Annotated in this window: 80 protein-coding genes and 1 pseudogene (1 of these 81 only partly in view); 43 read left to right on the top strand and 38 right to left on the bottom strand. The window is 35.6% G+C overall.

Going from position 1 to position 83,121, the window contains the following annotated elements; translation table 11 throughout:
- The 4 genes and pseudogenes from U6A24_RS18085 to U6A24_RS18075 all read left to right on the top strand — a co-directional run.
- Positions 1–915, top strand: a pseudogene (locus U6A24_RS18085) (hypothetical protein); the annotation flags it as partial.
- 8 nt (positions 916–923) lie between these two features.
- A complete protein-coding gene (locus U6A24_RS18080; protein ID WP_324181408.1) occupies positions 924–1,421 on the top strand; it encodes a hypothetical protein in 498 nt (165 codons plus the stop codon).
- Between the two features lie 6 nt (positions 1,422–1,427).
- Positions 1,428–1,745 (top strand): hypothetical protein, encoded by a 318-nt coding sequence (locus U6A24_RS23225; protein WP_407654068.1) that lies wholly within the window; start codon positions 1,428–1,430, stop codon positions 1,743–1,745.
- Positions 1,723–1,815 carry an IS3 family transposase gene (locus U6A24_RS18075; RefSeq protein WP_407654066.1) on the top strand — a complete coding sequence of 31 codons (93 nt, stop codon included), beginning with the start codon at positions 1,723–1,725 and terminating at the stop codon, positions 1,813–1,815. Before U6A24_RS23225 ends, U6A24_RS18075 begins: the two co-directional genes overlap by 23 nt.
- A gap of 86 nt (positions 1,816–1,901) precedes the next feature.
- On the opposite strand, the gene U6A24_RS18070 is transcribed toward U6A24_RS18075, so the two are convergent.
- Positions 1,902–3,959, bottom strand: a complete 2,058-nt coding sequence (locus tag U6A24_RS18070; protein ID WP_324181407.1) for a T9SS type A sorting domain-containing protein — start codon at positions 3,957–3,959, stop codon at positions 1,902–1,904.
- Between the two features lie 232 nt (positions 3,960–4,191).
- Here U6A24_RS18070 and U6A24_RS18065 point away from each other — a divergent pair, with 232 nt between their 5' ends.
- The 11 genes from U6A24_RS18065 (at position 4,192) to U6A24_RS18015 (ending at position 10,129) form a co-directional block, all read left to right on the top strand.
- The gene (locus tag U6A24_RS18065; RefSeq protein ID WP_324181406.1) at positions 4,192–5,133 is read left to right on the top strand and encodes a 2-hydroxyacid dehydrogenase; all 942 of its coding nucleotides are present in this window, start codon (positions 4,192–4,194) and stop codon (positions 5,131–5,133) included.
- Entirely contained in the window at positions 5,127–5,747 is a 621-nt protein-coding gene (locus U6A24_RS18060) for an HD domain-containing protein (protein ID WP_324181405.1), read from the top strand. Before U6A24_RS18065 ends, U6A24_RS18060 begins: the two co-directional genes overlap by 7 nt.
- Positions 5,748–5,773: 26 nt before the next feature.
- Positions 5,774–6,190 (top strand): response regulator transcription factor, encoded by a 417-nt coding sequence (locus tag U6A24_RS18055; protein WP_324181404.1) that lies wholly within the window; start codon positions 5,774–5,776, stop codon positions 6,188–6,190.
- 193 nt (positions 6,191–6,383) lie between these two features.
- The gene (locus tag U6A24_RS18050; RefSeq protein WP_324181403.1) at positions 6,384–6,902 is read left to right on the top strand and encodes a DUF4199 domain-containing protein; all 519 of its coding nucleotides are present in this window, start codon (positions 6,384–6,386) and stop codon (positions 6,900–6,902) included.
- 15 nt (positions 6,903–6,917) lie between these two features.
- Positions 6,918–7,376, top strand: a complete 459-nt coding sequence (locus tag U6A24_RS18045) for a DUF1801 domain-containing protein (RefSeq protein ID WP_324181402.1) — start codon at positions 6,918–6,920, stop codon at positions 7,374–7,376.
- Positions 7,377–7,446: 70 nt separating this feature from the next.
- Positions 7,447–7,833, top strand: coding sequence for a VOC family protein (locus tag U6A24_RS18040; RefSeq protein WP_324181401.1), 387 nt, complete (start codon positions 7,447–7,449; stop codon positions 7,831–7,833).
- 64 nt (positions 7,834–7,897) lie between these two features.
- Positions 7,898–8,269 (top strand): TM2 domain-containing protein, encoded by a 372-nt coding sequence (locus U6A24_RS18035; RefSeq protein ID WP_324181400.1) that lies wholly within the window; start codon positions 7,898–7,900, stop codon positions 8,267–8,269.
- Positions 8,270–8,350: 81 nt separating this feature from the next.
- On the top strand, positions 8,351–8,674 hold the full coding sequence (locus U6A24_RS18030; RefSeq protein ID WP_324181399.1) for an ArsR/SmtB family transcription factor: 324 nt from the start codon (positions 8,351–8,353) through the stop codon (positions 8,672–8,674).
- A gap of 27 nt (positions 8,675–8,701) precedes the next feature.
- A complete protein-coding gene (locus U6A24_RS18025) occupies positions 8,702–9,187 on the top strand; it encodes a DUF6428 family protein (RefSeq protein ID WP_324181398.1) in 486 nt (161 codons plus the stop codon).
- Positions 9,188–9,685 carry a GNAT family N-acetyltransferase gene (locus U6A24_RS18020; RefSeq protein WP_324181397.1) on the top strand — a complete coding sequence of 166 codons (498 nt, stop codon included), beginning with the start codon at positions 9,188–9,190 and terminating at the stop codon, positions 9,683–9,685.
- Between the two features lie 18 nt (positions 9,686–9,703).
- A complete protein-coding gene (locus tag U6A24_RS18015; protein ID WP_324181396.1) occupies positions 9,704–10,129 on the top strand; it encodes an arsenate reductase ArsC in 426 nt (141 codons plus the stop codon).
- 37 nt (positions 10,130–10,166) lie between these two features.
- Here the strand turns inward: U6A24_RS18015 and U6A24_RS18010 are convergent, their stop codons facing one another.
- Complete coding sequence (locus U6A24_RS18010) at positions 10,167–10,733, bottom strand: Crp/Fnr family transcriptional regulator (RefSeq protein ID WP_324181395.1); 567 nt, start codon at positions 10,731–10,733, stop codon at positions 10,167–10,169.
- A 73-nt stretch (positions 10,734–10,806) separates the two neighbouring features.
- On the opposite strand from U6A24_RS18010, the gene U6A24_RS18005 reads away from it, so the two are divergent.
- Entirely contained in the window at positions 10,807–11,772 is a 966-nt protein-coding gene (locus tag U6A24_RS18005; protein WP_324181394.1) for a nucleoside hydrolase, read from the top strand.
- A gap of 74 nt (positions 11,773–11,846) precedes the next feature.
- Here the strand turns inward: U6A24_RS18005 and U6A24_RS18000 are convergent, their stop codons facing one another.
- The 6 genes from U6A24_RS18000 to U6A24_RS17975 form a co-directional block, all read right to left on the bottom strand.
- Positions 11,847–12,701 carry a mechanosensitive ion channel family protein gene (locus U6A24_RS18000; RefSeq protein ID WP_324181393.1) on the bottom strand — a complete coding sequence of 285 codons (855 nt, stop codon included), beginning with the start codon at positions 12,699–12,701 and terminating at the stop codon, positions 11,847–11,849.
- 60 nt (positions 12,702–12,761) lie between these two features.
- The gene (locus tag U6A24_RS17995; protein ID WP_324181392.1) at positions 12,762–13,079 is read right to left on the bottom strand and encodes a hypothetical protein; all 318 of its coding nucleotides are present in this window, start codon (positions 13,077–13,079) and stop codon (positions 12,762–12,764) included.
- Positions 13,076–13,576 carry a mechanosensitive ion channel family protein gene (locus U6A24_RS17990; protein WP_324181391.1) on the bottom strand — a complete coding sequence of 167 codons (501 nt, stop codon included), beginning with the start codon at positions 13,574–13,576 and terminating at the stop codon, positions 13,076–13,078. Before U6A24_RS17990 ends, U6A24_RS17995 begins: the two co-directional genes overlap by 4 nt.
- Before the next feature lie 520 nt (positions 13,577–14,096).
- Positions 14,097–15,902, bottom strand: a complete 1,806-nt coding sequence (locus U6A24_RS17985; protein WP_324181390.1) for a lysophospholipid acyltransferase family protein — start codon at positions 15,900–15,902, stop codon at positions 14,097–14,099.
- 52 nt (positions 15,903–15,954) lie between these two features.
- Positions 15,955–17,208, bottom strand: coding sequence for an aspartate kinase (locus tag U6A24_RS17980; protein ID WP_324181389.1), 1,254 nt, complete (start codon positions 17,206–17,208; stop codon positions 15,955–15,957).
- Between the two features lie 17 nt (positions 17,209–17,225).
- Positions 17,226–17,705, bottom strand: a complete 480-nt coding sequence (locus tag U6A24_RS17975; RefSeq protein WP_324181388.1) for a GNAT family N-acetyltransferase — start codon at positions 17,703–17,705, stop codon at positions 17,226–17,228.
- A gap of 178 nt (positions 17,706–17,883) precedes the next feature.
- Here U6A24_RS17975 and fbp point away from each other — a divergent pair, with 178 nt between their 5' ends.
- The 5 genes from fbp (at position 17,884) to U6A24_RS17950 (ending at position 22,338) form a co-directional block, all read left to right on the top strand.
- Positions 17,884–18,891: a class 1 fructose-bisphosphatase gene (fbp, locus tag U6A24_RS17970; RefSeq protein WP_324181387.1), complete on the top strand. Its 1,008-nt coding sequence runs from the start codon at positions 17,884–17,886 to the stop codon at positions 18,889–18,891.
- A gap of 228 nt (positions 18,892–19,119) precedes the next feature.
- Positions 19,120–19,473: a fructose 1,6-bisphosphatase gene (locus U6A24_RS17965; RefSeq protein ID WP_324181386.1), complete on the top strand. Its 354-nt coding sequence runs from the start codon at positions 19,120–19,122 to the stop codon at positions 19,471–19,473.
- Positions 19,474–19,490: 17 nt separating this feature from the next.
- Positions 19,491–20,315, top strand: a complete 825-nt coding sequence (locus tag U6A24_RS17960; RefSeq protein WP_324181385.1) for a cell envelope biogenesis protein OmpA — start codon at positions 19,491–19,493, stop codon at positions 20,313–20,315.
- Complete coding sequence (locus tag U6A24_RS17955) at positions 20,302–20,796, top strand: Rab family GTPase (protein ID WP_324181384.1); 495 nt, start codon at positions 20,302–20,304, stop codon at positions 20,794–20,796. Before U6A24_RS17960 ends, U6A24_RS17955 begins: the two co-directional genes overlap by 14 nt.
- A 3-nt stretch (positions 20,797–20,799) precedes the next feature.
- On the top strand, positions 20,800–22,338 hold the full coding sequence (locus tag U6A24_RS17950) for an ATP-binding response regulator (protein WP_324181383.1): 1,539 nt from the start codon (positions 20,800–20,802) through the stop codon (positions 22,336–22,338).
- A 40-nt stretch (positions 22,339–22,378) separates the two neighbouring features.
- Here the strand turns inward: U6A24_RS17950 and U6A24_RS17945 are convergent, their stop codons facing one another.
- Complete coding sequence (locus tag U6A24_RS17945) at positions 22,379–22,810, bottom strand: TerB family tellurite resistance protein (protein WP_324181415.1); 432 nt, start codon at positions 22,808–22,810, stop codon at positions 22,379–22,381.
- A 324-nt stretch (positions 22,811–23,134) separates the two neighbouring features.
- Positions 23,135–23,290, bottom strand: coding sequence for a hypothetical protein (locus tag U6A24_RS17940; RefSeq protein ID WP_324181382.1), 156 nt, complete (start codon positions 23,288–23,290; stop codon positions 23,135–23,137).
- Positions 23,291–23,733: 443 nt separating this feature from the next.
- On the opposite strand from U6A24_RS17940, the gene U6A24_RS17935 reads away from it, so the two are divergent.
- The 7 genes from U6A24_RS17935 (at position 23,734) to U6A24_RS17905 (ending at position 33,082) form a co-directional block, all read left to right on the top strand.
- Positions 23,734–25,461 carry a helix-turn-helix domain-containing protein gene (locus U6A24_RS17935; RefSeq protein ID WP_324181381.1) on the top strand — a complete coding sequence of 576 codons (1,728 nt, stop codon included), beginning with the start codon at positions 23,734–23,736 and terminating at the stop codon, positions 25,459–25,461.
- Positions 25,462–25,601: 140 nt separating this feature from the next.
- Positions 25,602–25,799 carry a hypothetical protein gene (locus U6A24_RS17930; RefSeq protein ID WP_324181380.1) on the top strand — a complete coding sequence of 66 codons (198 nt, stop codon included), beginning with the start codon at positions 25,602–25,604 and terminating at the stop codon, positions 25,797–25,799.
- A 50-nt stretch (positions 25,800–25,849) separates the two neighbouring features.
- Complete coding sequence (locus U6A24_RS17925; protein ID WP_324181379.1) at positions 25,850–26,047, top strand: hypothetical protein; 198 nt, start codon at positions 25,850–25,852, stop codon at positions 26,045–26,047.
- 126 nt (positions 26,048–26,173) lie between these two features.
- Positions 26,174–27,313 (top strand): aminotransferase class V-fold PLP-dependent enzyme, encoded by a 1,140-nt coding sequence (locus U6A24_RS17920; protein ID WP_324181378.1) that lies wholly within the window; start codon positions 26,174–26,176, stop codon positions 27,311–27,313.
- Positions 27,314–27,381: 68 nt separating this feature from the next.
- Positions 27,382–30,747 carry a transcription-repair coupling factor gene (gene mfd / locus U6A24_RS17915; RefSeq protein ID WP_324181377.1) on the top strand — a complete coding sequence of 1,122 codons (3,366 nt, stop codon included), beginning with the start codon at positions 27,382–27,384 and terminating at the stop codon, positions 30,745–30,747.
- A gap of 141 nt (positions 30,748–30,888) precedes the next feature.
- Positions 30,889–31,800: a helix-turn-helix domain-containing protein gene (locus U6A24_RS17910; protein WP_324181376.1), complete on the top strand. Its 912-nt coding sequence runs from the start codon at positions 30,889–30,891 to the stop codon at positions 31,798–31,800.
- 88 nt (positions 31,801–31,888) lie between these two features.
- Positions 31,889–33,082, top strand: a complete 1,194-nt coding sequence (locus tag U6A24_RS17905; RefSeq protein WP_324181375.1) for a serine hydrolase domain-containing protein — start codon at positions 31,889–31,891, stop codon at positions 33,080–33,082.
- 238 nt (positions 33,083–33,320) lie between these two features.
- Here the strand turns inward: U6A24_RS17905 and U6A24_RS17900 are convergent, their stop codons facing one another.
- The 8 genes from U6A24_RS17900 to U6A24_RS17865 all read right to left on the bottom strand — a co-directional run bounded on the left by U6A24_RS17900 (position 33,321) and on the right by U6A24_RS17865 (position 40,223).
- A complete protein-coding gene (locus tag U6A24_RS17900) occupies positions 33,321–33,473 on the bottom strand; it encodes a hypothetical protein (protein ID WP_324181374.1) in 153 nt (50 codons plus the stop codon).
- Between the two features lie 21 nt (positions 33,474–33,494).
- Positions 33,495–34,406, bottom strand: coding sequence for an SMP-30/gluconolactonase/LRE family protein (locus U6A24_RS17895; protein WP_324181373.1), 912 nt, complete (start codon positions 34,404–34,406; stop codon positions 33,495–33,497).
- Between the two features lie 85 nt (positions 34,407–34,491).
- The gene (locus U6A24_RS17890; RefSeq protein WP_324181372.1) at positions 34,492–35,616 is read right to left on the bottom strand and encodes a helix-turn-helix domain-containing protein; all 1,125 of its coding nucleotides are present in this window, start codon (positions 35,614–35,616) and stop codon (positions 34,492–34,494) included.
- A 216-nt stretch (positions 35,617–35,832) separates the two neighbouring features.
- Positions 35,833–36,756 (bottom strand): SMP-30/gluconolactonase/LRE family protein, encoded by a 924-nt coding sequence (locus U6A24_RS17885; protein WP_324181371.1) that lies wholly within the window; start codon positions 36,754–36,756, stop codon positions 35,833–35,835.
- Between the two features lie 79 nt (positions 36,757–36,835).
- The gene (locus U6A24_RS17880) at positions 36,836–37,954 is read right to left on the bottom strand and encodes a helix-turn-helix domain-containing protein (protein WP_324181370.1); all 1,119 of its coding nucleotides are present in this window, start codon (positions 37,952–37,954) and stop codon (positions 36,836–36,838) included.
- A gap of 79 nt (positions 37,955–38,033) precedes the next feature.
- Positions 38,034–38,930 (bottom strand): aldo/keto reductase, encoded by an 897-nt coding sequence (locus U6A24_RS17875; RefSeq protein WP_324181369.1) that lies wholly within the window; start codon positions 38,928–38,930, stop codon positions 38,034–38,036.
- 34 nt (positions 38,931–38,964) lie between these two features.
- Complete coding sequence (locus tag U6A24_RS17870; RefSeq protein ID WP_324181368.1) at positions 38,965–39,324, bottom strand: YraN family protein; 360 nt, start codon at positions 39,322–39,324, stop codon at positions 38,965–38,967.
- Between the two features lie 2 nt (positions 39,325–39,326).
- Complete coding sequence (locus U6A24_RS17865; RefSeq protein ID WP_324181367.1) at positions 39,327–40,223, bottom strand: S66 peptidase family protein; 897 nt, start codon at positions 40,221–40,223, stop codon at positions 39,327–39,329.
- 107 nt (positions 40,224–40,330) lie between these two features.
- Between U6A24_RS17865 and U6A24_RS17860 the strand changes: the two genes are divergently transcribed.
- The 7 genes from U6A24_RS17860 to U6A24_RS17830 all read left to right on the top strand — a co-directional run bounded on the left by U6A24_RS17860 (position 40,331) and on the right by U6A24_RS17830 (position 49,308).
- Positions 40,331–41,860, top strand: coding sequence for a DUF1800 domain-containing protein (locus U6A24_RS17860; protein ID WP_324181366.1), 1,530 nt, complete (start codon positions 40,331–40,333; stop codon positions 41,858–41,860).
- A 7-nt stretch (positions 41,861–41,867) separates the two neighbouring features.
- Positions 41,868–43,499 (top strand): DUF1501 domain-containing protein, encoded by a 1,632-nt coding sequence (locus U6A24_RS17855; RefSeq protein ID WP_324181365.1) that lies wholly within the window; start codon positions 41,868–41,870, stop codon positions 43,497–43,499.
- Between the two features lie 106 nt (positions 43,500–43,605).
- Complete coding sequence (metG, locus tag U6A24_RS17850; RefSeq protein WP_324181364.1) at positions 43,606–45,672, top strand: methionine--tRNA ligase; 2,067 nt, start codon at positions 43,606–43,608, stop codon at positions 45,670–45,672.
- Between the two features lie 5 nt (positions 45,673–45,677).
- A complete protein-coding gene (locus U6A24_RS17845) occupies positions 45,678–46,580 on the top strand; it encodes a histone deacetylase family protein (RefSeq protein WP_324181363.1) in 903 nt (300 codons plus the stop codon).
- Between the two features lie 56 nt (positions 46,581–46,636).
- Positions 46,637–47,143, top strand: a complete 507-nt coding sequence (locus U6A24_RS17840; protein WP_324181362.1) for a DUF6265 family protein — start codon at positions 46,637–46,639, stop codon at positions 47,141–47,143.
- 6 nt (positions 47,144–47,149) lie between these two features.
- Positions 47,150–47,500, top strand: a complete 351-nt coding sequence (locus U6A24_RS17835) for a hypothetical protein (protein ID WP_324181361.1) — start codon at positions 47,150–47,152, stop codon at positions 47,498–47,500.
- A gap of 131 nt (positions 47,501–47,631) precedes the next feature.
- Positions 47,632–49,308: a formate--tetrahydrofolate ligase gene (locus U6A24_RS17830; protein ID WP_324181360.1), complete on the top strand. Its 1,677-nt coding sequence runs from the start codon at positions 47,632–47,634 to the stop codon at positions 49,306–49,308.
- 27 nt (positions 49,309–49,335) lie between these two features.
- Here U6A24_RS17830 and U6A24_RS17825 read toward each other — a convergent pair whose 3' ends face one another.
- Positions 49,336–49,806 (bottom strand): CBS domain-containing protein, encoded by a 471-nt coding sequence (locus tag U6A24_RS17825; RefSeq protein WP_324181359.1) that lies wholly within the window; start codon positions 49,804–49,806, stop codon positions 49,336–49,338.
- Positions 49,807–50,029: 223 nt separating this feature from the next.
- Between U6A24_RS17825 and U6A24_RS17820 the strand changes: the two genes are divergently transcribed.
- Positions 50,030–52,414 carry a M28 family peptidase gene (locus U6A24_RS17820; protein WP_324181358.1) on the top strand — a complete coding sequence of 795 codons (2,385 nt, stop codon included), beginning with the start codon at positions 50,030–50,032 and terminating at the stop codon, positions 52,412–52,414.
- Complete coding sequence (locus U6A24_RS17815; RefSeq protein ID WP_324181357.1) at positions 52,398–53,216, top strand: NAD-dependent epimerase/dehydratase family protein; 819 nt, start codon at positions 52,398–52,400, stop codon at positions 53,214–53,216. Before U6A24_RS17820 ends, U6A24_RS17815 begins: the two co-directional genes overlap by 17 nt.
- On the opposite strand, the gene U6A24_RS17810 is transcribed toward U6A24_RS17815, so the two are convergent.
- The 4 genes from U6A24_RS17810 to U6A24_RS17795 all read right to left on the bottom strand — a co-directional run bounded on the left by U6A24_RS17810 (position 53,209) and on the right by U6A24_RS17795 (position 57,784).
- Complete coding sequence (locus U6A24_RS17810; protein WP_324181356.1) at positions 53,209–54,171, bottom strand: M28 family peptidase; 963 nt, start codon at positions 54,169–54,171, stop codon at positions 53,209–53,211. The two genes, U6A24_RS17815 and U6A24_RS17810, sit on opposite strands and share 8 nt — an antisense overlap.
- Positions 54,172–54,262: 91 nt before the next feature.
- The gene (locus tag U6A24_RS17805; protein WP_324181355.1) at positions 54,263–55,009 is read right to left on the bottom strand and encodes a succinate dehydrogenase/fumarate reductase iron-sulfur subunit; all 747 of its coding nucleotides are present in this window, start codon (positions 55,007–55,009) and stop codon (positions 54,263–54,265) included.
- Positions 55,010–55,089: 80 nt separating this feature from the next.
- Positions 55,090–57,105: a fumarate reductase/succinate dehydrogenase flavoprotein subunit gene (locus U6A24_RS17800; RefSeq protein ID WP_324181354.1), complete on the bottom strand. Its 2,016-nt coding sequence runs from the start codon at positions 57,103–57,105 to the stop codon at positions 55,090–55,092.
- Between the two features lie 13 nt (positions 57,106–57,118).
- Entirely contained in the window at positions 57,119–57,784 is a 666-nt protein-coding gene (locus tag U6A24_RS17795; protein WP_324181353.1) for a succinate dehydrogenase cytochrome b subunit, read from the bottom strand.
- Positions 57,785–57,991: 207 nt separating this feature from the next.
- On the opposite strand from U6A24_RS17795, the gene U6A24_RS17790 reads away from it, so the two are divergent.
- Positions 57,992–59,137 (top strand): methionine aminotransferase, encoded by a 1,146-nt coding sequence (locus U6A24_RS17790; protein ID WP_324181352.1) that lies wholly within the window; start codon positions 57,992–57,994, stop codon positions 59,135–59,137.
- A gap of 56 nt (positions 59,138–59,193) precedes the next feature.
- Here U6A24_RS17790 and dinB read toward each other — a convergent pair whose 3' ends face one another.
- Both dinB and U6A24_RS17780 read right to left on the bottom strand, forming a co-directional pair.
- Positions 59,194–60,291, bottom strand: coding sequence for a DNA polymerase IV (gene dinB, locus U6A24_RS17785; protein WP_324181351.1), 1,098 nt, complete (start codon positions 60,289–60,291; stop codon positions 59,194–59,196).
- Positions 60,292–60,355: 64 nt separating this feature from the next.
- Positions 60,356–61,078 carry a hypothetical protein gene (locus tag U6A24_RS17780; RefSeq protein WP_324181350.1) on the bottom strand — a complete coding sequence of 241 codons (723 nt, stop codon included), beginning with the start codon at positions 61,076–61,078 and terminating at the stop codon, positions 60,356–60,358.
- A gap of 123 nt (positions 61,079–61,201) precedes the next feature.
- Between U6A24_RS17780 and U6A24_RS17775 the strand changes: the two genes are divergently transcribed.
- The 4 genes from U6A24_RS17775 to U6A24_RS17760 all read left to right on the top strand — a co-directional run bounded on the left by U6A24_RS17775 (position 61,202) and on the right by U6A24_RS17760 (position 63,989).
- On the top strand, positions 61,202–61,882 hold the full coding sequence (locus tag U6A24_RS17775) for a Rossmann-fold NAD(P)-binding domain-containing protein (RefSeq protein ID WP_324181349.1): 681 nt from the start codon (positions 61,202–61,204) through the stop codon (positions 61,880–61,882).
- Between the two features lie 6 nt (positions 61,883–61,888).
- Entirely contained in the window at positions 61,889–62,356 is a 468-nt protein-coding gene (locus U6A24_RS17770; protein WP_324181348.1) for a CYTH domain-containing protein, read from the top strand.
- A gap of 138 nt (positions 62,357–62,494) precedes the next feature.
- Positions 62,495–63,400: a hypothetical protein gene (locus tag U6A24_RS17765; RefSeq protein ID WP_324181347.1), complete on the top strand. Its 906-nt coding sequence runs from the start codon at positions 62,495–62,497 to the stop codon at positions 63,398–63,400.
- Between the two features lie 79 nt (positions 63,401–63,479).
- Positions 63,480–63,989: a YciI family protein gene (locus U6A24_RS17760; protein WP_324181346.1), complete on the top strand. Its 510-nt coding sequence runs from the start codon at positions 63,480–63,482 to the stop codon at positions 63,987–63,989.
- Positions 63,990–63,992: 3 nt separating this feature from the next.
- On the opposite strand, the gene U6A24_RS17755 is transcribed toward U6A24_RS17760, so the two are convergent.
- From U6A24_RS17755 to pbpC, 12 genes are all read right to left on the bottom strand, one after another.
- The gene (locus U6A24_RS17755; protein WP_324181345.1) at positions 63,993–65,414 is read right to left on the bottom strand and encodes an aldehyde dehydrogenase family protein; all 1,422 of its coding nucleotides are present in this window, start codon (positions 65,412–65,414) and stop codon (positions 63,993–63,995) included.
- Positions 65,415–65,428: 14 nt separating this feature from the next.
- Positions 65,429–66,925: an acyl-CoA dehydrogenase family protein gene (locus U6A24_RS17750; RefSeq protein WP_324181344.1), complete on the bottom strand. Its 1,497-nt coding sequence runs from the start codon at positions 66,923–66,925 to the stop codon at positions 65,429–65,431.
- Positions 66,926–66,936: 11 nt separating this feature from the next.
- Positions 66,937–68,715: an acyl-CoA dehydrogenase family protein gene (locus tag U6A24_RS17745; protein ID WP_324181343.1), complete on the bottom strand. Its 1,779-nt coding sequence runs from the start codon at positions 68,713–68,715 to the stop codon at positions 66,937–66,939.
- A 5-nt stretch (positions 68,716–68,720) separates the two neighbouring features.
- Entirely contained in the window at positions 68,721–69,527 is an 807-nt protein-coding gene (locus tag U6A24_RS17740) for an SDR family oxidoreductase (protein ID WP_324181342.1), read from the bottom strand.
- 2 nt (positions 69,528–69,529) lie between these two features.
- Positions 69,530–70,399 (bottom strand): BKACE family enzyme, encoded by an 870-nt coding sequence (locus tag U6A24_RS17735; protein ID WP_324181341.1) that lies wholly within the window; start codon positions 70,397–70,399, stop codon positions 69,530–69,532.
- A gap of 145 nt (positions 70,400–70,544) precedes the next feature.
- Positions 70,545–71,363, bottom strand: coding sequence for an enoyl-CoA hydratase-related protein (locus U6A24_RS17730; protein ID WP_324181340.1), 819 nt, complete (start codon positions 71,361–71,363; stop codon positions 70,545–70,547).
- A 2-nt stretch (positions 71,364–71,365) separates the two neighbouring features.
- Positions 71,366–73,351, bottom strand: a complete 1,986-nt coding sequence (locus U6A24_RS17725; RefSeq protein WP_324181339.1) for an acetyl-CoA carboxylase biotin carboxylase subunit — start codon at positions 73,349–73,351, stop codon at positions 71,366–71,368.
- Positions 73,352–73,362: 11 nt separating this feature from the next.
- A complete protein-coding gene (locus tag U6A24_RS17720) occupies positions 73,363–74,964 on the bottom strand; it encodes an acyl-CoA carboxylase subunit beta (RefSeq protein ID WP_324181338.1) in 1,602 nt (533 codons plus the stop codon).
- Positions 74,965–74,967: 3 nt separating this feature from the next.
- A complete protein-coding gene (locus tag U6A24_RS17715) occupies positions 74,968–75,759 on the bottom strand; it encodes an SDR family NAD(P)-dependent oxidoreductase (protein WP_324181337.1) in 792 nt (263 codons plus the stop codon).
- Positions 75,756–77,444, bottom strand: coding sequence for an AMP-binding protein (locus U6A24_RS17710; RefSeq protein WP_324181336.1), 1,689 nt, complete (start codon positions 77,442–77,444; stop codon positions 75,756–75,758). Before U6A24_RS17710 ends, U6A24_RS17715 begins: the two co-directional genes overlap by 4 nt.
- Positions 77,445–77,453: 9 nt before the next feature.
- Entirely contained in the window at positions 77,454–78,107 is a 654-nt protein-coding gene (locus U6A24_RS17705) for a TetR/AcrR family transcriptional regulator (RefSeq protein ID WP_324181335.1), read from the bottom strand.
- A gap of 108 nt (positions 78,108–78,215) precedes the next feature.
- Positions 78,216–80,504, bottom strand: a complete 2,289-nt coding sequence (gene pbpC / locus U6A24_RS17700; protein ID WP_324181414.1) for a penicillin-binding protein 1C — start codon at positions 80,502–80,504, stop codon at positions 78,216–78,218.
- A 351-nt stretch (positions 80,505–80,855) separates the two neighbouring features.
- Between pbpC and U6A24_RS17695 the strand changes: the two genes are divergently transcribed.
- Complete coding sequence (locus U6A24_RS17695; RefSeq protein WP_324181334.1) at positions 80,856–83,066, top strand: ATP-binding protein; 2,211 nt, start codon at positions 80,856–80,858, stop codon at positions 83,064–83,066.
- 34 nt (positions 83,067–83,100) lie between these two features.
- Here U6A24_RS17695 and U6A24_RS17690 read toward each other — a convergent pair whose 3' ends face one another.
- Positions 83,101–83,121 carry the 3' end of an antibiotic biosynthesis monooxygenase family protein gene (locus U6A24_RS17690; protein ID WP_324181333.1) on the bottom strand. Its footprint extends 285 nt past the window's final position, so 21 of the gene's 306 nt are visible here — the last part of the coding sequence; its start codon lies beyond the right edge, outside the window — the gene reads right to left on this strand; the stop codon is at positions 83,101–83,103.

Raw genomic sequence — 83,121 nt, 5'->3', positions numbered from 1 at the left:
GAACCCATAGATTATGTGGGGCTTAATTTGGTAGACTTTAGACTGGAAGTACTAGATTCACAATGGAGCTCTATGGATCGTAGTTGGATGGAAAGTAACAGAGAGTTTTTAACGCCACTATTAAATTTTAAAAATGCTGGAGGACAAGAATCGTTTGCCAAGAAATTGCAGGATGCTATAAAACCTCAACATGTTAATGAAGTTGAAGGGTTGCAAATACTATATTTTGTAAATCAAAATAATGCAGATGAAGATGTAGTTAATTTTTCAGAAGAAGTAATAGATGCCTATATAGATAATGTAATTACAGATACTCAGTTTAATGGTCTTTTGGAAAATCCATTTTTTATATTTACTCCAGATATTCCTATAAATAATATTAGAGAATATTTGAGTTGTTTTGACATCTCTAAAGGTGCCGAGTTAACTATATTTGTAGATCAACCTCTTAATAATCGACATGATCCTTTTTCAGCAGCCGGAGATAAAGCAGGACATGCCTTTATTGGAATTCGTCAAGGTAATGTTCAAAGATATTTTGGCCTTTACCCTAATGGCTCGGCTACACCTTTTGACACTAATCATCCTAACATATTTGGTAATAATCAAGGTGATGAATTTAATGTTAGTATAACTTTTCAAATTGATAAGAACTCATTATCTTCAATAATTGACAATGCTGTTAATTATAATCAAAACTATGATTTAAATGATAATAATTGTACTGACTTTGTACTAGAAGTGGCTTCAATTTGTCAATTTGCTTTACCAGATCCTCAAAGTACATGGTTCAATGGGGGAGGAAGTAATCCCGGAGCTTTTGGACAAGCCATAAGAAGCATGGATTTACCGAATGGTATGATAAGAAATGTTAATCGCGGAAATGCAAATAATAATTCAGGAACATGTAATTAAGATAAGTTATGAAAAATAAAAGAAAGTTCATTTCGATAATTGTTTTAACGTTAATTAACTTCTATTCTTGTCAAAAAGTAGAAGAATCTAAAAATGTGAAAGCAGATCTCACCTTCAAATCAATTACGTTTGCGAGCGCATATGGCGCTACAAAAGATCAATATGAGGAATATATAAAAGAAATGGATAGCGTTCTAAGAAATGAAGGATTAGAGTTAAGTAAAGAAAAAATCAAATTGTATAAATATCACTCAAAACTTAGAGACCATGACCTTTTAAGATTACCTTATATTTTCCTTCATTTTGGTAAAGATTCAGTAATTACTGTATATGTCTCAGAAAATGAATATGAAAAGGTAAAGAATATAAAACATATTGATTTATTAAACGAGGGAAAAAAAGCCATCATAGAACTTGAAATGATAAAGAAAGATAGCGCCATTTACTATTCAGATAACATAATAGACATAAGTAAAGTAAAAGGAAAATCAAGATCTAACATTTAATGAAAAATGAAAAAAGCATTGATTTTCTCCGTATTCATTCAATTTTTCTTCAATGGCAATCAAAATAATAATAGCAAAGTATTAGTAAAAGACTTTATAAACAACATTGTGTTTTCACAATCTTACCAAGATGGTGATCTCGAAAAGTATATTAAAATTTATGAAGTGAAAGGTGAAGAAAAATCTAGACTTACAGATTATATATCATATTTTGTTTCACTAACAAAGGAAGAATTAATAAATATAGATTATGATATCATAAGTTATGAAGAAGTAAAAGGTTACCCTTTATTACAAGAGGATGAAATATATTCAAAATTATAATCAAGATAGGATATCTTTATCTTTAAAAGGAATGAGCCCGATACAGTATCGAGCTCATTATCTAAATTAAATTTTTGTTTAACCGTCCAACTTTTTGGGTTCAGTACAAAAAGAGTGGTTTTTTGTTTAACAGTAAGATTAGTTTTTCCAAAAAAATTACTTAATCACCATCTTTTTCGATGTAATTTTTCGACCTCCCACATATAATGTATAGAAATAGGTGCCTTTGGCCAAGCCATCACTATTGATATTCAATTCGCCATTACCAGTTTCTTGTAAAGCAACGGTTGAAAATACTTGCCCTACAGCATTGCTGAATACAATAGACGCATTGGTAATACCCTTGGGTAAGTAATACTTAATGGTCGACGTCCCATTAAAAGGATTTGGAATATTTTGATACAGTACAGGAGTATTTCCTTTGCTAGTTGGGTCCTGTCCACCTCCGGTATTTTGTTCTAGCGCTTCAATACGAGCAATAAGATCTTCAATAACAGTTTGCTGTGTTTGGTTTTCGGCAGCCAAATCCGCTATCTCTTGTTGTGCATTGTCAAGTTCAGTCTCCAAAGAGGTAACTACAGGTGATAAATCAACAGTTACCGACGCGCCATTCTCAATTTCAATCGTGAGATTACTTCCACGTAAACTTGCAGCCGTTAAATTTTGACGATCTGTATTTGAATAGGTAGAAAGATCAATCGTATTTCCATTGGAAATACTCAAAACATCAGAATTCAAACTCAACGTTTGGTTATCGGTTCCTGTACCATCTCTTAAAACAGATAAATCAATACTGTTCCCGCCAGAAATACTAAGATCTGTATCATTTAAAACCAGGGTTTGTGAATCTGTGTTATCTAGATAACCAGATAAGTCTATGGTATTCGTGCCGTTGGCAATGCTTAATACATTATTTGAAAATGATAATTCCTGGGCATCGGTATTGTCTAAATACCCTGATAAATCTATAGTAGTAACTCCGTTAGCTATACGTAATATGTTATTTGAAAATGATAATTCCTGGGCATCGGTATTGTCCAAATATTTAGAAAGATCAACCGAAGTGGCATCGTTGGTTAAACTCAATGAATTTCCGGACAGTTCTAAATCTTGAGCGTCAGTATTATCCAGATATCCCGATAAATCTACAGTTTGCGTAGCAACACCATCCCTTTCTAACGATAATTCAAGGTCATTTCCGTTTAACTGAAATACATCAACAGTTTGGTTATCTGTATTATCAAGGTATTTAGAAAGATCTACCGAAGTAGCATCATTGGTCAGGCTCAATGTATTTCCAGATAACTCCAAATCCTGGGCATCGGTATTGTCTAAATATTTAGCAAGATCCACTGTAGTGTTGTCATTGGATAAGCTCAAGGTATTATCCGTAAGCTCAAGGTCCTGCGAGTCGGTATCGGTTACCCACTCGGTACCATTCCAGAGGTATAATTTATTTTCTTCATTATCATATACCATCATTCCGTTTTCTCCAGCATCGAGGCTTGCAGCAAAATCGGTACGTTGTGTTGTGGTCATCCTGTTTATCAAAAGTCCTTTGTTGGTAGCACTCATATGTAAAGAAGCATTCGAATTTGGCCCCCATGTTCCTATTCCAACTGTTCCGCTTGATCGTAGAGTAAGTGTATTTTGTGGTGTTTTTGGTTGAATTCTAAAAGGAAGTTTACTCCCATTAGTTACATCTCTAATAAAGAAATTAGCTTCATTTCCAGCTACATCCCATACCTGGGTTCCAAAACCACCATTTTGGCCTAAACGCAAGGTGGGAGTATCATTATCCAAAATATTAAGCTCTATATCCCCAGGGCTGTTGGTCCCAATACCAATATTACCATTATCTGCAATTCGAAAAGCATTATTTGGTGCTCCTGCATCTATTCTAAATGGTTTTTTCCCTCCAGTCACATCGTCAATAGAAAAATAATTGTCTCCGCCATTACTATTATCATTAAATGTAAATCGCCAATCGTTTCCAGGAAAAGAGGCCGATGCCGAAGTATCTTCAAACAACATTCTAAGGTTATTTTCGCTCATTACAAAAGTGTCGGATCCAAAACTATAATTATTCTGGGCGTCTCCTCCTATTTGCATAGAACCTTGAACAATGACATCGGTGTTAAAAACCTGATCTTGTGAAAATAAAGCAGTTGATAGTAATAAAAAAGTAAATCCTAATTGTAATTTTCTTATCATATTTGTGGGGTTTGATTTTTGAAGCTGCAAAAATACTAATTAACATTTCTTTAAGAAAAATAAATGCTGTTAAATATTCTTTCTTAGGCATCAATAGTATCTGCGCAAAACTATTTGGAATATGTATTTTAAACCATTCGTAGCCCTACGTAATTTTGTATATTCAATTTGAGATATTTTTAATATATAATCCCCCTGTAATACGTACTTTTGAAGTAGTAATACCTTTTGCATGAATATCCTTCACCTTGATACAAATCATCCCTTGCTATTAGATCAGCTACGAGAAGCTGGTTTTCAAAACGATGAGGATTATACCTCTCCTAAAACCGAAATAGAATCTAAAATTTCAAAGTATCACGGCATTATAATTAGAAGTCGTTTTGCCATTGATAAAACCTTTCTCGACAAGGCCAAAAACTTAAAATTTATAGGTCGCGTAGGTGCAGGACTTGAGAATATTGATACCGATTATGCCGAAAAAAGAGGTATACACTTATTTAATGCCCCAGAAGGTAATCGCAATGCCGTTGGTGAACATGCTCTTGGAATGATTTTATCGCTATTTAATAAATTAAATCAAGGAGATGAAAGTGTACGAAACGGGAAATGGCTTCGAGAAGAACATCGCGGTATCGAATTGGATGGTAAAACGGTGGGTATCATTGGATATGGAAACATGGGAAAAGCCTTCGCGCGCAAACTACGTGGCTTTAATGTAGAGGTAATTTGTTATGATATACTCGAAGATGTAGAGAATAACGATGCACTACAGGTAAATCTGGAAGAGCTTTTTGAAAAAACCGATGTATTGAGCCTACACACTCCTCAAACACCTCAAACTATCGGGATGATCAATAAAGATTTTATCCAAAAATTTAAAAAAGCATTTTGGTTAATCAATACAGCGCGGGGTAAAAGTGTTATAACTCAGGATCTGGTTGATGCTTTAAAAGAAGGAAAAATCTTGGGCGCCGGATTAGATGTGCTCGAATATGAAAAATCATCTTTCGAAAACCTGTTTTCCTCAGAAAAAGAGATGCCAAATGCTTTGCAAGAACTGATGAAAATGCACAATGTAATTCTAAGCCCACATGTTGCGGGGTGGACGATAGAATCCAAAGAAAAGCTGGCACAAACCATTGTAGATAAAATTAAAGTCGAGTTTTGCTAAAAGAACTATTCATATCATTGCTTTCAAGATATACCGATGATGTTGTACTAGCGGAGTCACTTTGGAAAGATCTTCAGAAAAAGTATAGCGCAAGAAATCGGCATTATCATAATTTGTCACATTTAGATCATATTCATCAGGATTTGGTATCCATAAAAGATCGAATCATGGACTGGGATATGTTATTATTTGCCATATTCTATCACGATTACAAATACAATATCCTAAAACAAAATAATGAAGAGCTAAGTGCAAAAAAGGCAGTTATTGTGCTCAATACACTCGGGATAGACCAAGATCGAATCAACCTTTGCGAAGAACATATTCTTGCCACCAAAGGACATTCTATCTCAGAAAACCAGGACGTCAATTATTTTACCGATGCAGATTTAGCTATTTTGGGGAGTGAGTGGAACGCTTATAAAACCTATTTTACAAAGGTGAGAAAAGAGTATAATTATTATCCTGGATTGATCTATAATAGAGGGCGCATCAAAGTACTAAAACAGTTTTTGGATATGCCCCGAATTTTTAAAACAGATCATTTTTTTATTGATTTAGAAGGAAGAGCAAAAATCAATATTGAACGTGAAATAGAATTACTTTCCAGATAAAGTATAGTTTTTTCTAAATTTATAGAGTGAGAAAAACGATTTTCATTTTTGCGGCATTAGTAGTGGCCCTACTGGTCCTTTTTCAACTTAGTAAATACAGTTTACTTACTGGAAATTCATCAATAGAAGCTATTATTGCCATCATTGCCATTGTATTTTTTGTTATCGGTGTTATTATCAACAAAAGAATACTTCATAAAGAGAAAAATGTAACCCAGGAAATTAATCACAAAAAAATTGAAGAATTAGGGCTAAGTAAACGCGAATATGAAGTTCTTTGTGAAATAGCAACCGGATTATCTAATAAGGAGATTGCCGAGAAATTATTTGTTTCTGAAAGCACCATAAAGACACATGTATCCAATGTGCTGGTAAAACTAGATGCCAAACGCCGTACACAAGCGATCCAAATTGCCAAAGAGCTTCAGATTATACCTATATAATATCCATTTAGTACTAAAGTTTGATACTTTTTATCTGCATTAATTTATTGTTTTTTAAAGGTCAGGTAGAATCGCCATTAATTATTTTTTTATAATATAAACTTAACTATTTTGGCTTATTTCATACTTTAGTATGAGTTCTCATTGAGTGCCTAAACCTACTTTTGAAACAAACTTTTAAATCTTTTATCGTATGAAAAATACAGTGATACGTTACGGAGTCCTAAGTGCTATTGCCATATGTGCATTAAATCTCGCGGGATGGTTTTTAGGGAAAAATCTCGATTACTCAACACAGGAAGTTATTGGTTATACAGGTATTGTGGTAGCCTTAGTTTTTGTGTTCTTTGGTATAAAACATTATCGTGACAAAGAGAATAATGGGTCAGTTACATTTGGAAAAGCATTATTAATAGGAGTACTTATAAGTCTAATTGCCTCGTTAGCATTTGGGATCCTGGATGTCATATATATTAAATACATCGACCCCAATTTTGTGACCGAGTATTATGCTCATCATGTCGAACAAATGAGAAGTTCCCTTTCTGAAGCTGAATTCAAAGTAGAGTTTGAAAAACTGGAAGCACAAAAAGAAATGTTTTCAAACACTTTTATGAATTTCTTTCTCATGTTTACTACGGTCCTGATTATAGGATTTATAATTTCATTACTTTCAGCATTAATACTACAACGTAAACCCCTACAGAGTTAATTAAAAACCAATACAATGCAATACAAAGCCAATACGCCAGACGAATACATCGAAGCCATTCCTGAAGAGCGCCAACCCGTAATGAGCGAACTAAGAAAAGTAATTAAAGATAACCTTCCAGAAGGGTTTTCAGAAGTAATGAGTTATGGCATGATCGGCTACGTAGTACCTCATAGCCTCTATCCCGGCGGATATCATTGTGATCCAAAACTACCGCTACCCTTTATGAATATTGCATCGCAAAAGAATTTTATAGCCGTTTATCATTCTGGTATTTATGCCAGCAAGGACATTATGAATTGGTTTGTAGGTGAATATCCAAAATATGTAACAACCAAATTAGATATGGGTAAAAGCTGTATTCGGTTCAAGAAAATAGATCAAATCCCTATGAAGCTCATTGGTGAATTGGCTTCAAAAATAACCCCACAGGAATGGATAGAAATGTATGAACAAAATATTAAAACTAAATAAATGAAACCGATATAATTATTTCAATCATTGCAGGTTTCACACGACCATATAAAAACAATAAAACAAACACATGAAAAATAGAGTAACAGGACTGGGTGGTTTCTTCTTCAAGACCAAAGACCCAAAAGCGACAAAAGAATGGTATGGTAAACACCTTGGGCTTCCCGTAGATGATTACGGATGTACATTTTGGTGGAAAGATGCAGCAGGTAACGATTGCTCAACACAATGGAGCCCTTTTAAAGATGATACTACCTATTTTGCCCCCAGCAAAAAGGAGTTTATGATGAATTTTAGGGTAGAAAACCTTGTCGAATTGCTTGAAGTTCTCAAAAAAGAAGGGGTCACTGTTGTTGGAGAGGTAGAAGAGTATGAGTATGGCAAGTTTGGCTGGATTGTGGACCCCGAAGGAAATAAAATTGAACTTTGGGAACCAATCGATAAAGCTTTTTTATAATGAATCTAATTTAGGAAACATTTTTTTTGTATTTTTCTACAAATTAATCAATTAATTAAACAACATGAGTGAAGAAAACAACAACCTAGGGGATGATATCAAAAAAGGAGCTGAAGAAGCCGCAGAAACTGTAAAAGAAACTGCCAAAGAATTTGCCGAAGAAGCTAAAGAAGCACTTGGATCACAAGAAAACAAGAAGATGCTTGCAGGAATTCTTGGAATTATTCTGGGAAGCCTTGGAATTCATAAATTTGTACTTGGGTATACCAAAGAAGGGGTGATCATGCTTATCCTTGGGTTACTTGGAATCTTTACTTGCGGAATTACTTCTTCGATCTCATGGATCGTTGGAATAATTGAAGGGATTATGTACCTCACAAAATCTGATGAAGAATTTTATCAGACCTACCAGGTAGGTAAAAAACCTTGGTTCTAAAAAGTTAAAAAAGTCAGAAAATATACTTCTGACTTTTTATATCAATTTTATTATCGTAATATTGCGATATATAAATAACAAATGGGAGTTACAAAAACACAAATATTTGATCAAAGACAAAACGAGCTTGCACAGTTTTTTAAAATACTGGGGCACCCTGCTCGTATAGCTATTTTACAATACATTAGTAAACAAAACTCATGTATCTGTAATGATTTGGTAGAAGAAATTGGGCTGGCACAAGCAACCATTTCTCAACACCTTAAAGAACTTAAAAGCATTGGATTGCTTAAAGGAGAGATTGAAGGAAAGAGCATGTGCTATTGTATCGATCTTGATCGATGGAACGAGTTACAAGCCTCTTTAAATTCCTTTTTTAATACAACAAAACATAACTGCTGCTAATACGAGCGGCCAATAACTATCAAATTTATGAATACATCAGATTTTATCACCTTACTAGCCGAAAATCGCGAGAAATCTTTATTGTTTGAATATGCTCCAGGGATGCTCGTAGGTACAAATTATCATATCACCGAAGTAAAACATGTTACCGTAGATGCTGTTGATTGCGGAGCAGGAACCGATTCCTGGAAAGAAACAGTAATTCAGCTATGGGAAAGTCCAAAGGAATTAGGAAAACCCGATTATATGAGTGCATATAAAGCCTTAGGCATACTAAAAAAGGTAGGAACCATGAAATCTTATGATATGGATGCGCCTGTAAGAATCGAATATGGCAATGCGATGTTTCACACTGCACAACTTCATGTTACAGGTTTTCTTGCCAAAGATAACGAACTTATCATAAAACTATCGGTACAACCCACCGATTGTAAAGCCAAAGAAACTTGTGGAGTACCTGAAACGGTAGCAGCAGCTAACAATGCATGTGCACCAGGTAGCGGTTGTTGCTAGATGAAACCTGAAATCCAAATAGCCTATTTTTCTAAAATAGATTGGCCAAAAATTGCAACCATCTACAAAGAAGGTATCGCTACTGGCATTGCTACATTCGAAACCAAAATACCCAGCTGGGAAACTTGGGATGCTTCGCATATCAAGTCTTGTAGACTTAAGGCCATGATTGAGAATCAGATTGTTGGATGGGCAGCCCTATCTCCTACTTCAAAAAGAGAAGTGTATAAAGGGGTGGCAGAAGTTAGCATTTACATAACATCAAAACACCAAAATTTGGGCATAGGAACCTTACTTTTGTCTCAATTAATTAAAGAAAGTGAAGCCGAAGGATTCTGGACATTGCAAGCGGGAATCTTTACACAAAACAAACCAAGCATCGCTTTGCACAAATCCCTGGGATTTCGAGAAATTGGGTATCGCGAAAAAGTTGGAAAATTAAACGATATTTGGTACGATAATACCATTTTAGAACGAAGAAGTAAAACAGTTATTTAACCACCAAACACCACATATATGAATATTTTAGTGCTTTGTACAGGAAATTCCTGCCGCAGCCAAATGGCCGAAGGGTATTTAAAACATTTTGCCAAGGATAATGCCAAAATTTATAGTGCCGGAGTAGAAACGCATGGCGTAAACCCAAGAGCCATTGCCATTATGAAAGAAGACGGGGTAGATATCTCAAACCATACTTCGAACAACCTTGATGAATATCTGGATATTGAATTCGAATACATTCTTACCGTTTGTGACAATGCAAAGGAAAGGTGCCCTTTCTTCCCTGGTAAAGCAGAGCGATTACATTACAATTTCTTTGACCCTTCAAAAGTAGAAGGTACTGAAGAAGAAATTCATGCGGCATTTACAAAAACCCGAAACCAAATTAAGGAATATTGTAAAGATTTTGTGGAATCAAAAATGAGTACAGCCACATCATAATAGCATAGTATTTTAAATGATCCACAAGTCTTGAGGCCTACGGATCATTTTTTTGTATTTGTTTAATTTTTCTGTTAAGACTTCGCAGTGTTATTCCTAAATAACTTGCCATATCATTTTTTGAAATGTGTTCTGTCTCGGCAGAAGAAAGTTGTAAAAGCTTTTTAAGATTATACTCCAAAGGATACGATTGTTGACTAGAAGCTCTTTTAGCTGTATTTCTCAGTTTTACGGCCATCGCCTTGAACAAAATGATTCCAAATTCATTTTTCTTCTCTATTAATTTATAAAAATCATTCTTTTCGATTCGATATGCACTTATTCGAGTTACAGCTTCAACATTGCTGAAACTTAATGCATCATCAAAAATTTCGACTTCTCCCAGGATTTCACCCTTTCCAAAAAATTCTTGTATAAAAATTTTCCCGTTTTCCTCTTCAACATAACATTTTCCGATTCCTTTTTCAATAATATAAACCCCTCGAACAAGACTGCCTTGATTAATAATCTTTTTACCAGGATGAAACTGTTCATACTTTATGAATTCATTTTCTTCACAGTTCTTCGAAAAAAAATCAAGCAACTCGTGGTTAGTTCGTATCATTTTAACGTCTATTTGGACAAATGTCCTTTCCAAAAAAAGAAATTTTAATTTGTTTTATACAACAAAAGTACTAATGGTGAATAAAATAATTATAGATACCGATCCAGGAATTGACGACAGCATGGCAATACAAATCGCTCTGGCATCCAAAGAATTTGAAATTCTAGGGCTAACTACCGTTTTTGGAAATGTAGATGTACATCTTGCAACGATAAATGCATTGCGTCTATTACAATTGGCCAATCGAACCGAAATTCCTGTTGCCAAGGGAGCATCAACCCCCCTAAAGGGTAAATTTATGGGTGGGGTTCCTTTTGTTCATGGTGACGATGGGCAGGGAAATACGTGGCAACCACCTTGTGACTTATCTCCTATTAATACCCCAGCAGACGAATTTTTAATAGAACAGATTATTAAGTTTCCAAAACAAGTTACTATTGCAGCTTTGGGTCCATTAACCAACTTGGCGACTGCATTATCCAAAAAACCTGAAATACAAAACCTGGTTAAAGAAGTGGTGTTTATGGGCGGAAATGCCTTTTGTGCAGGAAATGCAACACCAGCTGCCGAGGCAAACATACTTTCTGATCCGGACGCAGCCGATATAGTATTAGGAGCAAACTGGCCCATAACCATGATTGGATTGGACGTCACTCACAAAACAATGATCTCGCAAGAAACTCTTAATGAAATATCCGAATGTGATGCTCCTCTTAATAATTATGTTATGCGTGCATATCAATACTATCTCGATTTTTTTATGAGGGTAAACAAAATAGATGGCACCTATGTACATGACTCTTCAGTTTTTGCCTATTTGATCGATAAAAATTTGTACAAAACGGTCAAGTATCCGGTTAAAGTAGAAACGCAAGAAGGTATAAGTAAAGGAAAAACCTGGCCCTCAATTGGAGAGTCTGATCATGAAGAAGGTGAAGCATTACTTCCTTGGAAAAACAGACCCAAAGTAAATATTTGTATTGATGTGAATGAAAAAAGGGTTATAAAACTCCTAAAATCCCGACTCATAATTCAATAGTAGCAATTGCTACAGGATTAAAACAAAAAAGAGAGGTTTCCAAATTGGAAACCTCTTTTTTTTAAAATACATACTTAACCTTTCTTTTGAATTTCAACAGAATGTGGATAAGGAATTTCGATACCCGCATCATCAAGCGCCAACTTACAGTTCTCAAGACTTTCAAAATATACATCCCAATAGTGTTCGGGTTTGCAAAATGGTCTTACCGCCAAATCTACAGAACTTTCGCCCAATGCTTCTACATTTACTGAAGGAGCTGGTTCTTTAAGTACTTTAGGATTACTTACCAGAACCTGTAATAAGGTTTCTTTTGCTTTTCTGATGTCTTCATCATAACCAATACCAATGGTCATATCTACTCGCATTAACCCTTCTGCTGTATAGTTAATGATGTTTCCATTGGCCATGGTTCCATTGGGCACGATTGCCAATTTATTTTGAGGTGTAGTGAGTTTGGTGGTGAAGATTTCAATCTCTTTCACAACACCTAATACTCCTTGTGCCTCGATAACATCACCTATTTTATAAGGTCTAAAAATCATGATTAAAACGCCACCCGCAAAATTTGATAAAGATCCCTGAAGCGCAAGACCCACAGCCAAACCTGCTGCTGCAATTACTGCTGCAAATGTAGTTACATCTACTCCTAACCTTGAAACAACTATAATGATCAGAAAAATCTTAAGCGCCCAGGACACCAAATTTAACAAGAACTTTTGTAAAGAAAGATCATATTTGGTTTTTGAGAATACCTTTGTAAGCCCTTTAATTATTCGTTTAATTATCCATGAACCTATTATGTAAATTAAAATTGCGGTGATAAGTTTAGGTCCAAATTCTTTGGCCAAATCGATACCATAATTCATCCATTCTTGTGCTTTTTCAATTCCTCGTGATGTGTCTACTTGTAAGATTGATAGTAACATTGTGCTATTTTTTAATATTAGTGTTCTGTTTAAAATTATAAATTAATTTATAGATAAATATTATCTGTTGTTTTCAAATTTAAATCCAGGTTGAACATAGCCATCTGGAATATTTTCGGGTGGGACGGTTAAAACATTACCATCTCTAACAGCTTGGTAATGCGGGGACAAAATTTCAATTCCGGCTGCATGTAACTCATTTTTTATGTTTTCGTGCAATGATGAATATATCTTTGCAGATTGATCCGGATTTTTGGTATACACATTCAGTTCATAATTTACATAAAAATCATCCAAACTTTTTACCAGAACAAAAGGTAGTGGATCTTCCAGGACCAAGTCTGTTTTTTTTGCTCCTTCTACTAATGCTTTAATCACTTGATTGCTCTCCACATCGTATCCAATGGTAACCGAAAAGTGTGTAAAACTATTCCAACATCTTCAGCGGCATTTTTTGTAAAATTTACGATATGATTCCCTAAAATAGATGAGTTTGGAATGGTAACATCCAAATTTTTAATGGTTCGTATTCTGGTGACCAGTAGACTTCTTTCGGTTACATCACCAATTGTATTTCCAATCTCTACCCGATCGCCTACTTTAAAAGGTCTCATATACGTAATTACTACACCTGCTACAATATTTGAAATCGCCGATGTAGATCCTAGAGAAAATAAAACCCCAAAGAAAATTGAAAGCCCTTTAAACGCAGGGGAATCTGAACCAGGGATATATGGAAAAACAATAATCAAAGCAAAGGCAACAATAAATACTCTTAATAAATTAAAGGTAGGGCGCGCCCAATCGGCATGAAAACCTTCTAAGCGTACTGCTTCTCGTTCCAATTCGGTGGTTACATATTTAAGGAATCGCAATAAATATTTTGTAACAAAAAATATTACAATTATAAAAAACAGATTAGGTATAAAATTTACGAAGCCGTGATAAAGAAAAAGTAGTGGTTTTTTAATATATCCGAGTACAATATCTGCGTATTCTTTGGTTTGTGGCATCAAACTAAATAGAAAAGGAAGATAAAAGACAAGAAAAGTTATGGTTATTGATATTCGTATTAGTCTTAATAAAAAAGTTAGAATATGCCGCTCTCTTCTTGGTGTTATAAATCTGAAAAATTGAGAAAACTTAGCACTACCAAAAAATATATTGTACTCTAATCTGTTAATCTTTGTTTTTAACCAGGCAAAAAGCTTTTTAATTAAAAAAAGAAAGATTATGATTCCTAATAGCGCAATAACAAAATAAATATATTGAAGGACCATAGAAATATATTTAGATCACTAAATAAATCTATATCATAATATATATTGTAATTGGGATAGAAAAAATCTACAGTAATATCGATTAACTGCACAAAAACACTACAAATAACTCGACTTATTTATCACCGTTTTTGAAATACTTCTGTTCGAGTTCGGCTTGAAATTCTTCCATTACGGGTTTTACGGTACTTTCTGGCAAGTCTGCTATACGAATATACATTAAACCATCTACAGCATTGTTAAATAATGGATCAACATTAAAGGCAACTACTTTCGCATTTTGTTTAATATATTTTTTGATAAGAACTGGGATTCGAAGACTTCCTGGCTCTACCTCGTCTATAATTTTGTCGAATTTATTGAGATCACTTTTACTTTCATCAAACACAAAGTCTTTGTCGGCATCTTTAAGCTTAACCTTAAATTCTTTTTTGGGTCTAACATATTGAGCCACATAAGGATCGTAATAATGTGATTTCATAAACTCGATCATGAGCGATTTTGAAAAATTACTAAATTTATTACTAATACTTACGCCACCAATAAGATACTTATGTTCGGGGAAACGCAGGGTACAATGCACAATCCCTTTCCATAATAAAAATAGCGGCATGGGCCTTTGCTGATATTCTTTGATAATAAAAGCTCTACCCATTTCTATAGATTGACTCATCATGCGATGCAATTCGGGTTCAAATCGAAACAGATCCTGAAGATAAAATCCATTAATTCCGAAATTGGCATATATTTTGGCTCCCATTCCCATTCTATACGCACCAACTAGTCTTTTACCTCCATTATCCCATAAAAACATATGGTGGTAATAATCATCAAACTTATCAAGATCTATAGAGTTATTTGTCCCCTCGCCAATCTCTCGAAATGTGATTTCCCGAAGTCTTCCAATTTCATTTAATATATTAGGTATATCTTTTTTCTGAGCTAGAAAGACCTCATAATTCTTACTTGTTAAAAGTCTTTTATCATTATCTCTACAGAATTGTAATTCAGACTCTATAATTTGTGTATTACCCTCTCCTGCTATCTGTTTTGGAGATTTTGGTATTTTTAAGTTCGGGATGGACTCTCGCAACGTTTTTTTCTCAAAGGGGTTTGCGAGCATGTACGTTTTTGTTCGTAAGAAATTGGTAAAGTCCTTAAGGTCTGTATGTTCTTCTTGATCTTTTACCGATACTGGGTTCCCGATACGTACTTTAATCACCTTATTTTCTTGAGAGAACAGTTCGCTGGGTAACTTTGCAGTTCTTAAGGTGCCACTCATTGCAGCCAGTCGATAAAAAAGCCTACTGTTTTTGGCATGAAAGTATATGGGTATCACTGGTACTTTTGCTTTTTGTACCAATCGCATCGCACTAGGTTCCCAAGCCTTATCAATATAATTTTTGCCATCTTTTATGGTGGATACCTCTCCTGCAGGAAAAATACCTAAAGGATTCCCTTCTTGAAGATGTAAAATAGCTTCTTTAATACCCTTATGGCTAGATTTGGCTTCCTTTCGGTCTTCAAAAGGATTAACCGGCATCACATAAGGCTTTAGGGGTTTGAGATTATGTAATAAGAAATTCGCTATGATTTTATAATCAGAACGATGTTCTAGCATTAACTTTAGCAACAAAATACCGTCAAGACCTCCCAAGGGATGGTTCGACAACGTTATGAAAGCTCCATCTTTAGGTAGTCTTCTTAGATCTTCTTCGGGAATCTCGTATTTAACACCATGAATTTCCAGGGCACGTACCAAAAAATCCAAATCGTTAAGATGACTTATCTTATCGTATTGGCGATTTACTTTGGATAATCTGGTAACTTTAAGAATTAGCCAACCTAAAAAAGTACCTATAAAACCAAGTTTATCTAATTTGAGCCCCGTGGCTATTTCTCTTGCTGTGATTATGGGCATTAAATACAATTTGCGCTAACTGCAAATATAGCAAAATCCTTGAATTGAAATACTAATCTTTGGCAACCATTTGATAGGTTTCTCTAGTAATCTGTTTTAATAAAATTTCCTTATCCTTTTCTAAGGTTTGAATGGCTTTTTCGGTAAAATGACGTATCGTATACAAAGATACATTGGTATTATAAGTAACCTTAAATTTTGCCTTTAACTTTACCAAAAGCCCCTCAAAATGATCAAATTTATCATCAAGACATACCGAAAAACTTATTGCCGAATTTTGAATAAGATCTACCTTGATATGGTATTGATGAAAAAGACTAAAAATTTCGCTGATATTATCTTCAACAATAAAGGAAAAATCAAGTGAAGATAGTGAAATTAATATCTGATTCTTCTTTACTATATAACACGGCATATAGGGATCCAAAGGTTGTCCCTTTTTTACAGAGGTTCCTTCAGTATCTGGATTCAAAAATGATTTCACATACAAAGGAATCTCTTTACGCTGTAAGGGTTGAATTGTTTTTGGATGTATAACCGATGCTCCATAAAAGGCCAATTCTATAGCTTCGCTATAGGATACATGCGATAATAGTTGCGTATCTTTAAACCTTCTTGGGTCACCATTAAGTACTCCAGGAACATCTTTCCAGATACTTACGCTATCTGCGCTCAAACAATACGCAAAAATCCCGGCAGAATAATCACTTCCCTCTCTACCCAAAGTCGTGGTAAAATTATTTTCATCAGAACTTATAAAACCTTGAGTAATACTTAGGTTATTTTTATTTACTTTTTCAATAATACGCTTTTGAGTATTCTCCCAGTTAACTTCGGCATCTCTATAGGAACTATCAGTCTTAATCAATTCTCGAGCATCCAGCCATTGATTCTTATATCCAACATCATTAAGGTACTCACTTACTATTGTAGTAGAAATAAGTTCTCCAAAACTTACGACCTGATCATAAATGTAGTCATATCGTGTTGATTTATTACGCGCAAGTGTAGTTTCAAGATCCACAAATAAGTTCTCGACCTTTACAAAAACAGGGGGTTGCCTGGTTTTAAAAAGCCCATCCAAAATATTTAAATGGTACTTTTTCAATTTAATAAGCAATTCATGAAGGTCAGGGTTTTTGCTTAAATAAGAATCTACAATTTGCTCTAAGGCATTTGTGGTTTTACCCATCGCAGAAACAACAATCAAAAGATCTGAATACCCTGTAATATCAAGTACTTTGGTTACATTTTTTACTGCCATTGCATCTTTAACTGATGCTCCTCCGAATTTAAATACCCTCATTCGAGATCAAATTAAAATTATAGGTTTGCCACGAATTTATGAACTCCTTCTTCATTCATCTGTACCAAGTACCAATCCTTTAAAAGAGTGGCTCCACTTTTTTCATAAAAATCTATTGCATTTTGATTCCAGTCCAGTACTACCCACTCTACTCTACGCACACCTTTTGCCTTGGCATATTTCATTACCTGGGCATACAAAGCACTTCCTAAACCTGTACCTCGCATTGATTCTTTGACGATGAGATCTTCAAGATGAATTGAGCGTCCTTTCCATGTAGAAAAACGATAGTACACTAACGCAATACCCACTATTTTATGATCTACTTCAGCAACAAAACAATGAAAAAGAGGGGTTTCTCCAAAACCTTCTTTCACTAATTCTTGCACAGTTACTTCTACTGCATCGGGTTCCTTTTCGAAAACCGCCAATTCACGAATTAACTCTAGTACTTGTGGCATATCGGCCTCTACTGCGTCTCGTATTATATAACTCATAATTCAAAAAGTTTGTCAAAACTATAAAATATGTACCAGAAACCAGACAATTTTCTAACGTTATCCGCAAGCAGCTTATGTTTCCGCAATTCTGCAAAGTCCTCATTAAATTAAACTTACGAAAACGTTGTAGTAATCTAAAAAATAATATTTTTGCACAAAATCAAATTCACCATCAATGACACGAAAAAACCAAACTTTAGGAGAATTTATTATTGAAAATCAAAAGGATTTTCCCTATGCAAGTGGTGAACTCTCTCGCCTAATCAACTCGATTAGGTTGGCAGCCAAGATGGTGAATCATGAAGTTAACAAAGCTGGATTAGTAGATATTACAGGTGCAGTTGGCGAAACCAATGTTCAAGGCGAGGATCAACAAAAACTAGATGTATTGGCTAACGAAACTTTTATAAACACCCTTACTAATAGGGAAATTGTTTGTGGAATTGCATCTGAAGAAAATGACGAATTTATTACCATAAAAGGTCAAAAAAACGATCATCGTAATAGCTATGTTGTCCTTATGGACCCCCTTGACGGAAGCTCAAATATTGATGTAAATGTTTCTGTAGGAACTATTTTTTCGATCTACCGTAGAGTGACTCCCGCAGGAACACCGGTAACTATTGATGATTTCTTACAGCCAGGCAATCTACAAGTAGCTGCCGGATACATCATTTATGGGACTTCAACCATGCTAGTATATACCACAGGTAATGGTGTAAATGGTTTTACCTTAAATCCGGCATTAGGAACCTATTATTTATCACACCCAAATATGAAGTTCCCAAAAGATGGCAATATATATTCTGTAAATGAAGGAAACTACATTCATTTCCCTCAAGGGATCAAAGATTATATCAAATTTTGTCAGGAAGAAAAAGAAGATCGCCCTTATACTTCTAGGTATATAGGCTCATTGGTAAGTGATATTCATCGCAATATGATAAAAGGAGGGGTATACTTATACCCTAGTACCTCAAAATCACCCAATGGAAAGCTCCGATTACTTTACGAATGCAATCCAATGGCATTTATTGCTGAACAGGCAGGTGGAAAAGCAAGTGATGGTTTCAGACGTATATTAGACATAAAGCCTACACAGCTTCATGAACGTACACCTTTTGTTTGTGGAAGTATTAATATGGTAGAAAAGGTAGAATCTTTTATGGATAATTCTAAATAGATTGGTATATCTTTGTGTTCATTAAAAGAAAATAATAATTAATCGTATATTTATAGAGTCTCAACATAACTTACCCCTAAGTTTTTAGAATTAACGTAACACATTTTTAAATTTCGCTCCATTTTATACAAGTAAATTGTATTTATCTTGTATAGAAATCATGTATTTAACATTTTTATGTTAATTTTATGAAGAGCTCAATAATAAACTAAAATAAATCAACCAAAAATGGCCAAGGAAAACAAAGCTGTTAATGAGCAAGTAGTAGACGATCCTTCTTCAAAAATCGAAGCGATCAAAAACCTTATTTTTGGAGATAATATCGCTGCTTACAACTCAGAATTTGAAAAAGTAAAAAAAGATATCGCTTCAAAAAAGAAAGAACTCGAGGATTTTATCGATGATACCCGCAAAGAGTTAAATCAGGCCATAGACAACCTAAGTACTGATATCAATATAAGAATCACAGAATTAGAAGATAATCTTGCCGATAAAGCAGAAACGCTGGATACTAAAAAAGTAGACAAAAAAACTCTTGGAGATCTTCTTATTTCTCTTGGCGAAAAGATTAGCCAAAAATAAGCCATCTACCAAAGGTTATGGAAGATCAGGATAAACTTAAAATTCTTAAAGAACTTCTTCTTACGGAAGAAAAAGAATATGCTGATTCTATTGCCGAAAAAGTTGAAGAGCTGAGCAAGATTGTTCATCAAAAACAAGAACTTTCCCATAAAGTAGATCCAATTATTGATGACAAGCTTGAGGAATTTGTTGAAGAAATTCCAAAAACATTGGGTCCAACAATTACCGAGGCTTTAAAAGAGGAAATCAAAAACTCCCAGGATGCAGTAGTAGAGGCACTATTTCCGATCATCGGTAAAATGATCAAAAAATATATTGCCCACGAGATGCGTTTGTTAAGCGAAAACATAAGCAGGCAAACCAAAAAGGCCTTTTCTTTTAAAAATTGGTTTAGAAAAGCAAAGTCGAAAGCCTATGGTATTACCGAAGGAGATTTGGCCCTTTCAGACTATGCAAAACCCAGGTTAATGCAGATGTTTGTTATCGAAAAAAACTCGGGGATTCTTATTGCCGATTATAGCCCTTTATCTGATGGTACTATAGATAAAGAAATGGTAGCGGGTATGCTTACCGCAATCAAAAGCTTTGTCGAAGATGCTTTTGAAGGCGGAGACCAGGATCTACAAATGATTGAATATGAACTATATACCATTCATATTCAAAACTTTTATTCGTATTATATTGCAGCCGTAATATCTGGTGCATATACCATGATGTTTAAGGAAGTATTAGAAGATCAAATTTTGGATTTTGCCACAAATCATATTTCAAACAGAGATCTTGAAAACAATAAACTGTTTACACAAAAATTAAAAAAACATTTTGCAGATGAAATTGTCTAAAAAAGTAGTGATCCTGGGACACTTTGGTGTTGGAAAAACATCGTTATTCAGACGTTTTATTGATAACGAATTTTCTGAAGAATATAAGGTCACTCTTGGAGTACAAATAAAAAAGAAATTAATACAATTACCTGATGGCCGAGAGTTGTCTATGATTATGTGGGATACCGAAGGACATTCTAACACAGTAGAGGACACTCGTAAATCTTATCTTTTGGGATCGCATGCGTTTATTTATGTATTTGACCTTACCCGAGAGGATACTTATAAGAACCTAAACAATGACCTTGAATATCTTAAAAACAATTACAACAATGTAACTGCCAAGGCCATAGGTAATAAACTTGACCTCGTAAACGAAAAAGAGATTGCAAAGAAGCTTGCAGAACAAAATATTCCTTTTGATTGTCTTACTAGTGCAAAGACCAATGAAAATGTACAAGATTTCTTTTCAGATCTGGCCATAGAAATAACAAAGTAGCATATGGTAGACGCAAAAGACAAATTTCGATTTAACCCTCAGGTTCAGGTTATCAAGGTTTCTTACGACGGAATTATTCAAGAAACAAATACTGCTCTTTTTAATTGGTCAAAGGGAAAATCAATTTATGATGCACATCCATTTTTTGAGATTTTAAAAACAATTGAAGACGATAATTCGGTTAAGGAACAAGAGTTAAATTTTCCCTGCATACATATAGAAGAAGGTAATTCTGAAAGAATCTGTGACCTAACTATCAAACCAAATGGGAAAGAAATATCGATTTTTTTATACGATTATACAGATAAATACAAAGATCTAAATCATATTGCCCAACAAAAGAACGAATCTATTCTGCTTGCTCGTGAACTGGAACTTAAAAACAAGTATCTATTAGAAAAAGAAGAGTTCAAAAATAGTTTTATTGCCAATATCAATCATGAAATAAGAACTCCCTTAACCAGTATTTTAGGATTTGTCGAAGTTCTCGAAAAAACGCAGCTTACTTTTGAGCAAGAGGAACTTGCAAGAATCATCAAAAGAGAAAGTCATCACCTTAATGCTCTTATTGATGATATGATTGATATCTCAAAAATAGAATCGGGCAGCTTAAAAATCGTACAAGAACGCTTTGCGTTTAGGGAACTTATTGATGGTTTTAATGAATCCTACGGTAAACTAGCAAAAGAAAAAGAAATAAAGTTTGAAACCAATATTGAAGACGGCATACAAGAGTACTTGATCGGAGATCGTACCCGTGTATACCAGATATTAAATAATGTTCTTAACAATGCTTTCAAATTTACTGAAGAAGGCAAAGTCTCTTTTAAAGTTTCAAAAAATTACCAGCGAACCAATAAACTAAGTCTTACCTTTAAAATTGAAGATACTGGGATAGGAATTCTTGAAGAAAACTTGCCTCATCTGTTTGATCGCTTTACCAGGTTTAATAGAGATAAACAAATTTCGGGAACTGGCTTGGGGCTTGCAATAGTAAAAAATCTGGTAGATCTTCTAAATGGAGAAATAAAAGTAACCAGTAAACCTGATGAAGGAACAACATTTATTATCAAACTTCCATTTAAGTTTGAGGTTACCAAATCTATAGTCGAGCGAAAAAAGAAAAAATATACACTCCCCAAGAGTAAAAAGAAATTCAGAATACTATTAGTAGAAGATGAGGAGATTACACAATACCTTATCATGAAAATACTTATCTCTCAAGGTACATACTTTGTCGATATCGCCATTAATGGAGAACAAGCTATTAATTATATCGAAAAACGCAAATATGATTTAATTCTTATGGATCTTACGGTTTCAAAAATCGATGGATTCAAAGCCACTCAAATGATCAGAAACAATTATGGAGATAAGTTTATTTCTGAAATTCCTATTATAGGTTTTTCCGGAAAAGCCGATGAACATGCTCGTGACAAATGCATAAGAGCTGGAATGGATGACTTTATCGCCAAACCTTTTGAACAAGAAGAACTGCTTTATAAAATTGTGAAACAGATTGCAAAAAAGGCTGCCGAATAGGCAGCCTTTTACTTTATCTAGTAGTAGTAATAGATATTATTTATCTATTCATAGTTTTGATTTCTTCTGCAAAAGTATCGTTATCTACTCCTTGATCTACCAGTTTAAGCGCTTTATCTACAACATAAGTTGCATTATCTGGATTAAATCCTAAACCGATACTTAGTTTTTCTAATAAAACCACCTGATCATCACCTTTTATATTATCTGCATATACCATTCTTGCCAAGTCATATAATCGCTCTAGTCTTCGATCGTAGTCGATAGGAGGATTGATAGGGTGAGCATTATAATTTTTCAGTATTTCTTTATAATCATTTTCAGAAATATTTAGATTGCGTGCTAATCTATCGAGAAACGCTTTTTCTTCATCAGTAATTACCCCATCACTCATTGCCACCCTTACAATTGCTGCAAAATGATCTTGATTTCGCTTTTGAAACCCACTATCAAATAAATCAGATATAGACATCATGTACTTTTGTTTAATTTGCCGCAAATATAACTAAACTCTACTCCTTTTGAAATTTATAATTACGCTTTTTTAAGAATAAAACATTGCATAGTATTTGTACTTAGGTTTTTTCTGAAAAAATCTAGTTTTAAAGGATAATTACGAATTAAAAAATCCGGCTAATTAAGCCGGATTTTTCTGTGTCTTAATGCTAACTCTTAGCACTTTTGACATCGCCTACCTTATCGTTAAAGTGCTCTTTATTTTACTGTGATACTATTATCACCAGAGCTACTTTGACCTTGATCGGCCTATTTTTTGGGTAAAATGAAATTTACTTTTTTAACATTCATCACAAAACATACCTTCGCCACCACCATACTCATTACCATGAGTCCAATTACTACCACAAGCGCAGCCCGAACCACCATTAACTTCCTTTAGAACTTTTCTTTCAATTGTTTGTACCCCTTCTAAATTTAAAATGTTTGTTAACATAACTCAACGTATTATTATTTGTGTGTGTCCTGAACATTTACAGACAGTCAGAAACTCTGTCTTTTTAGATTTCCAAATAAAATCTAGAACAACTATGTATGTTTTTTAATTGATGATAAATTAGCCTCTCTTATTTTGTTATAAACAATTGCCGTTTTGTTGGGAACAAATATAGATGGGAATCATGCACTAAAACAAGTGAAAGAAATTGCTTTTCAGGGAAAACACAGTGTGTTTTCATGGAATCGAATGTTGCTTAATATTTTTCAAACATATGATTGTCAGATATATAGATATTTATTTGATGGAAATGCATTTTTTCAGACGAACAATATTTATCTCATAATGTTCGTTAACACTCAAGACGAAAAAAGAGTGTGAAAGAACAAACTTTGTTTTTCTTTTCTAAATCTCTAAATTTGTTTCACTAAAAGCCTCCCTAGATGTCATATGCTATTGCAATGCCACGTATTAAAAAGTTTTTTACGTATTCATTTTTTGCAATATTTCTATTTTTTAATGGCACAAGCCTGTTTGGTTTTCAATCTTCCCTAGATAGTTTACATTCTACAGACTATTCTTATCTGGAAAAAAACTTTTTTCAACATGTTAAAGACTCTGTAAAAGCAATTACCTATGCCAAACCCTATCTTTTAAAATCAAAAAAAGATCAAGACACTCTTAAGATAGTTAACGGATATTATTATTTCACAGCGATAACTAAAGACGAAAAAATAACAGAAAAATATGTGGACAGCATGATTCTGTTTTCGAAGAATCTAAAAACAAAATTGTACCCGGCATTTGCATATTTTAATAAGGGAAAAATAGAATACAATAAAGGAAATTTCAAAAAAGCTCTTGATTTATACCTGAAAACAAACGAAAAAGCAGAAGAGTTTGAGAACATTGATCTTTTCTATGGTAGTAAAAAAAGTATTGGTATCCTAAAAAGCAGAATTGGCGAATATAAAACCGCGTTGAAAGAGCTTAAAGAATGTCATTCTTATTATTCTAATCTCAAAGAAAGTAAGCCTAATACGTATCTGAGCACATTATTTGCTCTTTCGGACGCGTATAACCTAAATAAAAAATTAGATTCTGCTACTATTATTAATCGTATTGGCTATAAAGAATCAATATCATTCAATAATGAAGATTTTAAATGTTATTTTACTTTAAACGAAGGAATTAATCTATTTGACAAAAAGAACTTTACTGGTGCAAAAGATAGTTTATCTAGGGCAATTAATGAATTTCAAAGCAATGAAGATAAAGCAAATCTATCCATGGCTTATTTTTATTACGGAAAGACTCTTGCAGCATTAAACAAAGAAAATGAAGCCATAGCTGCCCATATTAAAGTAGACGATATATTTCAGGAAATATCAGAGATTATGCCCAATAATCGCGAGAACTATGAAATCTTAATCAACCACTACAAAAAACTAGGAGACAAGGATAATCAATTAAAATATATCGAAAGGTTAATTTCTGTCGACAGTGTGCTGCATACCAATTATCGTTATCTGATGAAAGCCGTAGTACAAAATTATGACACGCCAAGATTACTTTCAGACAAACAAGAGATTATAGACAGTTTAGAAAATGAAAAAAAAACGTCTAGAACAGTTATAAGTATTTTAGGAGTGATTAGTTTCCTGCTCCTATTACTATGGTTAGTTAATAGGCATAGGCAAAAACAATACAAAAGACGTTTTGAACAACTCTATAATCAAAAGGACCTGCATAAAAGAGAAGAAAAGCAATCTGTCTCTTCAAAAGAGAGAACGAAGCTTGCCATTCCCGAAGAAAGTATAAAAGACATTCTTGGTAAATTAGATACTTTTGAAAAAGAAACCGGATTTATGGAACCCGATTTATCCATACACCTCTTGGCCAAAAGGTTTGGGACCAATTCTAAATATTTGTCCAAAATTGTGAATACTTATAAAAAGAAGTCTTTTAATTATTACATCAACGATTTAAGAATAGATCGGGCAATAGAAAGACTAAAAACAGATTCAAAATTTAGAAACTATACGATAAAGGCAATAGCACGCGAGATTGGTTTTAACACCACCGATGCTTTTTCTAAAGCTTTTTTTAAAAGAAACGGGATTCATCCTTCTTATTTTATAAAAGCTCTGGAAAAGCAATTAGAGCAATAACCAAAGGGGTTTAACACTATGTTTTCCCTGAAAACGGGCAAATATTTATAAAAAAACCCAAGGTTAAATGCTTTCATAATTATATTTGAATTAAAAGTAAACGTATTTATCCGTTAAGGATATTATTAAACATGGGAAAAATGAAAAAAACAAAACTTAGCCTTAAAAAGGTAACAATTACAAAACTTAACAATTTGGATGCTGTAAAAGGTGGTTTCACTAGTGTTGTTCATACGTACACCGGGTGCCATACTGCAGACGGTAATAACACTTGTCCAGATACAGGCAAAACCAATGATGATATTGTCGTTACCGAAGATAGTCTTTGTTGTGCATAGTTCTCTATTTATTAATTAAAAGTAAATCTATATTATTAAACATGGGAAAAATGAAAAAAACAAAACTTAACCTTAAAAAGGTAACGATTACAAAACTTAATAACTTGAATACCATTAAAGGTGGTTTCACTAGTATTATACATACTTATACAGGGTGTCATACTGCAGAGGGTAATCACACTTGTCCAACAGGAACCAAAACCAACGACGACATTGTTGTTACTGAAGACAGCCTTTGTTGTGCGTAAAATTTTCTGTAGTTATCAATAGAACTATGATTTTATAAATAAGAATATTCTCGTTCTTAATATTTTCATAAACTCTTTTTTTACGGCTTTGCATCAATTAAATTTAGTTTTTAAATTATTTTTTTGATGCAAAGCCAAAAACATCTTTTCGATCTTCCTGAAAATGTTACCTACCTTAATGGTGCATACATGTCTCCACAATTAAAATCGGTTACCCAAATAGGACTAAAAAGCGTAACCCGCAAAGCAAGACCTAACGAGATTCTTGCCGAAGATTTCTTTAACCAAGTTGAGATATTAAAGCAACATTTCGCAACACTTATAAATGCTCCTCATTATAAAAATACAGTAAGCATACCTTCGGTATCCTATGGTATTGCAAATGCTGCCAACAATGTTCCCATTAGTAAAGGAGACGAAATCATCTTGGTGGATGAGCAGTTTCCTAGCAATGTTTACATATGGAAAGAAATAACCCAAAAAAAAGGAGCTATCATAAAAGTCATAAAACCAACCCAGCAATTTGAAAATCGCGCAGTTTTATGGAATGAAGAAATATTACAAGCCATCACCAAAAAAACTGCTGTAGTTTCTATCTGTAATGTACATTGGGCAGATGGAACGTTGTTCAATTTGAAAGCTATTCGAGAAAAAACTAGAGAAGTAAATGCTTTGCTGGTAATCGATGGTACCCAAAGTATCGGTGCCCTACCATTTTCCGTTCAGGAAGTACAACCAGACGCACTGATTTGCGGCGGTTATAAATGGTTACTGGGTCCCTATTCTACAGGCATGGCATATTATGGTGATGCCTTTAATGACGGAAATCCAATTGAACACAGTTGGATGAATCGCTATAATAGTCAAGATTTTTCGGGACTCACAACCTATCAAGACCGATATCAGGAAAAAGCTGCTCGATATGCTGTAGGCGAAGCCAGTAATTTTGTACTTACACCAATGCTTATAAGAGCTATCGAACAATTGATAGAATGGACGCCTGCTGCCATTCAAGAATATTGCAGAGGCATTTCGGCAGGTGCAGTAAAAAAATTACGCGATTTTGGATGTTTTATCGAAGATGATAACCACAGAGCATATCATTTGATAGGAGTTTATTTTCCAGACCATATCGATGTTGAAGGATTAAAAACAAGATTGAAACAAGAAAATATTATTGTTTCTTTTAGGGGTAATGCCATGCGTATATCCCCTAACGTATATAATTCTGAAGAGGATCTGGAAAGATTGGTCGCTCAATTTTGATAGAAATCAATATTCCTTTGTAAGAAATTAAGATAGCACTTATATTTGTGCCTTAAAATCTTTGCTACGTGAGTGTATCTATAATCTCGCAAATTGTTGAACAGTCTCTGCCATTGCAGAAACTAGAGAAAGCTATTGCCCAATCTCAAGCAAAAGTACATCTACAAGGACTATTAGGATCTTCGTTATCTTTTGCTATTTCGAACATTTTTAAATCTGCAGACCAACCGTTTCTCTGTATTTTTAATGACAAAGAAGAAGCGGCATATTATCTTAACGATCTAGAGCAGTTATTGGGCGACAAAAACGTACTTTTTTACCCTGGCAGTTATCGCAGACCTTACCAAATTGAAGAAACTGATAATGCTAATGTGCTACTACGGGCTGAAGTATTAAATAGGATCAATTCGCGTAAAAAACCTGCCTTGATCATTACCTATCCCGATGCGTTATTCGAAAAAGTGGTTACACGAAAAGAACTAGAGAAAAACACTTTAAAAATTGGAGTAAACGATACCTTATCTCTTGATTTTGTTAATGAAGTATTATTTGAATATCAATTTCAAAGAGTGGATTTTGTTACAGAACCTGGTGAATTCTCGGTACGTGGTGGTATTGTGGATGTATTCTCTTTTAGTAACGACGAGCCCTATCGTATTGAATTTTTTGGGAATGAAGTAGATAGTATACGAACCTTTGATGTAGAAACACAACTCTCTACCAATCAAATCAAAAAAATTACCATAATTCCCAATGTCGAAAACAAGGCTATGCAAGAAACAAGAGAAAGTTTCTTAAAATACATAGCTGATAAAACAATTGTTTTTGCCAAGGATATCGATTTACTATCGGCCCGAATCGATAAAAATTTCGAAAAGGCAAAGGAAGCTTTCGAAACCTTATCCAAAGAAATTAAACATAGTACTCCTGGAGAGCTTTTTGCCACTTCAGATCTTATAAAAAAGCAATTACTGGATTTTACCTTGGTAGAAATTGGTAATCGTCCTTTAACCAAGGCCGATCACACCATAAAGTTTAATACCAAACCACAGCCTTCTTTTAATAAACAATTTGATCTTTTGATCGAAAACCTCAACGAAAACCATGAAGAAGGATATAAAAACTACATCTTTTGTGTTAGCGAGCAGCAAGCAAAACGTTTCCACGATATTTTTGATGATGCCGATCTTGATGTAAAACAATATGAAACGGTTGTTTTTTCGGCTTTTCAAGGATTTATCGATCATGATCAAAAAATTGCCTGTTATACCGATCACCAGATCTTTGAACGTTATCATAAGTTTACGCTTAAAAATGGATACGCAAAAAAGCAAGCCATAACACTAAAAGAGCTTACCAACCTAGAGGTTGGCGATTATGTAACTCATATTGATCATGGAATCGGTAAGTTTGGTGGCCTTCAAAAAATTGATGTCGAAGGCAAACAGCAAGAAGCAATCAAGTTAATTTATGGAGAGCGTGACGTGCTTTATTTAAGTATTCATTCCCTTCATAAAATCTCAAAATACAATGGTAAAGATGGTAAAGCTCCACAGATATATAAACTAGGATCCAAAGCCTGGAAAAACCTTAAGCAAAAGACAAAAACCAGAGTCAAAGAAATTGCCTTTAATCTTATTCAATTATACGCAAAGCGAAAAATGCAAAAAGGGTTTCAGTATGATCCAGACAGTTATTTGCAACATGAGTTGGAAGCTTCATTTATCTATGAAGACACTCCTGATCAAAGTACCGCTACTGCCGCGGTAAAAGCTGACATGGAAAGTGAGCGCCCCATGGATCGATTGATTTGTGGAGACGTAGGTTTTGGTAAAACCGAAGTAGCCATTAGAGCAGCATTCAAAGCTGTAGATAACGGGAAACAAGTGGCCGTTCTAGTACCAACTACCATACTAGCGTTTCAGCATGCAAAAACATTTCGTGAGCGTTTAAAAGATTTTCCAGTGACGGTAGATTACATAAATCGTTTCCGCACTGCAAAACAAAAAAGAGAAACGCTAGAAGGACTAGCTTCGGGAAAAGTAGATATCATTATCGGCACGCACCAATTGGTCAATAAAAATGTAAAATTCAAAGATTTAGGCCTTCTAGTTATTGATGAAGAGCAAAAATTTGGGGTTTCGGTAAAAGATAAGCTTAAAACCATTAAAGAAAATGTGGATACGCTTACCTTAACTGCAACCCCAATCCCACGAACTTTACAATTTAGTTTGATGGCAGCTCGTGATTTATCGACAATCACCACACCACCACCAAATCGATACCCAATAGAGACCAATGTGATACGTTTTAGTGAAGAAACAATAAGAGATGCTGTTAGTTATGAAATACAACGAGGCGGACAAGTATTTTTTATTCATAATCGCATCGAAAATATTAAGGAAGTAGCTGGTATGATTCAAAGAGTAGTACCAGATGCAAAAATTGGTGTGGGTCATGGCCAAATGGAAGGAAAAAAACTAGAAAATCTCATGCTGGCCTTTATGAAAGGTGAATTTGATGTATTGGTTTCTACTACCATTGTAGAGAGCGGACTCGATGTTCCCAATGCCAATACTATATTCATCAATAACGCCATCAACTTTGGGTTATCCGATCTGCACCAAATGCGAGGTCGTGTAGGCCGAAGCAATAAAAAAGCATTCTGTTATTTTATCACACCTCCCTACTCTGCCATGACCGAAGATGCTCGCAAACGTATTACGGCGCTTGAACAGTTTTCTGAACTTGGTAGTGGTTTCAATATTGCCATGAAAGATCTTGAAATTAGAGGAGCAGGAGATTTGCTAGGTGGCGAACAAAGTGGGTTTATTAACGAAATTGGATTTGAAACCTATCAAAAAATCCTAAACGAAGCCATAGAAGAACTCAAAGAGAATGAGTTTAAAGAACTGTACAAAGACGAAGGAGAACAAAAAGTATATTTAAAAGACACTCAAATCGATACCGATTTTGAGCTGTTATTCCCCGATGATTATATCAATAACATTACCGAACGATTAAACCTGTATACCGAGCTCAATAGTATAAAGAATGAAGAAGGATTAAATGGGTATGAGCAACGACTTATAGATCGTTTTGGAGAGTTGCCCGATCAGGCGGTTGACCTACTCAATTCAGTAAGAATTAAATGGATTGCCACATCGATTGGGTTAGAAAAAATCATACTTAAACAGAATAAGATGATTGGGTATTTTATAAGTGACCAGCAATCTGAATTTTATCAAAGTCCGGCATTTACTAAAGTATTACAGTTTGTGCAACAAAATCCAGGTAAATGTAAAATGAAAGAAAAAGAAACCCGAAACGGTTTACGACTTTTATTGACCTTTGAAAATATAAATTCGGTTGATAAAGCGCTGAAGATATTGCAACCGCTACAACCTATTATGGCTGAGGAGAAGGTTTCATGATTAGACCCCAAGAGAAGATCCCAAGGGTTTTAAAAACCCTTGGGATCTGTTGCTATACATGGTTTGTCGGGTAAATGTCGGGTTAAAGACGAGTAAAAAAATTTGAGATCCTATTTCTGAAAACTAATATTGCTGAAGAAAATGAAAACAAGTTCTAGTAATTCTACCGCGGAGAATTCTACATCAAAAGAAACTAAAAACTTAAAAATCATGAAACAGCCAGAATTAGGTCTGAAAATTTCAGAACTCAGAAAATCCAAAGGACTCACACAAGAAGAGTTGGTAGAGCAATGCAACATAAGTGTTAGAACAATTCAACGTATTGAAGCAGGTGAAGTAACTCCCAGAAGTTATACTATCAAAACCATATTATCTGCTTTGGATTATGATCTTAATCAAATCCAAACAACAAGCTCACAAGTCACAAAAGAATTTAAAAAATTATTTTTGCTGGACATAGACGACAGCAAAGAAGCTAGTTTTTTAAACAAACAGCTTTCTATAGCTTGGATTAGCGGAATTGTATATTTTGTACTTGGATTTGCTGAATTTGCAGTAGAGTATTTCAGATATTTCGAAGAAAAAATGATCGCTCATGATGCGGTATACATTGTTCTTAAATTAACAATATTAGCTTCAATCATTTTATTTTTAAGAGGTTTTGTACTGGCCGGTAAAATATTCAACAATTACTTGCTTAGAATCACTGCATTCATCCTTATATTCATTGGCTGCTTATTTTACATGTATGATATTGCTTCTTTATACATTGGTCAATTAGATTACCAATTCGTATTGGGGGCCGAAGCGATTACCTATGGCATTATTGGTATATTATTCGGGATCGCTATCTTAAAATTAAAAAATGTACTTGGACCGCTGGCCACTGTAACTGGAATATTCGAACTGATCACATATGGTTTTATGGTCACTATACTTCTGGCTTTTGCAGGATACATTCTTCTTACAGCTACTATTATTTTAGAAATTATTCTGCTCTACAAAATTGCTGAAATGCTAAAAGCAAAGCAACAGGAAATGAATCTGGAATAAAGTAATCACATCTTTTTAATACCCTTTATAGTCATTGAATATAAGTTCGATGAAGATACCTCCTCTATCTAATTTTAAACATCAAAAAATGAAAAAAGTATATATTTCTGTTCTATTAGTCATTACAATAATCTTATGTTATTTCTTTTTCGAGCCCCTATTTACCTATGCCATAGGTTGGTCAACGATGCCCAATGCAAGCGCAATGAAACTCTTAACTGATCATGAAGAAAGTATTTCGAAAAAAGCAGATAGTACGCTCAAAATAATTCATCATCGACTACAATCACCTGCAGTATCAATCGCCGTAGGACAACATGACAAAATTATTTGGGCAAACGCTATTGGGTATCAAAATATCGAAGACCAGACCCCCGTAGATCTCGAAACCAAATTTAGAATTGGGAGCACTTCTAAAGCTGTTACATCTTTGGGAATTGGAGTATTACTTCAAAACAAAAAAATAAACCTTGACAGTAAGGTTAAGGATTTTGTTCCTTATGCCAAAGAGCACCTCTCTAATATCACATTAAAACAATTAGCGTCGCACACTTCGGGTATAAGAAACTATGGTACTTGTCTTTGCTTTCCTGTTTGGGAATATTATAGCAATGATGAATATACAAATGTGCAAGAAAGTGTTGGGGTTTTTAATAATGATGATTTATTATTTGATCCAGGATCAGACTTTGGTTATAGTAGTTTCAACTATACACTTTTAAGCGCCATGATCGAAGGAGCTTCAAAGATGACTTTTCCTGACTTTATGAAGCAATATGTATTCGACCCCCTAAATGCTGTAAATATTGTTGCAGAAACCTCAGCTCTTCCAAAAAACACGTCCAGATTTTATGAAGTAGCAGAAAATACCTACCAGGAGGTTTATAAGGTAAACAATAGTAATAAATGGGCCGGAGGAGGTCTTTTGGCTACGCCTACCGATTTAGTAAAAATAGGTAACGCTTTTTTGAATCATCAATTGTTTGATAGTAAAATTACCCAAGAGCTTACTAAACCGGTTAGACTTGACAATGGAGAAATAAATGAACAAGAATATGCCATCGGATGGAGAAACCATACCAAAGATATTTTTGGCAATGGTCAAAAAATAAACATATGGCATCACGGAGGAATTGCCAATGGATCTATTTCATTATTAGTCTTGTTTCCCAAATACAATTTATCTATATCAATGCTTGCCAATAAAAATGGCTCGTCGGCAGATCTATTTGAGAATGTGTATGACATTGCAAGACTATACATAAATCAGTCTGGCACATAAATTAAGAAACGTATATTGATAAAACCGGGACAATGTTTTATCCCGGTTTTTTGAAGTACACAAATTAGCATAACCGAACTAGCCTAAATAATAAGATATCTTTTCATCTTGTAAACTTGCGTTTTTTATAGTCTGTTTCCTTTGTATCAAATTTCATCACAATGTATTGCCCAAACTCCTCTATCCATACAACACACGAGATTTTCAATGGGCCCAAGACATGATGTAGAAATTGCGACTAATATACCTGTAGAATATACACAAGGCTAGAATATACACAAGGCGACCCTTCACTTGGGCATACACCATTCCATCGCCCAGCGGTAATTTCTTTCTGACTATGCTTTTTCAGTACTGTTACTCCATCTATATTCAAAATTGTTTTCAACATAATAATTTGATTTTATAATGGTTAATATTTGATTTCGCTTGATATGATTCTTAGGTTTTTTGTGCCGGCGTCAGAAACATATAATGTTTTTTGATCTCTACTAGCCAAAATGCCATTTGGAAAATTAAAGGTAGCTTCTGAGATTTCACCATCTGCATTTCCCAGGACACTCCCGGCAAAAACTTCAAAATCATCCACACTTCTTGGATTTATTTTGTAAATGCGATGTTCGCCAATTTGCGTAGCAAACAGATTTCCCTTTGCATAGGTGAGAAACCCAAGAAAATTGGAATTTTCAGCCTCGGCGGGTAATTGTGCAACAAATTCGAGTTGACCGTCCGAAAACTTGTATATTTTCCTATCATTGAAATTCCCTATGTACGTATTTCCTTTTCTATCAAATGCAATTCCTGCAGGGCCGTTGATTGGTTCTCCTTCAAAAAGTTTGGTGATACTGCCATCTTCCTTTAAAACATTTATGGTATTGGTAAAATATTCAACAAAAAGCATATCGTTGCTCCAAGGAATTTTTTTGATTCCTGCGGGTGACGCAGCGTCAAAAGAGGCGAGTAGCGTCCCTTCGGTATCATATTTAAAGATTTTGTTCCCAAAATTATCACATATGTATATCTCATCTTTACTATTAATGCCGATACCATTGGGAGTTGTAAATCCATTTGCAAAAACGGCTACATTGCCAGACCTATCCAATTTATAAACCGTATTTCCAGCAAAGTCTGACCCATAAATATTCCCCTTACTATCTTCTGCCAAGCCATCTTGAAATGACCCTTCGAATACTGTAGAGACCGTAATTTCTATCTCGGGTATATTACCTCCTTCGCAAGATGTTACAACCATCGAAATACCCAAAATAGCATACAATAAAATTTTTGAAATTTGATTTTTAATGATTTTTGATACTGATTTCATTTTCGAGATTTTTAAAAGTTTTAACCAAAACTATTTCTCGAATCACCAAAAATCGACTTTATGTATACACTCGCACACTTTGTGATTAAATCACCCGCATTTTTTTGATATAGTTGCTTGGGGTTTCATTCATCACTATTTTGAATGCTTTATTAAATGTAGATTTAGAGTTAAATCCAGAATCTAGAGACAATGCTAATAAGGTATGGTTTTGGTGCTCTCCCCTTTCAACTTTATTTATGAACTCTTGTACTCTATAGTGATTTATAAAATCGTAAAAACTAGATTCATGAATGTTATTTAATAACCAGGAGACATTATTTGAAGATGTATTTAATTGTTGGGCCATATCTATTAATGTTAGTTTATGATTAAGATAAATTTTTTCTTCAACCATAAGTTTTTGAAGGTCATTTTTTAATCGCTCCAATTCTGGGCCATCCACTCTTTCTTTATTCTTTTGTCTATCTTTTTTCGCTATAGGCACCCTAAAAATACTAGGTTGTTTTAGACTGAAGAAACCTATTACATATATAAAAATTGGGAAAGCTATCCAGGTTGTGTTGTAATTAATATATGGCAAATAAGCACGTAAAAAATAAGCAGATACATAACTTATTAACCACATCGTAAAAAATACGGTTATCACTACCAAAACAACCTTCAAAAATGCGATTACATGTTGGGAGTATGATAAATTTTTCTTCTCTTGTCTTTCGTATGTTTTTATCAGTATATAACTACGGTAACAAAAATAATAGTTGAATGCCAGGCCACATGTTTCTATTGTAAAAAAAGGAACAAGAAGTTTTCCTGCTCTACCCATAGCGATCAACTCTTGATGTGTATAAGTAAGCGTCCAAATGTAATACAAACACATACCTAGAAAAGGAACAAAGTAGAGATAATGAATTTTAAAGGCCGGGGTCTCGTTAAATATAAGACGTCTGCAATACATGTACAAAAATGGGCCCAATATAAAGATCATAGCATCCATAAATACAGCTATCCTAAAGAACCATTCATTTTTGGCATCAAAGGAATACATGAATTTTCCCGTTAGTAATATAGACGATAAAATTAAAAGGAGGGATAAAACCCTATTCGCAATTTTGTTTTTGTTTTGAACCACGTGAATGGTAATCGCCAGAAATATGCCTTGACTAATTCCTAAAAACAAAAAAAGGTCGGTAAAGTCAAAAGTATGCATGCAGAAGTCTTTAAGGTTATTGTAAAATTAACTTAATTACAAAATATTGCGACCGTTTGTATACATTCATACAATTAATCTATACAAAATTAGATCCAATGTGTGGTACACCCAAATAAAGATGCAGAATTAAATGCGAGTTCGACACGAAAAATAGTTTCATATCGAACCCACATAAACATAAGTAAAAAATCTATCTAAAATATTTGGACTAGCCTATTTCAATGTGATTTTTCGCAAAGCTCCGGTTCCACCAAATTCAGAAATATACAAAGCTTTACCATATTTGTCCGCAGTAATGCCATTGGGCCCATTGAATGAAGCTTCCAAAATTGGTCCATCGACTACAGCAGGTTCTCCAGTTCCTGCAAATTCTTTTACTTCACCGTCTAGTGTAACTCTAAAGATTTTGTTTACCGCAATACCCGTAGCAAAAACAGAGTTTCCAGCCACCGTAATGTATCCGATTCCGAAACCATTAATTGTTATATCAGGAATAGTTGCAATTAAAGAAACCAAACCTTCTGGAGTAATCGATAAGATATCTGCCGTAGAAAAATTACCTACAACAAGATTCCCTTTTCTATCAAAATCAATCCCTACACCTCCTGCCAGTCTTGGATCATTGGCATATACAGATACTTCACCTTCTGGGGTGATTTTATGAACCGTTGGAGTGATGAAATTAGAAACATATACATTGTTTTCGTGATCCAATGTAAGTCCCGTTGGCCAACCGTCTATTGTAGCCAAAACAGTACGAGTGCCATCGGGGGTCACTTTAAGCACATCCCCTCGTGCCGTATTATTATCATTGTTTACATAAAAATTTCCATAGCTGTCAATTGCATTTCCCAAAGGACCCGACAATCCAGTAATGAATTCTGAGACATCACCGTGTTTGTCTACCTTTAACACTTTGGTTCCGTTTCCTCCTGTATTTACAAATTGACCATATTCAGAAACGTATACATTCCCTTTTCGATCAACAGTAACCGCATCATTTCCTTCAAAATCTGAAATAATTGTTTCTACTTCGGCTTCGGGGTTAATACCGTCGCCATAACATGAGCCTAGTGTTACAGAAAGTACTAATAAGAAACAAAAAGAAGTAAGTTTGTTTTTAAAGTTTGTTTTCATATCATGATTTTTAAGTTATGCCACTAAACTATCCTGGCATTTCTTAAAAATCGACGTTCTGGATCATTTCGGACCTTTTTCAGGCAACCGGTAACTGTTTAATAAAGTTACTGGGCGTATCATTCATTTCTAATTTGAATGCCTTATTAAAAGTAGATTTAGAGTTAAAACCAACATCCATCGAGATGGCCAGTATGGTATGATCCAAATGTTCATTGTTTTCGACCTTTTGAAGAAATTCTTTTATTCTATAATGATTTATATAGTCATAAAAATTACAACCTTGCACCGTATTTAAGTACCAGGAAATATTATGAGTAGACGTATTTAACCTTTCGGAAAGGTCCCTTAAGGTCAAATTAGGTTTAAGAAACATTTTTTCTTCTTCTATGGCTTGTTGTAATTCTTTTTCTAAGGAACTAATCTGATCTTCCTGGAGTCTTTTTTGTTGATTTGGTTTCTCTTTCTGAAGAGAAATTCTAAAAATTTCGGGTTCTTTTAAGCTATAATACCCTACAATAAAAATGAAAATCGATATTGTAGCCCAAACTGAATTATAATTAACAAACTTTACCCTGTAGTCAAAGAAATTAGAAGAGACAAAACTAATTATCCAAAAAAATATAAAAACTCCAATCGAAATCTGGAAAAATTTAAGAAATGAAACCAGACCTTGCTTATAGGAAACTCTATTTTTCTCTTCTTCAATATACATCCTTAATAATTTCATATTTGCCAGCCAGTATATAAAATTAGAAACAACACCTCCTACTTCAATAATTAAAAAAGGAATATTTAGATACCCCGAATTGTATTTTTTAATAAAGTCCTCCTGACTTATAAATACGAAATAAAAAGCAAAAATAAGGTGTGCTATTACTGGCAAATAATGATACCATGGAAGTTTAAAATGATCATTCTTTGAAAATATCAATCGACGAAAATAAATATGACAAAGAGGGCCAAAAACAAAGATTATAGCATCAATAACTATGGTTAATCGAAATAAGGTAACCGTCATATATTTAAAGAAAACCATTCTACCCAGTAACATTAAAACAGACAATAATAATATGACAGAGAGGGTTTTATTGGCCGATCGGTTTTTATTTTTGATCATTTGGATAGTTACAGCCAAAAAAACACCTTGGCTAATCCCAAAAAATAGAATAAGATCTATAAACTCGAATGATTGCATGTAAAGCAGTTTTTATTGTAAAATATCGATAAACTATCCATTTTTTCGACTGAATGGATCATATCGTACCTTTTTATGACTATCGATGAGCCGTATAGACCCATGCTTTGTTACTTTGCTGAAGTATGAAATAGTCTTTTTCAGAAAGTTCGACATGAGCATGTTTTATCAAGCAACTTTCTAATTGCTTATCAGTTCTTATACCGACTACAGCAGCACTAATTGCTTTATTTTTAAGCACATATTGTATTGCTATTTGGCACATTGAGTTATCCTCTCTTAATACCTTTTGCATCATATTTGTTATTCTGCCAACATCATCCAATGAATGGTTAAGATACTCGATTGCTGATTTACCGGCCAACACCCCTTTAGCTAGCGTTCCTCTGGTCAACACACCTATATTGTTTTCTTTTAGCAAACTCAAACATTCTTCTTCGGGTCTGCGATCCAGTAAACTATATTGCATCATAACACTTGCAATATTTGAATGTTTCACATATTGCTTAATCACATTTGGCCTGATTGATGAAATTCCATAATACCTAATTTTACCTTGTTGTTTCAAGGTTTCAAACGCATCAATAGTTTCATCTATTGGGTCATCAATAGTACCACCATGTAATTGATATAAATCAATATAATCCGTTTGCAAACGACGCAAACTTTCTTCAACAGCATCTATGATATATGATTTGCTTGGATTCCAATCCCAACCACTTTTATTAGTACGCCATTGGTTACCTACTTTGGTGGCAACGATCACATCTTTTCTATAATTTTTAAGTGCGCGACCCAAAAAGCTTTCGTTTTTACCATGATCATAAAGATCGGCGGTATCAAAAAAATTCACCCCATAATCAATCGCCTTATGAATCAATTTTTCAGAGCTCTCCTTAGCAATATCCAAGGACATACAACCAAAAGATACTTCACTGATATTTAATTCAGAATTTCCTAATTTTCGATATTTCATTGGTACTGAATTAAGTTTTTATTAAAAATACTCATCAAAAATGATAAAAAGCATCTTCAAAATGCTCTAATCTGGTGCCTAGTTTATTTTGGATGATCGCAACGATATCAAAACGCACCTCGACATCCAGGTCATTTTCTTCTACATAATTGTTTATAGCCTTGACCAAAGATTGTATTTGCTTCGGTTTTACAAATTCCTGAGGGTTACCAAACTCTGGAGTACTACGAGTTTTTACTTCGACCACTACCAGGGTATCTTTAGTTCTTGCTATAATGTCTATTTCAGATTTGAGGTATCGATAATTTTTTTCTAAAATATCATACCCTTTTTTAATCAAAAAATCAACTGCAAGCTGTTCTCCTTTTTTACCAAGTGCATTATGCTTTGCCATAATTATAGATACTTAAAAACTACGCCTTCTTCATCTACCTTAAGAGAAACTTCGGCTCCAAAAATAAACGCTCTATTATCTTCGATATGTCCCATTGGGAAATTAAAAGCTACCGGAAAATCATAATCTTTTACAATATCCAGAATTATTTTTTTTGCTTTTTTTCCAAAAGGAACATTGTTGTCATGCATTTTGGTCATACCCCCCACAATTAATCCCGATAAATGATCAAAATATCCATTCCGTCTTAGATTCTGCAACATACGATCAATATGATACAAATATTCATCAAGATCTTCAATACATAAAATTTTACCTTTGGTATCCAAAGCCGATTTTGAACCACATAAGGAATAAAGCATTGATAAATTTCCACCAATGAGTTGGCCTTGTGCTTGACCTAACACATTTTTTTTCGAAGAAGATATCGTATACCCTTCTCTATTTCCAAAAATCACTTCTTTCAAAGAATCAATAGAAGCTTTTGTTCCTTTATGAACGTCTACTGGCATTGGAGCATGTATGGTATTAATCTCAAAATTATGTATATGTGAGTGTAAAACCGTGATATCTGAATATCCTATTATCCATTTTGGTTTTTGTCTAAAGCCTGAAAAATCGATATCGTCTATAATTCGAACCGTACCATATCCTCCTCTGGCGCACCAAATTGCTTTAATGTCATTATCATCCAGCATCTTCTGAAAATCGGCTCTTCGCAGCTGATCTGAACCTGCAAACTGATGGTCCTGTGAACCTATTGTTGAACCTAAAACAGGCTGCAAACCCCAAGTTTCAAGAAGGTCAATTGCTTCTTTAACCTCTTTAAAATCAATCTTTCGGGCAGTTGAAACAATCGCTATTTTATCTCCTTTCTTAACAAAATCGGGGGTAAACATATCTTAAATTTTCAAAATTATGATACTAATTAACAAAGACTTTCGTTATTATCTATTATATTGTGTTGAATTTGTCCCTCAATCATACTACTTAAATCTTAATGCCTATGATATCTGATACTTCATGTAATCTAGATTCTTTGGATGTTTATGTGCCTTCTCCAGATAATCCATGGAATGTTACTAAGGTAAATCATCTGTATCGCAGAATTGGTTTTGGAGCTTCCAAAGCCGAGGTTTTGGCTGCCCTGGCACAAAACGACCCCTCTGCATTGGTCGATACTCTTATCGATGAAGCTTTGTTGCTTAATACTACTCCGCCACCACTTTGGGGGTTTTGGAATAGAGATCAATTTGAAGCTGCCGAAGAAGCAAACCCCGATAATGATACCGGTTTCTATAGAAGGGAAGGAAAAAATCAAATGATTAATGATTTGATTCAAAATAAAGTTCGAGAACGACTTACTTTGTTTTGGAGCAATCATTTTGTTACCGAAGACGACACCTATCGCAGCCCCGCGTATCAATCACAATACTACAATCTTCTTCAAATGCATGCTTTGGGGAATTTTAGAGACTTTGTATACGATATTGGGATATCCAATGCAATGCTGGTATACCTTAACGGTGATGAAAATATAAAAGATCGCCCCAACGAAAACTACGCCCGGGAGTTATATGAACTTTTTACTATGGGTGTTGATAATGGATATACCGAAGATGATATTCAAGAAACTTCGAAGGCCCTAACAGGATATGTTGATACCAATGATATCCCTTGGGGAGATGTATTATTTAATCCCGCACAATTTAGTAACGAAAACAAAACTATTTTTGGTGAATCTGGTAATCATACCTATGATGATGTAATAGATATTTTGTTTCGACAAAGAGCCACACAGGTAGCTACTTTTATATGCACCAAATTGTATGCTTATTTTGTAAGTCCTACTTGTAGTGAAACTATTGTCGCTCAAATGGCTCAAACATTTATCGACAATAATTTTGAAATAGCTCCGGTTTTACGACAACTATTTAAAAGCGAGCACTTCTATAATCAAGAAGCTATTGGAGCTATCATTAAGAGTCCATGTGATCTGATGATTTGCTTTTACAACGAATTAGGATTCCCTTTAACCGGAACTGATATCAACGACTATATTCGAGGAACAGTTCGCGTGTTGGGACAAGATGTCTTAAATCCGATAGATGTTGAAGGATGGCAAGGTGATGAAGATTGGATAAGTCCCGATTTATTAATAGGGCGTTGGGAAAGCGCACGTTTTCTTATTAATCGAGCATGGAGCGAAAATCAACAACAATTCAGAGATTTTGTAGTTGGTTTACCCATTGGTACCAGTGCCGATGGAAATCTTGATCCAAGTTTAAGTGGCCCCGAAGTAGATGTAGTAGTAAGAGCCCTTGTAAATTACTTTTTCCCTCGCGGAATGGAAGATCAGGTAATTTTTAATGAAATTTCTGGTGTTTTTAGGGATATTGATGCCTTTCCACCAAGTTACTATGAACCAGGTGCTGTAGATCCGGCCATCTGGAGACTAGATCGTCCCGAAGTATCAGAACAGCTTTTTGCATTTCTGAATTATATTGTAGACATCCCCGAATTTCAACTAAAATAATCCTGCTATGTGCCAAACAAATCATAAACCAAATATAAAATTAGATAAAGACGGTAACTGTAATACCGACGAACATAAAACATGGAACAGAAGATCATTTCTGCAAGCTCTAGGGCTTGTTGGAGGTGGATCGATGATGCTGGCCAATACACCACTTTCTGTATCCAGACCCACGCCCTTATCCATTGCGTTAAGCCAATCTACCAATGAAAACATTTGTATTTTCGTAAGATTGCAAGGAGGAAATGATGGTTTTAATACAATCATACCCGTGTATGATTATGATGTCTATGCCAATGCAAGACCTCTTATACGCATACCACCTAGCGAATTTATCAATCTTGATGATGATTATGCCATGCCAAAACCCATGAACAAACTCGAGAGAGTTTGGGGTGAAGGACAAATGAAGGTAGTTCATGGAGTTGGATACGAAAACTCTTCATTGTCTCATTTTAAAGGATCTGATATTTATGCCAACACCAATCTTCTAGAAGATGACAGGACAGGATTCATGGGTAGGTATTTTGGCGAAATTTATCCCGATTACTTTTTTAATCCGCCACCAAGCCCACCTTCTATTCAAATCGGAAGTATTGGTAACTTAATTTTTAAAGGCCCAGAAAGTGATTATTCATTTGCAGTCTCTGATCCAAGAAGGTTACTTCAGATTATTGAAAATGAAACATTCTATGATCTCGACGGAGTTGATGAAAACTGTACCTATGGAGAAAAACTAAGATTTCTGCGTGAAGCTACCAATACCACGTTCAATTATGCCGAAGTGATCAGTGCTGCTTATGAAAGATCGACAGATTTTGGTGGATATCTAGATGATAGTTTAGGGCGGCAGTTCAGTATTATTTCGAGATTAATTAAAGGAGGCCTGGGCACCAAAGTATACTTGGTTACCCTAGGAGGATTCGATACGCATAACAATCAAATTCAAAGACATCAGCAATTGCTTACATCATTCTCTGAAGCTATAAGTAATTTCTATGCCGATCTTACTGCAGCCGGATGGGATGATAAAGTACTATCGATGACCATGTCAGAGTTTGGTAGAAGATTTAGAGAAAATGGGTCTTTAGGAACCGATCACGGTACTGCAGCACCCACTATGTTTTTCGGAACTGCTTTAAACGGAAGTGGTTTTGTGGGAGAACATCCAGATCTAAATAATTTGACTCGTGGAGGAAATGTTTTTAATACCATGGACTTCAGACAAGTGTATGCAACAGTAATGAAAGATTGGTTGTGTATTGATGAGGGTACGGTAGGACAAGCTTTGCTCGACACCAATGGAGGACCTTTTGAATCTTTAGATTTAGGGTTTAATTGTTCTGGCACCACCTCTAATATTCCGACTGATGGAGAAAGCTTAACACATATTCCTACGTATAGCGATAGTCAAACATACATTAATATTGTAAGTCCGCAAACTACTCATATTGATGTAGCCTTATATAATGTAGTCGGGCAAAAAGTAGCAACTTTGGCAAACGAAATGCTTATGGAAGGTGTAGATATGGTTATAAATGTGAAAGAATCGGCAAATACACGATTAAGTACCGGGCCTTATGTATACCAGATTAAAACAAACACAGGCGATTTCAGCAAATCAATTATAATCTCTTAGATTAGTTAATACATAACCACTAGCAGAACCCTTAAATATTTGGGTGAACTAGTGGTTATGTTTTGTAGCTGTTTTTATTACCTTTGTGCCTTTATTTTTAGGATTTATGAGCACCAAGGGAAGATATACAATTACAGCAGCATTACCATATACAAACGGACCTATTCATATAGGTCATCTTGCAGGAGTTTATGTTCCTGCCGATATTTATTCACGCTATCTTAGAATTGTTGGCAATGACGTAGCATTTATTTGCGGTAGTGATGAGCATGGAGCCGCTATCCCTATGCGTGCCAAAAAAGAAGGAGTTTCACCACAAGTTATTATTGACAAATATCATACGATCATCAAAAAGTCCTTTGAGGATTTCGGGATCTCGTTTGATAATTACTCCAGAACCTCTGCCCCTATTCATCATGAAACTGCTTCAGAGTTTTTCAAAACACTTCATGAAGATGGTAAATTTATAGAAGAAACTTCAGAACAATTATATGATCCCGAAGCCGAACAATTCCTGGCAGATCGTTTTGTAATAGGAACCTGTCCAAAGTGTGGTTATGAAGAAGCTTATGGAGATCAATGCGAAAACTGCGGTAGTTCTCTTAATGCTACAGACCTTATCAATCCAAAATCCACAATTTCTGGAGCCAAACCTATATTAAAGCAAACCAAACATTGGTATTTGCCACTAGATCAATATGAGGATTTCTTGAAAGAATGGATTTTAAAAGGACATAAAAAAGACTGGAAAACGAATGTGTATGGACAGATAAAATCATGGATAGATGATGGACTGCGTCCGCGTGCCGTGACGAGAGACTTGGATTGGGGGATTCCGGTTCCAGTTGAAGGAGGTGAAGGAAAAGTACTTTATGTATGGTTTGATGCCCCTATTGGGTACATTTCATCTACCAAAGAATGGGCTGCCAGAGAAGGTATCGACTGGGAACCGTATTGGAAAGATAAGGACACCAAATTAGTTCATTTTATAGGGAAAGATAATATCGTTTTTCATTGTATTATTTTCCCTAGTATGCTAAAGGCCGAAGGGAGTTATGTACTACCCGAAAATGTGCCTGCCAACGAATTTTTGAACTTAGAAAACAACAAACTTTCGACTTCAAAAAATTGGGCAGTTTGGTTGCATGAATATCTAGAAGAGTTTCCAAACAAACAGGATGTTTTACGATATGTACTTACTGCCAATGCACCCGAGACCAAGGATAACGACTTTACCTGGAAAGATTTCCAGGCTCGCAATAACAATGAGCTAGTAGCCATTTTTGGTAACTTCATCAATCGTGTAGTGGTACTTACTCATAAATATTATGAAGGTGTTATTCCAACACCTGGAGAATTCTCTGATATTGACCAACAAACACTTACTGAGCTTAGAGCATATCCTGCTGTAATTTCAAGCTCTATCGAGCGTTATCGATTTAGAGAAGCCAGCCAGGAATTAATGAATGTGGCCAGACTTGGAAATAAGTACCTGGCCGATGAAGAGCCTTGGAAAACAATCAAGACCGACGAAGAACGTACAAAAACCGTAATGTACATTGCTTTGCAAATCGCTTCGGCTTTGGCGACACTTTCAGAGCCGTTTTTACCATTTACTTCAAAAAAATTAAAAAACATCCTAGCGATTACATCGAGCGAAGTCGAGATGCAATGGCCTGAAATTGCTTCAAAGGAAGTCCTACTTCCCGCCGGACATAAAATTGAAAAAGGTGAATTGTTATTTTCTAAAATCGAAGATGCGGAAATCCAAAAACAACTTGATAAACTGGAAGCTACCAAAAAAGCCAACGAAGCAGAAAACAAAACCATAGAACCTCAAAAGGATACTACTACTTTTGAAGATTTTACAAAGCTTGATATTCGGGTGGGCACTATTGTAGAAGCCGAAAAAATGCCGAAGGCAAAAAAATTACTTGTTCTTAAAGTAGATACTGGAATCAATACCAGAACGATCGTTTCAGGTATTGCAGAGCATTTTACTCCAGAAGAAGTAGTTGGTAAAAAAGTAACCGTTTTGGTAAATCTTGCACCTCGAAAACTACGTGGTGTCGAGAGCGAGGGTATGATTCTTATGACCGAAACGCCTGAAGGGAAATTGGTGTTCCTTAACCCTGATGACGATGGAGTAACCCCAGGGGCCATAGTAAGTTAGATCAAATGCTTAAAATAGCATATCATCCTATTTATACCCATCCATTGCCCAAAGGGCATAGATTTCCGATGATTAAATACGAGTTACTGCCAAAACAACTTTTACACGAGGGCACCTGTATTGCCGATAATTTCTTTACCCCGGATATACCGGATGCGGTGCCTATTCTAGCCGTACATACCGAAGATTATTACCAAAGTCTTTTAGATCTTTCTATACATCCAAAAGAGGCTAGAAAAATAGGATTCCCTTTGTCCAAAGAGCTTGTAGATCGCGAAGTCATTATTGCAGATGGCACGATCAAAGCCTCAGAATATGCTTTGCAGTACGGTATCGCAATGAATATTGCCGGAGGTACGCACCATGCCTACACAAATCGTGGTGAAGCTTTTTGCTTACTTAATGATCAGGCCATTGGAGCCCGGTATCTTTTACAAAAAGGACTAACAAACAAAATTTTAGTAGTCGATCTCGATGTGCATCAAGGTAATGGAACCGCAGAGATTTTTGAAAATGATCCCGCTGTTTTTACTTTTTCTATGCACGGTGCCAATAATTATCCTTTTAAAAAGGAAAAATCTGATCTCGACATAGAACTGCCTAATCATACAAACGATAAAGAATACCTTAATATTCTCAAAAGTACCCTTCCCAAGTTAATCGAAAATCAAAAACCCGATTTTATTTATTATCTGTGTGGTGTGGACATTCTGGCAACCGACAAGTTGGGAAAATTAGGATGTACCGTTTCAGGATGTAAAGAAAGGGACTTTTTTGTATTGCAAACCTGCAAGGATCTTGGACTTCCAGTAATGTGTTCGATGGGTGGCGGATATTCTCCCGATATCAAAACTATTATAGAAGCGCATGCAAACACTTTCAGACTTGCACAGGATATTTTCTTTTGATACCTTGTGTTAATCGTTTGTAAACGATTAGTGTTTAATTAATTCCTTTTCAGGTCATGACCTCAAAAATCATTTTGTTTGTTTTTCTATTCGGTTCGTTCGTATATGGGCAGGATAAAGCCAAAAATACGTTGAAGTTTGAAGAAGGAACTACTTCTCCAAAAGCTACGCTGACAGATGTTTCCTGGCTAAGCGGTTATTGGAAAGGTAATGCACTAGGAGGAACTGTTGAAGAAATATGGAGTAACCCTCTTGGAGGTTCTATGATGTTTTCTTTCAAACTGGTTGCCGACGGAAAAGTAAAGTTTTATGAAATAGGCGGAATCACAGAAAAAGAAAATACCTTGTTCATGCAACTTAAACACTTTCATAGTGATTTTAAAGGATGGGAAGAAAAAGATGAAACTGTGGATTTCAAACTTGTAAAACTTGAAGAAAATAGGGTGTTTTTTGATCAGCTTTCTTTCGAAAAAATTAGTGATACAGAAATGAATGTTTATGTAATAGTTGGAAATGAAGATGGTACCGAGCAAGAAGTAAAATTCAACTACAAAAAACAATAGTCACCAATGCAAAAACAATGTCCCGTTTGTGAAAACAAAATTATTGGCCGCGCAGACAAAAAATTCTGTAGTGACTACTGTCGTAACGCTTATAATAATCAACTTAATAAGGATAGTAAAAACTTAATACGTAACATCAATAACTTACTACGCAAGAACTATCGTATCCTAGAAGAGTTAAACCCAAAAGATAAAACCAAAACAACCAAAACAAAATTGATTGCAAAAGGATTTGATTTCCAACATTTCACTAGTATTTATACTACCAAAACCGGGAACACTTATTATTTTGTATATGATCAAGGCTATTTACCTTTAGAAAACGAATTTTATGCCTTGGTGAAAAGAAATAGTTAAAAGATGTATATATCGCAACAAACTGCAATTTAGATGCTATTTTTCAAAAACCTCAACATATCTTAAAATAAAAAACAAAGTTTTTTGTCATAGTTTGATTTATCCAAAAATCGTATTTTAGGTTAATCAAAATGTATATTATGACCGATCTTGAAATTGCCAAAAAAGTTACTCTTAAGCATATCGATACCATAGCAAACAAGTTTGGTGTCAATCCACAAGAAATTGAGCATTATGGTAAATACAAAGCCAAAATTCCCTTATCAAAAATAAATATAAACGAGACGATCAAAAGCAATCTAATTCTAGTCTCGGCTATCTCTCCTACCCCGGCCGGAGAAGGAAAAACTACAATATCTATTGGTCTGTCTGAAGGACTTAATCAACTTGGTAAAAAGACAACGGTGGTACTGCGAGAACCTTCTCTAGGGCCTGTTTTCGGCATTAAGGGAGGTGCCACCGGAGGAGGTTATTCTCAAGTGCTACCCATGGAAGACATTAACTTACACTTTACAGGTGATTTTGCCGGCATTGAAAAAGCACATAATCTCTTGGCAGCAATCATCGATAATAATATCCAAAGTAAAACCAATGCAATTGGGATTGATCCCAGAACTGTGATTTGGAAACGGGTTATGGATCTAAATGACAGAGCGCTACGTCGGGTAATTGTTGGATTAGGCGGTACTACCTATGGAATTCCAAGAGAAACAGGCTTTGATATTACTGCAGCTTCAGAAATCATGGCAATTTTATGTTTAGCTGAAGACTTGACTGATCTTAAGAAAAGACTAGGTAATATTTTTGTAGGATACACTTTTGACAAGAAACCAATATACGCCCAAGACCTAAAAGCAGAAGGTGCCATGGCTGTTTTACTTAAAGATGCCATCAAACCAAACCTTGTACAAACAATCGAAGGCAACCCAGCGATAATACATGGCGGACCGTTTGCTAATATTGCCCAGGGAACCAACTCTGTTATAGCAACAAGAATGGGAATGACTTTTTCTGATTATACCGTAACGGAGGCTGGTTTCGGATTTGACTTGGGTGCCGAGAAGTTTTTCGATATCAAATGTCAAAGTGCCGGTTTAGCACCAAAAGCGGTAGTACTTACAACTACCATTCGCGCCTTAAAATACCACGGAGGTGCAAGCCTTGACAGTTTAACTATTCCAGACACTGAAGCATTAAGAAGAGGAATTCCAAACCTTGAAAAGCATCTGGAAAACATTCATAAATTTAATGTAACACCGGTAATAGCATTAAATCGTTTTACTACAGATAGTGATCAAGAAATTGCAATGATCTGCGAATTTGCAAAATCAATAGGCGTACGTATAGCTATCGCCGAAGTTTGGGCAAAAGGAGGTAAAGGTGCCCTTGATCTTGCCAAACAAGTAATTGAAGTGGTAGAAACCAACAATCAACAATTTACTCCTATGTATGATTGGAAAAATAATGTGACCTCTAAAATTGAAACGATTGCCAAAGAAATCTATGGTGCCAAACATGTAGACTATACTGCTAAAGCTAAAAAAGACCTGAAAACCATTGCATCCCTTGGGTTAGAACATTTACCCGTTTGTATTGCAAAAACACAAAAATCATTGTCTGACAACCCCATCCTTTTGGGCAGGCCCAAGGATTTTATTATTACAGTACGTGAGATTGAAATCGCAGCGGGCGCAGGATTCTTAATACCAATTACTGGAAACATTATGCGCATGCCAGGACTTCCTTCACACCCTGCCTCAGAGAAAATTACAATAGATAATGAAGGAAATATCTCAGGATTGTTTTAGTTTTTTAAATAATGTATAGTGTCAAAACTACTTATCATGCCAATTTTGACCTTTCATTTTTAAAGCAGCCTTCATTACATCTTTTTGGCTTATTTGGCCAACTAATTTACCATCTTCAATAATCGGAAAACGTCTTCTTTTTGTTTGTAAAAACTTGTTGGCAGCGTCAAAAATATTAACATTACCATCAATAGTTTCTACATTCTTTACCATAAACTTTTCGACCTTTGCATCATCTATTGGCATGTTATAATAACGGCTTTCATTAAGCTGTTTGATGCAATCTCCTTCGGAAATAATCCCCAACAATCGATTGTTGTCATCTACTACCGGCCCTCCTGAAATTTTGTACTTTACCAAGGTCTCGATTACTTCCATTACCGATTGATTTGGATTAAATGTAATCAAATCTCTGGTCATGTAATCTGAAACTTTGATAGGAGTCTCATCTTGCTTCTTGGTTTTAGAACGAGCCCCTTGAAAACTGATTATTCCCATAATATTAAGCAATTTAGTGAAACTTAAATATAGTGATTTTCAATTATTTATTCAAGATAACACTCAACTTTATAACAGAAAGGTCTCTTTTTTATCATTGTCATAATTATTCGTTCTTCATCATCACATTTCTATTTTTTTTGAGGCCAATTCTCATTTTATGGGGCAACCTCATAATAATTGTGGCTTATTTCTTACCTTTAACCTAAACCAATACACACTCATGCGAAAGTTTCCCTCATTACTTACGTTTCTCCTCATACTTTTTTCTTTATTTTTTACTTTTTACAGCACCAAGTCACATCGAATAAGTGATCTTGACACTCCCTCTCAAGAGTTTTCTACGCTGCGCGCGTTAGAACATGTAAAAAGTATTTCTAAAGAACCTCATTACCTTGGTAGTAATGCGCATAAGGATGTAAAAAACTATATCGTAAACGAATTACAAAAATTAGGATTAGAGCCCAAAATACAAGAAGGATTTTCTGTTGGCAAAACCGGTGATTGTAGTAGACCACAAAATATTCTGGCAAAGATAAAAGGTAGTGGAAATGGAAAATCGCTGATGTTAATGACACATTATGATAGTTCACAGCATTCTTCGTATGGTGCGAGTGATGCTGGTAGTGGGGTTGCTACTATTTTGGAAGGTATACGCGCTTATCTATCGACAAATAAGGTTCCCAAAAATGATATTATTATCTGTATTACCGATGCAGAAGAACTAGGGTTAAATGGTGCCGATCTTTTTGTAGAAAAACATCCTTGGGCAAAAGATATAGGTTTGGTTCTTAATTTTGAAGCTCGAGGTAGTGGAGGAGATTCTTATATGCTCTTGGAAACCAATGGCAAAAATGGTAATCTTATTAAAGAATTTGCAAATGCCGGGTTACGATATCCAACCACAAATTCTCTGGCGTATAGTATTTACAAAATGCTACCCAATGATACAGATCTAACAGTCTTAAGAGAACAAGGAGATATTGACGGCTATAACTTTGCTTTTATCGATGATCACTTTGATTATCATACCGCGAATGACACATGGCAAAATTTGGATCTCTCTACCTTACAACATCAAGGAAGTTATCTTATGCCACTGCTGTCCTATTTTTCGGAAATTGATCTTACCAATCTAAAATCTGATCGTGATTATATTTATTTTAATACGCCAATCTTTACTTTGGTCAAGTATCCTTTCAGTTGGATATTTCCTCTTTTGATCATTGGAATTATCCTATTCATAGCGCTACTATTTTATGGGCGAACGACCTACAGAATAAATTTCAAAGAAGTTATCAAAGGCTTTGGTATATTTTTGATTGTGATGAATCTAGCGGGGTTTCTCACCTTCGGGTTATGGGAACTTCTTAAGCTCATCTATCCGCAATACAAAGAAATTCAACACGGTTTCACCTATAATGGGTATTTGTACATTACGGTCTTTGTATTACTATCTGTAGCAATTTGCTTTAAAGTATATGCAAGATTTTGTAAGCCGGAAAACACACCTAATTTACTTATTGCACCATTGTTTATTTGGTTAACAATATCGGCTATGGCTGCCTTGTACCTGAAAGGAGCTAGTTATTTCATTTTTATACCATTTTTTGGTCTGATTTCTTTATTTGTATTAATTCGACAAAAAAAACCAAATCCCTATTTAATGGTTTTTCTCGGGTTACCAGCTATTTTTATATTATCACCCTTTATAGCCTCTTTTCCTGTAGCATTAGGTTTAAAAATACTTTTTGTTTCTGCAGTCTTATCGGTATTGTTATTTGGAGTTTTACTACCCGTATTTGCTTTTTATAAAAGACAGAATTTATACGGAAATTTAATTTTAGTATTTTCCTTTGTATTTCTAATAACTGCTCACGCAAAATCAGATTTTACCGAGAAACGACAAAAACCAAACAGTCTCGTTTACATTCTGGATACCGATCAAAATAAAGCAGTTTGGGCCTCCTATGATCACACTTTGGATTCCTGGACAAAAAATTATATCAATCCTAAAGAAAATATTGCCGAAACCTATAACAAAAATGCATTACAAAGTAAATATGGAAGATCGTTCACTCATGCCAATACTGCACCAATAAAGAATATTAGACAACCTAAATTTGATATTAATAAAGATACGATTATAGGTGACCTGAGATTTTTTGATCTATGTGTATCACCTCAAAGAGATATTAATAGAATCGATGTATTTACCATGACTATTTTTAATTTCAATGCGCTAATCGTTAATGACGAAACCGCATCAGATTTTGATTATAATGATGGCAATACCTATAATGCATATACCAAAAGATGGAAACAACACCTACTCACCTACTATGTTAACAAAAATGAACCTTTGGAGCTGAAAATGCAATTTCACAAAGATTCATTACCCTCTTTTGTACTTTATGAGTCGTCGTATGATTTATTGGATAATGAACATTTTTCAATCCCAGAAAGAAGTAATGAAATGATGCCAAAACCTTTTATAATCAACGATGCTGTAGTCCTTAAAAAGAGTTTCATAATCCAAGAATATGTTGAAAGTGCGGTAGATACCTTATCTATAGAAACTAAAGAAGCGAATGAACGAGCAAATTAGCATTCTAGGAACGGGTTGGTTGGGATTGCCTTTGGCAAAAGCCTTTGTTGAGGAAAACTATGTCGTTAAAGGGTCGACGACTTCAGAAAACAAATTAGAAAATCTTCGCAATCACAAAATTAAGGGATATCAAATTTCTTTGAATGAAGAAGGACCCGTTGGAGATATAAACTCTTTTCTTTCTGGTAGTGACACCCTAATAATTAATATCCCTCCTGGACTTCGTAAAAACCCGGAAATCAATTTTGTAGCCAAAATCCAAACGCTTCTTCCACATATTGAAAAATCTGATATTGAAAACGTGCTTTTCATAAGCTCTACGTCGGTTTTTCCAGATTTAGAAGGGTTTCCCTCGATTTCTGAAGAAACAACTCCAAATGCCACTTCTAATGCCGGAAAACAGCTTATAGGAGTAGAACAATTACTGCAAAACCATAAAGGTTTTAAAACGACCATTCTTCGATTTGCCGGCTTATTTGGCCCAAATCGACATCCAGCAACAATGCTATCCAGGCGAAGTAATATTAAAAACCCTGAAGCACCAGTAAATCTAATTCACCTAGATGATTGTATTGGGATTATCAATCAGATTATAAGGACACAACGTTGGGGCTACATTTTTAACGCTTCATACCCCGATCATCCTGAAAAATCTAAGTATTACGGTAAGATATGTAAAGAAATGGGATTACCTCTTCCTGACTATGATTTTCAAACTCCGTCTAAAGGAAAACTCGTTAAATCGGATAAGATCGAACATTCTTTAAAATATCGATTCAAAAGAAATTTGGATACTATTTAACTATAAATTCCTTATCAACATCGTCAAAAACAGCAATGATAACCTCTACGGCGTTTAAGTAGAACATGGGATCTATTTTATGGAAATCATCGGTATGTTTATGGTAGTCAGGATGATCTTCTTCTCCAAAATATAAAAAAGGAATCTTCTCTTTGTGAAATGGTCCATGGTCTGAAGCATAGGTCCAATTTTGTTTCTTATCAGAACCGTCATGCCCTTCTAGCAATTTAATCTCGCTAGTATTATTAAAGGTTTTTAAAATATTTTTAAGCTCTTTATTATATCTTGTACCGACCACGTAAAGTTCCTTATTAACATTTCTTCCGATCATGTCCATGTTAATATTAAGAATAATATCTTCTTTTTTTACCGGTGGTTCTTTTACAAAATGCTTTGCCCCTTGCAACCCAAATTCTTCAGCATCAAAAGCAGCTAAAATCACAGAGTGTTTCGGTGGATTTTTCTTAAAATATTCTGCAAAAGCAAATAGAGCACATACACCCGATGCATTATCGTCGGCTCCATTATATATTTTACCATCTTTGACACCCAAATGATCATAATGTGCACTAATCACAATGTATTTCTCAGGAAAATCGGTTCCTTTAATACCTGCTATTACATTTTCTCCTTTGTACTCCTTTTCCTTTATCTTGAAGCCAAATGTGCGACTAGAAGATGATAAGTAAAGAGGATTTTCTATTAATTCGTTAAATGTTAAAGCGATAAATGCTCTTGCCAACTCAGCTCCTTTCTCTCCGGTGCGTCTTCCTTCATAGGATTCTGACGACAATTCTCTCAACCTTTTAAAAAGCGCTTGTTCATCAAACAAAGTTTCCTTTTTGGATGTTTCGTTTATAGCTTTGCTTGTTGCCTGAGCAGTAATAGTATTAGTAATAAGCAACAATAATAAAGACAGTAAGCCTCCTAATATTTGCGTGGTATTTGTTTTCATCTCTTTTCGAAATTTTGTTAAAAAAACAAAATCCAAACCTTATAAACAAGGTTTGGATTTTGAAAGATTTTTATTTTAATACATTAAAGCATTATCCTTTCATACTAGCTTTCAAGTATTCTCGATTCATTCTTGCAATGTTTTCCAAAGAAATTCCTTTAGGACATTCGATCTCACAAGCTCCAGTATTGGTACAGTTACCAAAACCTTCTTCGTCCATTTGGTTTACCATTGCCATTACACGCTCAGTCGCTTCAACCTGTCCTTGAGGTAATAATGCAAATTGTGAAACTTTAGCCGATGTAAATAACATTGCCGACGCATTTTTACAAGCTGCAACACAGGCACCACATCCAATACATGTGGCGGCATCCATTGCCTCATCTGCATCCTCTTTACGAATAGGAATCGCATTGGCATCAATTGTATTACCAGAAGTATTCACCGAAATGTAACCACCAGCTTGTTGTATACGTTCAAAGGCACTACGATCAATCATCAAGTCTTTGATAACCGGAAACGCTTTGGCTCTAAATGGCTCGATGTAAATGGTATCACCATCATTAAATTTACGCATGTGCAACTGGCAAGTAGTTATTAAACGATCTGGTCCATGCGGCTCACCATTTATTTGTAAAGAACAGGCACCACAAATACCTTCTCGACAGTCATGATCAAATACCACCGGTTCTTCGCCTTTGGCAATAAGTTCTTCATTTAACACATCCAACATTTCTAAAAAAGACATGTCTCCTTCGACACCGGATATTTGATAATCTACTATCTTTCCTTGTGAGGTAGCGTCTTTTTGACGCCATATTTTTAGTGTAAGATTCATATTTTTAGTTTTTAGTAGTTAGTAATTAGAGGTTAGTGTGTGGTAGATTGTTCTACCAACTATCCACTAACAACCACCAACTATTTATAAGAACGTGTTTTTAATTCAATATTTTCGAAGACCAGGTCTTCTTTATGTAATTTGGCATCTTTTGGTTCGCCTTTATATTCCCAGGCAGCTACGTACTTAAAGTTTTTATCATCTCTAAGTGCTTCTCCCTTTTGCTCTCCTGATTGCTCTACAGATTCTTCTCTAAAATGTCCTCCGCAAGATTCATTACGATTAAGGGCATCCTTTGCAAATAGCTCCCCAAGTTCCAAGAAATCAGCAACTCTTCCTGCTTTTTCTAGTTCTGGATTCATACTATTCGCTGTTCCAGGAATTTTTACATTTTTCCAGAAATCCTCTCGCAGTGCAGCAATTTCTTCGATTGCTTCTTTCAATCCTTGTTCGTTACGAGACATCCCGCATTTGTTCCACATGATCTTACCTAATTTCTTATGATAATAATCTACAGAATGCTGTCCTGACCCACTCATAAGTTTCTCGATACGCTCTTTTACATCCTTCTCTGCCTGATCAAACTCTGGAGTATCGGTTGGAATCTTTCCTGTACGGATATCGTGTGATAAATAATCTCCAATAGTATAAGGTAGTACAAAATATCCATCGGCCAGTCCTTGCATCAAGGCTGATGCTCCTAGGCGATTCGCTCCATGATCAGAGAAATTTGCTTCTCCGGCCGAATAACATCCAGGAATAGTTGTTTGTAAATTATAATCCACCCAAAGACCTCCCATCGTATAGTGTACAGCAGGATAGATCATCATAGGAGTTTTATAAGGATTCTCATCTACGATTTTCTCGTACATTTGGAACAGATTACCATACTTAGCTTCTATAACCTCTTCTCCTAACTTGGTAATTTCTTCTTTGGAAGCGTTATGAATTCCAGATGTTAATGCTTTTTCTTGTCCATATCTTTGAATTGCCGCAGCAAAATCAAGGTATACCGCTTCACCGGTTTTATTTACCCCGAAACCGGCGTCACAACGTTCTTTTGCTGCTCTGGATGCTACGTCTCGTGGTACCAAATTACCAAAAGCAGGGTAACGACGTTCTAGATAGTAATCTCTTTCTTCTTCAGACAACTGTGTTGGTTTTAATTTACCAGCACGAATAGCTTCAGCATCTTCAATTCTCTTGGGTACCCAAATACGCCCATCATTACGCAATGATTCAGACATCAAAGTTAATTTGGACTGGTGATCTCCTGATACCGGAATACATGTAGGATGAATTTGCGTGTAACAAGGATTTGCAAAAAACGCACCTCTACGATGTACCTTCCATGCTGCAGTCACATTACTTCCCATGGCATTCGTACTTAGAAAGAAAACGTTTCCATATCCTCCAGTAGCAATTACAACAGCGTGAGCTGAATGTCTTTCGATCTCTCCTGTAACCAGGTTACGAGCAATGATACCTCTTGCTTTTCCATCTACTTTAACAACGTCAAGCATCTCATGACGATTAAACGCTTCTATCTTTCCTCTTTTGATTTGACGATTCATCGCAGAATAGGCACCAAGTAACAATTGCTGACCGGTCTGTCCTTTGGCATAAAAGGTACGGGATACCAATACACCTCCAAAGGAACGGTTATCCAATAAACCTCCGTATTCTCTGGCAAACGGCACTCCTTGAGCCACACATTGGTCTATAATATTACCAGAAACCTCGGCCAAACGATACACATTTGCTTCTCGAGATCTGTAATCCCCTCCTTTTATGGTATCGTAAAACAGACGATAATCTGAATCTCCGTCTCCTTGATAGTTTTTCGCTGCATTTATTCCTCCTTGTGCCGCAATCGAATGCGCACGACGAGGAGAATCCTGATAGCAAAATGTTTTTACATTATATCCAAGCTCAGCCAACGTAGCTGCTGCGCTTCCTCCTGCTAATCCTGTCCCCACAACGATAATATCAATATTACGTTTGTTGGCCGGATTCACCAGGTTGATTGTATTTTTATGTTTTGTCCACTTATCTGCCAGTGGACCTTCAGGTATTTTAGAATCTAAAATTGACATACTCGTGGGATTTTTAATGGTTTTGATTAAGGTGAAGTACCAAAGCAATGATGATAAAACCTAATGGAATTACAATCGAAAAGACTTTGGCAAATTTGGTTGCTCCAACCGAATATTTGTTGTTGAATCCAACAGATTGAAATGATGAAGCAAATCCATGCCACAGGTGCAGCGCCAAAAACACAAACGAAAGCGCATAAAATCCAGTTCTAACCGGGCTTACAAATTTGTGAAGCAACTCTGGATAGTATCGCGTAGGATCTTCTGGCGCAAACTCAACATATTTATGTACCATTTCTGGAACCCAGAAATCATAGAAGTGTAATCCCAAGAAAGCCAAAACTACTAATCCCGAATAAATCATATTTCTCGACATCCAAGAGGCTGCCGCGCTTCCTTTATACTTCGCATACTTAACAGATCTTGCGTTTCTGTTTTTTATTTCCAATATGAATCCCATTACAAAATGAAAAACTACCCCAAAAATTAAGATTGGCTGTAAAACAAACTGTACCAAAGGATTAGTTCCCATGAAATGAGACAGCTCATTGAATACATCTTCGCTAAAAATTGAAGTAAAATTGATGGTAAAGTGTTGTAATAAGAAGAAAACTAAGAAAAGTCCCGAAAGTGCCATGGCAACTTTTTTAGCTATTGAAGATTTTATCAATCCACCCATTATTTAAAATGTTTAATTAGTTGTGAAGCAAAAATAGGACTCAGTGTCAATTTAGCCAAGCTTTATGAGGTGTTTATTTCACTATTTATAATGAATTTAAAGAAGGGGTTTGCTTTGTTTATAGTTTAGAGCGCAATCGTTTGAAATCAGTATTTAACTTTAAACAAAAAAAGGGTTTGTTTTTTATAAATATCCTATTTTTAGGACATGCAAAATATCAATTCCAAACTTCCAGAAGTATCCACAACTATATTTACTGTCATGAGTAAAATGGCAAATCAGTATGGTGCTATAAATCTCTCACAAGGCTTTCCTAACTTTGAGGCAAGCCCAAAATTGATCGATTTGGTCACTCAAGGCATGCAAAAAGGATATAATCAATATGCTCCTATGCCAGGTTTATTGCCGTTGAGAGAAGTTATTTCTGAAAAAACGAATTCACTATATAGCTCCAATTATCATCCCGAAACCGAAGTAACCATTACCTCAGGAGCAACGCAAGCAATTTTTACCATTATTGCCGCATTTATAAATCCAGGTGACGAAGTAGTTATTTTTAAACCAGCTTATGATTCATACGAGCCATCTATCGAATTATTTGGAGGAACGATCGTTCCAATACAGCTCAAAACACCTGATTTTACTGTAGATTGGCAAGAAGTTGAAGAAAAAATCACCTCAAAAACAAAAATGGTGATTATCAATACGCCTCATAATCCTAGCGGATCTGTTTTGTCAGGACAAGACATGCTTCAGCTAGAAAAACTACTCAAAAATACCGACATCATTTTACTAAGTGACGAGGTGTATGAACATATTATTTTTGATGGGCGGGAACACCAAAGCGCGGCTCGATATCCTGGATTGGCCGAACGTGCTTTTATTACAGCTTCCTTTGGGAAAACATTTCATACTACCGGCTGGAAAATGGGATATTGCATGGCCCCTGCTTCATTGATGACAGAGTTCAGAAAAGTGCATCAATTTAATGTTTTTTGTAGTAATCATCCTATGCAATACGCATTGGCCAAATATCTAAAAACTCCAGAAAACTATTTGTTATTACCTAATTTTTATCAAGAAAAAAGGGATCTGTTTCTTTCTATGATCAAAGATTCTCGATTTACATTCACTCCAGCCGCTGGAACCTATTTTCAGTTATTAAAGTATACTGAAATTACCGATGAGGGCGATGTAGCTTTTGCAGAAAGATTGACTAAAGAACATAAAATTGCTTCCATCCCGGTTTCTGTATTCAATTTGAATCAAAAAGATGATAAGGTACTACGATTTTGTTTTGCCAAGACTGATGATACCTTGAAAAAAGCTGCAGAGATTTTGTGTGGGATTTGATTGTTTTATCCTCGCAATTGGGACTTCGAAAGCCTCAGTCCTTTACTTCCTAACTCCTAAAACTCAAATCTTAGCTGAATTACCTCAAACTCTTTTTCTTCTTTTTCTTTTTTCTTTTCTTGTCCGGTATTGAGATTTGAAAGTGAAATACCCAATAATCTCACAGAGTTTTTCATTTTATCCTGATACAACAATTCTTTGGCCGTTTCGAGTAGAATATCGGCATCACTTACAAAATAAGGCAGGGTTTTACTTCGAGTTTGCAGCGTAAAATCACTGTACTTGATCTTCAAGGTCACCGTTCTACCGGCAACCTTACTATTCTTCAATCGTTTTTGCAGTTCTTCGGCAATACTTTCTAATCGTTCAAGCATATAAATTTCTGAAGAGATATTTTCACTAAAAGTTCGCTCGGCTGCCAACGATTTACGCTCTCGATTTGGCTTTACTTCACTTACATGAATCCCTCTAACAATTTGGTAATAATGTCTTCCGGCTTTACCGAAATGTTGGGTCAAAAACTCTTCAGATTTTGATTTTAGGTCCTTTCCCGTATAAATTCCCATTTCGTACATCTTGGCTTGCGTCACTTTTCCTACTCCATAGAATTTTTTTACATCCAGGTTTTCAAGAAAATCGATTACCTCTTCTGGATTTACCGTTTTTTGTCCATTAGGTTTATTATAATCACTGGCTACTTTGGCGATAAACTTATTGATCGATATCCCTGCTGAAGCTGTGAGTCCTACCTCATCAAAAATACGTTGTCTAATCTCTTGAGCAATCAGCGTGGCACTGGGGTTTCCTTTTTTATTTTGAGTAACATCGAGATAGGCTTCATCCAGCGATAAGGGTTCAACCAAATCGGTATAATCGAAGAAAATTTTTCTGATTTTGGTTGAGATTTCTTTATAACGATCAAATCTTGGACGTACAAAAATAAGATCAGGACACAGTTTTCGAGCTTTAAAGCCTGGCATTGCCGATCGTACTCCAAAAACCCGTGCCTCATAACTAGCAGCACTAACCACACCGCGTTTTGATCCCCCACCTACAGCCAATGGTTTTCCTTTTAACTCAGGATTATCCATTTGCTCTACAGAGGCGTAAAAGGCATCCATATCAACATGAATGATTTTTCTATGCGTTACCATTTCTTCCACGGTACAAAAATAGTGGATAATAGTAGATGATCTAAATTCTCTAAATTAAAAGAACCTAACGATAGGCCGTAAATAGAACAACGACACCTTCGTTGTTGATATCGGCGGGAAATACATTTTGTCCTGCATTGGTTAAGGTACCATTAGTATAGGTAGCCGTAATGCTGAAACCATCTGTATTAAATGAAGTAACGCTTCCTGTGATTATTCCTAATGAATTACCATTTTGGCTACCATACCTTAACCCAATTGCGTTAGAACTAGAAGCAAAACGGGAAATATCATTAATAGAATTTCCACTCCCACCAACATAAATCACTTGTTGCGTAATAGTTGCACCATCTTGTCTTGCAAATCCATTCATGGTACCATAAGAGTTACGTATTCCCTGATCATTATTTGTGCCTCCATCACTATTAAGATCAAAGCTTTCTACATTGGCATGCGCCACAAAAGTCACCGATGTAGGCTGAAAAGGTATTCCGGTAACATTGACATTCCCAGCAGCAGATATCTGGAATGCCCCAACATAAACATTACCCGTAGTAAGCATTTCTTGCCATCCCGTATTTGTATATTCGTATACCCTATTAGTATCGGTATCATATATCAAAGAACCTTCTTGTACCCCGGTAATGGCATTTCGATCGGCAGTAGTAGCTGTTGGAAGTCCCATGAGCGCATTAGCATCAATCTGAGCGAAAACCCCTATATTAACAATAAAGAAAAATAGTACAGAAAAGTATACACTTTTCATAGTTTGGAGCATTTTTTTCATGTAAGGCAATTTTTAGAAACCAGATTTCGGAATCAGGCTATTTTTCTATAACATATTTATGACTAGGTATTAGGTTTATGGTTGAAAGATACTAATTTTGAAATTGTTTCAAAATCATGTTATATGAAAACGGCAATTATACTCGGTGCAACAGGACTTACTGGAGGAATTTTGCTAAAACAACTTATCGATGATGATCGATACGACAAAATCAAACTCTTTTCAAGAAAAACCATTGGTATTTCGCATCCCAAAATCGAAGAATATATCATAAATATGCTAGAGCTTAGGGATCATGCTCAAGAGTTTATTGCCGACGAAGTCTTTTGCTGTATAGGGACTACGAATGCCAAAACGCCAGATAAAGAATTGTATCATAATATCGATTACGGAATCCCGGTAAGTGCGGCTAGATTAAGTAAAACAAACAGAATCCAAACACTTATTGTCATTTCGGCCCTGGGAGCCGATTCTGAAAGTCGCATTTTTTATAACCGTACCAAAGGCGAAATGGAAAATGCCATTTTGGAATTTGACATCCCCAAAACACATATCCTTCAACCCTCGTTAATTGGCGGAAAAAGAGATGAAAAAAGACCCGGTGAGTATTTCTTTAAAGTAGTAATGAAAGTTTTTAACCCCCTACTCTTTGGACCTCTTAAAAAATATCGCATCATACATCCTGAAACGATCGTTTCATGTATGATTTGGTTGGCGAATAATGAATTTGACAAAAAAAGAATTGTTTCTGATGAGATCAAAGAAATAGAAAAGAAATCTGGTCGAATCTCTGACTACGAATAATAAATTATGATAGAAATCGAACGCAAATTTTTGGTAGCTTCTGAAGCTTTTAAAAAAGAAGCTCAAAAAAGTACGCAAATTGTACAGGGATTCTTGAATACAGACCCTATACGAACCGTCCGTATACGTATTAAAGGAAATCAAGGCTTTATCACCGTAAAGGGGATTGGAAATGAATCAGGTACCTCGAGGTTTGAATGGGAAAAACCAATTTCTGTTAATGAGGCAGAACAGCTTTTATCACTTTGTGAACCAGGAATGATTGAAAAAATACGTTATGAAATCCAATCGGGAAAACATACTATCGAAGTTGACGAATTTTTTGGCCAAAATAAAGGACTGGTCTTAGCCGAAATTGAATTAGATAACGAAAATGAATCCTTTTTAAAACCTGACTGGCTTGGAAAAGAAGTAACAGGAGATCCAAAATACTACAATGCTCAACTCAGTAAAAACCCCTTCCATTTATGGTAAACAAACATAACAAAAATGGCTTTTGCCTAGCTCAACAATGGTTTAAACTTGATTAACAAAATTGTAACATATAACAATAGTAAGGCCGCTATAATAGGCTCGTCTAAGACGACTTATTATTAACCAAAAATTGAAAATATGTTACACAAATCTAAAAAGTCCCTGTTGGGGACCCTACTACTTTTATGCCCTTTTTTATCAGTTTTGGCGCAACTTCCTGTGAATGGTTTTTACCCCGAAAAAAATACGCTCACCATAGCCCCTAGTTTCTCATACAAAAGTTATGATCAATTTTATCGCGGGTCTACCTTATCAGAAGGAAATCCAGCTGGTTTAGGAGAAATCTCATCATCTATTGTATCGCTTTATGGGCAGTATGCTATTATGGACTGGTTATCTTCAACAGTTACCTTACCATACATTCAGGTTGAAAGCGAAGATGGTATTCTTGATCCTGTCCAGCAGGTTGCAGAAGTTGATGGGGTACAGGATCTGGGGATCTTCATGAAAGCTCGAGTTTATGAAAAGAAATTTGATAATGCATCTCGATTTACGGTAGGTGGAGCTACCGGAGTTACACTACCTGTAGGTGATTATGAAGGCGCAGGTGTCCTTTCGCTAGGAAACCAGGCTACCACAGTTAACGGAGCTGCTATTATACAATATACATTTCCGTTTAAAATTTTTAGTGAAATCCAAGCTGGATATAGCCTAAGAAACAGTAGTGATTTTGATATCCCCAATGCTATGACATATAGTGCAAAAATTGGCTTCTACAATGAGCTCCTGTATTTGCATGCTCGGTTAGACATACAAGATTCTATGTCTGGTTTTGATATTGGAACCCCTGAGTTTGGAGAAGCCGGTGGTGCCGCCATTCTTCCTGAAACCGAAGTAGATTACACCAATTTATCTTTTGATTTTTATGTACCAATATATAATCACACTTTTGGCGTGTCTGCCAGTTATGGAACTACCTTGAATGGACGAAATTACAGCAAAGAATCTGGATTAGCCTTTGGATTGGTTTATACCGCCAAATAAGTAAGTCTCTCCTTTAGTAGTAATCACCTTCAAAAGTTTTATATTTGAAGGTGATTATGTTTTAAAATCTTTCTTATACATGAAATCTTCAACTATCAAAATTTCACTTCTCATTTGCTCCCTTATACTCTTTTCTTGCAAGCAGGAAACAGAAGTAAAAACTCCAGAGCTTGCTCCTCAAGTTGTTGAAAAAGTAACCCCTTCAGCAAAAGAAATAAAAGAAAAACTTCTTAAAGACGGGTTCCAAATTTTTGACTATATAGATGAAGAAAGCGGAGATACCGTAATCATGCAGCAATATTTTATAGCTTTTCTAAAAAGGGGGCCTAATCGTTCTCAAAACAAACAAGAAGCCGACAGTCTACAAAAACTTCATATGGCACATCTAGGACGAATGTATGAAGAAGGATATGCCGATATCTCGGGCCCGTTTGGAGATGATGGTGATATACGTGGAATCACTATTTACAATACCCCAACACAAAAAATGGCTGATAGTCTCGCCAATATGGATCCTATGGTAAAAGCAGGAAGAGTGGTTATCGAAGTACATCCCTGGTGGGCTGCCAAAGGGTTTCCTTTGCGATAAGATTTAAAAATACTTAATCGTCCAATCGATCAATTTTTGTTTAAAGCTAGAATACGGTGGAGTCATGAACTCGATGGCACTGGGCCATTTTTGTTTAAACATAGATCGTTCATTAGTAAATTCAATAAATCCAAAATGCCCTCTGGATTTTCCGATGCCGCTGTTGTTAACTCCTCCAAAAGGCAAGTGAGGATTACCAACATGTACAGCAGACATATTAATGCATGTACCTCCAGCAGTAGTATTATCTACAAAAAATCGAATATTTTTCTTGCTTTGACTATAGATATACAAGGCTAAGGGTTTTTCTTTTGAATTGATAAGATCAATTACTTCTTGCTTGTTTTTGTAGGTAACTATGGGAAAAATAGGACCGAAAACTTCATATTTCATTAGATCTGAATCTAGCGGTACATTGTCAACCAAAGTAGGTTCGATATAATTTTCAGAGGCATTCATAGCGCCTCCATAAATTACTTTGCCTCCATCTTTTAATGTATTCTCTAGATACCCTTTCAATCTTAAAAAGTGCTTGGCATTAATAATCCGAAGAAAATCAGGTGATGTACTTGCATTTTCTCCGTAATGCTTCTTAATCTGATCGATCATGCATTGCACAAACTCTTCTTTTTTACTTTCGTGCACAATAGCATAATCGGGAGCAATGCATATCTGGCCTGCATTCACAAACTTTGCCCAGACGATCCTTGAGATTACCTTTGAAATATTTGCCGTTTCATCTATAATTGTGGGTGACTTCCCTCCTAATTCAAGGGTAACACTGGATAAATGTTTTGAAGCAGCGGCCATTACGATTTTACCAATTTCGGGAGCACCCGTAAAGAAAATATGACTGAATTTCATATTAAGTAAGGCCGTTGCCGTTTCGACACCGCCTTCGACCATTGCAATTTCTTTTTCCTCAAAAGCTTCGGCAACAATTCGTTTCATGACCTCAACGGTATGTGAATTAAATTCTGAAGGTTTTAAAATTACTGTGTTACCTGCTGCAATGGCTGAAACCAAAGGTGCAAAAAGTAACTGCATCGGGTAGTTCCAAGGTGCGATGATAAGACACATCCCCTTGGGCTCATAATGAATCCAGGAGGATGAACCTATCATAGTTACCGGATTCCCAACCTGTTTGGGTTTCATCCAAGTTTTTAAATGTTTTATTGCAAATCTGATCTCTGAAAGTACCGGATAAATTTCGGTAAGATCCACTTCGGCAGTTGGTTTGTGATAATCCTTCCACATAGCTTCCTGCAATTCCTTTCGGAATTGTAGAATTACCTTTTGAAATTTCTTCAGTTTATGGATACGTTCTGAAGCCTTGGTTTTTCCTACTTCGCGGAAATAGGATTTTTGGCTTTCATATATATCTCGAATTACTGAAATTTCCGTTTCATTAAATTCAGCGACCATGATTTGTATTTAGTTTATGAAAACAACGATTGTAGCTTCATTGCTACTCCCATATCTCCTTTTATTTTTATTTTCCCACCCATAACAGCAGCCATCGGATTAAGTTCTCCTTTAATTAACGACATAAAATCATCAAATCCCACATCTACCTGGCAGTCTGCATCTTTATCTTCGGCAGAAACAACATTGGTATCGCCTGTACCGTCGATGTACAATTGCTCTTCTCCAAAATTGAATTTTAAAGTATTGTTTAAACTATCAGCTTTTGCTGCTTTTTCCTGAATGGTTTGCAGGATACTGTCTATGTTACTCATAACGTTATTTGTATTTGTATTTGAATTATTTTTCTCTGCTTGTTTATACGAAACATCATCGATCATCATTTTAGCGATAATTTCTCTCATGATTTCCGAGGTTCCTCCTCCTATTGTTCCAATACGACTATCTCTAAACATTCTGGCAATTTTAAAATCCTCGATATACCCATATCCACCAAAAGATTGAAGACATTGGGTCATGGTTTTATCGGATAATTCTGTTGCCAGCAATTTGGCCATCGAACATTCTTTTACAGCATACTTTTCATCATTGTTCAACCTAGAACAATATAATACAAATTGTTTGCAAGATTCTATTTCTGAAGCCAATTGTGCCATACGATGTCTTAGCACTTGAAATTTATTAATAGGTCGTCCAAAAGCGGATCGTTCAGACATATATTTCAAGGTGTATTCCAAAGCCACTTCACAGGCAGCGTATCCCATAATGGCACCCACTAGCCTTTCTACTTGTAAGCCTCCCATCAAATAGTAAAATCCTTGTCCTTCGTTTCCGATTAGGTTTTCCTTAGGGATTTTTACATTGTCAAAAGCAAGTTCTGCCGTATCTGAGGCGTGCCATCCTAGTTTTTTTAATTTGGTTTTACTTACTCCTTCTCTATCCAAATCAACAATAAGTAAACTAACCCCTGCAGGACCAGCTTTGGGATCAGTTTTTACAACACACACGACAAAATCACCATACACGGCATTGGTAATAAATGTCTTAGAACCGTTAAGGATATAATGATCTCCCTCAAGTATCGCCGTGGTTCTAATATTAGCAACATCTGATCCTGCTGTTGGTTCAGAAATACCAATGCAACTTATTTTTTCACCAGAAATGATACCAGGCAAATATTTTTCTTTCAATTGTTGTGATCCATATTTCAGAATATATGGTCCCGACATATACTGAACAACTGCCTGGGTTATTGCAAATCCACCTGAAAATACCTTGGCAATTTCTTCGCAGAAGATAACATCATAAAAGAAATCCTGATTAGCACCACCAAACTCTTCAGGGTACGAAAGTCCTAAAAATCCCATATCACCCATTTTTTTCCATACTCCTCTAGGAATACGTCGATCCTCTTCCCACTGATCTATATTGGGGATGACTTCCTTTTGTAAAAAAGAGCGTAGACTATCTCGAAATAGTTCATGTCCTTCATCAAAATAATAGCTGTTCATTGTGTGATTTTTTAGATGTTATATCGGTTTTCACCAATAAAATGAGATGCAATGTTTCTTCGCAGTGCAACAAGATTTTCTACTGGAAGCTGTAATAATTTATTAATAGCTTTAACGGTCATTAGCGCAGTGTCTCCTTCAGCTGCTGCAAAAATAATTTCTTTTACCGCTACCTTAATAAGATCAGCGGATTCGTTCATAAAAACTATCGAAATAGCTTCTCGAAGCTCTTTGTTTTGTTCGTCAGACTTAAGTGTTCTTAGGATTACGGTTTCCAACATATATATCTGCGAAATGATGTCTGAAAGACGCGATAACACTTCCTGTTCTTCCTGTATCTCTTGTTGAAACTTTTGCATGGCTTTCCCACTTGCCAGTATGGCCGCCTGCTTACAATTATTAAGAAAATCAAGAGCGAATTCTTTGAATGATTTATTGCTATCTGCAGGCACCAACTTTCCTGATTGTAAATTCTGAAAAGCTTCAATAGCTACTTGCATCAAAGGCAATTTTCCTTTCAAGGCATATTTTAAAATAGTCCCAGGAATGACGAGACGATTAATTTCATTGGTTCCTTCGTAGATTCTATTTCCTCTTATATTACGATAGTGCATCGATATTTCGCTGTCACCAGAAAAACCCATCCCTCCGTGAATCTGCAATGCTTCATCGACTACAAATTGTTCTATTTCAGATCCAAACACTTTTATAATCGAACACTCTGCAGCAAATTCTTGAGCCACTTGTTGTTTTGCTTTTAAAGGATTCAACCCTTCGCTTATAAATTCATCTAGCAAATGATCCATATCGCCCCCCAAACGGTTCCAACCAGACTCTAATGCATAGATTTTGATCGCCATTCTGGCTATTTTTTCCTGAATTGCTCCAAAAGAAGCAATGGTTTTTTTAAATTGAACTCTTTGATTGGCATATTGCACTCCCAGGTTAAAAGCTCGTTTCGAGATAGCCGATCCTGCCACGCCGATCATCAATCGTCCCATATTCAAGGCATTCATTGCAATCTTAAATCCCTTATTTCTTTCTCCTAAAAGGTTTTCTACAGGAACTTTTACATTTTCAAAAAATACTTGTCGGGTGGAAGATCCATGAATTCCTAATTTATTTTCTTCAACGCCTGGTTGTACGCCCCACTCTTTTTCGACTACAAGACAGGATAGGTTTTCATCGTCTTCTATTTTACAGAATACTGAAAAAATATCGGCAAAACCCGCATTGGTAATCCACATTTTCTGACCATTCAGGATATAATGCTTTCCATCTTCGCTTAGCATTGCTTTTGTTTTTCCTGAATTGGCGTCAGAGCCAGCCCCGGGTTCGGTTAAACAGTAGGAACATTTCAGTTTTCCGGACATGATACCTTCTAAATATTTTTCTTTTTGCGCATCGGTACCATAGAACATGATGGTATTGACACCCAACCCTCGTTGCACACCCAAGGTTTGCGAAAACGAAAAACTATCAGACATTACCTCTGAAGCAGCGAGATCGGTTTTGATATCACAACCCATACCGCCAATACTTTCGGGTGCAGAGATGGCCAAAAATCCTAGTTCGCCTAATTTTTCTAGTTTTTCTGGTGCTATTTTGGTGCCTTCTTTACTATCAAATTCTTCTTTAAGGGGTTCTATTTCTTTATTGATAAAATCACGAATAGCCTCTCGAAGCATTTGGTGCTCCTCGGTATAATCTTCGGGAGTAAAAATAGTCTCTGGATCCGCAGTTTTTAGTAAAAACTCGCCACCTTTTATTGTCGTTAGTTTTGGTTCCATAGGTTTTAAGAGATAAATGATTTAAGCACTCTCGCTAAGCCCATCTTATCGAATCCTAAGTGTTGAGCACCATCTACGATAAGTGAAATTCCTGTAACATATGCCGCCATCGGGCTAGCCAAAAACAGTACGGCATTCGACACATCTTCAACTCTACCGAATCGTTTTAACGGAATCGCTTTCTGAGCTTCTTCAAACATATCCTGGATCTGTGGTGGGTAATTATCTAACCCGCTAGATTCAATAATTCCGGGGGCTACACAGTTGATTCTGATATTGAAATCACTCCACTCCATTGCCAATGACTTGGTAAGATTTTCTACTCCTGCTCTGGCTGCTCCTGTATGAGCCATGCCTGGGAATCCGCGATACACCTCAGCCGTAATATTGACAATAACTCCTTGTTTTTGAGGAATGAAAAAAGCATTTGCCATCTCGCGTATCATCAAAAATGTACCATTAAGGTTATTGTTGATCACGGCATTCCATCCTTTATCACTGATATATTCGGCTAAAGCCGGAAATTGGCCTCCGGCATTATTAACCAAAATATCAAGGCGCTGATATTTTTCTTTGATCATCTGGGCTAGTTCCTGAACGTCTTCAGTTTTTCTGATATCGCAGGCTTGATAAGAAAGTTCGCCATAAGTGCTTAATTCCTCGGCCGCAATTTTCAACTTATCTTCTTTACGCGAACAAATAATCACATTGGCACCTAGCTGAAGGAAATCTTTGGCGATCTGAAATCCGATTCCTGATCTTCCTCCAGTTACCAATACTATTTTGTCTTTAAAAGCGTCTGATTTCAGCATAATTATGAGTTTACCTTTTTTGGAATGTTCAACATTTCTCTTGCTTCGTCGATACTTGCAATTTCACGTCCGATCATTCTGGCTAGTGACGCCCCGGCATCGACTAATTCGCCATTGGATTTTGCCATTTCGCCATTGGGTAGGTAAAAATTATCTTCTAATCCTACTCTGAAGTTCCCTCCCATTGCAGCAGCAATAGCAGAAAGTTGCCATTGTTTACGACTAATCACAATCGATTGCCAGAAAGCGTCTTCGGGAATCTGCTTTATTTGATGAATTAAATTTTCTGGCGTTGCCGGAATTCCTCCCATTACTCCCATCACCAGGCTGTAACAAGCATTATCCGGAAGCAATCCCATTTGGCGCAAGGGCTCAGCATTTCTGATATGTCCTGTATCGAAGCACTCCATTTCTGGGCAGATACCATTTTCGTTCATGGTTTTTACCACTTTGATCATATCATCAAAAGAGTTTTCGAACACGCCGTTCCAAATAAATTGCTTTACACTTTTTGAGAAAATAGCATAATTCATACTCCCCATATTAAATGCCGCCATATCGGGTTTTGTAGCATGTAAATGCTTAAGTCTATCCTCGATAGAAAGTCCGATGGCTCCTGTAGAATAATTGATAATTACATCGGGGCAATGTTTACGCACTTCTTCAGTGATTTGTTCAAACACTTCGGTTCTCCAGCTGGGCATTCCATTATCTTCACGTGCATGAATATGTACTATAGCGGCTCCAGCATCCACAGCTCTTTTTGCTTCAAGTCCTAACTCCTCTGGTGTATACGGAATATCAGGACAATGTGATCTATTGGTAGCTGCACCAGTAAGTGCTGCGGACAGAATCATCTTTTTGAAAGCCATATGTTTTTGATTTTGTTTCTATTTTTTTAAAATGATTTTCTTCCAAAAGCCCAATTTCGATACAATTTTTCTCCATTTCATTATGAAAAATCACTCAATTTGACGGCTTTTCTTATAACTTAAATTATTTTATACTCTTGTCATGTTATTCTCCTTTCCAAACAGGTTTTCTTTTTTGTTTAAAGGCGATTAAACCTTCCTGACCATCTTTTGAACCCACTGTTTTTTGCAACATCTGCATTAAGTATTGATGTTTGGATGCCTGTTGGTTAATCGTATCCAACGCTTCAAGTCCTAACCTAATGGCCGTTGGAGAATTTTCCTTAATATCATCTAGCAATTCATTCACAGTAGTATCGATAGATTCAGAAGTTACTACATGCGTTACCAAGCCATAATCTTTCGCCTTATGTACTGGCATATTATATCCTCTAATACACCAATCCACCACAATACGTTTTGGCATTACCTCAAGCAACGCTGCCATAACTTGAAAAGGGAAGAGTCCTCTTTTTACCTCTGGTAATCCTAGCACTACATCATCTGTGCATACCACATAATTTGCTCCCGCCAGGAAGAAAAAGCCTCCTGCCAGCACATTTCCTTCAACTTTTGTTATAATAGGTTTATGGACTTTATTAAAAAGTTCTCCAATAAGAACTTCTCCTTTGGCTTGTGGTATCGATGAATCAAATTCTCCGACCATTCCCATAAAAGCCTTTAAATCGGCTCCTGCACAAAACACATCGCCATTGGCTTTGATCACAATGGCCCAGATATCATTGGTCTGCTTTGCAAATTGCATAGCAAATGCCATTTCTTGTACCATATGTGGATGTATGGCATTTTTCTTTTCGGGTCGATCAAGGGTCAAAGTCATCACATGATCTTCAGCTTTAAGCTTGATAAAAGCAAATTTTTGATCGAGTGCTTTTGTAATCAATGTACTATCAAAAAAATCCATGATTATTGTTCGTTAACTTTTAATAATAAAAATCCGGCCTCAACATTATGACCTTCTTCTACATATACTTCTTCTACCACGCCATCTTGATTGGCTACTAGAATATTTTCCATTTTCATAGATGAAATTACCATAAGCGGATCGCCTTCTTTGACCTTATCTCCCGGCTCAATATTAATTTTGACCACTTGCGAAGGTATTGGCGATTCGTAGCCTCCATTCACTTTTTCTTTTTCTTTTATCGGGAAACGATCTTGCTGAATGAATTTTAAATTTCCGATAGTGGCCGTATGTGCAAAAATTTCATGACCCACTTGAATGATGGCGTATTCTTTTTGAAGACCATTACTATTAATACGAATACTACTTTTACCCGCTTCAACAATAGAAGCTTTGAACTCTTTTTGATGAATTGCAAATGAAAAATGAGCTTGCTCAAATCTGTATTGAACCTCGAAAGTTTGATCTCCTAAAACAAATATTTCTTTCTGAAATTCGTAAAAATTGTTTCTCCACCCTGAAGGAAGGCTACGTAATATTTTTCTTGTTTGCTCCCTTTGATTCCATCTGTACAAAGTAGCTGCTATTAACACTTCTTCAATACTATCGTCTGAATATTTATTTATATCGGATAAGTTGATGTGATTATCAATAAAATGGGTATCGTACTTCCCATTTTTGAAATCTTTATGTGCTAACAAGGCTTTTAGAAAAGGTAAATTGGTGACTGTTCCCTGGCAAACTAAATGCTGAAGTACATAGTTTAATTTTGTATGAGCAACCTGTCTATTCGCTCCTTTTACGATAATTTTGGCGATCATCGGATCGTAAAACATAGAAATCTGTGAACCGGATTCGATTGCAGATTCAACACGAAGACCTTCAACATCTGGGTATTGAAATTTATAAACCGTTCCGGTTGCCGGAGCAAAATCATTCGCTGCATCCTCGGCATATAAACGCGCTTCGATTGCATAGCCTTCACCTTTTACATCCTCTTGTTTGATTTGTAATGGAAGTCCTTGTACAGATTCTATTTGCATTTGTACCAGATCTAATCCTGTAATCTCTTCGGTAACGGGATGCTCGACTTGCAGTCTGGTATTTACTTCAAGAAAATAAAAATCCCCAGAGTTTTCGTCAAAAATGAATTCTACTGTACCTGCATTGTCATAATTCAATGCTTTGGCGGCCAAGACAGCAGCATCACCCATTTTTTTTCTAAGCCCTTCGGTCATTACAGGCGAAGGGCTTTCTTCAATGACTTTTTGATATCGCCTTTGAATTGAACATTCTCTTTCCAACAGATGAATCACATTACCTTGTTGATCTCCAAAAATCTGAAACTCGATATGTCTTCCGGATTGGATATATTTTTCGATTAATAGCTCATCATCACCAAAAGCACTTTTTGCTTCTCGTTTTGCCGAGGCAATTGCTAATTCGATCTCTTTTTCTTCATGAGCGATGCGCATTCCTTTCCCGCCACCACCGGCTGTTGCTTTTAGCAGTACTGGAAACCCAATTTTTAGCGCTTCAGTTTTTAATGTCGCATTGGATTGATCTTTTCCTCTATATCCGGGTATCACCGGAACACCCGATTGCTCCATAATCTCTTTTGCTCGGGATTTAGACCCCATAGCTTCAATAGCCTCTGGTTTGGGTCCAATAAAAGTAATCCCTTCGTCCTTACATCGTTGAGCAAAAGTGGCATTTTCAGATAAAAATCCATAACCTGGATGTATTGCATCTGCGCCTGTTGTTTTGGCTGCTTGAATAATTTTATCTTGATCCAAATACGATTTTGCAGGTTCAGGATCTCCGATATAAATTGCCAGATCAGCTTGTTTTACAAAGAGTGCATTTTTATCGGCTTCAGAATATACAGCCACACTGGTTATTCCCATTTTTTTGCACGTGCGAATGATCCTGGAAGCAATTTCTCCACGATTTGCTATGAGTATAGTATTGATACTTTTTACATTCATAAACATTCTATTTAGTGTCTCCAGACACCATAACTTGTTGTTCCTTTGATCTCTTGATTGTATAGTACAGCTAAAGAAAATCCTAAATAATTTCTTGTTTCTTTGGGGTCAATAATCCCGTCATCCCATAATTCTGAAGTTGAGTACCACGCCGAGGACTTTGATTCTGCCTCAGCAATAAGCATGCTTTCAATCATTTTGGCTTGTTCTTCATCATACGGGATTCCTTTTGCTTTGGCCGAAGCTTTTTGAATGATTTTCATTACCCCTGCCAGCTGCTGCGATCCCATCACTCCGATTTTTGCATTGGGATACGAAAAAAGGAAATTAGGTTCATATGATCTTCCATTCATTCCATAATTACCAGCACCAAATGAAGAACCCACCATAAGCGTGATCGATGGTACTTTACTGTTGGAAACTGCATTGATAAGTTTGGCACCGTTTTTAATAATTCCTCCTTCTTCGTATTCTTTACCCACCATATATCCTGTAGTATTTTGTAGAAATAGTAGCGGAATGTTTTTTTGATTTGATAGCTGTATAAATTGTGCGCCTTTATTGGCAGATTCTGAAAATATAACTCCGTTATTACCTAAAATCCCTACCGGATATCCATGTATTTTGGCCCAGCCACAAATCATGGTGTTTCCGTATTCAGATTTAAATTCAGAAAACTCGGATCCATCGGTAATGCGCATGATCAGTTCGCGAATATCAAAAGGTGTTTTAATATCTGCTGGCACTACACCCAAGATCTCATCTGCAGAAAAAAGCGGCTCTTTAATTGGAGCTTCTGGAACTAGATGTGAGTTGGATTCTGGTATAAACTCCATAATTTCTCTCGCTATTCGGATAGCATCCAATTCATCTTCGGCCAGGTAATCGGATACCCCAGAAGTGCGGCTATGCATTTCGGCTCCACCCAACTCTTCATCGGTAGCAATTTCATTAGTAGCCATTTTTACCAAAGGTGGTCCGGCAAGAAACACTTTTGCCGCTTGTTTTTGAAAGATGGAGTAGTCTGACATTCCTGGCACATAGGCTCCTCCGGCAGTAGCATTTCCGAATACTACAGATATGGTGGGAATCCCTAATTCTGATCTTCTGGTGATTTCTCTGAAGGCTTCTCCTCCGTAATTAAAAATCTTTGCCTGTTCTGGAAGGTTGGCACCACCGCTTTCTACCAAATTTATAGAGGGAAGCCTGCATTCTCTTGTGATTTGGCCAATTCTGAAGCCTTTAAAAACCGTTGCATAATCTACAGATCCGCCTTTACGGGTACCAACGTTAGCATTGATCATGCATAGTTTTCCATGCACTAATCCAATACCTGAAACATTGGTTCCTCCTGCACCAAAACCATTTTTGTTTTGCATTCCAGCAAGCGGTAGCAATTCTAGAAACGGACTGTCTTTATCCAAGACCAATTCGATACGTTCACGCGCCAAAAGCTTACCTCGTTTACGAGCTTTATCGATAGATTTTTCCTTCCCTTGAAAACGACTTTCTTGAAGATGTTTGTTTAGTTCTTCAACCAAACCTTGCATCGCTTCTTTGTTTTCCTTAAAAGTAGCACTCGCCGTATTTATCTTGCTTTGCAACGCTCTCATCTATTATATTTCTTTTGTTTCTCTTCTTACCAAAAATTGTTCAACTTTATATGGAATAAGCCCTGATATTCGGTATAGCATCCTCATTTTCCATCCGCTTACTATAAAACTTTTTCCTTTTGTAAATCCTTTCCAGATATCTTTTGCCACCTCTTCTGCGGTTGTGGTTGCCAAACCGTCGAAGGTTTTTACTTTCTCCATGCCATTGGTTTTTTTGAAGTTAGTGTCTTTAATTGCTGCAGGACAAACACAGATCACTTTAACTTTAGAACCTTGCATTTTCAGTTCTTCATTTAAACTTCGACTAAAATGATTCACAAAAGCCTTGGTCGCACCATAAGTGCCTAATTTTGGAGTCGGTTGAAAAGAACTATTAGAACTTATATTTATAATCGTACCTGCATTACGTTTTACCATATCCTGTAAAAAAAGACGTGTCATTTTATACACATTGACCAGATTCAGACTTATCATATTTAGCTCTTTATCTAAATCTATTTCATTAATAAAACCGTAGTTTCCATAACCCGCATTGTTAACTACAACATCAACTTTCCATTTATTTACCGCAATCCAATCATATACTTTTTGAGCAGCTTCAGGTTTCGACAAATCCTGAACCATAGTATTGATTATACAATTGCTAATTTCATTTTGCAATAGTTTTTTGGCTTCCTCAATTTCTTCTTTCAACAATGAGATCCAAATCAAATCGTATCCATTTTTGGCAAAATATCGAGAAACGGAATAGCCTATACCGCTTGAACCCCCTGTTATTAAAACGGTTTTACTCATAGCCAAATGATATTTTCTTTACGATTGTGCCAGTCCAGAAAATATTCTCCAAACTGTACATCTATTTCACCCCGTCTTATTTTAAGTGTAGGGGTTAGCAGTGCATTTTCGGTGTTCCAAATTTTACGATCAATAACTATAGTAGAGACCCTTGTATAATTGGCAAGATCTTTATTAAGTGAATCCAATGTGCTTATAAGAGAAGATTCTACTTCTTCTTTTGGAGTGGACTGCGCTACTTCAGAAAGGTTAATAATTGCAATTGGTTGTGGAATCCCAAGCCCAGCGATACAAACTTGTTCTACCAAGACGTTCTTTTCAATATTTTCTTCTATAGGGTTTGGAGTAATGAACTTGCCCTTGCTTGTTTTGAAAGCATCAGATACGCGTCCAACAATCTTAAGAAATCCATTTTCATCAAAACTTCCTTTATCGCCGCTATGAAGCCATCCATCTTTTAAAACTTTGGCTGTTAATTCAGGATCTTTGTAATACCCTGTCATCATGTACGGGGATTTCATTAAAACTTCGCTGGTTTTAGGATCAACTTTCACCTCACAACCAGGAACTACTTTGCCTACAGAATCTTTGGGAGCATCCTTCATAGGTGTATTGGTAATCGAACCACAAACTTCGGTCATGCCATAGGCTTCGATAAGATGGATCCCCAGGTTTGCATACCATTCCTTTAAATATGCCGGAGTAATTGCAGAACCTGTTGCTACCACCTTGGCATCGGTCATGCCCAAGCCATAACGTATTTTCTTTTTAATGAAACCTGAAATTAGCGGGATTTTGAATAAGAATTTTTGTTTTTTGAGCGACAGTTTGTTTGCTACCCCTAAATAAAATTTAGTCCATATTCTAGGCACAGAAAAGAAAATAGTGGGTTGCGTATCCTGTAAATTCTTTGCAAAAGTCTCAATACTTTCCCCAAAAGAAATGGTCCCCCCTTGCATAAGAGCAACTGCATAAACGCTTATTTTTTCTGCCACATGGTTTAAAGGTAAATACGACAACAATTTAGGCTCGGGATAATGTGCTATTCCAATCCAATCGTATTTTTTATCATCTTTTATAATTTGTACTGGAGTCTTATGGATATGCATGACTCCTTTTGGAGTACCGGTAGTGCCAGAGGTAAACATAATGGTCCACAATTCTTGAGGATCTGGAATATACCCTTGATCTAAAGGTTGGTTTTCTGAAATTAGGTTATCCCATGCAAGTCCTTGAGTAATCTTTACATTACCCTCATAATGCGGAAAACTAATAATTTGGGTATTATTGTCAATTTTTTCTGCATGTGTATCAGACCAATCTTCAAGTTTACCCACAAAAACGGCTTTTGAATCTGATTGCCGAAGCACATCTCCCAATTGAGTAGCCGAAAGGTTATAATATAAGGGTACCGACACAAAACCACCTATCATAATAGCAAGATCGGTAAGTATCCAGTGGTAACAATTTTTAGAATAAATTGCTACGTGATCTCCTTTTTTTAACCCTAATTTTTGCAATGCACGGGTCATTTTTGATGCCTCGTTGTATGCATCAAGAAAAGTCAGAACCTTCCATTGGTTTCCTTTAGGTTGTTTTAAAAAAGGAAAATTTGGTTTCTCTTTTACCCAATGATAAAAATATTCTGGAAGAGAATCGTAATTTGGAATCCTTATGCCGCTCATGTGATCACTTTAAAAGGTTAAATAGGAGTCCATATTCTGGTCAAATTTTTCTCCCATATCGGCCAAATAGTCTTCTCCAAAGAATTTTTTGAAGGATGCCATGCCTTTTTCTGTTAGATGTGGAAGCAAAAGGCTCCAAATTACTTTCTCTCCATCTTCCTTCGTTTTATCTCCTCTAATCATTTGTTGTGACGACCAGAAGAACATCATCATCCAAGAAGTTACAGCCAAGTTATTATATACGCCAGGTACTGGTTCCTCTTTCATGTTTCCAAGCTGAATGGAAAATGCAATAGCCGTTTCGATATCTTTAATTATTTTATCGCATAAGGATTTCATTTTGGGTGCTATCAACGGATGTTTCAACACTTGATTATCATGAAAAATAAAAGAGTATTCTTTTTGTAATCGATAATACAATTGTGCATCATGATGAAGGTTCTGAAAAGAAGGTATTCCTTTTGCGACCATTCCATTAGTTAACTTATCCCACAATTGATCGGTCAATTCCTTAAGTAAAGCTTCTTTGTCTTTGAAATGATAGGTCATATTGCCCCTACTCATATCCAGTGATTTTGCCAACTCAAACAAATTAACAGCTCCATAACCTGACTTATTAAACACCTTGAGTGCCTGATTAAGTATTCTTTGTTTTGTTTCCACGGTATTCCTTTTTAAACGAATATATACAAATTTTATAGTAATATCAATATTTTTAGTCGTTTATGACTAAAAATATTGAACATTTAACTTTTTTCTACACTGAAAATGTTAATTTTTCACTTCAATAATTCGTTTGGCTTCGTTACCCTTTTCATCTAAAACAGTTATAAGATGACGACCTGGCTTCGGCAATACAGGCATTTCATGAAATTGTTTTGTAGTACCTATAAATCTACTATCGATATACCAAAATAATCTTGTTTCTGGGTTTTTGTGAGCTATCTTGAGAACTACTTCATTGGTTTTACCATCGAACCCTTTTGGCAAATACACTATACTACTGGATTTTGGGAAGATAAAATCCATTTTTTCTTCAATCTCTTTATGGCAATCCGATCTATAGGGTGGTAAAGCTTTATAAGCCGCATTATTGGTTTTGAAGAAATACTCTTGTAAAGGCGGAAGCACAAACCAAGGCACATGATGGATATTAGCTATGGCTTCACAAGAAGAGTTTACACGATATTGTTTGGTTTTATCAAGATGTATTAATTGATGAAATGGGCAAGATTTGGTCCTAACACCTAAAAGCGGAACATACATTTTCTTTCCGATACAATTGGCACTACTCAAAAAACCACTTTTTTTACAAACCTCTACTTTTGCCAAATTATCATAGGGCATTGGAAACCATGGTGTATTAGGCAAAAGGTTAAATACATCAAATAATACCGGTGCCGCAGCATTGAGCCCAGTAAGTTCTGGGCGCCCTTCTCCATCTGCATTTCCGATCCATACTCCTACAACATGCTTTTGACTTACCCCAATAGCCCAGGCATCTCGGTTACCAAAGCTGGTTCCGGTTTTCCAGGCAATCTCTCGAGATGAGTCGTAAAATTGCCACGCTTCATCGCCCTCTGGGCGATTTACTTTTTTCATCGCTTCAAAAGTTAACCAAATACTTCCCGCTCCGTACATTTGTTTTCGAGTAGTTCTTTTCCCAAAATCTGCCTTTTCACTATCTATTAAAATAGGTTCTACAAATTCATTGGTAAAATATTCGCTAGATGTTTCTTGATAATGGTTAAGTGTTCCCGAAAAACCGGCATAAGTCTTACAAAGATCCCACAGATTACTCTCTGCTCCCCCAACGATCAATGACAAACCATAATGATCGGCACTATATTTAAGACCTTTCATCTTAAAACTATTCAACTCATCCCTGAAGCGTTGCAAACCATACTCTTGTAATAATCTTACTGCAGGAACATTGAGTGACCTAGCCAATGCTCGATTTGCTGGTACAGCCCCACTATAACTTTCGTCAAAATTTTTAGGATTGTATCCTGCTATAACAGTTGGTACGTCTGACACTAATTGTTCTGGTAATAACTCTCCTTTATCCATCATTGTTGCATATAACAGAGGTTTCAAAGTACTACCAGTACTTCGATTTGCCATTATTATATCTACATCCTTTTGATGATTTTTATCGGTAGGTGTGTTACCTACATAGCTTAACACCTTTCTTGTTTCAACATCTATGACAAGAACGGCCATATTATAGACTTCGTTCTGTTTAAGATTTTCATGGTGTTGCTTTACTATCTGGTTAACCTGCTTTTGCAGGGTTGAATTTACCGTGGTTTGTATTCGTTGTCCATTGTATTTTTTTGACAATCTATCCACCAAATGAGGAGCTATTTTCGGTAATAAATATGGTTTTTGAGGTAAGGTCTCTTGCAATGAAAGTTGATAGGTTAATGAGTCGATTACTTTTGCATTTAAAAGTGTTTGTAAAAGCTGGTTTCTTTTTCTTAGTAATACCTTTTGATTTTTACCCGGATAAATAAGCGAAGGTGCGTTTGGCAATACTGCCAATGTAGCGCTCTCTGCCCAAGAAAGTTGATATGCCGGAAGACCAAAGTATCTCCATGCAGCCATATCAATACCTACAACGTTCCCCCCAAAAGGGGCATGAGAAGCATATAACTTTAAAATCTCTTCTTTTGATCTCCTCAATTCTAACCTAGTTGCCAAAATGAGTTCTTTAAGCTTCTCAAAATATGTTCTTTTTTTCCCTTTTCTTGATAATCTAATTATTTGTTGCGTAATTGTACTACCTCCTCTTACTATTTTTCCAGCTTTAATATTCTCTGTTAGAGCCTGAGCCATGGCAACAGGGTTAAAACCCGGATGCCGATAAAATTGCTGATCCTCGAAAGCTACAATACACTTACCAAATTTACTGGGGACACTATCGATTTCAGGGAACCGCCATTGGCCGTCAATAGCGATCTTTGCCCCGATCAATTCTCCCTTATTGGTTTCGATAACCGTTGCAGTAGGGTCATTAAACAAATTGCCGGGTAAAGAAAAAAAATACCATATCAACAAAACGGCGATTACTATAAAACACTTTGGTCTTTTTTTTATGTAGTTTTTAATTTTTTGAAGCAAAACTTAGTATTAATTAGAGAAAACCAATTTACATTAAAATGTAATGCACACCTTTAAAAAGAGGTATTCAATATTACGGAAAACCCGAATTTTCCTACATGTCTTTATAACAAATTCTAAAAATTTTCTTAAATTATATGACTCTTAAAAACAATTAACAGCTTTTTTTCTTCAATTATGATGAAAAAGTGGGGGCTCTAAATGTAAACACTATTACAGCTTTAGTCTTGTGATATTAAGTATAACACAAGATAAAATTGTTTTGTTTTCATTAAAAACTGTTGAGTGTTGAAAAAATTTACAATCTTTATTTGGGTGTTGTTTGCACCTTTACTTTGCATTTCCCAAAACGAATTAGATTTTGAGAAGGTTGATACTTTGGATGTGTTAATAAAGACCTCTCAAGAACTGAGAATGGAGAATGATATGTATCAGGCTTTAGAATATGCTTTTAAAGCAGTCGCACTTGCGCAAGAATTAGATCATGATCACTATCTATCCCATGCCTATTTCATGATGGGAACCATTCAATACGAAATCATTGATTACGAAAATGCCAAAACACACTTATTAAAAGCATTAGAATACAGTCAAAAAACTAAATCAAAGAAACTACTACCTTATATTTTACAGAGTCTTGCAAATATTTATTATGATGACAATGATGATTATGAAACTGCCTTAATTTACTATAAAAAAGGTGTAGAACTTGGAAAAAGAATAAACCCTGCCAATAATTATCAAATTGCTTTGCATAACCTTATTTGGACCTACATGGATCTTAATAGGTACAACGAGGCAGCACCGTACCTTAAGGAAGCAGATAGTTTGGACTATATTATTCCAGACAGCATACAACTTGGCAAAAGCTCTTTATATCTTTTGAGAGCTAGAAATTTTGCCTATAAAGGTGATATCATAAAAGCCGAAGAAAATTTTGACAAAACGCTTAACATACTCGAAAACGAAGAAAAGTATTGGCTACAAGGAAAAAGCTATTTTTATCAATACAGATCAAAAATGTATCAAGATATTGGAGAGCACTCCAAAGCTATTGCAGATTTAAAAAGTCTTCGAGAAAATGATCAAAAAGTATTTGAAAATGCAAGATTAAAAAATCAGGAAATTGCAAAAACACAATTTAAGGTCGATGAATATGAACGCAGGTTAGAAGTTTCTGAAAGAGAAAAAGTATTACTACAAGACATCCAAAAAAACAATAGGGTAATCATCTATTTTTCTTTGGCAAGCTTAATGCTACTAATGGGAATGGTTTTCTTTTATTACCGCGGGTATTTGTCTAAGAAAAAGTCTAGCGAAATTCTCGAATCTAAAAACCTTGAATTACAAGAAGCCAAAATAAAAGCTGAAAAATTAAGCAAGATTAAATCTCAGTTTATTTCTACAATAAGCCACGAGCTTAGGACTCCTCTATATGGTGTTATAGGAATTTCTTCGTTATTACTTGAAAAGAAAACAAAGTCGAAAAGTGACCAAGAACTCTTTAGCTCTTTGAAATTTTCTGCCGACTATCTACTTAATTTAGTCAATAAAGTTTTAAAAATAAGTAAAATAGATTCTGAAAAAACCGATCTTATTAAAAGTCCTGTAAGTTTATCTTCCTTATCAAAAAATATACTTCAGACTTTTGAATTTCAATCATCGCAAAAGAAAAATGAACTTATTTTAGAATATAATGACAATATCCCCAAATTGGTACGAATTGATCATTTACGTATATCTGAAGTTTTAATTAATTTAATAGGAAACGCTATAAAATTTACAGAAAATGGCAAAATCTGGTTACGTGTTAAATTGCGATCCCTGGATGCCAAAAATGCACGTGTACGATTTGAAGTCGAAGATACCGGTATTGGAATTCCCGATGACCAAAAAGAACACATATTTGAAGAGTTTTCTCAGGTTGGAAGCGTATACGATAACAAACAAGGAACAGGATTAGGATTGTCGATTGTAAAAACTTTACTACAGACAATGGATAGCAACATTCAATTTGAAAGTAGTAAAAATGTAGGTTCTCGGTTTTATTTTGACCTGGACTTGAAAATTTGTGACCAGATTAATACAATTCATAGCGACCCATCGCAATCAGAATTAATAAGCGCACTAAATTCAAAGATTCTTCTGGCGGAAGACAACAAAATAAATCAATTGGTTACCAAAAAATTATTAAACAAAATAGGTTGCGATTGTGTCATCGCCGAAAATGGATCTGAAGCCATTGATATGGCAAAGAAAGAAAAGTTTGATCTTATCTTAATGGATATCAATATGCCCATTTTAGATGGTATGCAAGCTACTTTGGAAATCAGAAAATTTGATACCGAAATACCAATAATTGCTCTTACTGCTTCAGAATTAAGTGAAGTAGAGGAAGATTGTAGAAATGCAGGTATGAATGACTTAATTAACAAACCTCTTAATAAAGTAGATCTTAGAAAAGCTATACGTCTTAACCTTACAAAGAAAATCTCCTAAACCCCAAAAGCATTAAAGAAAATTGGTTTAGACCTTAATAAAAACTAGCCTCCAA

The sequence above is a fragment of the Aquimarina gracilis genome, assembly GCF_035285365.1.
GTDB classification, from domain to species: Bacteria; Bacteroidota; Bacteroidia; order Flavobacteriales; family Flavobacteriaceae; genus Aquimarina; species Aquimarina gracilis.
Note: the sequence above shows the minus strand (reverse complement) of the source record. Positions and strands in the feature narration are given on the sequence as shown.

Excerpts from the sequence above, each read along its gene's own strand:
- U6A24_RS17730 (WP_324181340.1), bottom strand. The coding sequence starts at position 71,363 with ATGGATTTTTTTGATAGTACATTGATTACAAAAGCACTCGATCAAAAA.
- U6A24_RS17880 (WP_324181370.1), bottom strand. The coding sequence starts at position 37,954 with ATGCAATCATTCGAGTTTATAGATCTTATTCTATTTTTTGGGATTAGC.
- U6A24_RS17900 (WP_324181374.1), bottom strand. The coding sequence starts at position 33,473 with ATGTTGAAAACAATTTTGAATATAGATGGAGTAACAGTACTGAAAAAG.
- U6A24_RS18025 (WP_324181398.1), top strand. The coding sequence starts at position 8,702 with ATGAATACATCAGATTTTATCACCTTACTAGCCGAAAATCGCGAGAAA.
- U6A24_RS17960 (WP_324181385.1), top strand. The coding sequence starts at position 19,491 with ATGGAAGATCAGGATAAACTTAAAATTCTTAAAGAACTTCTTCTTACG.
- U6A24_RS17935 (WP_324181381.1), top strand. The coding sequence starts at position 23,734 with ATGTCATATGCTATTGCAATGCCACGTATTAAAAAGTTTTTTACGTAT.
- U6A24_RS17890 (WP_324181372.1), bottom strand. The coding sequence starts at position 35,616 with ATGCATACTTTTGACTTTACCGACCTTTTTTTGTTTTTAGGAATTAGT.
- U6A24_RS18075 (WP_407654066.1), top strand. The coding sequence starts at position 1,723 with ATGAAATATATTCAAAATTATAATCAAGATAGGATATCTTTATCTTTA.
- U6A24_RS17950 (WP_324181383.1), top strand. The coding sequence starts at position 20,800 with ATGGTAGACGCAAAAGACAAATTTCGATTTAACCCTCAGGTTCAGGTT.
- U6A24_RS18015 (WP_324181396.1), top strand. The coding sequence starts at position 9,704 with ATGAATATTTTAGTGCTTTGTACAGGAAATTCCTGCCGCAGCCAAATG.
- U6A24_RS17860 (WP_324181366.1), top strand. The coding sequence starts at position 40,331 with ATGATATCTGATACTTCATGTAATCTAGATTCTTTGGATGTTTATGTG.
- U6A24_RS17745 (WP_324181343.1), bottom strand. The coding sequence starts at position 68,715 with ATGGAACCAAAACTAACGACAATAAAAGGTGGCGAGTTTTTACTAAAA.
- U6A24_RS17925 (WP_324181379.1), top strand. The coding sequence starts at position 25,850 with ATGAAAAAAACAAAACTTAACCTTAAAAAGGTAACGATTACAAAACTT.
- U6A24_RS17855 (WP_324181365.1), top strand. The coding sequence starts at position 41,868 with ATGTGCCAAACAAATCATAAACCAAATATAAAATTAGATAAAGACGGT.
- U6A24_RS17740 (WP_324181342.1), bottom strand. The coding sequence starts at position 69,527 with ATGCTGAAATCAGACGCTTTTAAAGACAAAATAGTATTGGTAACTGGA.
- U6A24_RS18040 (WP_324181401.1), top strand. The coding sequence starts at position 7,447 with ATGAAAAATAGAGTAACAGGACTGGGTGGTTTCTTCTTCAAGACCAAA.
- U6A24_RS17895 (WP_324181373.1), bottom strand. The coding sequence starts at position 34,406 with ATGAAATCAGTATCAAAAATCATTAAAAATCAAATTTCAAAAATTTTA.
- U6A24_RS17885 (WP_324181371.1), bottom strand. The coding sequence starts at position 36,756 with ATGAAAACAAACTTTAAAAACAAACTTACTTCTTTTTGTTTCTTATTA.
- U6A24_RS18035 (WP_324181400.1), top strand. The coding sequence starts at position 7,898 with ATGAGTGAAGAAAACAACAACCTAGGGGATGATATCAAAAAAGGAGCT.
- U6A24_RS17810 (WP_324181356.1), bottom strand. The coding sequence starts at position 54,171 with ATGAAAACAAATACCACGCAAATATTAGGAGGCTTACTGTCTTTATTA.
- U6A24_RS17710 (WP_324181336.1), bottom strand. The coding sequence starts at position 77,444 with ATGAGCGGCATAAGGATTCCAAATTACGATTCTCTTCCAGAATATTTT.
- U6A24_RS17845 (WP_324181363.1), top strand. The coding sequence starts at position 45,678 with ATGCTTAAAATAGCATATCATCCTATTTATACCCATCCATTGCCCAAA.
- U6A24_RS17775 (WP_324181349.1), top strand. The coding sequence starts at position 61,202 with ATGAAAACGGCAATTATACTCGGTGCAACAGGACTTACTGGAGGAATT.
- U6A24_RS17800 (WP_324181354.1), bottom strand. The coding sequence starts at position 57,105 with ATGTCAATTTTAGATTCTAAAATACCTGAAGGTCCACTGGCAGATAAG.
- U6A24_RS17765 (WP_324181347.1), top strand. The coding sequence starts at position 62,495 with ATGTTACACAAATCTAAAAAGTCCCTGTTGGGGACCCTACTACTTTTA.
- U6A24_RS17825 (WP_324181359.1), bottom strand. The coding sequence starts at position 49,806 with ATGGGAATAATCAGTTTTCAAGGGGCTCGTTCTAAAACCAAGAAGCAA.
- U6A24_RS17870 (WP_324181368.1), bottom strand. The coding sequence starts at position 39,324 with ATGGCAAAGCATAATGCACTTGGTAAAAAAGGAGAACAGCTTGCAGTT.
- U6A24_RS17905 (WP_324181375.1), top strand. The coding sequence starts at position 31,889 with ATGAAAAAAGTATATATTTCTGTTCTATTAGTCATTACAATAATCTTA.
- U6A24_RS17820 (WP_324181358.1), top strand. The coding sequence starts at position 50,030 with ATGCGAAAGTTTCCCTCATTACTTACGTTTCTCCTCATACTTTTTTCT.
- U6A24_RS17875 (WP_324181369.1), bottom strand. The coding sequence starts at position 38,930 with ATGAAATATCGAAAATTAGGAAATTCTGAATTAAATATCAGTGAAGTA.
- metG (WP_324181364.1), top strand. The coding sequence starts at position 43,606 with ATGAGCACCAAGGGAAGATATACAATTACAGCAGCATTACCATATACA.
- U6A24_RS17770 (WP_324181348.1), top strand. The coding sequence starts at position 61,889 with ATGATAGAAATCGAACGCAAATTTTTGGTAGCTTCTGAAGCTTTTAAA.
- U6A24_RS17790 (WP_324181352.1), top strand. The coding sequence starts at position 57,992 with ATGCAAAATATCAATTCCAAACTTCCAGAAGTATCCACAACTATATTT.
- U6A24_RS17955 (WP_324181384.1), top strand. The coding sequence starts at position 20,302 with ATGAAATTGTCTAAAAAAGTAGTGATCCTGGGACACTTTGGTGTTGGA.
- U6A24_RS17725 (WP_324181339.1), bottom strand. The coding sequence starts at position 73,351 with ATGAATGTAAAAAGTATCAATACTATACTCATAGCAAATCGTGGAGAA.
- U6A24_RS18010 (WP_324181395.1), bottom strand. The coding sequence starts at position 10,733 with ATGATACGAACTAACCACGAGTTGCTTGATTTTTTTTCGAAGAACTGT.
- U6A24_RS17760 (WP_324181346.1), top strand. The coding sequence starts at position 63,480 with ATGAAATCTTCAACTATCAAAATTTCACTTCTCATTTGCTCCCTTATA.
- U6A24_RS17865 (WP_324181367.1), bottom strand. The coding sequence starts at position 40,223 with ATGTTTACCCCCGATTTTGTTAAGAAAGGAGATAAAATAGCGATTGTT.
- fbp (WP_324181387.1), top strand. The coding sequence starts at position 17,884 with ATGACACGAAAAAACCAAACTTTAGGAGAATTTATTATTGAAAATCAA.
- U6A24_RS17720 (WP_324181338.1), bottom strand. The coding sequence starts at position 74,964 with ATGAGAGCGTTGCAAAGCAAGATAAATACGGCGAGTGCTACTTTTAAG.
- U6A24_RS17980 (WP_324181389.1), bottom strand. The coding sequence starts at position 17,208 with ATGAGGGTATTTAAATTCGGAGGAGCATCAGTTAAAGATGCAATGGCA.
- U6A24_RS17975 (WP_324181388.1), bottom strand. The coding sequence starts at position 17,705 with ATGAGTTATATAATACGAGACGCAGTAGAGGCCGATATGCCACAAGTA.
- U6A24_RS18000 (WP_324181393.1), bottom strand. The coding sequence starts at position 12,701 with ATGTTACTATCAATCTTACAAGTAGACACATCACGAGGAATTGAAAAA.
- U6A24_RS17840 (WP_324181362.1), top strand. The coding sequence starts at position 46,637 with ATGACCTCAAAAATCATTTTGTTTGTTTTTCTATTCGGTTCGTTCGTA.
- U6A24_RS17920 (WP_324181378.1), top strand. The coding sequence starts at position 26,174 with ATGCAAAGCCAAAAACATCTTTTCGATCTTCCTGAAAATGTTACCTAC.
- U6A24_RS18030 (WP_324181399.1), top strand. The coding sequence starts at position 8,351 with ATGGGAGTTACAAAAACACAAATATTTGATCAAAGACAAAACGAGCTT.
- U6A24_RS17940 (WP_324181382.1), bottom strand. The coding sequence starts at position 23,290 with ATGTTAACAAACATTTTAAATTTAGAAGGGGTACAAACAATTGAAAGA.
- U6A24_RS17750 (WP_324181344.1), bottom strand. The coding sequence starts at position 66,925 with ATGAACAGCTATTATTTTGATGAAGGACATGAACTATTTCGAGATAGT.
- U6A24_RS17815 (WP_324181357.1), top strand. The coding sequence starts at position 52,398 with ATGAACGAGCAAATTAGCATTCTAGGAACGGGTTGGTTGGGATTGCCT.
- U6A24_RS17830 (WP_324181360.1), top strand. The coding sequence starts at position 47,632 with ATGTATATTATGACCGATCTTGAAATTGCCAAAAAAGTTACTCTTAAG.
- U6A24_RS17965 (WP_324181386.1), top strand. The coding sequence starts at position 19,120 with ATGGCCAAGGAAAACAAAGCTGTTAATGAGCAAGTAGTAGACGATCCT.
- U6A24_RS18005 (WP_324181394.1), top strand. The coding sequence starts at position 10,807 with ATGGTGAATAAAATAATTATAGATACCGATCCAGGAATTGACGACAGC.
- U6A24_RS18020 (WP_324181397.1), top strand. The coding sequence starts at position 9,188 with ATGAAACCTGAAATCCAAATAGCCTATTTTTCTAAAATAGATTGGCCA.
- U6A24_RS18080 (WP_324181408.1), top strand. The coding sequence starts at position 924 with ATGAAAAATAAAAGAAAGTTCATTTCGATAATTGTTTTAACGTTAATT.
- U6A24_RS17930 (WP_324181380.1), top strand. The coding sequence starts at position 25,602 with ATGAAAAAAACAAAACTTAGCCTTAAAAAGGTAACAATTACAAAACTT.
- U6A24_RS17910 (WP_324181376.1), top strand. The coding sequence starts at position 30,889 with ATGAAAACAAGTTCTAGTAATTCTACCGCGGAGAATTCTACATCAAAA.
- U6A24_RS17795 (WP_324181353.1), bottom strand. The coding sequence starts at position 57,784 with ATGGGTGGATTGATAAAATCTTCAATAGCTAAAAAAGTTGCCATGGCA.
- U6A24_RS17755 (WP_324181345.1), bottom strand. The coding sequence starts at position 65,414 with ATGGTCGCTGAATTTAATGAAACGGAAATTTCAGTAATTCGAGATATA.
- U6A24_RS18050 (WP_324181403.1), top strand. The coding sequence starts at position 6,384 with ATGAAAAATACAGTGATACGTTACGGAGTCCTAAGTGCTATTGCCATA.
- U6A24_RS17715 (WP_324181337.1), bottom strand. The coding sequence starts at position 75,759 with ATGAGTAAAACCGTTTTAATAACAGGGGGTTCAAGCGGTATAGGCTAT.
- U6A24_RS17805 (WP_324181355.1), bottom strand. The coding sequence starts at position 55,009 with ATGAATCTTACACTAAAAATATGGCGTCAAAAAGACGCTACCTCACAA.
- U6A24_RS17780 (WP_324181350.1), bottom strand. The coding sequence starts at position 61,078 with ATGAAAAAAATGCTCCAAACTATGAAAAGTGTATACTTTTCTGTACTA.
- U6A24_RS18070 (WP_324181407.1), bottom strand. The coding sequence starts at position 3,959 with ATGATAAGAAAATTACAATTAGGATTTACTTTTTTATTACTATCAACT.
- dinB (WP_324181351.1), bottom strand. The coding sequence starts at position 60,291 with ATGGTAACGCATAGAAAAATCATTCATGTTGATATGGATGCCTTTTAC.
- U6A24_RS17835 (WP_324181361.1), top strand. The coding sequence starts at position 47,150 with ATGCAAAAACAATGTCCCGTTTGTGAAAACAAAATTATTGGCCGCGCA.
- U6A24_RS17735 (WP_324181341.1), bottom strand. The coding sequence starts at position 70,399 with ATGGCTTTCAAAAAGATGATTCTGTCCGCAGCACTTACTGGTGCAGCT.
- U6A24_RS18045 (WP_324181402.1), top strand. The coding sequence starts at position 6,918 with ATGCAATACAAAGCCAATACGCCAGACGAATACATCGAAGCCATTCCT.
- U6A24_RS23225 (WP_407654068.1), top strand. The coding sequence starts at position 1,428 with ATGAAAAAAGCATTGATTTTCTCCGTATTCATTCAATTTTTCTTCAAT.
- U6A24_RS18065 (WP_324181406.1), top strand. The coding sequence starts at position 4,192 with ATGAATATCCTTCACCTTGATACAAATCATCCCTTGCTATTAGATCAG.
- U6A24_RS17985 (WP_324181390.1), bottom strand. The coding sequence starts at position 15,902 with ATGCCCATAATCACAGCAAGAGAAATAGCCACGGGGCTCAAATTAGAT.
- U6A24_RS17945 (WP_324181415.1), bottom strand. The coding sequence starts at position 22,810 with ATGTCTATATCTGATTTATTTGATAGTGGGTTTCAAAAGCGAAATCAA.